The organism is Amycolatopsis sp. TRM77291, from assembly GCF_054166285.1.
On the sequence record NZ_JBSZHF010000001.1, the window covers coordinates 1,091,961 to 1,205,040 of the forward strand.

Genomic DNA, 113,080 nt, shown 5'->3' on the forward strand with positions numbered 1-113,080 from the left:
TGCAGTCCGGCCGGATTGATGATCTCGTGCGCCATGTGAACGTCCTCCAACTGGTTCCGTCACGAAAATTTCGAACCTCGAAACCGGCAACCAGCTGCGGGCGCATCGCATTCCCACCGAGGCCTTGAGGTCGGCGATGGTCTGCCCCCCCTGTGGCACACGAACGCCACCGTCAGCCTCCTTGATCAGCCCGGGACCGTGGGCCCGGCACGACGGGACTTCGGTCTCTCCTCCCAGCCATCGCGCTGGTCGAAGCTGGGAAGTGACCAGACGGAAGAGCGAAATGAAGATCCTCGTAGCGGCGGCCGGAGACGTCATCGGCGAGCACGCCGAGGCCCTCAGGTCCACGGCGGTGCGGGCTTGGACGGGCGAAGTCGCCGCCCTCGAGCCCGGTCGGACAAGAGAGGTGAGTGGGCATGTCGAGCGTGGCTGAAGGTGCGGTCGTAGTGGGGATCGACGGTTCGGGCTCGTCCCGGCGGGCCGCGGTGTGGGCGGCGGGTGAGGCCGCGAAGAGAGGGAAGCGGCTTCGGCTGGTCCACGTGTACGTGGTTCCGCCGGTGAGGATGCCCGGGGTGGTGCCGTCGGCCGACGCGATCCGGTCGGCGTTCGAGGCGCAGGGGACGCGATGGCTCGCGGAGGCCCGTGAGGCGGTGGCCGAGCGTTATCCGGACCTGGTCGTGGAAACCGCGGCGCGCGAATGGGCGCCGGTGGCCGCGCTGATCCAGGAGTCGCAGGCGGCGTCCGTGATCGTGCTGGGTTCCCGCGGGCTGGGCGGTTTCACCGGTCTGCTGGTCGGATCGACGGCGGTGGCGTTGGCGCAGCACGGTCATTGCCCGATCGTCGTCGCGCGAGGGAAACGCCCGGAAGACGTTCCACCGGAGGCCGGTCCCGTCGTCGTGGGCACGGACGGTTCCGAGTCGAGTGACGCCGCTTTGGCCTTCGCCTTCGAGGAAGCGTCCCTCCGTGGCACGGATCTGATCGTCGTGAGGGTGTGGAACGAGGTCGCCGAGCACGAGTCGGCCCTGACAGTGAATCCGGACGAGGTCGAGTCCTCGGAGCGGCGAGCGGCCGACGAACAGCTGGCGCCGTGGCCGGCCAAGTTCCCGGAACTGCGCGTGGAGACGGTGATCGCCCGCGGTCGCCCGGTTCGTGTCCTGCTCGGTTTCGGCGAACGCGCCCAGCTGCTGGTCGTCGGGTCGCGAGGTCGTGGCGGGTTCCAGGGGATGTTGCTCGGTTCGACGAGCCAGGCACTCGTCGCGCATTCGGAATGCCCGGTGGCCGTCGTTCGCCCAGCGTTGACCGAAGGCGAGTGAGGAGCATGCGAGCACGGGATTTGATGTCCGCGCCGGTCGTCACGGTGACCCCCGGGACCACGGCCAAGCACGCGGCAGAACTACTGGCGGAGAGGGGTTTCACCGCGTTGCCGGTAGTCGATGAGGACGACCGGCTGATCGGCATCGTGACCGAGGCCGACCTCATCCGGAACCGGTTCCCGCACGACGTCCGCTCGGGCACTGGCCACGAAGCACGGCCGAGGCCGGGACTGACCGTCGCCCGCTGCTCGACGGGCGTATCCGCGCGATGCCCATTGTGGACGGTTCGAAGGTGGTCGGAATCCTGACACGAGGCGACTTCGTGCGTGCCTTCGCCCGATCCGACGAGGCGATCGCCGCGGACGTCCGCCATCACTTGTCGATCTACGGCGGGCCGGGGCCGGTGGACGGTCGAGGCGCACGACGGCGTCGTGCGGGTCGGCGATGCCTACGACAACGACACCGATCGTCATGTGGCCAAGCTGCTGGCCGAGGCGGTTCCCGGTGTCGTGGAAGCGAAAGTGACCTATCAGGAGGACGAAGGATGAACGCGGCCGACCGGAAGATCGTCGTCGGGGTGGACGGGACCGAGCCGGGGCGGGCAGCCGTCCGGTGGGCCGCCGCCGTCGCCGAGGAGCGACTGCTGAAGATGCTCGTCGTGCACGCCCTGCACGTCGACAAGCTGGCCTACGGAGCCGGTTTGGCGGGGCCCACGCCCTGGTACGACGTACTCGCCGACGAGGGCAAACGAGTGCTGGAAGAGGCCGTCGCGCAAGCGCGTTCGGTGGCACCCGGGGTCGAGGTGGACACGCGAATGCCGGCGGATTCCCCGGTCCCCGCCTTGATCGACGCGTCGAAGTCGGCGGCGATGGCGGTCGTCGGCGGCACCGGGAAGGGCTTCTTCGCGGAGATGACGATCGGTTCGACGGCGTCGGCGGTCGTCGCGCACGCTCACTGCCCCGTGGTGGTCATGCGGGGACGGAAGAACACCACCGCGTATCCGGCGGAGGGACCGATCGTGGTGGGAATCGACGGCAGCCCGCTGAGCGAGCGCGCACTGGAAGCCGCCTTCGAAGAAGCCGCGTGGCGGCGGGCCGACCTGGTCGCTGTCCACGCGTGGCGTGACGTCACCTACGACGACTCCTATGGGATGGCCCGGCTCGTCGTGCGGTGGGAGTCGATCGAGGACGAGGAACGACGGCTGCTGGCCCAGCGGCTCGCGGGCTGGCAGGAGAAGTACCCGGACGTCAAGGTCGAGCGGGTCCTCGTCGAGGACCGGCCGCGGCATGCCCTGCTGGAGTGGAGCGCCAAGGCGCAGCTGGTGGTCGTGGGAAGCCGGGGGCGGGGCGGGTTCACCGGGCAGTTGCTCGGTTCGACCAGCCAGGCGCTCGCGCACCACGCGGAGTGCCCGGTGATGGTGGTCCGGCCGGAGAAGCCGCGGTGACCGTTCTCCGTGCTCCCGCGGTGCCGACTTCCGCCTGATTGTCCGAAGCGGACGCTCAGTGGCGGGCGGCGAACCACCTCGCCGCCCGCCGGCTCTACCTGATGGACAATCCGCTGTTGCCGGGGCTCGGGTTCATGCCGGGGCGGGGGGGGGGGGGCCCCCCCCCCCCCCCCCCCCCCCCCGGCTCTACCTGATGGACAATCCGCTGTTGCCGGGGCTCGTGTTCATGCCTGGCTCCTTCGTGCGGAGAGCCCGGCACGGAGAAGATCCTGCCAGGAAATGACGCCGATCACGCGGCCGTGTTCGACGACCGGGACGGAGCGGAGCCGTCGCTCCAGCATTTTCGCCGCCAGGTCGGTCAAGTCGCCGTCGGGATGGGCACCGGCTGCCGGTCGCCGCATCAGCGCGCTCACTTTGGTGTGCCCGCTGAGCATGACCCCGCTGTCTGGGTCGTGGTCGTGGAGATGACTCGCCCGGACCAGATCCTCTTCGGCCAGCACTCCGAGCAGTTCGCCGGTGCCCCCGAGTCCTTGCCGTGCGGTCGACGAAGTCCTCGGCAACGGCTTCTAAGCCCTCGGCAGAAAGTTACTACGATAGTAGTCCCGAACACTACTATTGCAGTGACTTCTACTGCGGGAGTAGTTTGTGGCGGTGTCCGCACGACGTGACGAACTCCTCGACGCCGCGATCTCGGTCCTTGGCGAGCGTGGCATCCACGGTCTGACCCACCGCGCCATCGACGCCGCCGCCGGGCTGCCCACCGGCTCGGCCTCCAATCACTTCCGCACCCGGGACGCCTTGCTCAACGCGGTCGTGGAACGCACGTCCCACCGGGAGCGGGCGAGCTGGGAAGCCCTCGCGACGACGTACTACCCGGTCACCCCGCAGGAGCTGGCGCAGGCGATGGCCGGGCTCGCCCGGGAGGCGACCGGCCCGAACCGGACGCTGACCCTGGCCCGGTACGCGATCCTCGTCGAGGCCGGCATCCACCCCACGCTGCGGCCACAGCTGCTGGCCACCGGCGCCCGGGTCAACTCCTGGTTCATGAACTGGCTGCGCGCCGCCGGCTCCACCGATCCCGATCGGGACGCGCCCATCATCGCCAACCACTGGACCGGGATCGTGCTGCACGAGCTGGCCATCCCGGACCCGGCGTTCGACCCCTACCCGCAGATCGCGGCGCTCGTGACGAGCGTCGTCCGCCCCCGCACCGAGGAGGTCCCGATATGACCGGCAAGCGACCGGCGCCGGACCGCGACGCGATCTGGCGGGTCATCGCCGCCCAGCGGACCAGCCTGGCGGACCTGCTCGACGACCTGTCCGACGACCAGTGGCGCCGGCCGTCGCTGTGCGACGGCTGGACCGTTCGCGAGGTCGCCGCGCACTTGACGTTGCAGCAGCTCGGCCTCCGCGACCTGATCGCGACGATGGCCCACTGGCGCGGCAACATGGACCGGACCATCCAGGACGCGGCCCGCCGGCGCGCCGCGGAACTGCCGCCCGCCCGGATCACCGCCGAGATCCGCGCGACGGCCGGCTCGCGGCGGCACACCCTCGGCGTCACCTACCTGGAAACGCTCGCCGACATCCTCATCCACGCCCAGGACATCGCCATCCCCCTCGGCCTCCGCCACGAGATGCCGCCGGACGCGGCGGCCGTCGCCGCGGACCGGGTGCTGTCCATGCGCTGGCCGCCTCCCCTTCCGGCGGCGCGCAAGGTGGCCGGGTTCCGGCTGACCGCCACCGACATCTCCTGGTCCACCGGCGCGGGTCCGGAGGTCCGCGGCCCGATGAGCGCGCTGCTGCTGGTCTGCGCCGGCCGCCTGGCCGCTCTCCCTCGCCTGTCCGGAGACGGCGCCGTCGATTTCGCGGCCCGCCTTTCGGCATCCGCCTCGGCGTGACCTGATGAGAGAGGATCACATGGAGTCTCTGTGGACGACACTCGGCGTCGTGGCCGTGGTGGTGGTCATCGTCCTCGTCTTGGTCGCGCTGTTCCTTGTGGTCAAACTGGTGCGGAAGCATCGTCAGGTCCATCAGCCGGGCACGCCGGTGCCGACCAAGGTCGCCTACTGGGTTTCCCTGGCCTACACGGTGTTCCCGTTCGACTTGTTGCCTGACCCGGTGTACTTCGACGACATCGTGGTCCTGGCCGGCGGCCTGGTCTACGTCAGCAGGTCGCTTACGAGGAAGGCGCGCGACGACCGCCGGGCGGGGTGAATTGCCGCTGTGCTCGACCAGAACCCTCTCGTCGGCGGCACTCTCGGGGCCGTGACCAATGACGGCGGGGTTGATGCGCCTGAGTGAGGCTGCCACTGACTGCAGACGACCCGGTCGTTGCCGGTCGGCGAGTTCGTCTTCGAGTCGTGGTGGAGAGACGCCGCATGTCGCGAAGATGGCGGTTCCGCGCAAATTTCCACGAGCGCGGAGGTTGTACGTCGATATTGACTGCTGCGGTACACTGCCTGAAGTCTCCTCGTATGAGCCGGGTCGGTCTGGTGCGGTCGCGTCAGGCAATTGCGAACCATGGCTCTATGTCGGGCGACGTGGTGTACGAGACTCAGGTGGAAAGTGGTGAATTATGTCCCGGACAGCCGTCAAGTCGCGTCACGATCGTGTGAGTCGCTTGGGGCGGTGATCCGTACAGAGGCATGAGATTCGGCTATCGTTCGGTTCTGTTCATCTCACCGGACCGAGAAGCCGCATGTCCTGATGGGACTTTCCACGTGTGCCAATTCTTGGCCGACGTGTACAGCTCTCGGCGTTTATGCGCGTTCGTGTGAACGCATGCCGCTGAATCGTTCGCGAGGGCATTTCCAGGTTATCCGGAGTGCTGTCACTCTTGCGTCCGTGTCGAATGGTGACGGCGTGTCGAGTCGCGGATTTATGACGGCCCGTGTGTCGAGGCCGCACGGTGGTCGATAACCCGTTTCCCGAAAATGTCGTGTTCCGGTATGCCGACGCCGTGACGGTTTCCTGCGCCCGTCCCGAGGGGGCTTCGTCATCGAAAGCCGATGCGCTCGGGGCCAATGACCTATACCAATACTCCTGCACCTCTGGTGCGATCTTGCGAGGAGAACGCCATGCGTCCCATGACCCGAGACGAGGTGCGCGGTGCGATCGTGAACCTGGAACCAGCCGAGAAGAGGGTTCGGCTACCGGCCTGGTTCGACGACGTGTCCTGGCACGAGATCGACTACCTCGGATGGCGAGACCTGCGCGCCCCGAAACGGGCTTATCTTGTCACCGCGACCGATGATCAGGCTTTCGGCGTGCTTCTGCGCCAGGCCCCGAATCACGCGTTTCTCGCGTCGCGCGCGATGATGTGCGACCTGTGCCGGTCCAGTCGCCGGTTCAACGAGGTTTCGCTCTTCACCGCTCAACGCTCGTCCCGGGACAAGCGTCGACGGCTCAGCGCCCGCGGTCTTCACTTGTGCACTGATCTCGATTGCATGGCGATTATTCGCAGCAAGCCGGTGCGCCGACCCATCGACTCGTCGGTCGAGGACGCCATCAAGGAGCGCAGTGAGGGTCTGCGTTCGCGCATGATCGCGTTCATTCGATCGGTAGCCGAGGTCGAGCCGACCACGCTGTAAGGCCTTCGACGAGCGTCCGGTACCGGTACCGACTCGCAGGCGTGCTGGTACCGGGCGCTGAGTCTTGCCCCGATTGCTCGCCGATTGTGCCGACTCGGCGCTTCGTGGCTCGCACAAGCACCGCCTGCTCAGGGGTGGCGTCGAAATGTGAATCTCCGACGCGCTTGCGGCGCAACGGTTTCGCACTGTCGATATAGGACTGATCGCGGTCCGGGCAGACGACCTCGATCGTCGGGTGCCGTGTCAGCCGGCCGCCACAGCTCGGCTTCCCGGTCCGGCGGCAAGTCCGGTGGCCTGCGGGTTCGCATATCGATTACCGCGGTTCCACCGCTACCGGGGTCGGGGCAGCGTCACCGTCGTAGGGGCCGGCCCGGACGATTACGGGAGATCGAACGGGGCGGGGAAGTGGCCTTTCCAGATCTGGCGGGATGCCTGTTCGGGGTAGGGCAGAGTCTTCGATTCGGTGTCCAGGACGCGGGTGAGGTGCTCGCCGGGCCGGTGGGCGGACCAGCCGGCGTCGCCGGTGGTGACGAAGCGGACCCATGCCTCCTGGAGTTCGTGGGAGAGTGCGACGGCTTCGGGAGNCCTCACCGGCTTCACCTCCCTGATCGAGCTCGACGTGATCGAGCCCCAGGACGCGCTCGCCGCGATCGACGTGCAGCTGGACCGGCTGTTCAGGAGCACCTGACCCGCTTCCGGCCTCCGCCCCGCTGAATGCCAATCGGTTCACGCGAACGAGTGAAAGCCCCTGAGGCTTTGTGCGGCTGCGGGGACCATGGCGGCATCTTTCGCCGAGTGGCGTGATCCGGGGAGGTTTCGTGTCGCCTGATGCGCTGCATCGCACGGTTCTGGTTGTGGACGTGGAGCGATTCAGCGGCCGGAAGAACCCGGAACAGAGGACTGTGCGCAACGCCGTCTATGCGGCCTTGGCTCAGGCGCTCGGCTCGCATTGGAGCATCTGCCATCACGAAGACCGGGGTGACGGCGTGCTTCTTCTGGCGCCGGCGGATGTCCCGAAGCAGCTGTTCGTCGAGCAGGTGCCCGGTCGCTTGGTGAAAGCGTTGAACAGGCACAACCGGGCCCACGGGACCGGCGAACAGGTCCGGCTGAGGATGGCGGTGCACGCCGGGGAGGTTCTGCTCGACGCGCACGGCGCGACCGGCGTCGCGATCAACCACACGTTCCGGTTGCTCGACGCGGCGCCGTTGAAGGACGCCCTCGCCGGGTCGGCCGGTGTGCTCGCGGTGATCACCTCCGACTGGTTGTTCCGTGAAGTGGTCTGGCACAGCGCTGCCGATGAGACCCGCTATCGGCCCAAACGCATCCGGGTCAAGGAAACGGAGACGGTGGGGTGGATCTGCCTGCCGGACGACCCGTACCCGCCCGACGTCAGCCAGGCGGAGTGGCCGGAGGACGTCTGCCCCTATCCGGGGCTGCGGGCGTTCCAACCCGACCAAGGGCGTTGGTTCTTCGGCCGCGAGGCGACCCTGTCGGTGTTGATGGACAAGATCGATCACCGCGGCGGGCCGGTCTTCGTCGTCGCACCGTCCGGTGCCGGCAAGTCGTCGCTGCTTCGAGCCGGCGTGATAACCGCGGTCGCCGGCAGTGGACGCCCATGGCTGTTGCTCACCCCGGCGAAGGAGCCCTGCGAGACACTGGCACAGCAGGTCGCGCGGCTCATCGACGACAGCGTGGACGGCGTGCTCTCAGCGGTCGGATCTGATCCTGCCCTGCTGGCGAGCAAGCTGCCTGACGGGACTGTCATCGTGGTGGATCAGTTCGAAGAGGTGTTCACCCTGTGCGCCGGCGAGGCCGAGCGGCGGCGTTTCATCGCCGCACTGATCGCGATGCGTGCGGTTCTCGGGGTGCGGGGCGACTTCTACGGCCACTGCCTCGCTGACGATCAGCTCGCAGCTTTCCTGCCGGCAAGCCAGTTCAACCTCCAGGCGATGACTCCGGCCGGGTTGCGAGCGGCCATCGAGCGGCCGGCTCGGCAGATCGGCGTCGACGTCGAGCCGAGTCTGGTCGAGGTCCTCCTGCACGAGATCGGGACGGATGCGGGCGGGCTCCCGCTGCTGGCCCACGCGTTGGCCGTCACCTGGCAGCGACGCACGGGCGACAAGCTGACCTTGGCGGATTACGACCGGACCGGGCGGATCCAAGGCGCGATCGTGGCTACCGCGGACGAGGCCTACGCGCGTTGTTCCACGGCCGAGCAGCGCATGATCTTCCAGCACATCCTCATGCACCTGGTCGTGGTCAGGCACGACGCGCCGCCTGCCAGGCGGCGCGCGGATCCGGCCGACCTTGTCAAAGGTTTCGAAGCACCGCGGACGGCTGAGACAGTGCTCGGCTGGCTGATCGAGAAACGTCTGGTCACGCTGGACGGCAACGCCGTCGAGCTTTCCCACGAAGTGTTGCTGCGGGCGTGGCCGCGGCTCGGCGCCTGGATCGAGACGGGCCGCAACGATCAGGTCATCCGGCAGCAGTTGATCGAGGCCGCCGACCAGTGGGAGAGGGAAGGGAAACCGGTCGGATCGCTGTATCGCGGTGATCGGCTGGCCACCGCGAGGGGGTGGCAGTCCAGGAGTGAGCACCGCGCCGCCCTCACACCGCTCGGAGCGGCTTTCCTCAGCGCGTCGATCCGGCACGAAAGCCGGCGGGCCGGAGTCCGTCGAACCGCGGTCACCATGCTGGCCGTTCTCGGCCTTGTCGCGTCCAGCGCCGCCGTCTACGCCTTCCAGCAACGCGACATCGCCCAGGAACAACGCGACGCCGCGATCTTCAACAAGGTCACCGCCGAGGCGAACCGGATACGGACCATCGACGTGTCGCTGGCTGCCCAGCTCGATCTCGTCGCCCACCGCATGCGCCCGGCGGATCCGGACACGGGCACCCACTTGATCGTCGACGCGAACGCGCCGCTGTCCGCCGCGTTGCCCTCGGGCGCCAAGGACGTCAGCGTGGTGGCGTTCAGTCCCGATGGGCGAACGCTGGTCACCGGCAGCGGCAGCGGTGACAGGCTCGTGCGGTTGTGGAACGTCGCCGATCTGGCCCGCCCGGTGCTACTGAACGAAACCATCAGTCACGGCGAAGCAACCCGTGCGCTGGCGTTCAGCCCGGACGGACGCACTCTGAGCACTGGCGGCGCCGACAACACGGTGCGGCTGTGGAACGTCACCGACCCAGCCCACCCTGAGGCGCTCGGCCCGCCGATCACGGGGCACACCAAGACGATCCGGTCGTTGGCGTTCAGTCCTGACGGGCGGACGCTGGCCAGCGCGGGCGACGATCGGACCGTACGGCTGTGGAACGTCACCGACCTCGCCCGGCCCACGGCACTCGGCCCACCGGTGGCCGACAACACCGACACCATCCACTCCGTGGCGTTCAGTCCTGACGGCCGGACTCTGGTCACCAGCGGTGATGACCGGACAATGCGACTGTGGGACGTCGCCGTGCCGGACCGAGCCAAACCCTTCGGGCCACCGTTGACCGGACACACCGGGGCTGTCCATTCGGTGGCGTTCAGTCCCGATGGACGGACGCTGGCCAGCGCGAGCAACGACCGGACAGTTCGGCTGTGGGACGTCGCCGACCGGGCTCGCCCGGTGGCGCTGGGCCGGCCGATCACGGGGCATGCCAGCGCAATCCGGTCGCTGGCGTTCAGTCCTGACGGGCGGACGCTGGCCACCGGCGGTGATGACTGCACCGTGCGGCTGTGGGGCGTCACCGATCCGGCCCGCCCCACGCCCATCGGCGCGCCGTTGACCGGGCATGCCGACAGCGTCCGGTCGATGGCGTTCAGCCCGGACGGCCGCGTCCTGGCCACCGCCGGTAACGACCGGGCGGTCAGGCTGTGGCACATACCCGACACTGTCCTAAATGGACATACGGGCGAAGTCGACGCGTTGGCGTTCAGCCCGGACGGGCGCATCCTTGCCACCGGCGGCGGCGACCGGACCGTCCGGTTGTGGACGCTGGCCGATCGGCGGCAGCTGGGCCGTCCGCTCACCGGCCACCAGGACGCCATCAACGCCTTGGCGTTCAGCCCGGACGGCCGCGTGCTGGCCACCGGCGGCGGCGACCAGACCGTGCGACTGTGGGACGTCACCGATCCGGCCGGCCCCACGCCCATCGGCGCGCCGATCACCGGGCATGCCGACGACGTCCGGTCGATGGCGTTCAGCCCGGACGGCCGCATCCTGGTCACCGGCGGCGATGTGAAGGACGAGAACTCCGCGCGGTTGTGGGACGTCGCCGATCCGGCCAAACCCGTGCTGCTGTCCCGGATCGTGATCGGACGGGACGCCAACGCCCTGGCGGTGGCGTTCAGCCCGGACGGAAGAACTCTGGCGACGGGCACCGAATACAGCGACGTCGCGGTGTGGTTGTGGAACGTTTCCGATCCGGCCAAACCGACGTTGCTGTCCGGACCCCTCAAAGGGCACCGGGACGACATACGCCGGGTCGTGTTCAGTCCGGATGGGCGGACATTGGCCAGCGGCAGCGACGACGAGCAGGTGCGGCTGTGGGACGTCACCGATCCCGCTCACGCCACACCGCTCGGCGAACCCCTTGCCGGCCACACCAACCCCGTCTCGGGGGTGGCGTTCAGCCCGGATGGTCACACGGTGGCCAGCGGCAGCGCCGACAACACCGTGCGGCTCTGGCGGACAGCCGACCGGACACAGTCGGGTCAGCCGCTCACCGGGCACCAGGCCCACGTCAACACGGTGGAGTTCAGCCCCGATGGCGCCACTCTCGCCACCGGCAGCCATGACCACACCGTGCGGCTGTGGGACATGACCGTGCTCCAAGCCGTGCGCGGCATCTGCGCCGTCACGGGGAACACGCTCACTCGCGAGATGTGGGACAAGTTCGTGTCGGCCGAGCTGCCGTACAGTCCGCCGTGTTCCTGAGACAGGGTCGGCCGCCGCACTCCAGTGTCGAGTCCGGCGTCACGCGAGATGGGACATGGCCAACCGAACTATTCGTATCGAGAACGATGTGGACTCCCCGCTGGAGGGCGGCGCGCATTGGTGGCCGAAAACGCGGCGCACTAGCGGTTGTCGTACGCCGCGCGGGCGGCGTCGATGTGAGGCAGGTGTTCGATGCTCCAGTCGAGCAGCGGTGCGGTGGCCTCGCGCAGGGTCCGGCCCATCGTGGTCAGCTCGTAGCTGACGTGCGGTGGCATGACGTTGCGGACCGTGCGCGTCAGGATTCCGTCGCGCTCGAGGTCGCGCAGCGTCACTGTGAGCATGCGCTGGCTGATGCCGTCGATGGCCCGCTTGAGTTCGGTGAAGCGTCGCGGCCCGTCCTTGAGCATGCGCACGATCAGCAGCGCCCACTTGTCCCCGACGATCCCGAGGACTTCGCGGGCTTGGCACGGGTCCTGCATGGTTACCTCCTGAGAACCGGGGCACCGAAAAGTGCCGTATTGCCCGGTGCGCGTCGTGTGGATCACGATGGGCTCGGTTATCAAAGGGTACCGAGGCACGAGGAGGAACCACGCGGCTATGGCCACCTTTCTGTTGGTACACGGCGCCTGGCACAGCGGGCGGGCCTGGGACCGGGTGGTCCCGTTGCTGGAGTCGGCCGGGCACCGGGCGTTCGCGCCGTCGCTGACCGGTTACGGCGACAAGGCAGATCTGCTGGGCCCCGAGGTCGGCCTCGGCACCCACATCGACGACGTCGTCGGCTTGATTGACGGCGAGCGTCTCGACGACGTCGTGCTCGTTGGGCACAGCTACGCCGGGATGGTCATATCGGGGGCCGCTCACCGGGTCCCGGAGCGGATCGCGCATCTGGTGTTCCTCGACGCGATGGTGCCCGAAGACGGCGAAGCCGCGGTCGATGTCCTTCCGGTCACCAAGCGGCTCATCGACCTCGCCGTGGACGGCTGGCGGGTTCCGCCGATGGCGGAGCAGCCGCCGCCGCTCGGCTTGTTCGGGGTCACTCATCCCGAGGATGTCGCCTGGCTGCGTTCGATGCTGTCGGACCATCCGGTGCGGTGCCTTCAGGAGCCGGTCCGGTCGGACCACCCGGCCGCGCGCACGATTCCGCGTACGCACATCCATTGCGTCGGGGCTGGGCCGGCAGGCATCACCCGGCGCCCCGTCCCGGCAGGCGAGCGGGTGCGGGAACTGCCGACCGGCCATGACTGCATGATCACCATGCCCGTCGAGCTCGCCGGGCTGCTGATCGAGGCGATCTAGCCGTCGCTGCGGTCGAGACCCGTACCGTGGTCTGACAGGCTAAGTCGCCGTGGCGTTGCCGGAAGGACGTTCATGCACGAGGAGCACTCTCTCTTCACGCGGGCCGCGGAGCTGGCTGCCGAATATGTGGCCGGTCTTGGTGACCGGCCTGTCGCGCAGCCTGTCGACCTCGCGGTCTTGCGGCAGGCCTTCGGTGAAGAACTCCCCCCGGGAGCCCAGCCCTCCGGAAGCCGTCATCGAGGAACTCGCCCGCGTCGCCGAGGAAGGGCTCGTGGCCACGGCGGGTCCGCGGTTCTTCGGGTTGGTCATCGGCGGGGCCTTGAGGTCCGCGGTCGCGGCGGACTTCCTGGCGGCGGGATGGGACCAGAACAGCTTCAATCCCGCTCTGTCACCGGCAGCGGCCGCCGCGGAGGACGTCGCCGGCAGGTGGCTCAGGGATCTCCTTGGCATTCCGGCCACCGCGTCGACCGGATTCGTCACCGGGGGCCAGGCGGCCAACACGGTCGGGCTGGCGGTGGCACGTCACCACGTCCTCGCTCGAGCCGGGTGGGATGTCGAACGGGACGGTCTGGCTGGGGCGCCCGCGCTCCGGGTCGTCGCAAGTGCCGAGCGGCACGCGACCATCGACCGCTCGCTGAGGTTGCTCGGTATCGGAACCCGGGCTATCGAGGCGGTGGCCGCAGGTCCGCAGGGCGCGATCGACGTCGAGGACCTGGCCAGGGTGCTGGCTGCGGGCGAGGGCCCCACGATCGTCTGCCTGCAGGCGGGAAACGTGAACACCGGTGCCTGCGACGACCTGCGCGCCGCCTGCACACTCGCGAAGGGCCACGATGCCTGGGTCCACATCGACGGTGCCTTCGGACTCTGGGCCGGCGCCAACCCCGCGACAGCGGCGCTGGTCGACGGCCTGGAGCTGGCCGACTCCTGGGCGTGCGACGGGCATAAGTGGCTGAATGTCCCCTACGACTCCGGCTTCGCGTTCTGTGCTCACCCGGCGCTGCACGCCGAGGCGATCGCTTATCGCGCTCCCTACCTTGCCGGCTCTGCCGAGCTCTCCCGAATGGGCGACCTCACGCTCGAGGCATCGCGTCGCGCACGGGTGTTCGCGGTGTGGGCGGCCTTGCGGGAGTTGGGGCGCGATGGTGTGGCAGACCTCGTCGACCGCTGCTGCAGGCTTGCGCGGCTGTTCGCCACGATCCTCGCCGAAGGTGGTGCCGAGATCGCCAACGACGTCGTCCTGAACCAGGTGCTCGTCGGGTTCGGCGACGACGACCGCACCGACGCGATCATCGACGCGGTCCAACGGGACGGCACCTGCTGGCTGGGCGGCACCACCTGGCGCGGTCGTCGCTATCTGCGCATCTCGGTCTCCAACTGGTCGACCACCGAGTCCGACGTCGAGCGCTCGGCCGCGGCGATCCTTCGGGCGGCAGCGGCGAACTGATGGGAGCCAACCCTCCGCGGCTAGGGGAAGGCGGCATGGCTGAACAGAACGCCGTCGGCGAGGACTTCTTGGCTGCTCTGAGCTTCTTCGTCGCTGACGACGTCGCCACGGCTTCGGGGCGGACATGACCGCTGCGACGGCTTCATCGAGCGTGTCACCCGGGAGAGACCCGGCATCCGGTGCGTAACGCCAACGCCAGCAACGCTTCTGGTACGCACGACGAGCAGGCGGGGACCAGTTCGGGAGTCCACAGCCGTTCTGCCGTACGCGGATGCGCCGAAGGAAGATCGCGCCGTGTCGGCTTCGGCGATCACGGGTGGTCGCGTGGAGTTCGCGAACGTTCTCACAGCTGACTTGGCCGGCTGCGCTCGCCACAACGTGTGAACGCATCCCGGTGCGGGTGCTACGGCGGGCGTAGTGCGGTGATCGGATGGCGATGCCCGGCTGACCCATTGGGTCTGCATACGAACCCCGCGTATCGATCACGCCACGTCCACCTCCAGCCGAGGATCGCTGCGAGGAGATGGACGAAGTGGTGGTGATCGGGGGCGCAGCACGTGGTGGACGGCTGTGGCCGGAGATCTTGGTAGTCGTCCCGTTCCGTGCGCCGCGTGTCGCTTGTCGGGGTGTGCTCGGTAGCCGGTGTATCGCGAATGAACCTCCGCTGAACCTTCCGCTGGGAACCTTCGATGTCGGCTGCGGAAGTCGAGCGAAGGGGTGGGCGTCGCGGTGAGGAATCCGACAGGCTTCCGGGAGGCGGGAGGGTGGGAAAGTCGTGAATAGGAAACCGGATCTGACCAGGGCGATCCTTTACTCGGTATCTGGTGGTGTCTTGACCGCGGTATTCGGTGTGCTCGGATCCGCGGACGCGCAAGCGGAGCCCAGGAACACCGCCGGCCAACCCTCCGGCGCGCCGGCCAGGAAAGCGCCGCCGAAAAAAGCGAACAACAGCGGCTCCGCGAACGCGGCCGAGAAAAAAGTAGAAAAATCCGACAAGTTAAAAAAGGACGCCGAGGAGAAGAGGAAGCGTCAGGGGAGTAGTTCGTCGGCGATTGCGGATCGGGATGTTGCGAAGAGGGATAAGGATGCGGAGGAGCGGCGGCGTGGTCGGGTGGCGGGGTCGTCTGCTATTGCGGATCGTGAGGTGACAAGGGAGGACGAGAAGGGGGCTCGTGCGCCGGTGCGGATGCCGGAGCATCTTCGTGAACTGCTCTATGGAAAGCACAAGCCCGAGCACACGGACCCGCTCCTGATGCCGCGATCGGACAAGCCCGTCCCGCGTGACGGGTCGAGCACGGCAGGACCCCTGCCGGTCCGCCCGCCGGAGAAGAGCGTCTTGGCACAGGTCGAGGAGTCCGTCGAGGACACGGTTGGAGGCGCGCTGTCCACGGCCAGGGATTGGGCCCAGGACGAGATCGACCGGGAACGCGCGGCCGAGGACAAGAACGCCGATTGGCTCACCTTGGGACGGCGTGCCGCGGCCGGCGGCTACGCGTCTTTGCACGACGGCGCCCAGCAGGCCGGTAAAGCCCTGGACCTGCTCAACCGCGCGAAAGACGGCGATCCGGAAGCACAGCGGCAGATCGAAAAGTACGCCCAGGACGCCGCCGAAGGCATCGCGAACACCGCGACCGACGCTTGGAACGACCCACAGGGGACGTGGAACCGGGCCGTCGAAAGCACCGAGAAGGCGGTCGAGGACTTCAAGGACGCCCCCGCCTCCAGTATCGGCGGCATCCTCAGCGATGTCGTGGGGCCGGGCAAGTTCGCCAGACCGTTGAAGGCGGTCGACGCGGTCACTCCCGATCGGGACAGGGAACGAGCGTCGGACCCCGTTGACGAGGGTGGTGCACCAGGCACGCTCGCGCCTGCCGGCGGTCAGCCGAATGACGCGACCGGGCGGGACCCGCGGAGCACGATGACGGATGCGCGGCGTTCGGACGACAACGCCGGCAGTGGCCCGGTCGTAGTGCCGATGCCGGTGACGCAAGTTCCGAACCTCTCGCGCCCCGGACGGTCGGCCGATCGGCCATCGAAGGACTCGACGCCGGAGGGCGGCTCATCCAGGCGAGACGCCCGCGAATCGGCAGGCGCGCCGTCGAGGACGTCCGGTACCCGGCCGAGCGACAAGCCTGTGACAGATCGAGACGCCGAACGGGATTCCGGCCGCGCTGTGAACGACCGGACCGGTGCGGCCGAGCAGCCGGACCGATGCCCTGCGAACAGTTTCGTGCCCGGCACCGCCGTCCTGCTGGCCGACGGCACGTACAAACCGATCGAACAGGTCAGGCTCGGCGACCAGGTACTGGCCACAGACCCCGTCACCGGCCTCACCCAGGCCCGGCCGGTGATCAACCTCATCCCCGGCCAGGGTATGAAGGAACTGGTACGGATCACCGTCGACACCGACGGCGACCATGGCGACGCCACCGGCACCGTCACCGCCACAGACGAACACCCCTTCTGGGTCGCCGACACCGGCCGCTGGACCGACGCCGAAGACCTGGACCGCGGCCACCTGCTCCGTACACCCGACGGCCGTGTGGTGAAGGTCATCGACGTGCACACCTGGATTCAGCCACAACAGGTGCACAACCTCACCGTCGAGGGCCTGCACACCTACTACGTCCGGGCGCAAGGGGGCTCGGTCGGCGCAGACCTTCTGACCCACAACATATGCGTCGAACCTGGGCAGGACGGCGCCGACGAAACCCTCGGCCGTGACGATCCCGGCGATGAACTGGAAGCCCGCCCCGCGCCCCAGCAAGCCGTGCACGAACCGATCCGGAACCGGGTCAAGCTCCGCCAGTCCACCAAAAGAGCGATCTACCGGGACGCCGAACGGCAGCCGGACGGCTCCGGCGACTTCGTGTGTCAGGCATCCCGGGAACGGATCCCTGCCGCGCGCAATCCCGACGGCAGCCTCGTCAGGATCAACCCCGACACCGGCAAACCCGACCCCGCCGGCATAACCGTCCCCGAGCCGGGGAAATTCGAATTCGGGCACCAGCCAGGATCGGAATGGTGGCGCTACAAAACCGAAGCCAAAGCGGGCGACTACACCCGCAAGAAAGTCATCGAAGACCAGAACGATCCCGGCCGCTACCGTCTCGAAACACCCGCGGCCAACCGCAGCCACAAATACGAACTACCACCGTGAACCGGCGAACCAGGCCAGGTAGCATACGGTACAACGGAAACGAGGTGTGATGACCAGCTTGGACCGCGAAGGACGCGACGAACTCCATTACGCGGCACAGAATGGCGACGTCGCCGCGATCCGGCGTCGCCTGGCGGACGGCGTCGACGTGAACATCACCGAGAAACGCAGCAACTACACGCCACTGCACTTCGCGGTCCAAGAGGGCAAGGTCGAGGCCGCACGGGCGCTGCTCGACGCGGGCGCGAACATTCACGCCGTCTATTCACCGGGCGCGACGCCGCTGCACCTCGCGGTCATCCGATGGCGCAAAGCGTCCGACGGCGCGATGATCAAGCTCCTGCTCGACCGCGGTGCGGACAAGACCGCGACCGAGACCAACGGCCACACCCCGGCCGAGATCACCAAGGGCCAGTACGGATTCCCCGCCGAGCTGACGGAGGCGCTGCAACCATGACCGAGCAGGCTCTCGACGACCATCTCACCCGATACCTCGGCCAGGGCAGGCGAGAGGCCGACGTCGGCGGTGTCGAGATCTGGCGGCACGAACGCCCCGAGTTCGTCACCGTCGCCACCCATGGCCTGGCCGGTCAGCCCGTCACGGCGGTTTACCCGCAAGAACTCGTGTGCTCCGTCGAGCACGGCCAGGACGGCGCCGCGCTCTTCCTGGTGGAGGCCACCCTCAAGATCATCCAGGAAAATCGCCGCGGTGTCGTCAACAACCAGGTGATCCGCAACGATCAGCCCCTGCTCGCCCGCACGGATATCACCGGCGTCCTCGTCAGCGTCCATCCTCTACTCGACGACTTCGACGTGGTCTTCGATGCGGACAGGAAAGTCCTGGTCGAGCTGATGACCCTGATCCCCCTCACCAGCGCCGAAGTCGCCCAGTCCGCCAGCGACGGCGTCGAAGCGCTGCTCGACCACTTCGAAGCCACCGACCCGCCCCTGCTCGACATCCAGCGGGCCTCCAGCACCTGAGTCGCGCCACGGCGCAGTACCCGCGAGGCCCCGCCCGGGAGCGCCGTGCGCGGGGGCGGCTCTGCGGGCGCGGGGCGAACCTTCGGCGCGCGGTCCGGACGACCACGTGCGCCCCGGTTCCGTCACTCAGACGGGTTCAGGGGCGCGACTGTGCTCCCGTTCGGGCACATTCGCCTCGACCCGCTCCATCAGCAGCGCGAACGACATGACCAGCAACGGGATCATCAGCACCATCCACATGATCCTTCTAGTACCCGGATCGGCGGCCGGGTAATCGCCCCCTTGCCGTTGTTGCACCGCGGAGGCCAGTGAAGGGGTACCGGGGCCGGACACGGTATGCCCAGCTCGCGGAGCCGAAGGAGCTTCACGTTGTGGGCTCGGATACCGCGTTGTCACAACGCCGACGACCTTTCCGAGGGGCCCTGTCCGGGGCACGCGGAACGATCAGCCAACCGGCCCCTCACCAGGGAAACCAGGTGAGGGGCCGGTGTCGTCCGGCTGAAACCGGCCTACCTCACGGGTTGATCCGGGTGTACGCCGGCTTCGGCCGCAGGTTCGTGTCGAACAGGCAGGCCGCGCCCTCGCCCGGGAACGTGTCCGGCACCCACGAGTGGCGGTCGGTGAAGCCCCACGTCGTGAACTCCACACACCGCGTGACGGCGTGGCAGCCGTCCCAGAGTTGCTTGAAGTAGCCCGCCTGCGTGTCCAGTTTGGTCGCGTCGGCGGGCATCGGGATACGGACGTCGGCCTCGGTGATGGCGACGTCGACGCCCAGCGCGGCGAAGCGAGCCAGGTTCGCCTGGTAGCCGCCGGGGAAGCCGTACCGCGTCGCGAGGTGTGCCTGGAAGCCGACGCCGTCGATCGGCACGCCTTGCTGCTTCAGCGTCCGCACCAGGTTGTACAGGGCGTCGCTCTTCGCGTTGAGTCCTTCGGTGTTGTAATCGTTGATGTACAGCTTGGCCGACGGATCCGCCGCCCGTGCCCAGCGGAACGCGTCGGCGACATAGCCGTCGCCGAGTTTCTGCTGGAACACCGAGGCACGGCGGGTGCCGTCGTCGTTGAACATCTCGTTCACGACGTCCCACGCCCGGATCTTTCCCTTGTAACGCCCCATCGCGGTGGCGATATGCCGCTGCGTCACCGACCGCAGGTCGCCGGCGGAGAGGTTGTTGACCCAGCCGGGCAGCTGACTGTGCCAGACGAGCGTGTGCCCGCGGACGGATTTGCCGTTCCGCTGGGCGTAGTCGACGATCGCGTCCGCGCCGGACCAGTTGTACTGGCCGCGGTTCGCCTCGACGACGCCCCATTTCATCTCGTTCTCCGGGGTGACGTTGTCGAATTCCCGGGTGAGCACCGAACGGTAGTCGGCTTCGTTGGCCAGGTGGTTCGCGGCGACGGCGCTACCGACGTAGCGATTCGTGATGTCCTTCAGCGGGCCCGCCGCCGAGGCCGGTGGTGCGTTCAGCAACGCGACACCTGCCAAAGCGGTGAAAAGAGCGACGGTTCGTTTCATGGAAATGGTGTTCATCGTGGAACTCCTTTCGGAAACCGAACGGTTGGATCAGCCCTTCACGGATCCGGTCAGCCCGCCGACGATGCGGCGTTCGGCGAGCACGAAGAAGGCGAGCGCTGGGATCATCGACAGCGCGGTGAACGCGAGCACGCGCGCGGTGTCCTGGGAGTACTGGGACTGGAACGTCGCCACGCCGAGCGGCAGGGTGAAGTTCGCGGAGTCGTTGAACACCAGCAGCGGCAGCAGGTAGAAGTTCCAGCTGGTCACGAACGCGAGCACGGCGACGGTGGTCAGCGCGGGCGCGGACAGCGGCAGCAGGATCCGCCAGAAGAAGCCGAGCCTGCTCGCGCCGTCGAGCACGGCGGCGTCCTCGATCTCGCCGGGGATCGCCCGCATGAACGGCCGCAGGATCACGATGGTCACCGGGAGCGAGAACGCGGCCTCGGGGATCGCCACGCCCCAGAAGCTCTCCAGCATCCCCAGCTGCCGCAGCCACAGGTACAGCGGCAAGGTCGCCACGCCGAGCGGGAACAGCAGGCCGAGCGTGAACAGGGTGTAGAAACCCTCGCGGCCCTTGAAGGTGTAGCGGGACAGGGCGTACGCGGCCATCGAGCCCAGCGCCACGGTCAGCGCCGTGGCGATCACCGCGATCAGCGCGCTGTTCCCCAGGAAGGTCCAGAACGCCGGCGAACCGAGGATCGCCGCGTAGTTGTCCCAGACCCACGGGCCGGGCAGGCCGGCGGGCGAGGCGTTGATCTGCGCGGTGGTACGGAAACCGCCCAATATCACGAACAGCAGCGGCACCACGGTGATCCCGAGGACGGCGATCGCGGCGACGTAACCGATCGGCGTCCCGGCGCGGCGCATCAGTCCACCATCCTGGTGAGCGCGCCATCGGTGTCCCGGCGCAACGCGAACCTCTGGTACAGCAACGCGAACACGAAACAGACCACGAACAGGATCACCGCGACCGCGCTCCCGAAACCGAATTCGTAGCGTTTGAACCCGTGGTCGACCAGATAGGTCGCCATGGTCGCCGACGCGTTGGCGGGCCCGCCGAGGGTCATGATCCACACCAGGTCGAACAGCTGCAGCGAGCCGATCACCGAGAGGAACACCCAGATCCGGATGGTCGGCCCCAGCAGCGGCAGCACGACGTGCCGGGTGGTCTGCCAGGCCGACGCGCCGTCGAGCGCGGCCGCTTCCCGCAGTTCGGCGGGCACGCCTTGGAGCCCGGCGAGCAGCAGGATGATGCCGAAGCCGATGTACTTCCAGGTGATCACCGCGAACAGGGTGTAGAGCACGATCCCCGGGTCGGCGAGCCAGTGCTGGACCAGTCCGCCGAGGCCGACGCCGCGCAACATCTGGTCCACGAAACCGTTCGGCTGCAACATGAGCAGCCAGATCACCGCGGTGATCGCCTCCGACAGCACGTAGGGCGCGAACACGAGCGCGCGGAGGACGGCGCGCCCGCGCAGCTTGCGGTTGAGCAGCAGCGCCAGCCCGATGGACAGCGGAAGCTGGACCACGAGGGACAGCCCCGCGATGATCAGGTTGTTCCCGATGGCGCCCTGGAACACCGATCCGGACAAGGCGTCGGCGTAGTTGCCGAGGCCGACGAAATCGTCGAGCGGACCGAAACCGTTCCACTCGTAAAGGCTGTAGAACGCCGCGATCCCGATCGGGACCAGCACGAACCCGGCGAACAGCACCAGCGCCGGCCCGAGCAGGAAGGTCAGCTCCAGCTTCTTGCGCACTCCCCGCGTCCGCGTCCGGATGGCGGGTGCGGACGGCCGCGCCGCCGCCCGCACCCGCGTGGCCGTCGCCGTCACTTGTCGCCCGCCGCTGCCTTGTTCACCGCGTCGACGATGCCTTCCGGGGTGCCCTGCCCGGCGAAGAAGTTCGCGACGGCGTCGTTGAGCGCGGCGCCCACCGCGGTCGGGAACGCCTTGTCGAAGTACATCTGCACGTACGGCGCCTTCTGCCCGTAGTCGAAGACGGACTTCAGCGACTCGGTCTTGAGGGAGGCGGCCGCCGACGCGGACATCGGCAGCCCGGCGCCCTTCGCCGCGAGCTGGTTCTGCACCGGTTCGCTGCCGAGGTAACGCAGGAAGTCCACGCACGCCTTGACCGCGCGGGTGGTACAGGAGAAGCCGTCGCCGCCGCCGAGCACCGCCGCGGGATCACCTTGGCCACCGGGGACCGCCGGGAACGGGAACCAGCCGACCTTCGAGTCGAGGTCCTTGTCTTCGGTGAGCGACGACATCGTGCCGGGTTCCCAGTCGCCCTGCAGTTCCATCGCCGCCTTGCCGTTGGCCACCAGCCCGGCCGAACTGCCCGCGCCCTGCTGCGCGGGGGTGGCGGTGAAGCCGGGCTGGAACGGCTGGGTGGCCAGGAACGCCTGCAGGTCACGCCCGGCCTTGGTCCAGCAGGGATCCTCGAGTTTCACCGCTTTGACCGACTGCTTCAGCGTGTCCGCCGAGCAGGTCCGGAGCGCGAAGTAGTTCCAGTAGAACGCGTCCGGCCAGCGATCCTTGCCGCCGACCGCGATCGGCGTGATACCCGCCTGCTTGAGCTTGGCGACGGCGGTGTTGAGCTCGTCCAAAGTGGACGGAGGTGCGGTGACACCCGCCTGCGCGAAAAGGTCCTTGCGGTACCAGAAACCGACGAAATGCTGCTCCCACGGGATCCCGTACTGCTTGCCGTCGACCTGCCAGCTTTCGGCGAGTTTGCCCACCGTGGAGAGCCAGTCCCTGGCCGCGTCGGTCAGGTCGGCGACCTTGCCCGAGGTGGCCTGCGACGCCAGTTCGCCACCGCCCCAGGACTGGTAGACGTCCGGCGGCTCGTTCGACTGCAGGGCGAGCGGGACCTTGGTGGTGAACTCCTCGTTCTGCAGCGGCTGCCCCTTGATCGTCACCTCGGGATGCGCCTTCTGGTAATCCGCGACGACCTGGGCCCAGATCGACTTGAGCGGATCGGTCGTGCCGTTGTGCCACCAGGTGAGCGTGACCGGTCCGGTGGGCTCGGCCGCGGGCTCGGTACCCCCGGAGCAGCCGGCGAGCGCGAGCGGGATGGCCGCCGCCAGCGCGGCGGCGGCGGCGGGGATTCGGCGGTTCGAAAGCATGGTGAGTCCACTCCTGACGACTTCGGCCGAGTAGGACAGGGCGTGACTGCGCCCGGACTGGCGATGAGTTTGCGCGCCCGGATTTCCGATGTCAATCGTTGTCGATAACGTTTTACATCGCTAGTCTGACCGTATGCAGCCCAGTTCGAGGGTCACTATCCGTGATGTCGCCGCCCGCGCCGGCGTCTCCGTGGCCACGGTTTCCAAGGTGATCAATGACCGCTACGGCGTCGCCGCCGCGACCCTGGCCAAGGTCCGCGCGGTGATCGACGAACTCGGCTACGAGGCGAGCCTGGTCGCCCAGAGCCTGCGCAACCACAAGACGAACGTGATCGGGATCCTGGTCGCCGACCTCGAACCGTTCTCCACCGAATTGCTCAAGGGTGCCGCCGACGCCATCCGCGGCACCGGCTACGAACTCGTCGTCTACTCGGCGGGTGGCCGGGTCGGGGACCCGTCGGGCTGGGAAAAGCGTTACCTGTCAAGGCTTTCCGGCACGCTGGTCGACGGCGCGGTGCTGGTGACGCCGGTGGCTTCGCTGGAAGCCGTCCCGGGGACGCCGGTGGTCGCGGTCGACCCGCACACTGGTCCTTCGACGGTGCCCACCATCGATTCCGACAACCTCCGCGGCGCCCAGCTGGCGACCGAGCATCTGCTGGAGCTCGGCCACCGCCGGATCGGTTTCCTCGCCGGACGGCCGGATCTCGAATCGGCCGAACTGCGCAAGACCGGGTACCTGCGGGCGCTCACCGCCGCCGGTGTCCCGATCGACGAGGACCTGATCCGGCTCGGCGCCTACGATCCGGAGATCTCCGCCCGGTCCGCCCGCGAACTGCTGACCGGCTCGGACCGGCCGACGGCGGTGTTCGCCGCCAACGACATCTCGGCGATCGCGACTGTCGGGGCCGCGGCGGAACTCGGCCTGTCCGTCCCGGACGACCTTTCGGTGGTCGGTTTCGACAACGTCCCCGAATCGGCGCTCTGCACCCCGCCACTGACCACAGTGGACCAGCCGATCCGCGAAATGGGCCACCGCGCCATCACCCTCCTGATCTCGCTGATCAGCGGGGAACCCGAGAAGGAAACCCATATCACCTTGTCCACGGGTCTCGTGGTGCGCCGCTCGACGCGTGCCCTCGGAGCCTCGACGAAGGGCGGACGACCTTGACCACCCAGCCCAGCGAGTCGCCCCGGCCATGGCACGACACCGCCGCGGATCCCGCCGATCGCGTCCGCGCGCTGATGGTCCGGATGACCTTACGGGAGAAGGTCGCCCAGCTCTACGGCGTCTGGGTCGGGATCGACTCCGGCGGCGAGATGGCCCCGCACCAGCACGACTTCGCCGAAGTGGCACTGGACTGGGGCGAACTGGTACGCCACGGGATCGGCCAGCTGACCAGGGTGTACGGCACCCGGCCCGTCGATCCGGTGACCGGCGCGCACAGCCTGGCCCGCTCGCAGCGGGAGATCGTCGCCAACGGCCGGTTCGGCATCCCGGCGCTGGTGCACGAGGAGACCCTCACCGGCCTCGCCGCCTGGCAGGCGACGGTGTATCCGTCCCCGCTGTGCTGGGGAGCGAGCTTCGACCCGGACCTCGTGTACCGCATGGGGGCGCGGATCGGCGGCACCATGCGGCGGCTGGGTGTCCATCAAGGTCTCGCGCCCGTGCTGGACGTCGCACGCGACCTGCGCTGGGGCCGCGTCGAGGAGACCATCGGCGAGGATCCGCATCTGGTCGGCATGATCGGCAGCGCCTACGTCGCGGGTCTGGAGTCGGCCGGGGTGATCGCGACGCTCAAGCATTTCGCCGGCTACTCGGCCTCACGCGCCGGCCGCAACCTCGCCCCGGTGTCGGTCGGGCCAAGGGAACTGGCCGACGTCCTGCTGCCGCCGTTCGAGATGGCGTTGCGAGCGGGCGCCCGGTCGGTGATGAACGCCTACGTCGACAACGACGGGGTCCCCGCCGCCGCGGACAAGGCGCTGCTGACAGATCTTCTGCGCGATACCTACGGGTTCTCCGGGACCGTGGTCGCGGACTACTTCTCCGTGGCGTTCCTGCACAAACTCCACGGTGTCGCGGCCGATCGCGGCGACGCCGCCGGACAAGCTCTCGCCGCCGGGATCGACGTGGAACTGCCCACAGTGGACTGCTACGGCGAGCCGTTGCTCGCGGCGGTGGAGGAGGGGGCGGTCGGCACCGCCGTCGTCGACCGCGCCCTCGAACGGGTGCTTCGGCAGAAATGCGAACTCGGGTTGCTCGACGAAGACTGGGTGCCGGAGGTCCCCGACGAGATCGACCTCGACGACCCGGAATCCCGTGCGCTGGCAAGGGAGATCGCCGAACGCTCGATCGTGCTGCTGCGGAACGACGGCGTGCTCCCGCTCTCTCCCCGCCACAAGGTCGCCGTCGTCGGGCCGCGGGCGGACGACCCCGGCGCGATGCTCGGCTGTTACTCGTTCCCGATGCACGTCGGCGTGCACCATCCGGAGGTGCCGTTCGGGGTCTCGGTTCCGACAGTGCTCGACGCGCTCGGTGAATACCACGAAGTCACCTATGCGCTCGGCTGCCCTGTGCTCGGCGGAGAGGACGCGGACATCGCCGAAGCCGTCGCCGCCGCCGAGGACGCGGAAGTCTGTGTCGCCGTGCTCGGTGACCGCGCGGGCCTGTTCGGCGGCGGCACGTCGGGCGAGGGCTGCGACGTGCCGGACCTGAAACTGCCGGGACGGCAGGAAGAACTTCTCGAGGCCCTGCTAGGGACCGGGACACCGGTGGTACTGGTGCTCCTGTCCGGACGGCCGTACGAGCTTTCGCGGCAGGCCGGCAGGCTCGCGGCGATCGTATGCGGTTTCTACCCCGGTGAAGAGGGCGCGGTGGCGCTCGCCGGTGTCCTCAGTGGACGGATCAACCCTTCAGGCAGGCTTCCGGTCGGCTTCCCTGGCGAGAACGCCTCCCAGCCGTCGACCTATCTCACCGCTCCGCTGGGGCGGCGCAGCGAGGTCAGCACGGTGGATCCGACACCGCTGTTCCCGTTCGGGCACGGGCTTTCCTACGGCGCCGTCAGCTGGGACGACGTCTCCGTGGCGGACCCGGCGTGGCCGACGGACGGACGCTGCCGGGTCCGGGTGACGCTGAGCAACACAGGCGACCGCACCACGACGGAGGTCGTCCAGATCTATCTGCACGATCCGGTGGCCGAGGTCGCGAGGCCGGTCCAGCAGCTGATCGCGGCGAAACGGGTCGAAGTCGCTCCCGGCGCGACCGAGGTGGTCGAGATCGGGCTGCACGCCGATCTGACCTCCTACACCGGACGAGCGGGCACGCGGCTCGTCGAGCCCGGGGACGTCGAACTGCGGGTGGGCACCTCCAGCGCGCGGATCGTGGCGACGCTCGGCTGCACGTTGACCGGTCCGCGTCGGGAGGTCGGCTTCGATCGGGTGCTGGCCCCGGACTTCTCTTGAGCTCGTGACCCAGTCGGCCTTCGTGTCGCGAAAGCCACTTGCGGGACATCACACGTCTCGAAAGTGGCTTTCGCGACACTCCCAAACCACCCTTGACGCCTGCGCGAGGGTCGCCGCGCCGGACTGTTCACCGTAACCGGTGGTGTCGTGCACCTCCAGGACGCAGATCAGCCGGTTCTGCNGTCGCGAAAGCCACTTGCGGGACATCACACGTCTCGAAAGTGGCTTTCGCGACACTCCCAAACCACCCTTGACGCCTGCGCGAGGGTCGCCGCGCCGGACTGTTCACCGTAACCGGTGGTGTCGTGCACCTCCAGGACGCAGATCAGCCGGTTCTGCCTGCACGACGACACCACGTCGGCGACGTCCGCGGTGTCGTTCTTCGCCCACCGCCGGCCGGACGCGAGCACCACCCGCACCGTGTTGGCACCCAAGGCCTTGATGTCCGCCGGCGCGCTCGTCCGCTGCGGATACCAGGTGTGGGCGTGGTTGACCCCGCGCATCACGAACTCGGCGCCGTTCGACTCGTACAGTTCGCCGCCGGACACGTGGAATCCGACCGGTGCCGCGGAAACCGGCGGGCTCACGACGGCAGCCAAGGCGGCTGTCAGCGCGGCCACGACGGCCACTGGTCTCCTCATCGCCATCCTCTCGTCTTGCGGGGGAGGCCAGGTCCCGCCGGTGGCGGCCGGCGGGACCTGGGGTATGGACTCAGCCGAACAGTTGCACGTGCAGGGAGAACGCGGTCGCGATCTCCGCCTGCGCCCAGAACCGGTGGTAGGTGAACGTCGGCGCCGCTCCACCGTCCAGATAGGACTGGACCTTCGGCCACTGCGGGTCGTCCCGGTAGAACGAGCGGATGGACAGGAAGTCCGCGCCCGCGGCGATGGGATCGCCGTTGGGCATGGTCCCGGTCCAGCCCGGCGGCACGTACACACCTTCGCCGGTGGACGAGTTGTACTCGTCGTCGAACCGGTTGTAGTCCGTACGTGTTTCCGGGACCGCGATGCCGATCGAGTCGGTGTGTGCGAGCATCGCGTCGAGGAGGCCCTCGCCGACCGTCCGTGCCTGCGCGTTCCCGGACCGGGCGGCGTAGTTCAGCAGGATCTTCGAGTACGACGCCGCGACGCCGACGTCCTGGCTGTGGTTGAGCACCCGGACCCGCAGATTCGCGTTGCTTCCCGGCGTGGCCGGGTTCCACGTGTCGGGTTTGCCGGTCCATTCCAGGTCGGACGGGATCCGGAAGTCCCCGCCGGAGCCGACCGTCGTGTTGGCGATGGCCCACGGCACCCATTTGTCGAGGATGCGTTTCGCCCGCTCGTCGCCGGTGAGCTGGTACAGCGCGGCGACCCGCTCCAGGCCCCACGCCTGGAACCCGAACCACCGGTTGGACGGCGGATCGTGCCAGACGGGCTGATGGTCGTAGTACATCCCGTAGAAGGTCGGCGAACCCGCCGGGGGAGCGGCGTACTGGCCGTCCCAGCTGTTCGTCGCGCCACCGGCGATGCCGCCGTCGGCGGACTGCAGCCACTGCAGGAATTCCAGCTGCCGGTCCAGGCTTTCCGCCCAGTCCGTCGCGCCGGTCGCCGAGACCGGCTTCAGCGCCGGGTCGTTGGCGAGCGCGTGCGCGGCGAGCGGGTTCTGGTAGCCCTGGTGCGCCGCGCCGTCACCGATCCGCCACGCCCAGCCCGCGGACGTGTCGGTGGCGCCACCCCACGCGTAGTACCACGACATGAGGTAGTGCGAGCTGTTCTTGCCGCTGCCCGCCGGGCACGTGCTGGGACCGACGCAGTCACCGATCCTCTTGAAGTACTTGTCGAACATGGCGTATCGCAGATAGTCGCCCATCTTCGACGCCTTCTTCACCACGTCGGCCACCTGGGCGCCCTTGCCCTGCGCGGTCGCCCACTGGTTGGCGAGGTGCGCCACCTGGACGGCACGGGCGTCGGCGTCGGGTGCGTTCGTGTACTTCCACTGCTTGGCGTAGCTCGCGTCCTTGGTGAACAGGTCGAGGTAGCCGTTCGGCCCGCCGTGCGCGAACGTGTCGCAGGAAGGCTGCGGGATGGTCTCCCACACCGATTCGCTGGACCCGCGCTGGTAGGTGTTGATGTACGCGGGCGCGGTGGTGCCGTCGCCGCAGCGGCCGAAACCGTACGTGTTGTCGACGTCCAGCAGCCAGTGCATACCGTAGACGTCCGACGTGCCGTAGGCCTGGCGCAGTTCGCCCGCGATCGGGTCGGAGCCGACGGGGACGCCGCCGTCCAGAACCGCCGGATACCGGTCCATCCGCGGGTGCTCCGGCGCGTAGGTCGCCGGGTCGGCGGCGTTGTACTTGTCGTTGGTCGGCTGATCCGCGTGCGCGGGGATGATGAACTTCTCCATCGACGCCCACGCCTGGTTGAACGGCGCCCAGTCACCCTCCAGCTGTCCGTACGCGGCCTCCAGCCACAGGTAGTAGCTGAACGCCTCGGACGTGGTCTGGTGCCCGTGGTCCGGCGCCTCGACCAGCAGCGTCTCCACCGAGTGGTACGGCACGAGCAGACCGTCGAAATTCCGGAAGTAGCCGCTGTCCGCGTCCTTGATCTTGTGGTACTGCTCCAGGAAGGCGGCCCGGTAGTCCGACGCGGAGGCGTCGATCTCCGCCACGTCGAGGGTGGCTGCGGTGAGGCCCGGCCCGGTGATCGAGAACGCGGCGGTGGCGAGCGCACCGCCGTTCGCCGTGGAAGCGATCGTCACGGTTTTCGCCGTGTTCCAAGTGTTCTGGTCGAATGTGAGCGTCGCGGGCGTGGCCGTGAGGTCCGCGCTGCCCGCCGTGCGTGCCACGTTCAGCGTGACCGGGCCCGTCGGCCGGGTCGCCAGTTTCACGTCCACTCCCGCCGAGCCGCCCTGTTTGACGCGGACCGTCGACGGGGTGGCGACGACCGACGGCGCGGCCAGCACCCGCACCGACACCGGCGCGGAAACCGTTGCCGCGCCGAGGTTGTCGATCGCCCGTGCGGTGACCGAGTACTCGCCCGCCGTCGCGCCGGTCCAGGTGTACTCGAACGGTGCGGTGGTATCGGAGCCGAGCCGGGTGGTGCCCGCGTAGAACTCCACCGAGGACACCGAACCGTCGCCGTCGGCGGCGGACGCCGCCAAATCGATCGGTGACGACACGGCGAACGCCGCGTTGTTCTCCGGCTTCGTGAGCCGCACCGTCGGTGCCGCGTTCGGGCCGGCGCAGCTGACGCCGTTGACCTTGAAGTCGACCGGCGCCCGGTTCGCGGCGCCGGTCTTCGCCGCGTTGAAGCCGAATTGGACGGACGCGCCGGGCTCGATACCGCGCTGCCAGTCCGCGCCACGGACGCTCACCGCACCATCGGACTGTGTGTACGTGCCGTTCCACAGCTGGGTGATCCGCTGGCCGTCGGCGAAGCTCCAGGTCAGGTTCCAGTCGGGGATGGCGTCGCCGCCTTCGTTGCGGATCGAGACCGTCGCGCCGAAGCCGTTGTCCCATTCGCTGCTGATCTTGTACGTCGTCGTACAGGACACCGCGGCCGCCGTGGCCGTCGGCGCGACGCCGGTGGTGACCGCCGCCGCGATGGCCACGGTGGCGGCCAGCGCCGTGACGGGACGTGCTCTCGTCGAGCGCGCCAATGGTCGTGATCTCACAGGTCCTCCTCGTCCGAACGGATTTCCGGCAACCTCAAGAGGTGGAACCGGCCCAGGGCCACGTGGGCAGGCAATGGCCCTGAGCCGGGGTAACGGGAGCGGATGAGTCTGAGAGCGCTCTCATGAGAGTAGCGGCGGACCGTCCGATTTGTAAGGGCGTCTTTCGGCGAAGTGTTGTGATCCGGCCGTTTTCGGAGTAGAGCGGAAAAGCATGAGGCGACTCGTCACCACATTGTTGATCTCCGCGGGAATACTCGCCGGCTGTTCCGCGCCTGAGCCGACGGCCACCGCCGGTGCCGAGGCGCTCGGCGCCCGTCTGTCCACAATGGACGATTTGGTCGACTGGATCGACGAGACCGCGGGGGATTGCGCCGCGGTATCCCGCCGGGAGATCGGAGAGCTGCGCACGTTCGTCGGGCCGGATATCGCCGCGCGCTTTCAACCGCATGTGGCCGAGTGGGCCACCTGCCGGGTGTCACCGGAATTCCCGGTCGTCGGGCTCCTTCTCTTCGACGGTGATGAGCAGCGGAAATTGCAGGAATCCTGGCACGCGGCGATGAGGGCGGGCGAGATCGCCGACGGGCCGACCTTCGCCTTCGGCAACGGATTCGCGGTCTCCGCGGGATTTCTCGGTGTCGGCAAGCTGGGGCTGTACTACTTCCGGTGCGGGAACGTCGATCCCAGGGTGCATCAGGTGCCTTCGGACGTGGCGGGGTGCGTCTTCGCCAACCCGGAGCACGGACACGGGCACCACTGAAACCGCCACTCCAATGGTGCCCGGGGTGCTACGTGCTCGAACAGGTCAGCTCCGGTGCGGCGGTACTCCCCGTCGCGTTGGCGCTCAACCCGAACGAACGGGTGGTGCCCGCCGGTAGCGACCCGTTCCAGCCCGCGTTGCCCACGGTGGCCCGCGCGCCGTCCAGGGTGAGGGTGCCGTTCCAGACACTGTTGATCGTCTGTCCCGCCGGAACGGTCCAGCCGACCCGCCAGCCGGACAGCGCCGTCGTGCCAGGGTTGGTGACGGTCACCTCCGCCTGGTACCCACCGTTCCAGTTACCGGTCGTCGTCCACTTCGCCGTGCACGCGCCGTTGGGCGGCTGCCCGGGATCACCGGGATCGTCGACGACGCCGATCCCGGTGACCTCGCCCTTGCCGCCGTCGAACACGACGTCGGAGCAGCCGTAGAACGTCTCGGTGCTGTCGGATCGCTTCCAGACCGAGTAGACGACGTGCTTGCCCGACTTGGCCGCCGGGAAGTTGCCGGTCCACTTGTACTGGCCGTCGACGCTGCCGACGTTGCCGCTCACCTGCGGGTGGTCGACCGTGAGGAAGGGCTGTTCCTCGAGGTCGTCCCAGCGCAGTGCGCGGCTCGGGTCGTACCCGTCCTTGGTCACGTACAGGTAGAACCAGCCGGGGTGGGCGGCCCACGCGTTGTAGGAGAAGCCGAACGACGCGCCGGCCGTCAAATGGGTCACCGGCCAGTTCCCCGTGCGGTCGTAACCCGCGAAGTTCGGATTCCCGCCCGAGCAGAGCTGCCCGTCCGGGATGAACCCCTCGGTGCGGCCGGCGCCGTCCGAACGGAGTACGGAGAACCAGTTGTAGAGCGAGTTCTCACCGCTTTGCGCGACGGCCGCCTTGCACGCCGAGTTCTTCGGGACGATGTTGCCTTGTGGTGTCAGTCCGTCCTGCCAGCAGAAGAAAGTCCTGCTGCCTGGTTTCATCAGTGCGCCGTGTGCCGACGCGGCCGGAGCGTTCAGTGTCGCGGTCACGAGACAGGCCACCATCGTGGTGACGACGGCCAGTATCGCGGTCATTGCCTTTCTGTGTGTCATCGCGCCTTCTTTCCGACAAGACTGGGAGCGCTCCCAGTGTGTCGGCACCATAGCGTGGGCCCGGCGCCGGGGGAACAGGGCCGAACGAGTGAGAAACGTCCGGTATCGGCGATTTCAGGGAATGGTCTTCCCTGTCGGGTGGCCATCGGGCTAAATTGTGGGAGCGCTCCCAAATTCGGCCTCCGAAAGGATCACGACGTGGTGATCGACAATTGGCGTGTGCTGCTTCCCGCTGTGCTCGTCGCGGCAGTCGCCGCCGTTCCCGGAACATTGTCCTCGGCGGCGGAGGGGACGGCCGAGTACGAGCGGATCGTGAACGGCGACTTCTCCGCGGGTGGTGCCGACCCTTGGTGGGCCGGTGCGAACACCCGTGGCTCGGTGACGGACGGCGAGTACTGCGTCGATGTCACCGGCGGCACAACCAACGGGTACGACGCCTTGTCCGGCCAGAACGGCGTGCCGTACGAGGCCGGCCGGTCCTACACGCTGAAATTCGACGCGCGGGCGACCGTCGCGCAACCGCTGTCCGCGGTCGCGGGAGAGGCCGTCGATCCGTACCGGCAGATCGCGCGCGCCGACGTGACCGTGACACCCGTCAAGCAGACCTTCACGCTGACCTTCGAGTCCACATTGGACTTCCCGGCCGCGGGCAACGGCCAGTTCGCGTTCTGGTTCGGCGGCCAGCCGTTCGACAACACCGTCTGCGTCGACAACGTTTCGCTCGTCGGTGGCGTGCTGCCGCCACCGGGCGTGGAACCCGCCGGGCCGCTGCGGGTGAACCAGGTCGGTTACGTGCCCGGCCTGCCCAAACAAGCGAGCCTCGCGACCGGCTCGACCACCCCGTTGCCCTGGACGCTGCGGGACGGCGCGGGTGCGTCCGTCGCGACCGGCCAGACCATTCCGAAGGGCCACGACGCCGCGTCGGACGAGAACGTCCACACCATCGACTTCTCGTCCTACGACCGGCAGGGCAGCGGTTACACGCTGAGCGTCGGCGACGACGTGAGCCGCCCGTTCGACATCTCCCCCACGGTCATGACCCGGCTGCGGCAAGACTCGCTCGCGTTCTTCTATCACCAGCGCAGCGGGACACCGATCGAAGCGCGGTACGTGGGGGAGGACTACGCGCGGCCGGCCGGACATGCGAACGTGGCGCCGAACCAAGGGGACGACGACGTCCCCTGCCGGGCGGACCTGGAGTGCGGATACACCCTCGACGTGCGCGGCGGCTGGTACGACGCCGGTGACCACGGCAAGTACGTGGTGAACGGCGGCATCGCGGCGTGGCAGTTGCAGAACGGCTACGAGCGGGCGGCGCTGTTCGGCGACAAAGCCGCGCTCGGCGACGGCGCCCTCGCCATTCCCGAGCGGTCGAACGGAGTGCCGGACGTGCTCGACGAGGCGCGGTGGGAGCTCGACTTCCTGATGAGCATGCAGGTCCCCGACGGGCGGCCGTTGTCCGGGATGGCCCACCACAAGATCCACGACGAGCAGTGGACCGGCCTGCCGACCTTGCCGCATCAGGACGCCCAGCCGCGCAGGCTGTCCGCACCGAGTACCGCGGCGACCCTGAACCTCGCGGCGGTGGCGGCACAGGCGTCGCGACTGTGGGCTCCTTACGACGCCGAGTTCGCGGCCCGCGCGCTGGCCGCCGGTGAGAAGGCCTACGCGGCGGCGAAGGCGCACCCCGGCATGATCGCCGACCCGAACGACGGCGTCGGCGGCGGTTCGTACAGCGATCCCACGGTGACCGACGAGTTCTACTGGGCCGCGGCCGAGCTGTACGTGACCACCGGCCGGTACCGCGCGGACGTGACGGATTCCCCGCTGTTCGGCGGAAAGAGCTTCAACGCGCGCGGTTTCGACTGGGGTGCCACGGGCGCGCTCGGCGACATCTCCCTGGTGCTGGCCCCGCGCGGGGTGTCCACCGAGAACATCCGGTCCGCGATCGTCACGACCGCGGACGCGCACCTCGCGAGCATGGCGTCCGCCGGGCACCCGGCGCCGTACCGGACCGGCGACGGCGGGTACGAGTGGGGTTCGAACGGTTTGGTGGCCAACAACGGCATGCTGCTGGGCCTCGCTCACGACCTGACCCGTGCGGCGAAGTACCGGAACGGGGCCTTCGCCACGATGGATTATCTGCTGGGCCGTAACCCGGTCGACTTCTCCTATGTCTCCGGGTGGGGCGACCGGCCGGTGCGCAACGTGCACCACCGGCACTGGGCGAACCAGAAGGACCCGTCGCTGCCGACCGCGCCGCCCGGTGCGCTGTCGGGCGGGCCCAACAGCGCGTTGCAGGACCCGGTCGCGCAGCGGCTGCTGCCCGGCTGTGCCCCTCAGCGGTGCTGGGCCGACCACATCGAGGCCTATTCGCTCAACGAGGTGACGGTCAACTGGAACTCGGCGTTCGCGTGGCTGTCGAACTGGGTGGCGGAACACTCGGCCGCGCCGCCGGCGGCGGGCTGCCAGGTGACGTACACGGCGTCGACCTGGCAGACCGGGCTCTCCGCGGCGCTCACCGTGAAGAACACCGGTACGACCGCGTGGGACGGCTGGGCGTTGACCTTCGCCTTCGGGGGTGAGGAGCGGATCACGCACGGCTGGAGCGCCGCGTGGAGCCAGACGGGCGCGGCCGTCCGTGCGGGCAACGCGTCGTGGAACGCGGTGGTCGCACCCGGCGCGTCGGTGTCCATCGGCTTCAACGCGAACAACACCGGCGCCCATCGGTCGCCGTCGGAGTTCGTGGTCGACGGCCGGCGATGCGTGTCCGCCTGAGTTTCCCGACGATTCTCCGGAGGTAGGAATGACGCTCAAGACAGGGGCCGCGGTGATCGCCGCGCTCGCGGTCGTCCCACTGGCCGCGGGGACGGCGCAGGGCGCGCCGGCCGGGTTCTACGTCGACCCGCAGACCAACGCCGCCCGGTGGGTGGCCGCGAACCCGAACGACGGCCGGGCCGCGGTCATCCGCGACCGGATCGCGAACGTGGCGCAGGCGCGCTGGTTCACCACGACGAACACCGGCACGGTGCGCGCGCAGGTCGACGCCTTCGTCGGCGCCGCGGCGGCCGCGAACCAGATCCCGATCATGGTGGTCTACAACATCCCGAACCGCGACTGTGGTGGTGCCAGTTCGGGTGGCGCGCCGTCGCACGCCGCCTACCGCGCCTGGGTGGACGAGGTGGCGGCCGGTCTCGCCGGGCGGCCGGCGTCCATCGTGCTCGAACCGGACGTGCTGCCCCTGATGACCAATTGCCAGAACGCCGGGCAGCAGGCCGAGACCAGCGCGTCCATGGCGTACGCGGGCAAACGGCTGAAGGCCGGGTCGGCGGCGGCCAAGGTGTACTTCGACATCGGGCACTCCGCGTGGCTGTCGCCGGGTGAAGCCGCCGCGCGGCTGCGGACGGCCCAGGTCTCCGTCGCCGCGGATGGCATCTCCACCAACGTTTCCAACTACCGGAGGACCGCCGACGAAGTGGCCTTCGCGGGAGCGGTGCTCGGCGGGATCGGCGACGGCAGGCTGCGCGCGGTCGTGGACACCAGCCGCAACGGCAACGGACCGGCGGGGAGCGAGTGGTGCGATCCGCCGGGCCGCCGGATCGGGACGGCCAGCACCACGAACACCGGGGACGGGCGGATCGACGCGTTCCTGTGGGTGAAGCCGCCCGGCGAGGCCGACGGCTGTATCGCGTCGGCGGGCCAGTTCGTCCCGCAACGCGCCTACGAACTCGCGACTTCCTGAGTCGAGCTAAAATATCGGCGGGTGCCTCTCGGTGCCCGCCGACATTCATTTGTCGAGTCTCGCCTGATCGGCCTACGGGCACCGGAAAGGCTGTCTCTGCAACAATCCCAACGACTTCCACTAGCGCGGCAGGCTGAGCTGTTCAGGCCGGCAGATTGGATGAAATGTCCAAGAAGGGCGCGGCCTTCCTATTCTTGATGGTGCTGGGTGGGACCGGAGTCGTATTCTGGGTCAACGAGCTACCTTCGATCGGGCTTCCCCTGATCGGTGGCGCGGCCGGTGCCCTGTTGGGCGCGGCGATTCGCTCGCGCAAAGCTGAACGACGCGATTAGTACCGGAACAGCGAAGGCTTTGCTGCTGGTGGTGTTCGGCAACCCGAGCCGGGCGCGGGGCGGCCTCGCGTGAGTCCCCGGATCCGCCCGGCGGGATCGGATCACCGCGCGGCGCATGGGGTAGCTCGAACGGCTCCGCCGGATGGGCCGTACGGATGTATCGAGCGGCAGTTTCCGCGCTTTCGGTCGCTTCGACGACGGGGGTCACATAGTTTTCCGACTGGCGCACTTGTCCGTCCACAAGTCACCGGGGAGGCCGGCCGGTCACCCCGGCGAATCGTTGTTCCGCGTCGAGGCGGCAGGGCTTGCCGCCTCGACCGCCGTCGGCCGGGTGCGCCTTGTGATCGACCCTACTCTCCTTGCCTAGTAAGGGATTCAGTATGCGCAAGTGGACGACCAGATTACTCGTGGCGGGCGTGCTCGCGACGACCGCGGCGGCCGCCGTCGTGGCGGCCGGCACGGCCAGTGCGGCCGACGGTGTCTCGACCGCGGCCGCCGAGTCGACGTTCCCGCTCGCCGACCCGGACACCGTCCAGGCGAAGGACGGCTCGTACGTCACCTACGGCACCACGGTCGGCGCCGGTGTCGGCGCCCGGTGCGGCGTGACCGGCCACCTGTTCGTGCCGGTGCTCGTGCACGGCTCCGGCAACACCGTCGGTGTGGGTACATGCGCGTCCGCCGACGCACTGCCCAACGGGCCGGGTAGCTGGGCGGAGGGCAACGTCTGGGCACCCGGCGTCGTCCGCTTCGGCGACACCTACTTCATGTACTACACCGCGTCCAAGCGGGGAAGCGGCCAGAAATGCCTCGGCCGCGCCGTCTCGGGCAGCGCGCGGGGACCGTTCACCAACCCCGTCGAGTGGGCGTGCCCGGGCAGCGGCCGCTGGGCCATCGACGCGAACCCGTTCGTCTCGGGCAGTTCCATGTACGTCGCCTACCGGGACGACGCGATCACCTCGTACCCGGAAACCGGCATCTCGATCGTGCGCACCCATTCCAACGGCATGGCGGACTGGGACACCCGCCGGGACGCGTTGAAGAGCACCGACATCGGCTGGGAGACCATCCGGATGAGCGGCGGCACGCACGTGGTCGAGAACCCGTCGATGTTCAAATCCGCCGACGGCTACTGGTACCTGGCCTACTCCGGCAACAACTGGGACAGCGCGCGGTACGCGACCGGCATCGCCAGGTGTGGCACCGGCCCGCTCCCGTCGACGCGTTGCACGCCGCGGCAGAACGGGGGCGAGCGGCCGTACTTCGGGTACACCGGCACCGGGGGCCTCAACCCCTACCGCGGCCTGCCCGGCAACCACCCCGGCCCGGGCGGGATGGACTTCTTCCAGGCGGCGAACGGCCAGTACCACGCGGTCTACCACTGGTGGAACGGCACCCGGCGGTTCCCGATCGTGGCGACGGTCCTCCGCAACGACGGCGGCTTCTACCTCAGTTGAGTGACCTGATGCGGACGTCTCGTCCGGGCGGGTACTGAAAGGGCTTTCACGCCCTGATCGGTTCGTCGTGAACGGCGCGTTCGTTATGAACGCGCCGTTCACCCCTGTCGGCCAAGTGGTCGCGTGAGCTATGCCGCGGGTCAGCGCCAGGGCATGTGCTGCAGGCACCAGGTGTTGCCGTCGGGGTCGGCGAAGTACGCGTAGAACACTCCGCCGAGGTCTTCGACGTCGCTGATTTCGACGCCGCGTTCGGCGAGTTCGGCGCGGGCCGCCTCGATGTCGGCGACCACCAGGTGCAGTCCGCGCAGTGTTCCCGGAGGCATGTCGAGGGTGGGGAGGCCTTCGGCGAGGGTGATCGAGCAGGCCGAACCGGGTGGGGTGAGCTGGACGATGCGGACGCCGGGCTTCGGGTTGACGTCGACGTCGAGGCGGAACCCGAGCCGGTCCTGGTAGAAGGTTTTGGCCCGTTCGATGTCGGTGACCGGCACGGGCACCAGCTCCAGTAACAGCTTGCCGGGCGGCACGGGCGGGTTGCCGGGATCGGCGGGGGTGGGCGTCTCGGTCATGGACGGCGCCTTTCGTGGACGAGGGTGGCGCTGGAACTTCGGGTGAGGAACTCGCGGAACGACCGCGCCTGCCTCCGTGACATCCTCCACGGTCGAGGTCACGCGGTCCTCCGCGCCGTTGCGAATGTCCTCATGCGCGCACTTCAGGGCCGCGATCGATAGCGTGCGCGCATCTGCTCGCCCGCGGCGGGCCCGGCGGTGTAGACGAACCGCGGATCCGAGACGGGCAGCCCGGTCGCGGGGTCGACGACCGTCGGCTCGACCTCACGGCCGGTGACCGCGTCGACGAGGATCATCGCCCGGTCCTCAGGCGCGAGCTGCTCGTTGCGCCAGGCGGCCATGGCGACCAGGACCGGGCGCAGTGAGCGGCCGAATTCGGTGAGCACGTACTCGTACCGCACGGGGCGGTCCTGGTAGGCCCGCTTGGTCAGGATGCCGTTCTCCAGCAGGGTTTTCAGCCTGGCGGTGAGCATGCTGGAGGACAGGCCGATGTTGGCCTCGAACTGGTCGAAGCGGGTGTAGCCGTCGAAGCAGTCGTGCAGGATCAGCATCGTCCACCACTCCCCGACGTAGGACATCGCCGTCGACAGCGGGCACTCCCGGTCTTCGGCGCGGACGCGTGCCGCCAAGGGGTCCTCCTCCGGAACTCAGGTTACTGCTACTCTAGCAGTTACTATGACTGCTAATTTAGAAGTGACTCGTTCGCAGGCATCCCTCGTCCGCGCCGTGGTGACCGGTGGAACGCGTGGTACCGGTGCCGCCGTCACGCGCCGACTCCAGCGGGAGGGGATGGACGTCACCGTCATCGCCCGCACCGCCGGTGAGGGCGAAGCGCGTTTCCTCGCGTGCGACCTGACCGATCCGGCCGATGTGTCCCGGGCGGCCGGTGAGGTTCTCGCCGAGGGCGTGCCGGAGGTGATCGTCCATGTCGCCGGCGGTTCACAGTCGCCGGCCGGGGGCTTCGCCGCGTTGGAAGAGGCTCATTGGGAGCAGGAGCTGGATCTGAACCTGATGGCCGCGGTGCGCCTGGACCGTGCGCTCGTCCCCGCCATGATCGAGGAAGGGCGCGGGGCGATCGTGCACGTCACCTCGATCCAGTCCCGTATGCCGCTGTGGGACGGCACGCTCGCCTACGCGGCCGCGAAAGCCGGGCTGCGCGCCTACAGCAAGGGACTGGCCGGCCAGCTCGCCTCCCACGGGATCCGGGTCAACACGGTCTCCCCGGGCGGCATCCAGACCGACGCCGCCGACCACCTCGTCGATCGTCTCGCCGAGCGGTTCGACGGCGACCGGGCGGCGGCGCAGGACTCGCTGATGGCCGCGCTCGGTGGTGTGCCTTTGGGCCGCTTCGCCACGCCCGAGGAGATCGCGGAGACGGTCGCGTTCCTCGTCTCCGGGGGCGCCTCCAGCATCGTCGGGGCGGACATCGTCGTCGACGGCGGCACCCTTCGCACGATCTGACCTCAAAACCCATCTATAGAGCGGAGATTTCCATGACCGACGGCTACACCGCTTATGACCCAGCACTGCTGCCCTCCGTCGTACTGGCGTACCTCGATGCTCACGACGAGGGCCGCCACGACGACGCGAAGGCCACCTTCGCCAAGGACGCCACGGTCATCGACGACGGCAAGACCTACCGCGGTATCGACGAGATCGGCGCGTGGATCGAACGCTCCGCCGGTGAGTACGAGTACACCAGCACCCGCATGGGGCAGACCGATGCCGACACGACGCGGCCCGTCGTGCGGATCCGGCTCGACGGGAACTTTCCCGGCAATACCGTCACTTTGCGCTACCGGTTCGAAGTCGACGCGGGCCTGATCGCTTATCTGACGATCGGCGATGTCGCCGCGGGCGGGTGACAGAGCCGTGCAAGTGCGACGACAGCCGCTGTCGCGTCACCCGACTTAAGGTCCTGCCCGAGCGATGCCGGGAAGTGGCGTCGCGAAGGGCGAAAGGAGGTGTCATGACCGCAGGACGTGACTACTGACCGGAAACCGCCGGAACGAAGGGATTCGTGTGCGGGGTTTCCGGCGGTCGTGAGCCCTCGGCGGTGCCGCCTGGGCGGGAATTCCCCTCTGTATCGGACGATCCCGCCCGGGCGGCCACGGTGATCCGCGGAGAACGATCGGGCCGTGGCCGACTTTCCGGCCAACGGCGACGGAGGCCACATTGGACGGACGTCGGTCCAGTTACCTCCGCGGGTTCAGGGGGCGCCGCCCATTCCCAGCGAGATCTGCACGACGATCAACGTGAGCCAGCCGAGGAGGAGCACGACGAGCCAGAACGTGGGCTTCTTCAGTTTCGACAAAGCTTTCTCCTGGTCTCGGCAGGCCGGCAGGCTCGGGCGTTCAAAGCCATTTCTTGCCTTTGAAGATCCGGTAGAGGACCAGGCACGCGGTCAGGATCACCGCCAACACGGCGGGATAGCCGTACTTCCAGTGCAGTTCGGGCATGAAGTCGAAATTCATGCCGTACACCCCGGCTCCCATGGTCGGTACGGCGATGATGGCCGCCCACGAGGTGATCTTGCGCATGTCGTTGTTCTGCTGCAGCGACAATTTCGCCAGTGTCGCGTCGACGAGCGTGGTGAGCAGTTCGTCGAACCCGGCGACCCGTTCGGTGACGGTGGTCAAGTGGTCGTCGACGTCGCGGAAATAGGTCCGGACCTGCTCGGAAATGAGCGGGTTCGAGCCCTCGGCCAGCCGCCGCAGCGGGGTGGCCAGCGGCATCACCGCCCGCCGCAGCTCGACGATCTCCCGTTTCACCAGGTACATCTGCTCGGCGCTGATCGGGCTGCCGGGGGCGAACACGAGCGCCTCCATCACGTCGATGTCGTTCTCGAACGCCTCGCTCACGTCGAGGTAGCCGTCGACGACGTGGTCGGTGATCGCGTGCAGGACTGCGGACGGCCCGGCGGCCAGGCGCTCCGGGATGGCTTCCAGCTCCGAGCGCACTCTCCGGAGCGCGGAGTGCTGCCCATGGCGCACCGTGACGATGAAGTCCTTGCCGAGGAACACCATGATCTCCCCGGTCTCCACGATCTCGTTCGCCGTGGTCGGCGACTCGTGCTCCACGAACCGGACGGTCTTCAGCACCATGAACAACGTGTCGCCGTAGGGCTCCAGTTTGGGGCGCTGGTGGGCGTGAACGACGTCCTCGACCGCCAGCTCGTGCAGCCCGAACACCTCGGCGACGCCCTGCATCCGCGCCGCGTCCGGCTCGTGGAGCCCGGCCCAGGCGAACCCGTCGCCGCGGCGGCGTACTTCGGCCAGCGCCTCGGCGTGATCGCGCAGGCCCGGCAAGCGGCGGCCGTCGACGTACACCGCGCAATCCGTCACGGGCGACGGCAAGGGCGCCCCGGATCCGGCACCCTCCGAATCGACCGCCACCCGAGCTCCTTCAGCCGTCCAACCTGGAACGCCGCGGAGTCTAGTGGTCCGTGCCGGCACCGATCAGGTTTTCCCGCCCCGTCCGTCTGTATGTGTGAGATCTATTCACGGGAGGCTGACGCCATGCGAAAACTGACCTTCGGCATGAATGTGTCCCTGGACGGCTACATCGCCGCGCCCGGCGACGACCTCGGCTGGAGCGGGGGTGACGGACCGGACTCGTCGTCGAGCGGCGAGTTGTTCCAGTGGTGGTCCGACCGGGTGGCCGCGACGGGACTCGCGCTGTACGGGCGCAAGTTGTGGGAGGTGATGAGTGCCGATTGGCCGACCGCGGACCAGCGGCCCGGCGCGACCCCGGCGGAGATCGAGTACGCCCGCCGCTGGCGGGACATGCCGAAGGTGGTGTTCTCCTCCACGACCGGCACGGTCGACTGGAACACCCGCCTGGTCACCGGCGACGCGGTCACCGAGATCACCCGGCTCAAGGCCGAGGACGGCGGCCCGATGGACATCGGCGGCGCGACGCTCGCCGGGGCCGCCATGCGGGCCGGGCTGATCGACGAGTACCTGCTGGTCACCGTGCCGGTCCTGGTGGGCGGGGGCACGCCGTTCTTCACCGCGCTGGACAGCTGGGTGAAGCTGAACCTCGTGGAGACGCGCACGTTCCCCGGCGGCGTGGTGCTGACCCGATACGAGACGAGGCGCTGAGTGATCACAGTGCCGGGGGAAGGCCCGGCCATGGTTTGCCGGTGACGTCGAATCCGGTGAGTTCGGCGATCTTCCCGTCGGCGACGCGCAGGACCGCGATGGCGAACAGCCGGTAGTCCGGGGCGTCGGGGGCGCGGAGGTACAGCGCGGCGGCCGGCATGCGGTTGACCGTCGTGGGGATACCGCGCCAGTCGTCGTGGCCGCGCTGGAAGAGCCCGCCGGAGATCCAGCCGTCCACCGCGTCCCCGGCCGTCCTCGTCACGGTGCCCGGATCGGGCAGCATCGCGAAGCGCAGATCGTTGCGCAGCAAGGAGATCAGGCCGTCGAGGTCGTTGCGCTCGTGGGCGTCGATATACGACTTCACCACGCCGCGCTCGTCGTTCGACAGCTCGTGGGTGGCGGGGCTCCGCCAGTCGAGGCGGCGGCCGGGCAGCTGCTCGCGCATCGTCACGCGCGCTCGCTGCAGAGCGCTGGTCACCGAGGCGACGGTCAGCTCCAGGGCGTCGGCGGCCTTCGGCGCCGGCCAGCCGAGGACGTCCCGCAGGACGAACACCGCCCGCTGCCGCGGCGGTAGCCGCTGGACGGCGACGATGAACGCCAGCTCGATCGTCTCCCGTGCCACCACCGATTCCTGGGGATCCTCGGGAAGCATCCGGTCGGGGAACGGCTGCAGGTAGCCCAGCTCGGAGCCCGCCAGGTCGGCCGGTACGGGGGTGCGGTCGTCGCGCTTCTCCAGGAAGTCGAGGCAGACGTTCGTCGCGATCCGGTACAGCCAGGTCCGCAGCGTGGCGTGGCCCTTGAACGACTCCCGCTTGTGCCACGCCCGCAGGAACGTCTCCTGCGTCATGTCCTGGGCGTCGTCGTAGTTCGCGAGCATCCGGTAGCAGTGCACCTGCAGCTCGCGCCGGTGGCGCTCCGTGATGAGCGCGAACCGTGCCGTATCGCCTGAGCGCGCCACCGCGATGAACGTGGCTTCGTCGGTGCCGTGCGGTCGGGCGTCGGTCATGGTCGTCGATCCTTCCACCGGTGTGAGGGGGCCACCAGAACCGACGACGTGGCGGAGGATTTCTGATCGGTGAAGCCGCTACGCGGGTGGCTGGTCCTCCTTCAGGTGCTCGAGGATCGTGGTGGCGATACCGGCGAACTGGTCGAGTTCCTCAGGAGTGAGGCGGTCGACGACAAGGCGCCGGACCTCCTGGGCGTGGCTGGGCGCGGCCTGCTTGAGCGCGGTGAGGCCGTTCGCCGTGATCACCGCCTCCATGCCGCGCGAGCCGCATCGTTCCCGCGTGACCAGGCCCCGCTTGCCCATCCGGGTGAGCTGGTGGTGCATGCGGCTCTTTTCCCAGGAGGCCGCGCGGCCGAGCTCGTAGACGCGCATCCGCCCGTCCGGCGCCTCGGACAGCAGCGCGAGCACGGTGTAGTCGGCGTTGGACAGGCCGCTGCTGGCCTGGAGCTGCTGCTCGATACGGGTCCGCAGCAGCTCCAGCATCTGGAAGGACACCCGCCACGCGCGGAGTTCGTGTTCCGTCAACTCCTGCTGCTTCATGACGTCACCCTACCTTATGAGTTGACAAATCAACTCAACGGCGAGTATCAGTTGATACATCAACTCGAAGCGCTCGTGCGAAGGAAGGCACCCCCATGACCGAAAGACGTGACGAGGGCGAGCCACCGGAAGACAGCGGGCGGCCGGGACGCCGCTACGTCATCCGTGGCGGCGCGGTGCTGTCCATGGATCCGAACGTCGGCGACTTCGCGACCGCCGACGTGCTGGTCGAGGGCGGCGAGATCGTCGAGATCCGGCCGGATATCCGCGCCGATAACGCCGGCGAGATCGACGCACGGGGGCGCATCGTGCTGCCGGGCTTCGTCGACACGCACCACCATCTGTTCGAGACGGCGGAGCGCGCGTTCCTCGCCAACGGCCTGCTCCTCGACGACCACTCGGGCTCGCCGAGCGCCCGACCGAACTACGGCGAGCACATCCTGCGGGGTTTCGCGCGGGCCTACCGGCCGGCGGACGTCTACGTCAACTCGTTGTTCGCCGGGCTTTCCCAGCTCGACGCCGGGGTCACGACGGTGCTGGACGTCTCGCAGATCCACCATTCACCAGAGCACACCGACGCGGCGATCCAGGCGCTCGTCGACACCGGGCGGCGTTCGGCGTTCGGGTTCTTCGAGGGCGACGGCCGCACGGGTGCCCGGTATCCGCAGGACGCGTACCGCATCCGCGACCGATGGTTCTCCTCGAACGACCGGCTGGTGACCATGGTCATGGGCGGGGAGCTCCACCTCGGCAGGCAGGTGTACACCCGCGCCTGGGCGATCGCCCGCGAGCTGGATCTCAAGATCGCCGCGCACGCCGTCGGCTCGTGGGGGATGCGGCCGGTCTTCGACGACCTCGCCCAGGGCGCCGCCGGGGTCGAAGTGGGGCCGGACAACCTGTTCATCCACATGACCGGAATGTCCGACCGGACCTGGCGACGGCTGCGGGACGCCGGTGCGCAGGTCTCGCTGGCCTTCCCGATCGAGATGACCATGCGGCACGGCACGCCGCCCATCCTCAAGATGCAGGAGCTCGGCATGGAGCCTTCGCTGAGCTCCGACGTCGAGACGACGATGGCCGCGGACCCGTTCACGCTGATGCGCTCCGCGATGATCATGCAGCGCATGATCGTCAACCAGATGATCCTCGACCAGGGCGACCTCGTACCGCCGGGCAACTGGCCGACGCCGGCCCCGGGAACGCCAGAGCTGCTCACCGTCCGCGATGTGCTGCGGTACGCGACCGTCAACGGTGCCAAGCATCTCGGCCTCGACGGCAGGACTGGCACCCTGACTCCCGGCAAGGAGGCCGACATCGTCGTGCTCGACGCGACCGCGCTCAACGTGGCCCCGCTCAACAGCGTGCCGGGAGCGATCGTGTCGCTGATGGACCGCACCAACGTCGAGACGGTGATCGTCGCCGGCAAGGTGCGCAAGTGGAAGGGGCGGCTGCTCGACGCGGATCTGACCCGGTTGCGCCAGGAACTCGAAGCGTCGCGCGACCACCTGTTCGCGGCGATGGACCTCAAGCAGGACCTGTTCGCCTGGAGCTGAGAAGCGACAGATCAGAAACGGCGGCCGCAGCGGTCCACGCGTTTCCACGGCCATTCCGAGGCGAGCCAGCGCGCGACGGCGTCGGCGAGTGCCGCGTCGAGGTCCGCTTTGTCGGCCCGTACCCAGGACTGCACCGTGACGTCCCATTCTCCGGAGTCCGGGGGATACAGATACACACAACCGATGACGTCGTCCGCCGGGTCGAGGACGGTGAAGGTGAACCCGGTGCGTCGCACGAAGTCCGCCGCGTGGCGGCGGAGATCCTCGAGGTTCTCTTCGAGAGTCATGCCGTCGCGGGGTGGCCAGTCGCCGTCGGGATAGCCGGGAGTGGAGCGGATATGCTCGATACTCGACATCCACGCGGCGTGGTCGGCCGAATTGTGTTGCGGCCCCAGCGGTTCGAGGCGGAACCGTTCGGTCACGAGCGAGGCCGGAGGGACGAAACCGGCCGGTACGAACTCATCCGACGTCATGGTCAGGACCGTAGCGGCCGTCCCGGCTTCCCGCACTCGAATTGCCGACGGGTTTGTTCTCCAGGAAGTGCTGGAAGTAGCCGACGATCTCGGCGCGGTTGGTCCTGACCTTGTTCGACACCGTCGCCAGCGCGGCGTTCCAGCATATTCCGAGATTTCGCCGGTCACCTGTTGTCGGAATTCAGGTCGGCGCCCCGGGTTTCGGCGCTGAGGAGCAACGCGACGAGGGTGACCGCGATCGTGCCGACGAGGTACAGCACGACCGCCGTCGGGCCCTGTTTTTCGGCCAGCCACACGGCGATGAGGGGTGCGGGCGCGCCGGCGATGATCGAGGAACCCTGGAACACCAGGGAGGCACCGGCGAAACGGCGGCGGGTCGGGAAGAGTTCGGCGATCCACGCGGCTTCCGGCCCGGCCAGGAGTCCGTGCAGTGCCGCGCCGACGCCGATGCCGAGATGGAGCAACGGCAGATTGTCGGCTTGGACGATGGCGAAGAAGACCGGTGCCCACACCGCGAGGCCCGCCGCGGGGACCAGCATGGCGATACGCCGTCCGACGCGGTCCGACCAGTGGCCGCCGGCCAGCATCCCCGCGAACTGCAGCAGGGACCCGACGGCCACGGCGAGGAGGACGTCGGACTTGTCGTAGCCGAAGGTCTTCGTGGCATAGGCGACCACGAAAACGGTGTAGACGTAGAAGGCCACGTTCTCGCCCAGCCGCACGCCGAGCCCGCGGAGGACGGGACCGGGGTGGGCGAGCGTCTCCAGGATGCTCGACCGCTCCCGGACGGCGTCCGCGGATGCCGTGGCCCGCGCCTGCGCTTCCTGGAACACCGGTGACTCGTCGATACGCCGCCGGATCCAGAAACCGATGGCCAGCAGCGGGATCGCGAACAGGAAACCGACTCGCCAGCCCCATTGGTCGAAGGCGTTTTCGGGGAGTACCAAGGCGATCCCGCCGACCACGGCCGTGGCGAGCACCGTGCCCAGCGGCGCTCCCGCCTGCGGCCAGGCCGACCAGAAGCCCCGCCGCTTCGGGCTTCCGTACTCGCTGACCATCAGCACGGCCGCACCGAATTCGCCGCCGAGGGCGAATCCCTGGATCAGCCTCAGCACGACGAGCGAGATCGTCGCCCCGATACCGGCCTGAGCGTAGGTGGGGAGCAGCCCGATCGCGGAGGTCGACAGCCCGAGCAACAGGAAAGTGGTCACCAGCATGGGTTTGCGGCCGAGGCGATCACCGAGATGCCCGAACACGATGCCGCCGATCGGGCGTGCGACGAAACCGAGCCCTTGTGTCGCCAGCGCGAGCAGCAACTGGGCGAACCCGTCGCCGCCGGGGAAGAACAGCGGCCCGAGGACGGTGGCCGCGAGGATTCCGTAGAGCGCGAAGTCGTACCACTCCAGCACCGCGCCGGCGGTACTGCCCGCCAGGACCCGCCGGAACGCCGACCGGCTGACGCCGCCAGACCTCGAACCGGCCGTTTCGTGCGAGGCGGGCACGTTCGTCACTTTCGCTCCTCGTCGAGTCGGCCGGACAGGCACGTGTCCGGTATGCGGACACTGCGGAACGCTATCCGGACACGTAGGAAGATAGACCGCGGCGGCGGGATCGCGCAATCACTTGCTGCCGGTCGCGATGCTCGAACTCGTGGCTCGGAGACGGCGTCTAGGCTGACGCCATGGCAGCGGCGGGCGAGTGGTCCGAGGACGAATACGCACGATGCCTCGCGAGCGAACGAGAACGGTACGCCTGGGTCATGCGCGTCTACGGCTCCATGACGCCGGCCCAATCCCTTGACGCAGCCGTCCGCCGGTATCCGTATGAAGAGTCCGGCAATCCCTTCCGTGGCTTGGTATTCCATGACGAGGCATGGCATTGGGCGATGCTCGCGCTCAAGGGTGAAGCCTACTGGTCGAGCTACCCGGAGCTCGCTGAACCACCAACCGCTTACAGGGCCCTTGACCTCCAGCCGGCTGAAGGTTCCAAGCTGGACCCATGACGATCTGGATCTGTGGCACCTGCGGCGTCGAGCATCCCGACACCGACGAACCACCGGCCGGGGTCTGCGGAATCTGCGCGGACGAGCGACAGTACGTCCGCGCCTCCGGGCAGTCCTGGACCACAGTGGACGAACTCGCCGCGGAGCCACACGAGCTGGTGCACGAACAACCGGAGCCGGGAATCCATCGCCTGCACCGGGAACCGGAGTTCGCGATCGGCCAGTGGACGTACGTGGTCCAGACCGATCAGGGCAATCTCCTGTGGGATCCGCCCAACGCTCTCGACCGGCCCCTGCTCGACAAGATCGCCGAACTCGGCGGGGCGGCCGCGATCGTGGCGAGCCATCCGCATATGTACGGCTCGCAGGTGAGTCTGAGTCATCATCTCGGGAACGTCCCGGTCCTGGTGCATTCCGCCGACCGGCGGTGGGTGCGGCGCGAGGATCCGGTGATCCGGGAGTGGCGAGGTGTCGAGCGGGTCCTTCCCGGGGTCACCCTTGTCGAGGCGGGCGGGCACTTTCCCGGGGCCGCGGTCGCCCACGTCGCCACGGACGGCGGCTCGCTCCTGGTCGGTGACACCATCGTGCCGGTGGCCGCCGCGGGCTGGGTGAGCTTCATGCGCAGCTATCCCAACGCGATCCCGCTTTCGGCCGGGCTGGTGCGGCGGATCGCGGAACGGCTCGCGCCCTACGAGTTCGAGCGGCTTTACGGCCTCACCGGAGGCATCGTGCGGGCCGGCGCGAAAGACGCCGTTCTCCGCTCCGCCGAGCGATACGCCGCCTGGGCCAGTGGCGAGAACGACCACCTCGGCTGAGCGCTACTCCTTGCGGCCGCTGACGGCCAGGCCGACGCCGAGCCCCATCATGGTGAGACCGGCCGCGCCGCCGATCAGGTCGAGGCGCCGCGCCGAGCGGGCGAACCAGGAGCGGGCCGCCCCGGCCGCCATCCCCCAGACGGAATCCATCGCCAGGGCGATCGTGGCGAACACCGCGCCCAGCACCACCATTTGCAGACCGGCGTGCCCGGCCGAGGGGTCGACGAACTGGGGCAGGATCGCCGCGAAGAACACCACGGTCTTGGGATTGGTGACGCCGACGACGAAACCCTGTACCAGGGTGCGTCCGCCGCTGATCGGGACCGCTCGCGCCTCGAAGGCGTCCCGTAGCGCCCGGCGGTGCCGGATCGCCTGGATACCGAGGTGGACGAGGTAAGCGGCGCCGGCGAGCTTGATCACCGTGTAGATCACGGCGGAGGTCTGGATGATGGCGCCGACGCCGATGGCGACGGCCGTGGCGGCGGTGAAGCTGCCTGCCGCACCGCCGAGCACGGTCATCAGCGCGGTCCGACGGCCGTACGCCAAGGCGCGGCTGATCGCGAACAGCACGGCGGGGCCCGGGACGAGGATCAGGACGAACGACGCGAGCGCGAAAGCGGCCAGACGATCAGGCGAGGGCATGCGGCCAGGTTAAACCGATCGCCACCGGTGAAGACAGCGCCGGCGCGAGCGGGGTCACTTCGGCTTGCTGGCGGTGCCGCCGGTCAGCGTCTCCAGCTGCCGGACGATCTGATACCCGAGGTTGTCCGACATGTTCTCGTACATCGCGGCGGCCCAGCTCGTGCGGCTGTTGTACATCACGGCGAGATCGGAGTACTTCGCGTCCGCGGTGAACGAGCACAGAAGTGCCGGCCGCCGCAGATCCACGACGAAGGCGTCCGTCACGACACGGCTGTAGAACTCCTTTCTGGTGGGCTCGTCGATCCGGTGCGGCGGCGTGTATTCGATCGTGCGCAGGACCAGGGCGTACCGGGTGCCGAGTCCGACGTCCAGTTCGGCCCGCAGCTTGCGGTCGTCCTCCTCGTCCCACGTCGCCGCCGGTGGAAGGAGCTCGATCCGGCCGTCGCCGAGCGGGCCGTGCGGCCCGGTCCAGCGCAACGCCTCGATCAGCTGGGTCGGGTCGTATTCGAAGGTGTCCATGTACTTGACCCGGGTGTCCGGGTCGGTGAGGGCCCGTTCCGAGATGATCTCGACGTTGTTCGCGCTCTGCCCGGTCCGGACGTCGTATTCGGTCGTGTACGTGAACTTGGGGTCCAACGGGGTGGGTACGGCACAGGAGGCCGAGCCGACCTTCGCCGACGGCAGCAGGGATTTGGTCTGGGCCAGCTTGCGCCGGACCTCCTCGAAGCGCGGCTGGTAGGAGCGCAACGTGTCCGCTTGGGACACGTCCGGACCATCCGGCTCGCAGCCTGCCACCACGAGACCTGAGCACAGCACCAGCAGGAGGCGGTTCAGTGCGCGCACGGACCGATGATCCCACGGCGGTGAAGGGGCGGCGGTGTTCACGTCCTGGTCACCCGGATGTGCCGTTACTTTCGGGTAACTCGTCACGCGGTGACTTCATAGTGGGCTGTCCGATTCGCTCCAGGAAGGAAAACCTTCATGGCTCAGGCCTCCAGAGCCCGTGTCACCGTCGGCGGGCTCGTGCTGGTCACGGCGCTCTCCGCGGTCTTGCCCCCTTCGGCCGCGGCGGCCGACGCGCTGCCCGGCGTCAAGCCGGCGACCGAAACCCCGGCCGTGTACGACGACGAAGCAGGCGGCAACGCGGACGCCGACGACCCGGCGATCTGGCGCAACCCGGCGGCTCCGGACCGGAGCCTCGTCGTCGCCACGGTCAAGGAGGGCGGCCTGCGGGTCTACGACCTCGACGGCCGCGAAGTGCAGTCGATACCGGCGCCCGAAGCGCCCGGACCGGACGATGCGCCCGGCCGGTTCAACAACGTCGATCTCGTGCACCGCATGAAGGTCGGCTCCCGGGTGAGCGACCTGGCCGTCACCAGTGATCGCGGCCGGGACCGGCTGCGGATCTACCGTATCGACGGCGGAAACCCCGGCGCCCCGCTCACCGACGTCACCGATCCCGCCGCGCCGGCGATCTTCTCTTCGTCGCAGGAGGAGATCAACGACCAGCGCACCGCTTACGGCCTCGCCACGTGGACCGATCCCGCCAGCGGCCGTTCGTACGCGGTGGTCAGCCAGCGGGAACGCACCGCTCTCAGCCTGCTGGAGCTGACCGCGGGCGCCGGAGGCACGGTCTCCTACCGCAAGGTGCGCTCGCTCGTGTTGCCGTCCGAGTTCCGGCTGCCGAACGGCAAGACGTGGGCTCCGTGCGGTGAGCCGGATGAACTGCCCCAGGTCGAGGGCATGGTCGTCGATGCCGCGAACGGCACTCTCTATGCCGGGCAGGAGGATGTCGGAATCTGGCGGCTGGACGCCGACCTCGAAGGCACTCCGAAGCTCATCGACAAGGTCCGCGAGTACGGCATCCCCGGAACCTACGACGAGGCGACCGAGGAATGCGTACCCGGATCCGACCCGGGCTACGGTGGCAAGCGCCTGTCCGCCGACGTCGAAGGGCTCACCCTCCTCAAGCAGAAGGACGGCGACGGCTACCTGCTCGCCTCCAGCCAGGGGGACGACACCTTCGCGGCCTACGACCGCGAACTCGACGAAGACAACGAGTACGAAGGCGGCTTCCGGGTGACCGCCGTGTCCGCGACCCTCGACGGCACCGAGGAGAGCGACGGCGCCGCCGTCCTCAACGAGCCGCTCGGCGGCAAGTACCCGAACGGCCTGCTCGTCGTCCAGGACGGTGACGACAAGCCGGGGGAGCCGGGCCGGGACGCCACGAACTTCAAGTTCGTCGACCTCGGACGCGTGCTCGACGCCCTCGACGACTGACCGGATCCGTTGGAGCGGCGAGACTGCGCTCCAACGAGCCGCTTTACGACGCCGCCGTCGCGGCCGACACGAGACGTTCGTGGACGTCGACGGCCTCCGGCACACCCATCTCGGTGAACGCGGCGTGCGCGGTCCGCCAGTGCTTCCGCGCGGCGACCGGATCACCGGCGGCGGACAGTGCGTCGCCGAGTCCACTTTGGGCCCTGGCCAGTTCGTAACGGCTGTCCGCCGCGGTCGCCGACTCGATCGACTGCCGCAGGCAACGCACGGCGTCGTCGGCCCGCCCGGCGGCGAGCAGGGTCGCCGCCATGTCGTTGCTCGCGGCCAGCATTCCTTCCCTGCTGCCGATTTCCCTGGCCAGCTCGATGGCCTGCCGGTGATGCGCCAACGCCTCGTCGAACCGCCCGGCGGCGACGAGCAGGACCCCGAGATGGTTGAGCACCTTGCCCTCGTCGGCCCGGTTGTGCGACTGCCTCGCCACGGAGAGCGCTTGCTCGTAATAGGCCCCTGCCTCGGTTTCCTTTCCCATTCGCCAGAACGTGGTGCCGAGACCGTCGAGGGCCCGGCATTCGCAGAGGTGGTCCGCGCTCGCCCTGGTCACGTCGAGGGCCTGCGACAAATTGCCGACGGCGGCGGGATAGTTCCCCAGCCGCATTTCGGCGAGGCCGATATTGCACAACTGCCGTGCCCGGAACGACTCGTTGTTCCGCACGACGGCGAACTCCATGGCCCGCCGGAAACAGGGCAACGCGGCACGATAGTCGCCGAGACCGGTCAGCAACAGGCCGACGTTGCCCGACAGGTTGACGACGTAATCGGATTCACCGGCGGCGGAGAACTCCCTGATCGCGTCTTCCAGGACGACGAGCGCCCCGGCGGCGTCGCCCCGTTGCCAATGGGTCATGGCCAGCCCGTTCAGGACGTGCCCCCGGGTGACACCGGACGCGACCCGGACGGCGTTGCCGAACAGGGCCTGCGCGTCGCTCACGTGCACGCGGGCCTCGAAATAGCTGGTCATCACGCACGCGAGCCGCGTCACGTGGTCGTCGCGTCCCTCGCTCAGCGCCCAGCCGGACGCGACGACGAGGTTGACCCGCTCGGTGTCCAGCCAGGCCATCGCCTCGTCCGCCCCGTCGAACACGAGAGCCCGCGCCGCGGGGGTGGGCAGGTCCTCCCACCGCTCCGCCTCATGGGGATAGCAGGTGACGAGCGCGGCACGGGTGGTGGCGAGCTGGAAGTCGAGCAGCCGCACGGCCGCGGCCCGGCGCATCCGGGCCTGGAGGTTCTCCCGGAGGCGTTTCTCGGCGAACACCCGGACCAGGTCGTGCAGTTCGAACCGGGACGCGCGGGCGGTGATCATGTTGGCCGCCACCAGGTCGTCGAGTTGGCGGCGGACGGCGCCGACCTCGACGCCCGCCAGCGCCGCGGCCGCGTGGTCGTCGACATCGCGTCCCGGATAGATGGCGAGCAAGCCGAGCAATATCCGGTCCGCTTCGGCCAGCTCGTCGTACGACGTGCGCAGCGCGACTTCGACCCCGTCGTCCAGTCTCAGCATGGTCCGCAGGTCGGCGAGGCGGTCCCGGTGGTCGGCCATCGTCCACTCGTCCGAGGCGGCCAGCCGCCGGGTCACCAGTGCGAGGGCCAGCGGTAACCGGCCGACCAGTTCGATGATTTCGGCCGCTTCGCCCCGCTCCGCGTCGACGCGTTCGTCGCCGATCCCGCCGCGGAGCAACTCGACCGACTCCTCCGGGGTGAACACGTCCAGCGCCACGTGCCGGGCGGTGTCCAGCCCGGCGAGGCGGCGCCTGCTGGTGACCAGCACCAGGCAGGTCGGCAGGTCGGGCAGCAACGGCAGCACCTGGTCGACCGACGCCGCGTTGTCCAGCAGGATCAGCGCGCGCCGCCCGTCCAGCAGCCGCCGGAACAGCGCGCTCCGGCCGGCGAGGGTGAGGCAGCCGATCTCGCTACCGGACGCCCCGAGCCGGCGCAGGAAGCCTTCGAGCACCGCGGCCGGGTCCGCGGCGGGCCGATCCGCGTCGAAACCGCGGAGATTCACCACCAGCCGCACGTCGGCGAAGCGGCCCCGCTCGGCCAGCAGCCGCGCGACCTCGCTGGCGAACCGGGTCTTGCCGACCCCGGCCATCCCGGAGATCGCCCACACGCCGGCGTCGTCCGGCTCGGCGTCCAGTATCCGGCGCAACTGCGCCTGCCTGCCGACGAACCCGCCGTCCGGAGCGGGCAGGTGATCGGCCACGCTGATCACGGCCGCCTCGGTGGCGTGCCCGGTGATCACCCGGTGCGCCTGCCGCCATTCCGCCGCGACGTCCATGCCGAGCAGCACGGCCGCGATGTCGACGACCAGTTCGACGTCGAGTCGTTTGCGTCCCGGCAGCAGGCAGCGGTACACGGTGTTGTAGGCGGGAAGGTCGGCCGTTCCCCTGGCCGTGCGCAGGCGCCGCACCCGGCGGTGCAGTTCCCGGTGGGTCAATCCCGCCCAGGCCAGCGCCTGCCGCAGCCGCTGGGAGAGCTCGTCGTACGACCGGGCCCCGATCGGACTCGGCGGCCGTTCCTCCGGCACAGGAACCCCCTGGACACGTGAACCGATCCGCCCGGCGGTGACTCCCGGGCCGGATGCCGCCCGACCATAGTCGAGATCGGCGAGCCGGTGGGCCGGGCCGTCGAACTCGGCGACCGACGATTTCTCCCGTTTGGACAGTGCCGGCCGGACGCACGGTTCACCCTTTTCGAGCATGAATCCCGACCGAACGCCGGAGCCGGTCGGCGCCGGTTCGTTCGACGAGCTGGCGGCCCGGCTGAACTTGTTGCGCGGCTGGACCGGCGTGTCCTACCGGGAGTTGCACCGTCGGGTCGTACGGGCGCGGCGGACGGCGGGCAACCCCGACCTGCCGGTGTTCAACACGGTCTACCGCTGCCTGCAACCGGGCAGGCGGCGGATGGACGTGGACCTCGTCGCGGACATCGTGCGCGCGCTCGCCGCCGACGAGGCGGTGGTGGCGCGGTGGCGGCAGGGGTGCCAGGTGATCGCGGGCCTCACGGCCGACTCGTCGTGGGTGACCGTGGCGGGTGAGCTGCCCGCCGACAGCACGGAGTTCGTCGGCAGACAGGCCGAGCTGGCCGCGATCACCGGGGGCGACGAGCGGGCGCCGGTGGTGGTGATCGACGGGATGGCCGGGGTCGGCAAGACCAGTCTCGCCGTCCGTGCCGCGCACCGGCTGGCACACCGGGACGGTGCCGAGGTCCGGCTGTGGGCGGACCTGCCTGGCTACGACGCCGACCGCGCGCCCGCCGATCCGCTCGCGGTGCTGGACGAGTTCCTCCGGCGGCTCGGGGTGCCGGGCAAGGAGATCCACCGCCTCGGCCCCGATGGCAGGCAGGCGACCTATCGCAGGCTGCTCGCGGACCGGCGGCCGGTCGTGGTGCTGGACAACGCGGCGGACGCCGATCAGGTGTGCCCGCTGCTGCCGGACCGGCCGGGCGGCATCGTGCTGATCACCAGCAGACGGCGCCTGACCGGCTTGGCCGGTGCGCGGCTCGTACACTTGGACGCGTTTCCGGGGACCGAGTCGCTCGACATGTTGCGCAGGCTGGTCGGCGAAACGAAGGTCGCCGAGGACACCGAGGCCGCCGCGCGGATCGCCGAGCTGGTCGGCCATCTGCCGCTCGCGTTGACGGTGGTGGCCGGCCGGATCCGGAACCGGCGCGACTGGACGTTGCGCGACCACGCCGCCCGGCTCGCGGAACGCCGGGACAGCCTGCGGATCGAGGACGAGCTGGAGAACGCCATCGGCCTGTCCTATGCGGACCTGCCCGCCGATGCCGCGCTGCTGCTGCGACTCCTCGCGATCCACCCCGGCCGCGACGTCGACACGCGGGCGGCGGCCGCGCTCGCCGGGGTGGAGCTAGCCAAGGCGGAGGCACTTCTGGGTGAACTGGTCGCCGGCAGCCTGGTGCAGCGGAGCGTCCAGGATCGGTTCGGCCTGCACGACGTGGTCCGTCTCTACGCGGCGGGACTGGCGCGGGACGTGGACGCCGCCTCCGCGCGGCAGGCCGCACTCGGCCGGTTGTTCGGCTACTACCGGCACGCCGCCTGCCGAGCCATGGACCGCTACGCCCCGCACGAGTGCGACCGCAGACCTGTCGTGTCCACTTCGGACGTTCCGGCGCCGGATTTCGCCGACGTCGCGGCGGCGACGGCGTGGCTGGACGCCGAGCGGCACAACCTGGTCGGCATCACCGTGCTGACCGGGGAACAGGGCGGACGCGAGGACGCGGCCACGATGTCGCCGATCCTGAACCGGTATCTGTACAACGCGCTGCACTTCGCCGACGCGGAGATCGTGCACGGTATCGCGGTCCGCGCCGCCGACCCGCTGGTCCAGGCGAGCGCGTATATGAGCCTCGGCGCGGTCTACCTGCGCTCCAATCGCTACCAGGAGAGCATCGACCAGCTCAAGCAGGCGCTCGCGCGGTACGACGCGGGCGGCGACCGGGCGAGCTGGGCACGGGCACTGAACAACCTCGGCAACGCGTTCGACCGGCTCAGCGACTTCGCGGCGGCCGAGGACTGCTACCGGCAGGCGCTGCTCGTGCACCGGGAGACCGGCAATCGCACCAGCGAAAGCCGCGCGCTGGGCAACCTCGGGAACAGCGCGATGCGCGTCGGCGACTGGGACAAGGCCGAGGGGTACCTGGACGAGGCCTTGGCGATCATGCTGGAGGTGGGGACCGGGTGGGGGAATGCCTGACCTACGGCAACCTCGGCACGGTGCACGAGCAGCAGGGTCACTCCGCCGAGGCCCTCGGCCACTACCGGCGGGCGCTCGCGACCGCACGCGAATTCGGCTATCCGTTCCCGGAGACCGAGGCGTTGCTCCACATCGGCTCGCTGCTCGCGCGGCTGGGCGAGCACGACGACGCCCTGGCGCACCTGACCGAGGCACTGGACCGCGCACGCCGGAACAGCTTGGGGGAGTTCGAGATCAAAGCGCTCAACGGTATCGGTATCGCACTCGGCGACCTGGGCGACGCGGCGGGTTCGATCGCCCGGCACCGCGAAGCGCTTGCGGTCGCCGAAAAACTCGGTGACCGCTATGAGCAAGCGCAGGCGCACAAAGGGATCGGGCACGGAGCGGCCGTCGCCGGCGACACCGGCATGGCCGACGATCACGGGCGGAAGGCGCAGGCCCTGCTCACGGAGATCGGTCTGCGCTAGCCCCGGTGTACGGCGAGTCGTGAGTGGCAATGGTCGTTCCGGCGGGGGTAACGCAAATGTGGGGTGTTGCGAAAGGCACTTTCGCAACGTTGGAGGTGGGGTAAGTGGCTTTCGCAACCTCACAGGCCTGCCCAGGTGGCGGGGACGCGTGTCGCGAAAGCCACTTTCGAGACGTGCGATGTCCCGAAAGTGGCTTTCGCGACATCACGCAGACGGGACCGGCAAACGGGCCCCCGCCAATTCGCTTCATGCGGGACGCGGCCGGTGCACCACGGATCCGGGGCGCCATCGAGGGGGAGTGGCGGTGTCCCGGATCCGTGGTGGCCATTGGTCACACCGGCGCGAGCCGGCTCACTTCCAGCTGTACGCGACGCCACCGAAGCCCGGCTGGACCTTCGCCCGCACCCTGGGGGTCGAGGCGAGACCGAGATAGCCGCCGCCCTTCTTCGGCGGGCCCGACCAGCGCACGACAACGGTGCCGCCGGTTCCGCATCCCGCCGTCTTCCAGGTCTTGACGCTCTTGTTCTTCTTGGTGCTCCAGTAGTGGCCCTCCGCCTGAACACAGATCCTGCTGTTGCTGCCAGGCGGGAGCTTCCACGTGTAGCGGCGGTGCTGCGGGTTCTTCTTCGAGTCCGGGCTGATGTAGCCGCAGCCCGCCTTGTCCACCTTCCAGCGGCCGTAGCTGGCCAAACCGCCCCGCCATCCGCCGCAGTCTGAGGAAGCGTCGATGCCCTCCGTGGTCACGTCGGTCAGTGCGACCTCGGTCGTGGCGGTGTCCGCCTCTTCCTCGGCCATCGCCGGCGCGCTCTGCACGGCGAGTGCCATTCCCGCGACCAGCAGGCCGGTCGTGACCCGTGTCGTCCATTTCTTCACTGGTGTTTCTCTTTCTCGTCGTTCGGCTCGAACGCCACGGCGAATTCCGCCTGGCCTTCTTCCGCGTTCGATTGGCCGCCGGCCTTCTGGGTTTTCCGCAGGGTGAAGCCGTGTACCAGAAGGGGAGACGACTTGCCCGAATGTTGATTTCTGTCGGCCGATCGTGGGGCCACGTCAGACATTATCGACAACGCGTGGAAACGCCTAGTGATCTTGAGTGGTGGCTTTGATCGAAGTTGTTCGAAAACGCCCGACCGGAACTATTCGCCGGACGAAGTTCCGGTCACGACGAGACCATCGCGGTGCCCATCGCGTCGTACAGCGTCCGCGCGCGTTCGCGGAACGGCCTCGCCTTGTCCGGATCACCGGCGTCGTCGTGGGTCGCGGCGATCCCGGTCAGCGCGCGGGCCTCCTCGTGCGGTTCGCTGGTGAGCCGGGCGAGGTCGGCGGCCCGCGTGTAGTGCGCCATCGCGGACGACCGGTCCCCGCACGCCAGCGCGCTGTCCGCGAGCCCGTTGTGCACGAGGGTTTCCAGCGGCCGGATGCCGGTCGCCACCGCGATGTCGAGCGCCGCCTCCTGATGCAGGCGGGCCGCGGCCAGGTCGCCCTGCCGGAGATGCACCAGCCCGAGATACGCCAGGGCGTACCCTTCGGCCTCGCGGTGACCCTCGGCCCTGCTGACCGCCAGCGACCGGTCGAGGTGGTCGCGGGCTTCCGCCCACCGGCCCAGCGCGCGGTAGACGTCGCCGAGGTTGTGCAGCGAGATCGCCTCGCTCAGCCGGTCGTCGATGCTCTTGGCGATGGTCAGGCACTGCCGGTAGCAGCCGAGAGCGGCGTCCAGATCGCCCCGGCGTTCGTGGATGAAGCCGAGGTTCGACAGCGAACGTCCCTCGTTGAGGCGGTCCCCGGTCTCCTGGGAGACCGTGACCGCCCTGCTCAGATGGTCCGCCGCGGCGGTGTACCGGCCCAGCTGCGCGTACACGGTGCCGAGGGTGTTCAGCGCGCGGCCGGCGACTACCGGGCTCCCGTCGACGTCGAGGCAGCGGGTCAGATGCGTCACCGCCTCGTCGAAATGGCCGAGCCTGGCGCAGATCGCGGCCAGGTCGACGAGCGCCTGCTGGGTGCCGATGGCGTCGCCCGCCCGCTGTGCCTCGGTGAGCGCGAGCCGGTGCAGGGTGCGCAGGGCGCCGTAGTGACCGTTCACCCGCAACGCCTGCCACAGCACGGTCGAGAGGTCCCGGGCGTAGGTGCCGCCGGTGGCCGACGACTGTTCCGCGATGGCGATCAAGGTGGACAGCTCCGCCGCCAGCCAGGTCGCCGCGTCCTCGGCGCCGGTGAACACGACGTTCCCGGCGACCGGGGTGAGCAGCGGTCTTCGGTTGGGGTCACCGGCCGTCATCGCCCTGGCCGCGTCGGCCGCCCCGGCCACACAGTGCTCGGCGAGGCGGCGCAAGGCCGCGGATCGACGCTGCGCCGGTTCCTCGTCGGCGCGGCCGCGCGCGTAATCGCGGACCAGGTCGTGGAATTCGAACCGGCCGTCCACGCGGTGCGCGAGCAGCAGATGGCTGTCGACGAGCGCGTCGAGGACTCGGCGGGTCTCCGCCGGGTCCGCGCCCAGCAGCGCCGCCGCGGCCGCGGTGTCCCAGTGCGGGCCGGGATGGAGCCCGAGCAGACGCAGGCCCGAGGCCACGTCGCCGGGCAGCGCCTCGTAGGACCAGGACAGCACGGAAGGCAGCGAGGTGGTCTTCTCTTCGGTGGTCAGCGCCGCGAGCCGGTTCCCGGTCGGGCGCATCGAGGACGCCACGTTCGCCAGGTTCCGGTTGTGCGCGAGCCGCTCACCGACGATGCGCAGGGCGAGCGGCAGGCCGCCGCACCCCGACACCATGTCGGCGAGCGCGGTCCGGTCGGCGAACCTCCGCCCTGGGCCCGCCAACCGGTCGAGCAGGGAGAAGGACTCTTGCTCGGTCAGCAGCGGCACCGGCACCCGGCGCGCGTCGGCGCTGATCGTCAGCCCGTGCAGTGCCGCGCGGCTCGTCACCACCACCGCGCAGCCCGCGTGGCCCGGCAGCAGCGGCCGGACCTGGTCCGCCGAGCGGGCGTTGTCCAGCACGATGAGCACCGATCGGCCGGCCAGCACACTGCGCAGCGACGCGGCCCGGTCGTCGAGGTCGGCGGGCACGTCCGCCACGGGCACGCCGAGCGCCCGCAGGAAGGACCGCAGCACCTCGCCAGGGTCGGCGGGCGCCCCCGGCCCGTACCCGCGCAGGTTCGCGAACAGCTGCCCGTCGGGGAAGTCCTGTTTGACCCGCTGCGCCCACTGCACGGCCAAGGAGGTCTTGCCGACCCCGGCCATGCCCTCCAGCACCGCGACGACGACGCCCTCGTCCGCCCGTTCGCCGTGGAGGGCGTCGAGCGCGTCGATCTCCCGCTGCCGCCCGATGAACGACGTGATGCCCGAGGGCAGCTGCGCGGGCACCGAGACGACCGGCGTTCTCGTCGGCGACACCGCGTCCGGGCAGTAGTGCCGTACGAACCGGCTCGCCTGCTCGCCCTGGAGACCCAGCCCCAGCGCCAGTGCCTCCACCGAATGGCGGCGCGGCCGGGCGACCCGGCCGCGCTCGATGTTGCTGATGCTCCGCACCGTCAGCCCGGTGCGTTCCGCCAACTCCTCCTGCGTGAGCCCGGCGGCCCGCCGCGCCTCACTCAGTAGCGAACTCGGACGAGGGTCCATTTCGCGGATGATAGAGCGGCTGCGACGCCGAAATCCGTGGTTCGCCGACGATTTTGATCGAAATTGGTCGAAAACGCCCGACTGGCCGGGTCCTGCGGCGAGCGAGGGACCCCCGGCCAGTCCGGTCACCGGGAGATCAGGGGTTGAAGAGGCGGTGCAGCCAGCCGAAGGTGCCTTCGAACGCGTCCCACGTCACTGAGCCGATTTTTTCGTAATGGCGCTCGAGCAACGTCTGTGGGATAGCGGACCAACCCTCCGGCAACGACCTCTTGTTGATCTTGATCGCCCCGATTCCGGTGAAGACGGTGTTCACCATCGCCTTCCCGAGGGCTGTGTGGAACTCGCTGCTCTCCCAGCCATAACGCATGCCGGACGCTCCTGCCGCGAGGAATCCGGAGGCGACGGACACGATCTTGGCGGCGGTGCCGATGGCGGCGAGGACGGCGGCGACCGGCGGCGCTCCTGCGAAGATCAACGCGCCGATACTGCAACCGGTGGACAGCAGGCCCGCCCAGTCCGAGAGGCGGTCGAAGAACTTCGCCGATTCTTCCAGCAGCCGATCAGGGTTGTTCTGCCACATCCCGATGATCGACGAGTCACCGTTCGCGTTGGGATCCTCGCTGTCGTCCCTCGCCGCTCTCTGCGCCGCGAGCGCGGCCTCGGCTTCCGCGGCCATGACGACGATGTGCCGGGCGTGGCTCGCCGCCTCCGCCGCCGCCGTGGCGTCCTTGCCCGCCTGGATGGCGGACGCGCGGGCGCTGTTCGCGGAGGACTGGGCCTGGTAGGCGAAGCTGACCGCCCGGTCGGCGCAGTCGAACGCGCGCAGCATCGAGGAGTTCGCCGAGCGCCGGGCCTTGTTCGCGACGGCGGCCGCGGCCGCGGCCTGGTCGGCGGAGCGCCGGGCGTCCACGGCGGACTGCTCGGCGGCGGCGGCGTTGTTCGCGGCTTCGGTGGCGGAGCGCTGGGCGTCCGCCGCGTACCCGGCCGCCCGGTTCGCCCAGGTGACCGCTTCGGCGGCGGCTTTCCTCGCCTCGGCGGCGGCCTTGGACGCGAGGGCCGCGTCCGCCAGCGCGTTCGACGCGATCCTGGCCGCGTGCGCGATGGCCGCCCGGATGGCGGCGACGTGCGTGGCCCAGTCGTGGTCGAGCCGGGCGGTGTCGAACCGGGTACCGGCGACGAAACTGCGCCGCATGTTCGTGGTGCCCGCGAGCGCGATCTTCGCGGCCGCCTTCGTGTACGGGCCGCCTTCGTTGAGCAGCCGGTACGCCTCGACCTGGTCGTCCTCGGCGGCCGCGTCGACGATGGCCACCTTGAGGAACCGGTGCAACGCCGCGGCCGATCCGTCGTTCAGCGCCGCCTCCGCGGCGGTACGCACCGCTGTCCCGGGATTGTCGGCGAGAATGGCGAAGATCGTCCGCCGGTTGTCCTCCGCCGCGGCGTTGATCGCGCCGGTCGTGAGGAACTCGGTGACCGCCGCGGGATCGTCGGAGCCCAGCACCTGGGCGGCGGCGCTGGCCACCGTCGTCGTCGACACACCGGCCACGGCGGCGACGGATTCGGCGTCGTCCTGCCGCTGTGACAGCAGCCGGTCGGTGCCCAGCCAGGCCAGCACGTCCTCGTCGCCGCCCGCGACGGCGAACTCCGCCGCCGACTTCGTCCAGCTCATGGTGAGCCCGTTCGTGATCAGCTGGAGCGCGGCCTGCCGCCCCAGCGAGGCCGCCCGGCCGGTGTCGCCCGCGCGCAACGCGGTTTCGGCGTCGGCGATCAAGCTGCGGGTGGCCTCGTCGGTCAGTGCGAGCTGCGTTTGCTGCCGGGCGATCCTTGCCCGTTCGTCCGCCTCGGCCCGCCCCTCCTGCTGGGCGAGCTCGACGCCGAGAGCCGGAGCACGTTCCGCACCACACCGGCGGTGGTCGTGAGATCGGGGCGGCCGACGGTCGCGGTGACGGGCTGGGGAGGTGCGCCCGACGGCGGGAGGCCGGTGCCGGGGGTGGCCGCGAAGCAGCTCGAGGCGGTGAGCACCCAGCCGGGCGCGACCAGCGCGCCCGAGCAGGCGCGGGCGCCGTTGCCGATGTCCAGCCGCACGACGAACGCGTGGTCGCCGTTGCCTCCGACGACGGCAGCCGCGGGCGCGGTCGCCACCGTGGTGGCGGCCAGTGCCAGGCCGGTCGCCAGGGCCAGTCTGGTCGAGCGGGCCCGGGTGGGTCTTTTCATGACTGAGTTCCTCGCACGGTGCTGGAAGCGGTGGCCGGTCAACGGGAAACCTTGCTTTCCAGGAGCATGTACTCGCCGCCGGTGCCACCGGGGTCGGTCTCGCCGACGCCCGCGTAGCTGTTCGGCGGCACCTTGTACGTCTTCTTCGTCGCCCCGTCGTCGGGGGTCAGCACGACCTCGCTGGTGAAGTTCCCGGTGTCCACGCCGTACACGGACGGCATTTCGATGGTCAGGTGACCGGTCTTCCCCGAGACGCGGAAGCACACGTAGCCGGGGGCGGGCTGGCCACGCTCGGCGATCCGCAGCAGATCGGGATCCGCCGAGTCGGCCGGGCAGGTGGCGAGCAGCACGATGTGGCCGTCACCGCGTTTGAGCAGGAATCCGCGCTCCGCCTGGATCTGCACGGCCTGCGGGTAGTTGAAGTCCTCGATCGCGAGCGGGGGCAGGGTGTCGGCCTGCGGCGTCACGTCGGCGCCGGCGGGCACGGCGCCGATGGCGAAGGCGGCGAGAGCGGCGAGAGTGGCGGCCAGCGCCGCTCTCCACGGATGCTTCTTACGGATCTCCTCTTGCGGTGGTTTCCCGGCGCTGACGTGCCGGTGGTCGGTCGGGATGAGGCCGCCGCCCGTTCGAAGTCGGCGCGCGCCTGGCCGGTGAGGCCGAGCCCGGCCGCGATGAGCCGGACCGTGTCGCGGCGGGGCCTGCTGACCCGGCCGTGTTCGAGGTCCCTGATCGCCCGGACGCTGACGGTGGAGCGGGCGGCGAGAAGCCGCTGGGTCGCGCCGAGGCTTTGCCGGTGGCTCCGCAGCAACTCGCCGAAGCGGGCCGGACGCTCATCCGCGGGGCTGATCGATTCCAGCGCCGGAGCGGCTTCGGCCACCCGCATGAGGTATCCGGGAGGCCTGGTGACGATGGTCGAGGGCAGCCCGATCCCGCCCAGGTTCGCCCGCAGCGCCGACACGCAGAGCCGCACCTGGGTCCGCGCCGTGGCGGGCGGTTCGGTGTCCCAGACGGCGTCGACCAACCGGTCGATGCCGACCACCCGGTTCGCGTTGAGCAGCAATACGTCCAGCACGATCGCCTGCCTGCCGGACAGGCCGATGTGAACACCTCGAGTCACTGGCGTCCTCCGCTTCGCTCAGCGACTCACGTCACCGATGCCGCATCATGGTCGGAAAGCGGCGGAAGAGGGACAACCGGAAACTTCATCGAAAAAGTGCCGGTTCGACTTCCGCGGACGGTGCGTGACCGGGGAAGCCCGCCCGGCCCGGGTGAGCGGAGCGGGCTCGGCGGCGCTATCCGCAGCAGATGTTGTAGCCGTGGTTCCGCCAGAACATCGACGGGCCCGGGTTGTCGAGCACCGGATCGCCGGTGCTGTCCGAGGCGCTCTCGTGCCTGCCCGGCCGGTATTCGACATGCGTGTGCGTGGCGGTGGCGCCGCGGTACTCCTCGGTGCCGATCTGCTGGCCGCGGTTCACGAACTCACCTACCGCGAGCCCATTCGACGGGTTGAGATGCAGGTAGATGATGGTGAAATCCCGGTCACGATTGTAGATCGCCAACGTGGACAGGCCACCGCTGCCGTTGCTGCCCTCGGTCTTCCTGATCACGTAGCCCTGCGTCATCGAGTACACGGGAACGCCGAAGCCACGCGCGAAGTCGATCCCCTCGTGCCTGCCCGACGTGCTCACGTAGCCGTCGAAATAGGACGTGATGCGCCCGGAATCACTGTGGTACAGCCCGGTTTCCAGCCAGTCGTTCCCCACGAGGCCGAGCAGGTGCCCGGCGTTTTCGTTGTACGTCGAGCTCAAGTTCCCTTTGACGCCGTGCGGGAACGAGTCGATCGGCCCGGTCCAGCCGTTCTTGTAGAACACGGTGACGACCGCGTCCCGCCGGTTCCACACCGAGGCGGCGTTGCCCTTCACGCACAGGCCCCTCCCCGCGCCCACGCCGAGGAAGTGATAGCAGTCGGAACCCGTGCCGTAGTTGGCGACCGACGCGTCGAAATCGCTGACCGATCCCTGCTGATTGCTGTTGTAGTACAAGCAGAACTCGCCGTCCTCGCAGACGCCGTTCCGTGCCGTCGCGGCCTGCGCCGCCGGGGTGACCAGGAGAGTGCTGCTCAATGTCAGTGCCACGCCGAACAGTACGGCCATCAATCTTCTCAACGAAGTTCCCTTTCTCCGTGAACGCGGCGAATCAGCCAGTGCGCGACGCTACGGAGCCGGGAGACGGCCAGGGAAGTCATAAAGGGCAAACTGCCGCTCGATGGGCGGCGCGGGTCCGCCGGTGCCGACGGCGCCCTCGACCGGGCGACCACAGGCACGGCGCACCCGCGAACAGCCGAGACATGTCGCGAAAGCCACTTTCGCGACGCCTGACGTCCCGAAAGTGGCTTTCGCGACACGATCCCGCGCGCCGCCGTAGAAAAAGCTCAGTGTCCTATATGGACTATCGGTGCGATCATCCGTCCCGCCAGTGCCTCAGAGTGCCCATCCTGTACTCGCGGATACCGTCCCACGCGAAGAAGATCACCGTCTTGAAACCGACGAATCCTTCGGGCCAATCGTTGTCGCACACTTTCGTGGTTCCGGCGCCGGTGGTGTTGTAACACATCCAATACCGGGCAGCCCCGTTGACCGTCATCTGCACCCTGGCCATGACCGGATTCCCGTCGGCACAGTGGTCCCGCACGGTGATGCGGTCCCCGTTGAGCGTGACCCAGGCGTCGCCAACGGACCTGCGCTCTCCCAGGCAATCCATCGAGGTGGCCATGCTGACCGGTCCGACGTCGATGCTCGTGTAATCGGCGGCGGCGACATTGGGCGTGGCGATCATCTGTGACAGGAAGACCAGCGCTGTCGCCGCGACTGGCGCGAGAATGCGCGAAAAACGGGGCATTGCGTTCCCTTCGGTTCGAGTTGCCCGACGGTAATGCGGGCCCGACATCGAACGCAGGGGTCATTCGGACCACAAAGGACACTCGGATCGGAAGAACTTCTTTTGGCGGAAAACACTTCGGAAATCAGCGAGCGCCGAGAGCACGGCGCCCGGTGCGGTGCAGTGCGGCGAGCTGGAGACCGAGCACGACGCCGACGCCGATGGCCGCGGTGGAGACGACCGCTTCGGCCACGGCGGTCCACGCGCCGGGGACACGGGCGAAGACCTGCGACAGGCTCAGGTAAAGCGCAGGGCCGGGCAGTACGGCGCCGGTCAGCCCGGGGATGGTGACGACGGCGGTCGGCACTCGCGAGGTCCGGGCCGCCGCGCCGGCCAGTGCGCCGAGCACCGTGGTCGCGAGAAAGATCGACAGCGGGGTCGCCAGGCCGAGTATCGAGTGCCCCGCCCAGTTCACCAGTGACGTGACGACCCCGGCGCCGCAGGCGAGCGGCCACCACCGCGCGGGCGTGCCCATCAGTATCGCGTTGCCCAGTGAACCGACCAGCGCCGTCGCCGGTATCAGTGCGAGCGGGAGCGTGGCGAGGTGGACTCTGCCTGCCTCCCCGAGGATGTCGAGGTCGTTGGCCACCGACACCACGACCATCACCCCGGTGACGATCGCGCCGGTGAGCAGCAGGACGGTGACCATCCGCGCGGCGGCCATCAGGTGGAAGTCGCCGACGGCGTCTTCGACCAGGGACACGAGGGACAGGATCGGCAGTAGCAGCACGAGGTTGGCCGCCGAGAGGCTCGCGGCCTCGTGCCCGTCGAGCAGGCCGAGGGACAGCAGGGAGATCGCGGCGACGAGCACGGTGCTCGCTTTGGCCGCGACCTGGAAGAACTCCGCGATGCCGATCGTGCCGAGTGCCCAGCCGACGCGGTTGGCGAGCACGAACAACGCGGCCGAAACCACCGCGGCGAGCAGGGTGCCGTTGGCCTGCAGGCAGATCATCGCCGCGAGGAGGCATCCGCCGAGCAGGCTGACGTACCACGGCCAGGTCGGGCCCGCCTTGGCGAGTCCGGCGATCGCGCGTTCGGCCTCCTCGGGCGAAGTGGCGCCCGTGCCGGCGCGGACCGCGAGCGCTTCCAGGTCGCCCATCCGGCCGATGTCGCGGGTGTCGTTCGCTTCGACGCTGCCCAGCAGCACCACCGGCTCGCCGCCTCCGCCCGGGCAGTACTGCAGATGTACCGTCCGCACCCCGACCGAGATCCGCGGATCGTCGATACCGCCCGCGTTCGCCAGCCGGCGGATCGTGCGGACGACGACGGCGGTCTCGATGCCCTGACGGAACATCTGCATCGCCACGTCGAGCGCGAAGGCCAGCACACGTCGCGCCCGCGCGCGTTCCTCCTCCGACATGGTCGGCACTGTAAGGGCTGACCCGTGCGGGACGGAGCCGCTGGCCGGAGCGAAGGCTCGGCTTAGCCCGATCGTGGCACGGAGCGAGGGCGGCGCGAGAAGTCCCGGCGGGGCGAGAACATCCGGCCGCGCAAACCTTTTCCGGTCGATGGGGGCCCGGGACACTCAGCGTCTCGATTCGCCGTCGATCGTCCCTGACTTCATTGTCCACGCCACTCGTTCATGTGAACCGGACGCTCCCGGAGATCACGCGAAGAGTGCTTGGAGCCGCCATCCGAATGACCCGCCGGAACGGACCGCAACCTGCGCGCGTGAAGTTCCGGCGAGACCCCTATTTCACCAAGAGTGACTGTTAGCGTGCGGAGTGAAGTCATGATCTTGGATGTGGAGGAGGCATACGATGAACCGTCTTGTCATCGCCGCGTTGAGCGCGGTGTCCGCCGGCGCCCTGCTGATGGTCGCGAGCCCACCTGCCCAGGCCGCGGCGGGGGAAGTGGTGGTCTTCTCGACCGAGTTCCAGCGTCTGGACACCTACCGGAACCCCGAGGGCTGCCACAAACTCCCCATGGCCGCGCATGTCCTGGCCAACCTGACCTCGGCCGACGTGGTCGTCTACGGCGATCCGCTCTGTTTGTCGCCCGGGATGCGCGTCCAACCGGGTCACGGCTCCCACGTCCCGCCGGGCACCGGGTCGTTCTCGGTCAGCTGATCGTTTCGTGTGACATCGAGACTGAGGGGGTCCCGTGTCTGTCGAACTTGTCGTGGTCGGAGTCGGCTATGTCGGATTGCCGCTGGCCGAAGCCGCCTGCGAGGCGGGGTTGTCGGTCGTCGGGTACGACAACTCGCCGGAGGTCGCGGCCGCCGTCGCCGCGGGACGTTCGCATGTGCCCGACGTGACCACGAGCCGTTTGCGGGCCATGCGGGCGAGCGGTTTCACCGTGACGACCGACCCCGGTGTACTCGCCACCGCGGAAACCATCGTGCTCTGCGTGCCGACCGGGCTGGATCCGGATGGCGGGCCGGATCTCGCCGCGGTGCGTGAGGCGGCCGAGACGGTGGCCGAACAGCTGCGGCCGGGGACGCTGGTGGTCCTCGAGTCGACGAGTTTTCCCGGCACCACCGACGAAATCGTCCGCCCGATCCTGGAGAAGCACGGTCTGACCGCGGGGGAGGACTTCGCGCTCGCCTATTCGCCCGAGCGGGTCGACCCGGGCAACCGCCGCTTCGGCATCCGGAACACGCCGAAGGTGATCAGCGGGCACACCCCGTTGTGCGCCAAATACTGCGCGGCTTTCTACGGGCGCTTCGTCGACACGGTCGTGGTGGCGCGCGGTACCAGGGAGGCCGAGATGGCCAAGCTGCTGGAGAACACCTATCGCTACGTGAACATCGCCCTGGTCAACGAGATCTCCATCTTCTGCGACCGGATCGGGGTCGACGTGTGGGACGTGGTGCACTGCGCCGCGACCAAACCCTTCGGCTTCATGCCCTTCGTGCCGGGACCGGGGGTCGGCGGGCACTGCATCCCGGTCGACCCGAAATACCTGCTGGACAAGGCCGACCGGGAAGGAACCCCGCTCGGTGTGGTGCACGCGGCCCGGCTCGTGGACGACCGGATGCCCGAGCATGTGGTCGACCGGGTGACGCGCCTGCTCGCCGAGCGGGGAAAACCGTTGTGTGAAGCGAAAGTCCTGCTGCTGGGTGTCGCGTACAAGGCCGACGTGCCGGATACCCGCGAGTCCGCCGCCATCCGGATCGCCGTCCGGTTGCGCGCGCTCGGCGCGGACCTGGCCTACCACGACCCGGTGGCCGCGGCCGTACCCGAATTGGGGCCACCGGCCGCCGACCTCGACGAGGTGCTCCGAGCCGCGGACGTCACCGTCCTGCTGGTGGCGCACCGCGCCTACGACCTCGGGCGGCTGACCTCGACGGCCAGGCTGCTGTTCGACGCGACGGGTCAGGTGCCCGGAGAGGAGGTCGTCCGTCTTTGACCGTGCCCGGCGGGTCGAGAGCCGCCGGACACGCGCGTACCGCAGATTCTTCCGAGTTCACGCGAAAAGGAGTGTCCACGAATGACCACGGCGGTCAAGAACGACAGGCTCAAGAAGCGTTTCGAGAAGTGGGACGTCAACGGTAACGGCAAGATCGAAAAGTCCGATCTCGAGGCCGAAGCAGGCCGGATCATCAACGCGTTCGGTGAAGACCCCGCCTCGCCACAGGCGCGTGCGGTGAAGGACTCTTTCGTGGCGATGTACGAGTACCTGGCCGGTAAGGCGGGCACCGGCCCGAACGGTGCGCTGAGCGAGCAGCAGTTCACCGAGGTGATCGAGACGCAGATCTTCCAGGAGGGCGACTCGGGATTCGACCGCGTGGTCCGGCCGACCATCGCCGCGATCGTCGGCCTGTGCGACACCGACGGCGACGGCGAGGTCAACCAGCAGGAGTTCGCCAAGTGGCTGGCGGCCATCGGGGTCGAGTCCTCGGCCGTGGCCCCCGCGTTCCGGGCGATCGACGTGAACGGCAACGGCAAGCTGACCGTCGACGAACTCGTGCACGCGGTACGCGACTACCATCTCGGCAAATCGGACGTGCCCCTGCTCGGCAAGTAGCGGCGAAGTGGTGAGTGTTCCCGGGGCCGGGAACACTCACCACCGGCCGCGGAAACGCACCTCCAGCTCCGGTTTCAAGCCGAGCTCTTCACCGGTGACCGGCGGCGTGGTGTGGATGAGAATGTTGTAGTGGTTGGGAAAGTGGCATCCGTCGAAGCCGAGGACGGTGCCGACGAGTTCGCCGCCGATCCACACCTCGTCGCCTCGGTCGATCACTCCCGCCCGCTCGATTTCGGCGAAGCCGAGGAAGCCGACGCGGTCGATCGGCGCTCCGGGCTCCGTGTCCTCGTGGCCGGTCGTGACGAGTTCGTGGATCTCGCCGGCGCGAACACATCGGCTGGCGAAGGGCTCCAGGCTCATTCCCCGGTCGTCACGGTGATGTACGAGCACCTTCACCACCGTGCCGGTGATCTCCCGTTTCGGCCCGTCCTCGCGCATCGCGCTCCTTCCGGTAACACTCGTCCACTATGGACAGAGTGGTGAGACCGCTGTCGCGCCAGGCCCCGCCCTTGCGCACGGCTTCCTCGAACTCCCGTAGCAACCCGTCGTACTCGTGCCACAGCGATTCCTTGAACGCCGGGAACCCGGCGAGCATGTCGGCGCGCAGGACGGTGCCATCGGTCAGGGTCGCTTCGACGTCCTTGACCTCTCCCGGAAACGACCAATCGAGTTCCACGACCGCGTTGTCGAGCACGAGTGTCGCCTGCCTGTCGACGCCGCGCGCGTCCCGCGTGACCCGCACGCTCCGCAGCGTCACCGACCCGAGGAACAGCTGGACGAGGTCGAGCGCGTTCGGTCCGTTGTCCGCCACGCAGCCGCCACCGCAGCGCGCGGTGTCGAGGTACCAGCGGTCACCGCCGACGTGTTCTTCGATCCGCTCCAGATATCGCACCCTCAGCGAGGCGATCGGCGCCCGGCCCGCGAGGTCCTCCTGCAGCGCCCGCACGTTGCTGTTGTACCTGCGGTGGAACGCGGTGAACAGGGCGACGTCGCGCCTCGCCGCTCTAGCCACGAGATCCTCGCCGTCGGCGAGCCCGGTGGCGAGCGGCTTCTCCACGCACACCGGCAGGCCGGCGTCCAGCACGTCCCGGCACAAGGTCGCGTGGACGTCGTTGGGCGCGGTCACGATCACCGCGTCGAGCCCTCCGGCGGCGAGCATCTCCCGGTGATCCCGGTAGCCGGGCACGCCGATCCCGGCGAGCGCCGCCGGATCGAGATCGCAGACCGCGGCGAGCCCGTAGGCCCGGGACCGTTCCACCGCGGCGAGGTAGAAGCGTGCGATGACGCCGAGCCCCACGACACCGACCCGGATCATCCGGCCGCCCTTACCCGCACCGCGTGCAGCACTTCGTGGACCTCGTCGGGCACCGGCACCCCGTGCGCGCGGAACCGGGCCGCGCGTTCACCCTCGTGCCAGCCCGGATAGACGACCGGGGCGGCGGGGTCGCGGGCGGGCCAGCCGCGCACGGCGGCGAAGAGCGCGGTCGCGTCGTCGGCGAATCCGCCGCGCAGGAGTTCCGGTGCGATCGCCAGCGTCAGTACGCCGATGTCGTCGTCGCGGTCCCCGTCGGCGGACAGCGCGCCGAGCATGGCGCCGGGTACCAGCGCGCCGAGCACCTCGACGAGCAGGCCCAGGCCGAATCCCTTGTAGGCGCCCGTTTCGGGGTCGCCGCCCAGCCACAGCAGGTGGGCGTCGCCGCGGTCGAACGCGGCGGCGTCGGTCACCGGCGCGCCGTCAGCGGTGGCGAGCCACCCCGGCGGGATCGCGCGGCCTTCCCTCGCCGCGGCCCGCACCCGGCCGGTCGGCACGACGGTGGTGCTCATGTCGAGGACGAACGGATGCGCGTCACCGGCGGGACAGGCCAGCGCGAGCGGGTTCGTGCCGAGCATCGCCGCCGCGCCACCCGGGGGCGGGGCGATGCGCTGCCCGCCGCAGTTCGACGCGACGAGGCCGATCATGCCGTGGGCGGCGGCGCGCGCCGCGTGGTGGCCCGCACAGCCGATATGCGTGGCGCCCCGCAGCGAGACCATCCCGATCCCGTGCCGCGAAGCCCTGGCGCACGCCAGCTCCATGGCCTGCGACGCCGACCACAACCCCAGCGTGCGACGGGCGTCGGCGAGGACACACGCGCCGAGATCGGTCTGGATCACCATGTCCGCCGCCGGATCCGCGCGTCCTTCGTCGAGCAGTGGCAGGTACAGCCGGGTGAGGTTGACCAGTCCGTGCGAGGTCACCCCGGTCAGGTCGCCGTGGCACAACGCGGTGGCGGCGATCGCCGCCCGGTCCCGTGGAACGCCGCGGTCCACGAAGATCGCGGTGACCAGGGAGAGAAGCTCGGGATAGGGCATCAGCACGGTCATGCTCCTCCGTTCCGGCTGAATCGCACGACGATCTCGCGGACGACGTCGGAGAACTTGTCGAGCTCTGCGACGTCGGCGTACTCCCCGGCGGAGTGCGCGTTGTTGCCGCCGAGGGAACCGGGGCCGAGGACGGCCGTCCGGGTGCCGGGGACGTCGGCGAGCCACAGGGCGTCGCAGGTGAAGCCGGGTTCGTCGTCGGGCCAGCGGGCGACGAACTCGTCCAGCAGCGGGATGTCCCGCGCCGTCAGGGCGGGCAGGTCGCGTTTGAGCCACCGCACGCCGGTGATCGCCGCGGCGTCGGCCGCGGTACGGGCGAAGGCGGCGGCGTCACTGAACCGGGTGACGAACGCGGCGATGCCCGACCGCAGGCCGTCCTCCAGCGCGGAGGTCATTTTCGCCGCCGCTTCCCGGCTGTCGTAGGGAATGTTGAGCAGAAGCTCCCCGCTGCCGTAAACCCTGTTGTGCAGGCGTCCGGTGTGCAGCCCCGCCACGCAGACCCGGCCATGGTCCGCCAGGTCGAGCGCGAGGTGCTGGGCGAGGAAGCCGAGCAGGACGGTGGCGTTGTGCCCTCGGTGCGGTTCGTCGTCGATCGCGTCTTCCCCGCGCACCCGCACGCACGCGGTCATCGACGCCGAGCACCGCGGCAGGTAGCGCAGGCCGGTCGGCTCGCAGAAGATGTTGAGCTCGCCGTGGAAGCCCGCCTCGACGAGCGGCCGCGTGCCGAACGTGCCCATCGCGCCGCCTTCCTCGCCGGAGACCGCCTGGATGAGCACGCCGGCGTCCCGGCCGGCCGCCGGATCCGCCGCGACCGCGGCCCGGATCCCGGCCAGCAGCGCCACCGCGGGCCCCTTGGCGTCGATCGTGCCCCGGCCGGTGAACCTGGCGCCGTCGAAACCCGCGGGCTCGAACGGCGCCACGGTGTCGAGGTGGACGTTGAACATCACGGCGGGACTGGCCGGGCCGAGCCGGAGCACCAGGCTCGGCTGGCAGGCGAGGAAGTCCGGCCCGGCTTCGCGGACCGCGACCGGGACACCCGGCCGGTCCAGCACCGAGGGTTCCGGGCTGGCCAGGTACAGCGTCTCGAAACCGATCCCGGCCGCCGCGTCGGCGTAAGCCCGCATCGCTTCCCAGAGGCGGATTTCGCCGGTCGTTTCGAGCGGGCCGGCCGTCGGCAGGGCGAGCAGCCGTAACAGCAGTTCCCGATCCTCGCGGATCACCGGAACAGCCCGGCCATCGCCCGGCCGGCGGCGACGAACGTGGCCGCCGCGTCGCCGGCGAGCACACCCGGCTCATGGGGTTTGAGCGCGAGATGGGGTTCCAGCGACCAGGCGCCGCGATACCCCTTGGCCTGCAACAACTTCACACAGTCCGCCACACGTGCGGCACCCGCCCCCGGGAGGGTGAAGCCGTGCTCGTCCGCGTCCTTGACGTGCACGTGCTCGACGTGGCCGGCGATGTCGGCGAGCAGGTCGAACCCGTCGTAACCGTGGGGCACGCCGTTCCCGGTGTCGAACAGCAGCTTCAGCGCCGGGCTCGCGACCTCGTCCAGTAGTTCGAGCATCCGCTCGGCACTCGTGCCCGCCCAGCCCGAGCAGTTCTCGTGCAGTAGCGTCACGCCGTTTCGTTCGGCGTGTTCGGCGAGCACGGTGATCCTCGCGATGGCCCGGCGGCGCCAGTCGTCCTCGCGCAGGCCGTCGCCGGGATACGACATGATCCGGAGATAGCGCGTGCCGACCGACCGCGCTCGCCGGGCGAGGACGTCCAGTTCCGCGAGGTCGCGCTGGAAATCGCTGGTGATCGGCCTGCCCCAGCCGCCGATCCGGGACGCCAGGCAGACCACGCCGATCGCCTCGTCCGCCAGCGTCGTGGCGATCTTGTCGAACCGCTCGTCGGTGAGGTCGGCGACGGGGATCCGGTCGACCGTGCGCAGCTCGATCATCCGCCATCCCAGTGCGTCGAGCGCCGCGATCTGGCCGCCGAGGTCGTCGGCCGCCTCGTCGGTGATACCGGCGAACACCGGGTCAGTCGGCATGGGCCGCCACCGCGTCGGGTTCGGGACGGGAGACCGGTTCCGCGCAGATGTTCTTGGCCACCGACAGCAGCTGCACCACCTCGGTGGCGAAGGTGAAGCTCTGCGTCTGCTCCCCGTCCACCTGGAACTTCCGGTAGGCCTGGAACATCCACTCGGTCATGGCGTCGTCGCGGAGCACGATGTGCTCGGACCGGCCGGTCGACCGCAGGGTCAGTTGCGAATGGTGGTCGTCGCCGCTCACCGCGAAATGCCCGACCGCGGTGCCCGTTTCGAAGTCGACGGTGACCCGCCGCTCCCGCACCGGCGAGGTCAGATCCGATCGGATCTCCGTGTGGATTCCCGAATTGTGCCGGAGACCGACGCTGGCGCCGCCCATCCGGGGGCCGACGTTCCCCTCGACCTCGAGATCGGTCCCGGACGCGTGGGTGACCCGCGCGGCGCCCGCGAGCCGCAGCGCGAGCGCGACCCCGTGCGGCAGTTCGACGTCGAAGGCGGTCGGGTGTCCCGGCGTCACGAGCGACCGGCGGAACCGCGGTTTGTTCTGCACGATGTCGATGGATTTGGGGGCGCCGAAGCGGCCGCTGCGGATCAGCTCGACCAACCGCGCGGTGAGCGTGCTGGCGAGCCAGGGTTCGACGACCTCGACGTGCAGTTTGTACTTGCGGCGCAGGCGGATGATCCGGGCGAGGTCGTCGATGTCCGCGGCGAGCGGCTTCTCCACGATCACCTTGCGGAAGCCCAGCGTGGCCAGTTCGGAGAGCACGGCGAGGCGTTCGGTCGGCGGGGTGCAGACGTGCGCGACGGTGCAAGCGGGGTCGAGCCCGGTGGCCGCGGCCTCGATGGTCGGAACGACCTCGAGACCCGCCCGCGCGGCGACGTTCGGCCGCGGTTCGCACGCGGTGACGGGAGCGTCGTCGAAGAGCATCGGGGTCCGGGTACGGAGTTTGGCCAATACCGGCAGATGCAGACCCGCGCCTGCCCGGCCGAGTCCCACAATGAGTGAACGCACTGGTGAGCCTGCTCCTCAGAGTTTCCATTCGGAATCCACCGCAAAACTGACATCCGCCATGATCAACTGTCAATACTTTCCCCTTGGGTTGACCAGGAAGTGCGAACCTCCCGGGGGTCCGGTTTTGCTGACCTACGCTCAGGAACGGGTCTCAACGCCACCGGAGGTGGGTACGCTGTCGGTGTCATTTTTCAACCAATCGAGCACATTCGAGCGAACGTGGCCAAGTGCCAGGCGACATATTCTCGACGTGTTCGAAAATGGCAAGTATTCGCACGGCCGCAAGGTGGCCGAGCTGGAAACCGCGCTGGCCGGTTACACCGGCGCGAAGTTCGTCATCGGAGTCAACAGCGGAACGGACGCGTTGGTCCTTCTGCTGCGGGCGGCGGGTCTGCGGCCGGGCGACGAAGTGGTCGTCCCGGCCTTCTCCTTCGGCGCGTCGGCCACCTCGGTCGTGCTCGCGGGCGGCCGTCCGGTCTTCGCCGACATCGAGCCGGACGGGTACGGCATCGACCCCGCCGCGGTGGCGGACGTCGCGGGGGAGCGCACCCGCTTCGTCATGCCGACGCATCTGTTCTCGCGACTCGCGGACATCGACGGCGTCCTCGGCGTGGCCCGGCGGCTCGGGCTCACCGTGGTGGAGGACAGCGCGGAGGCCATCGGCATGCGCCTTCGCGGCAGGCACGCCGGGCTTTTCGGCGCGGGCGGGGTGCTGTCGTTCTTCCCGACCAAGACACTGGGCGCGCTCGGCGACGCGGGCGCGGTCCTCACCGACGACCGGCGGATCGCCGAGACCGTCGACGCGCTTCGCCACCACGGACGGTTCGGCGGCACGATCGCCGACTTCCCCGCCATCTCCACGGCGACCGGCCTGCCCGGCGTGAACAGCAAGATGGACGACATCCAGGCCGCCGTCCTCCTCGCGAAGCTCACCAGGCTGGACCTCGACATCGTTCGCCGCGCGGAACTGGCCGCCCGGTACGCGGCGGCGCTCGCGGGCGTGGAAGGGGTGCGCAAACTGCCGTCGGCTAGGCCGGACAGCGTGTTCTACGTCTACGTGGTGGAGGTCGACGCGCGCGACGACCTGGCGGCGCATCTGTCCGCGGATGGCGTGCAGACCGAGATCTACTACCCGGCGCCGCTGCCTCTGCAGCCCTGCTTCGCCGCGCTCGGCCATCGGAAGGGCGAGTTCCCGAACGCCGAGAACGCCTGCCGCCGCACCCTCGCGCTCCCGCTGTACCCGGACATGTCCACCGGGGATTGTGATCGCGTCTGCGACTCGATCCGCGCGTTCTACCGCGGGCGGCGTGGATGACACTGCCGTTCTTCCCGCCCGATCTCTTCGACGGAGACCGCGCCGAACTGCTGGACATCGTCCGCCGCGTCGGCGTCGCACCGGAGCAGAAATTCATCCTCGGCGACCAGGTGGCCCGCTTCGAGGCGGCGATCCGTGACTCGGTCGGCGCGGCCGACGCGATCGCTTGCGGCAGCGGGACTTCGGCGCTGACGCTGGTGCTGCGCGCGATGGACGTCGGCGCGGGGGACGAGGTGATCGTGCCCGCGTTCGGCTGCGCGCCACTCGCGGCCGCGCCCGCCCTGCTCGGCGCGACACCGGTGTTCGCCGACATCGACCCGTGGTCCATGGTCGTCGATCCCGAAGCGGTCGCCGGCCTGGTCACTTCGCGGACCAAGGTGATCATGCCGGCGCATATGTTCTCGGTCATGGCGGACATGCCCGCGCTGCGCCGGATCGCGACCGCGGCGGGCGTGCGGCTGCTGGAGGATTCCGCCGTCGCGCAAGGAGGAACCCTCGCGGGCACGCCCGCCGGGAGATGGGGCGACGCGGGCGTGTACTCGTTCGTCCAGGTGAAGACGTTCGGGATGCCGGGTGAGGGCGGCATGGTCGTGACCGACGATCCGGAACTCGCCACGGCGGTGCGGATGCTGCGCAATCACGGCCAGGACGGCGAGAACCGGTTCCTTTACCACCGCGTCGGCTACAACAGCCGGTTCGACGAGATCATGGCCGCGTTCCAGCTGTACCGGTTCCCCGGCCTCGCCGGGCGCCTCGCGCGCCGGGCACGGATCGGGGAGTACTACACCGAGCGCTTCGCCGACCTTGCGGGTTGCGGGGTGCTGGCGCCGCCCCCGGCGAAGGACGGACGGTGCTACTACGTCTATTCGCTGCTCGCCGAGCGCCGGGACGAACTGCGTGCGCACCTGGCGGCGCGGGGGTTCGGCTCGCACGTCTACTACCCGGCCCCGCTGCCGCGGCAGCCCGCGTTCGCGCGGTACACCCGGCCGTCGGACACCTGGCCCGCGGCGGAGCTTGCCGCGCGGCGCACTCTCGCCATACCCATCTACCCCCATCTGACGGACGAACAGGTGGAACGCATCGCCGACGCGGTGTGCGAGTTCGCGAAGGAGCCGTGATGCAGCAGATCACCAGCACGCCCGCGCCGAGCGAGGTCGCCGAGGAGTGGCACAGACGGGCGGAGCGCGCCGGGCTGTCCCGCGTCATGCGCGCCTCGCAGCCCGCCGAACTCGCGGCCGAGACGACCGCCCGCACCATCAGGCTCGTCACCCATCTCCTGGGTTCCCTGGGCGATGCCGGGGCCGCGCTGGAGATCGGTTGCGGGATGGGCAGGCTCACCCCGGCGATCGCGGCGCACGCCCGAGCGGTGACGGCGATCGACATGACGCCGCGCATGCTCGCGCTGGCGAGGGAGAACTGCGCGCATCTGTCCACTGTGGACTTCGTGCGCACGACGGTCCAGCGGCTGCCGTGGCGGGACAGGCGGTTCGACGTCGCCGTCTGCGTGTGGGTGCTGATGCACATACTGGACGACGACGAGATCGCCGAAGCGTGCCGGTCGATCGCCGCGGCGGCCCGCCATCTCGTGCTCGTGGAGTACGAGGAGGCGGACATCCCCGTCGGCAGGTTCTCGCGGTTGCGGACCGTCGAGGAGTACCTGGCCCTGCTCCCCGGCGCCCGGCTGCTCGAACGGCACGACCTGCATTACGGCGGTGACCGGTCCTTCGCCGCGCTGATCGCGTTGGACGGGCGATGACCGCGACACTGGCCGCGACTCGCGGCAAGGCGTATTTCCGGCTCGCGAAACTCGACATCGTCGACTACTACCTCGGCGTGATCGTGGTGTGGACGCTGCTCGCGCCGGCGGCGAGGTTCGACGGCGGTGTCCTGGCCTCCGTCGGCGTCTTCCTGCTCGGCGAGGTGTTCGTGATCGCGGCGATGGTCGCCCTCGACGACCTCACGGGATACCGGGACGGCAGCGACATCACGAACTACTCGCCGGACGACCCAAAGCGCAAGCGGTACCGCAAGCCGCTGGTGGCGGGCACCCTCGACGAAGGCCAGGTGCTCCGGTTCGCGTGGGCGACCGCCGTCGTCGGCGCCGCGCTCTGGCTGGCGGCCATCGCCATCGCACCACATCGTCCTTTGTGGACTGTAGTGCTGATCGCGGTGACCTACTTCTTCTCGCTCCAGTACTCCTGGGGTGTGAAGCTCAGCTACCACGGCTTCCAGGAGTTCTTCATCGCGGCGCTCGGCTGGGCGCTGGTGCTGGCGCCATACGGCCTCGCGTCCGGCGAGTTCACCGGGTTCGCGCTCGCCCAGGCGTTGCTCTTCGGGCTGGGACCGCTGCTGTTCGGCGTGTACTCCAACACCAACGACGTCGACGGTGACCGGCGGGTCGGCAGGCCGACGGTCGCGGCGCTGACCTCGCCGCGGGGCAACATGTTCTTCGTGATCGCCGTGTCGGCGGCGGAGTTCGCGCTGATCCTCGCCGTGCCCGCGCTCGGCGGCCCGTGGTGGTTCCCGCTCGCGTTGCTCCCGACCCTCGTGGCGCGGATCCGGCAGGTCTGGCTCGGGTTCGCGCTGGGCGACATCATGCGGGCCCGGCTGCTCGGCATCCGCGTCCACCGGATCACCGTGCTGAGCCTGGTCGTGGTGAACCTGGTGGTGATCACGTGACCGACATCGAAGTGGCGGTGGTCGGCGCCGGCGTCGCCGGGCTCACCACCGCGTACGAGCTCGGCAAGGCCGGGCGCGAGGTGCGGGTGTTCGAAGCGGCCGACGTGGTCGGCGGCCGGATGACGACGGTGCGCGAGGACGGCTTCCTGATCGACACCTGCGCCGAGCAGATGGCCGAACGGGGTTATCGCGAGACCTGGCGGCTGCTGGCGGAGCTCGGCATCGGCGACGACGCCGCACCCCGGATCGGGCGCGGCATCGCGATGTGGCGAGGCAGGCCCAGGTCCGGCGTCGCGGAGACCAGGGGACTGCTCACCGGAGCGGGGTTGTCGCTGCGGGCTCGGCTGGCCGGGGTACGGGCGATGCGGGGCGAGTTCGACACCGAACGGCCGGAGATCTCGCGGCTGGGCGGCCGCACCGTCGCCGACTTCGCCGCGCCGCACCACCCGGATCTGCTGAACTACCTGCTGCAACCGGTCGTCTCCGGTTTCTTCGGCTGGGATCCGGGGCGTTCGGCGGCCGCGCCCCTGCTCGCCCTGCTCACCTCGGTCGGCCCGCCGCCGACGTGGCGGGCGTACCGCGACGGAATGGACACCTTCGCCCGCGCCCTCGCCGAGAAGGTCGACGTCAGCACGGGCTTCCGCGTCGATCAGGTCGTCGACGACGGGTCCGCGGCGCGAATCATCAGCGGTACGAGCGAAATCAGCGCGAAGGCCGTCGTGCTGGCCGTGCCCGCCCCCGTCGCGGCCGAGCTGCACCCGGGACACGGGTCGGCTTTCCTCGCCGCCTGCTCGTTCACGCCGGTGGTCAAGGCGCATCTGCTGCTCGATCGCCCGCTCGGCGGTCCCGACTACGCCGTGATCGTGCCGACCGCGGAGAACGGCACGGTGGCCACGATCATCTTCGACCATCTGAAGCATCCCGGCCGCGCGCCCGCGGGCCGCGGCCTGGTCACGGTCATGGCCCATCCGGCCTTGGTGCCGGAGCTGCTGGCCGCCACCGACGAGGACGTCGTGACCCGTCTGAACGACGCGGCCGAGCGCCTCGTCCCCGGCCTGCGTGCGGCGACTCGCCGCGCCCTCGTCCGGCGGGTGCGGCACGCGGCGCCCGAGGCGACGCCGCGTGCGCTTGCCTTGCGTTCCGCCTTCGAGGCGGGGCTCGGCCGGGGCGTCGTCGACTACGCGGGCGACTGGGTGTTCCTGAGCCCGTGCAGCGAAGCGGCCGTCCGCTCGGGCGTCCGGGCCGCGCGGCGCCTGACCGAGCGGCTCGCGTGTCCCGTGCAGGAGGAGCGATCCAGATGAAACCGCACGACATGGGAACGTTGTTCGACGAATGCGCGCGTACGCGGACGACGGTGCGCCTCGACCGGCCCTTCGACATCGCGCCCGGGCGCGGAACCGTCCACTCGGTCGCGGGTCTCGCCGAGCTGGTGCGGGACGCGGCGGGATGGCTGTCCGAAGCCGGTGTGCGGCCGGGGCACCGGGTCGCCATCGTCAAGCGGAACCACTGGGACTACGACCTGCTCGCGTGCGCCGCGGCGCGGCTGGGGGCGGTCGCGGCGAAACTGTCCGGGCATCTGCCGGACGACACGCTGGAAATCCTGCTGAAACGGCTGGACGCCGCGGTCGTGGTCACCGACCGGCCGTCGCTGCGCGGAGACCGCGTGTTGCCCATCGACGGTTTCGCCGCCGCCCCGCCGCCGGAGCCGTACCGGAGGCACCCCGACGAACCGCTGCTGATCTGCCATACGTCGGGGACCACCGGGACACCGAAGCTGGTGGTCCACACGACGCGGACGATCATCGACCGGCTGGCCCGCCCGGAGGCGATCCGCTGGCCCGTCCTCGGCGTCCGGCGCGACGACGTGCTGGGCAATGTCAGCGCCTACGCGCACGGCCGGACGTTCTGCTGGACGGCGTCGGCGCTGTGCCTCGCTCCACGGGAGATCGTGATCCTGAGCGAGCCCACCTCGGCGGCGCGGGTGTTCGGACGGCATCGGCCGACGGTCATCGAGGCCCTCCCGTCGACCTTCGTGCGCTGGCGGCCACTCGCGCGGTCACCGGAGAATCCGTTCCGCCGGGTGCGGCGGTTCGTCAGCACCTACGACGCCGTGCATCCACCGGTGATCAGGACCATGCTGAACGCCACCCGCCTAAACCGTCCACTGTGGATGGAAGGCTGGGGTCAATCGGAGACCGGCCCCCTCTCGTTCCGGTTCTTCACCAGGAACTCCGTGCGGGCGACGCGGGACATCGGCAGGCCGCTTCCCGGTCTCGCCAGGCTGCGGGTCGTCGATCCGGAGACCGTCGAGCCGGTCCCGCGAGGCACACCGGGGCTTCTCCTGGCACGCACTCGTGCTCGCTGCGTGGCCTATGTGGGCGAACAGGACCGCTGGGCGGCCAAGGCGCACGGGCCGTGGTGGAACACCGGCGACCTCGGCGTGGTGAGCCGGACCGGGGCGGTGACGTTGCTGGACCGGGAGGTCGACAGCGTCCCCGGGCTGAGCTGCCTCTCGGTGGAGGACGCGATCGAGGACCGCCTTCCGGCCATCGCCGAATGCGTCGTGCTTTCCGCGGCGGGACGGGCGCCGATCCCGGTCGTCGTGACCGACACCGGGCTGGATCCCGCGCGGTGGCGGGCCGCCGTGGCCGATCTGCCGCCGATGGGGGAGCCGGTGACGCTCGCGTGGGACGACGTCCCGCGCACCGGCACCGGGAAGGTGCGGCGGCTGGAACTGCTGGAGCGGCTGACCGGGACGGCCGCCACGAACGGATCGGGAAGGTGGACGTGACGACGGCCTACGTGTTCGACAACCACAGCGGGCACGCGACCGAGCAGCATCGGTGCCTCTCCGAGGCGTACGACCCGGCCACCTTCGAGCGGCTGCAGCGGACCGGCTTGCGAGAGGGCTGGTCCTGCCTCGAAGTCGGCGCGGGCGGCAGCGGGGTCGCGCGGTGGCTCGCCGCGAGGGTGGCGCCGACCGGGTCGGTCCTGGCGACCGACATCAAACCCGACCACATCGGGACCGGGCCGGGACTGACCGTCCTCCGGCACGACGTCGTCCACGATCCGTTGCCGGGCGGCGACTTCGACCTCGTCCATGCCCGGCTGGTCCTGCAGCATCTGCCGGAGCGGGAAGCCGTCCTCCTCAAGCTGGCTCAGGCGTTGAAGCCGGGTGGCTGGATGCAGATCGACGAGTTCGACATCTCCTACGGCCCGGTGCTGCTCGCACCCGACGCCCGTGCGGCGAGTGTCTACGAGAAGTTCCTGGCGGCCAAGGAAAAGACGTTCAAGACCGCGGGCGGGGACGGGACGTGGGGCCGCCGGGTCGCCGCGTCGATGGCCGAGGCGGGCCTGGTCGACGTCGACCCGGTTCCCCTGATCTTCCCTTGGCGGGCGGGCTCGCCCGGTCTGCGGCTGCTGATCCACCACACCCGTCATTTGCGGGACCGGCTGCTCGCCGCTGGGATGACCGACGGCGAACTCGCCGAGGTGCGTTCGGTCATGGCGGATCCGGGGTTCCGGGCCTCGTCGTGCGTGCTGTACTCCGTGCAGGGAAGGCGCCCCGAATGATCACCGAGGTGGACGCCGTGACCGTCGCGGGTCCGGTCGACCTGCCGCTGGCCGGTGAGCTCGACGCGCAGGCGGCTTGCGGGATCATGCACGTACACGGGCGGCGCTTCGGCAGGCCGACCCCGCTCGGACTCGACTACGCGTCCATCCTCGCGGCCGAACTCGCCGAGCTGGGCGGCGTCGCGGTAGGGCTCGCTCGTGACCGGGGGATCCCCCTGCGCGGCGTGTCCACTTCGGTGGCGCAGGCGGCTTTGCTGGCGATTTCCCAATATCTGGCCGCGGCGACGGCCGAAGACGACCATGCCGAGGACTTCTTCCCCGGAGGACCGCCTTTCCGCTCGGCCGACGGCGTCGCCTACGAGATCGAGACGCTCGATCCGGCGGTGTGGCAACGGTTCTGGCGGGAACTCGGCGTCGACGGGCGGGTGATGTCCAGTGCCTGGCGGCCCTTCGTGCAGCGCTTCGCGACCGCGACCTGTCCGCTGCCGCCTCGGCTGTCGGAAGCGCTCGCGGCACGCCCGATCGCGGCGGCGGAGCGGATCGCGGTCCGAACCGGGATGACGCTGATGAGGGTGGCGGATCGGAGACTCGACCGGCTTCCCGCGTTCGTGGTGAGCGGGCTGGGCCGCGGACACCGGCCCGCCCGGCCGTCGGTGCCGCTGCCGTTGTCCGGTCTGGTGGTGCTCGAATCCTGCCGCCGGGTCCAGGGCCCGCTGGCCGGGCACCTGCTGCGGCTGCTCGGCGCCACGGTGCGGCGGATCGAGCCGCCGGGTGGCGATCCGCTGCGGTGGGTCCCGCCGATCGCCGGCGACGCGTCGGCCAGGTTCCGCGCGCTCAACGACGGCAAGGAGGTCGTCGAGATCGACCTGAGCACCCGGGACGGCAGGGGCCATTTGCTCGACCTCGCCGTCGGGGCCGACGTGTTCCTGCACAACTGGGCGCCCGGAAAGGCCGGGCGGTGGTCGCTGAACGCACTCGATCTGGCGCGTGCCCGGCCGGGGATCCTGTACGCGCACGCGTCGGGTTGGGGCGCCGAGCTGGGGCCGGAACCGCCGGTGGGCACGGATTTCGTCGTGCAGGCCCACGCGGGCGTCCCGCCGTCGCTGATGACGATCGTCGACGTGTTCGGCGGAGTCGTCTGCGCACACGGCGTCGTGACGGCCCTGGCGCGCGGCGCGACGCGGGTCGACTCGTCGCTCCTGTCCGCGGCGAGCAGGCTCAACGCGGGCGCCCGGCGGCGCTGTGACCGTCCGTTGACCGTGCCGGTGTGCGACGACCTCGCCGCACTCGCCGCGGATCCCCGGTTTTCCCGCGCGCTGATCCACGACGACTGCGTGCTCGTCGCGTCACCGTGGGAATTCACGTCATGACCTGGGTTTCCGCGACCGGGGTGGTGCTGCGCGACCTCGTGCCCGCCGGGCTCCGCCGCGAATGGGTCCGATGTGGACACTGCCCGGACAAGGACCTGTACTCGCTTTTCGGCGAGCGGGTGCGCGAACATCCGCTTCGCACGGCGGTGATCGACGACGAGGGCCCGCTCGATTACGCGCGCTTGGATGACGCGGCACGGGAGCTGGCAGCGTGTCTGGCGGCCACCGGATGCGGCTCGACGGAGATCGTCGGGGTGCGGGAACCCGCCGGGCGGGCCTCGGTGGTCGCGGAACTGGCGGTCCTCGCGCTCGGTGCCGTCGTGCTGCCGTTGCCGCCGGGCTCTGACGACCTCCTCGACCGCGCGCGGGTGCGGTTCGTCGTCGAGAACGGGCGGGTGGCGGGTGAATCGCGCCGAGCGACGCGCGTCGTCCGTCCGCATCCGGAGGCCCCTGCGCGGATCCTGGTGTCGTCCGGCTCGGAGTCGGCGCCGAAGATGGTCGCCTATTCGCACAACGCCTTCGCCGGCGGGCGGGCGAACTACCTCCGTGCCGTCCACGGCGGGACGGTGATTCCCCGCGATCTCGTCCTGGTCTCGCCGACGTCGGGATTCGGCTCGTTCGGGGTGCCGGTGACGCTGTGCCGGCTCGGCGGCACGCTGATCCTGACGCGCCGCTTCGAAGCGGGCGCGGCCCTGCGCCTGATCACCGAACACCGCCCGACCCACGCGTTCGCCGTGCCCGCGATGTGGCGGCGCATGGCCGACCATCCCGCCACGGTGGACACCGCCTGGCTCGCGGCCATCGTGTCGAGCGGCGACACGCTGCCCCCTTCGACGCTGGCCGCGTGCCGTGAGCGGTTCGGCGTCGAGATGATCGACGTCTACGGTTCGTCCGACGGCGTCAACTGTCATACGACGGAACCGGAGAACGGCGTGGGCGTACCGGACCCCGCGGTGTGCGAGATCCGGATCGTCGACGGCGAAATCCACGCGCGCGGCCCGATGACACCGCTGTGCTACGTCGCCGCGCCGGAACTGGACGCCGCGTACCGGCCCGACGGTGGCTGGGTGCGGGCAGGCGACAACGGCCGTTTCGACGAGCGCGGCAGGCTCCACGTCACCGGCCGGAGCAAACGCGTGGTGATCCGCGGCGGGTACACGATCAGCCCGGCGGAGGTGGAGCGCACGCTCGGCGAACATCCGGCGATCAGGGAGGTCGCCTGTGTCGCGGTACCGGACGCCGAACTGGGGGAACGGCTCTGCGCCTGCGTGGCGCCCAGGAACGGTCACTCGCCGACGCTGCCCGAGCTGACCGCGTTCCTGACCGCCAACGGCCTCGCCGTGCGCAAGTTGCCGGAACTCCTGGTGACCCTTCCCGAGCTTCCGCTGGGCCGTACCGGCAAGACGTGCCATCGCACGCTGGCCGATCTCGCGGCCCGTCTCGCCGCTCGTCCGTGAAGGCCTCCTTGCCTACCCTGAGGGTAGGGAAGGTGCCCTTCACCACCTCGCCAACGCGTGCCTTCCCGGCCAAGGCGTGTCGCGAAAGCCACTTTCGGGACGTCTGATGTCCCGAAAGTGGCTTTCGCGACATCTTTNCGCCGGACAAGCTGTTCAACGATCCGGAGCACGACCGGACGCGGCGGTTCCTCAAGGCGGTCATCGACCGGGCTTGAGGCTCGGCTGTGCATGTCGCGAAAGCCACTTTCGGGACGTCTGATGTCCCGAAAGTGGCTTTCGCGACACCTCCGCCGGGGGCTCGCGCGGAGGCCGCCGGCCGTGAATGAACCGCCGATGAACCGGCGTCCGTCATCATCGAGACGATTCACCGCCCCCGACGGCGGTATCGGCCCGAGGTTCACGAAACAGGTGACGAGTTGCGCAGCGATGACGTCCGGACGGCGAGGTCAGCCGATGCGGTAACCGGCCCTCGGCACCGTGGTGATCAGCGGCGGCTTCAGCAGCTTCCGCCGGAGATTCGTCAGCAGGACGTCGAGAACGTTGGACGTCGGATCGGCCACCTCGTCCCAGCCCGCTCTGATGAGCTGTTCACGGGAAACCGGACGGCCCGCGTTCTCCAGCAGGCATCGCAGCACGGCGAATTCCGTGCGGGTCAGGCTCAGCAGGACACCGTCGCGCCGGACCTCGTGCCTGCCGGTGTCCAGTTCGAGGTCCGCGGCCCGCAGCACCGACGGCAGCGGGACCCGGCCGCGACGGCAGAGGCTGCGCACGCGCGCCACCATTTCCGCGATGGCGAAAGGCTTTTCGAGGTAGTCGTCGCCGCCGCGCCGCAATCCGGCGACGCGCTGATCGGGATCGCCCAGCGCGGTCAGGAACAGCACCGGGGTCGTCCAGCCGGTGCCCCGTTTCCGCTCGACGTAGTCCAGCGCGTCACCGCTGGGGAGCATCCGGTCGAACACCACACAGTCGTAGGCGTTGACGAACAGGGCCTCGTCGGCGGGGAGGAGATCGTCCACCGCGTCGACGGCGAACCCGGCGGAACGCAGGGACGAGTGCACAGACGACCGGAGCGCTTCGTCGTCTTCGATGACCAGGATCCGCACACGGCCAAGGTAGCCGAGCCGCCGGACGGCCGGATCGGGGTGATCGCCCGTTCAGCGGAGCGCGGGGCGCTAATCTCCCACGGTGACCCCATGACCTCCCTCTCTGGTGCGAGGATTGGATGCCGATGAACGCGAGGGTGCTGGTCGTCGAGGACGACGAGGACATCCGGATGGCGGTGTCCGCCGAGTTGCGCGCCGCCTCGTTCACCGTGGACGCCGCCGGTTCGCTGGCGGCCGCGGCCGCGGCGCTCGACGCGACCGGAGCGCACGACTGCGCGGTCTTCGACCGGATGCTGCCCGACGGTGACGCCATCGGTTTCGTCGACGAGCGCAGGCGGCAGGGCTGGGCCGTGCCGGTGCTGTTCCTGACCGCGCTGGATTCGAGCAGCGCCCGGATCGAGGGATTCGAACACGGCGGGGATGACTACCTGGTCAAACCCTTCGTGATGGCGGAGTTGCTGGCCCGGGTGATGAACCTGTGCCGCCGCCGGGACAGCAGGCCACCGGTGCTGCGCCACGCCGACCTCGAAGTCGATTTCGCGCGCTGCGAGGTCCGCCGCGGCGGCGTGCTGCTCTCCTTGAGCAACCGTGAATTCGCGATCCTCGAGTACCTCGCGACCCGTCCCGGGATGGCGGTGTCCCGGGCGGATCTCGTCGAGCACTGCTGGGACCTCGAGAACGAGCCCACGGCCAACGTCGTCGACGCCGTCGTCAAACGGCTGCGCCGCAAACTGGGCGAGCCCGATCCGGTGGAGACGGTGCGCGGAGTCGGGTTCCGGCTCTCGTGACCGACACTTCGACCGACACCTCCACCGGGCGGCTGCGACGGCTCCGCGGTCTGCTGACGCTGCTGTTCACCGCGATGAACGCGGTCGGCCTGGTGGTGCTGGCGTGGCTGCTGATCGAGGCGGACGCCGATCAGGGCAGGCAGCGGCTCGACAGCGACGTCCGCCAGGTTTCCGCGACGCTGGCCAGGCTGATCGCGGCGGACGGCGGCGCGATCGTCACCGCCTACATCGGCACCGACACGGTGAACGAACAGTGCCCGCAGTTCGCCGTCCTCCCCGGCACCGCCCCGCGCTTCGAGCCCTACCGCGGCAAACTCGAGTGCGTCCCCGTCGACGACGCGCTGCTGAACCGGCTCGCGACCGAAGCCACCGGCACGAACCTTTCGAAGACCGGCTACGAGAAGACGGCCGCCGGCCGGTCCGTCTACGTCGCCGCCGATCCGATCAAGGACACCTCGCAGCAGATCGTCGGCGCCGTCGTCGTGGTGGCCGACGCCGAGGGCGTCGACGAGCGGCACGACGAGTGGACGCTGCTGGTGATCGGCGGCTGCGTGCTCCTGGTGCTCGGGCTCGGCGCGGCCGGATACTTCATCGCGGGACGCGCCATGCGGCCGGCGACCGCGGCGCTGGAACAGCAGAAGTCGTTGCTGGACGGGGTTTCCCAGCTGCTCGACGGCGTCGTGCACGACCTCAAGACGCCGGTGGCGGGCCTGCGCGCGCTGGCCGAGACGGCGTCGCGTAACCCGGCCGCGCAGGCCGAGATGTTGCCGAGGACCATCCGGCTCGCCTCGATGATGGGCGACATCATCGATCTCTGGCCGAGTCGTGCCCGGATGACCGCCGGGGTCGAGAAACCGGCCATGGGGCCGCTGATGCTCGATCAACTGGTCGAGATGGTCGTCGAGGACATGCCCGCCGACGGCGCCCGGATCTCGGTCACCTCCGTGCCGACCCGCGTCGAGGGCGACGCGACGTTGCTGCGGCGTGCGGTCGCGAACCTGATCGGCAACGCGGTGAACCACGGCCGCGCGCCCGGCGAGGAGGCCGACATCCAGGTCACCGTGCTCGACGGCAGGGTGATCATCGCCGACCGCGGTCCCGGCGTCGATCCGGAGGGGGCGGCGGAACTGTTCGAACGTTTCGTCAGCGGCGGCGGATCGACCGGGATCGGCCTCGCCGTCGTCAAGTGGGTCGCCGACATCCACGGCGGCACGCTGCGTCTCTACAACCGCGACGAGGGCGGGGCGATCTTCGAGCTCGCGTTGCCGATGGGACCGGTGGACAAGCCATGACGCCGAACGAACGGGTTACCCTGCCGGATGTGATCCGTGCAGGTAAGGGGACCGCCGGGGCGCGCTGGCGGGCAAGGGCTCCGATCGCTTTGATCGTCGCGGGCTGTGTCGCGGTGGTCGGCATCGCCGTGGGCGGCGCATCGAAACCGCTGCCCGGGCTGGACGTGGTGCCGACCGGGCACTGGATCTACAACTCCGTGCTCGGCAAGGCGTTCCACATCGACGGCGCGGGCAAACGGGCGGACGCCGAAGTGAGTGTCCCGGGCGCGGACAAGGACAGCCAGGTCGTGCAGGGCCCGACCCAGGGATACGTCGTCGGCCCTTCGAAGAACATCGAGTTCGGCAAGTCGACGTTGTCGGTCGAAGGCAGCCATCCCGCGCCCGCTCCCGAACGTCCGGTGACCCTCGAAGTCCGCGGCGGGCCGTACGCCGTCTACCGCGCAGCCGGGACGGTGAGCCGCTTCGGCGAGCACGCCGTCACCGTCAAGGCCGGGGGACCGCTGGGGACCCCGGTCGCGACCCCGGACGGGCGCCTTTGGCTGCACCGGCTCGACACCGGGCTGCTGTGCGAACTGGCTCCCGGTTCGGAGCGGCTGTCCTGCCCGTTCGTGATTCCCCAGGGACACAAGGGTTCCCTCACCGTCGTCGGTGACACCGCGATGTTCGTGGACACCACCGACGACACCGCGCGGACGGTCGCCGTCACCGGCCTCGGGGATCCGGTGAAGCTCGGCGTCGAGGTCCCGGAGACCGCGGTCGCGGCGTCGAACGACGTCGAGGGCAGGGTGGCGATCCTCGACCCGCAGGGGTCGCGGCTGCATCTGGTGGACGCCGCGCCGCAGGCCAAGGCCCCTCCGGTGACCGTCGGCCTTCCGCCGGGTGACTACGCGGGCGTCGCCGCCTCGCGGACCGCCGTCGCGGTGGTCGACCGCACCAGCAAGACACTGCGCACCTACGACCGTGACGGCCGGGAGCGGGACAGGAAGCCGATCCCCGGCGAGGGCGGCAGGCCCCCGGTGCGCGGCCAGGACTCCAGGGTCTACGTCGACGGCGTGGACGGATCCCACGTGCTGGTGGTGGAGCACGACGGTGCGGTGAACGAGGTCCCGGTGACCGGTGCTCCCGATCCCGCCCAGGATCCGAAACCGGTGGCTCCGCCGCCGCCCCAGAACCCTCCGGACACGCGAGGACCTGTCACGCAGCCCCAGCCGCCGCCCGCGCCGGCCGGGAAGCCGGACCGGCCCGTCGTGCCGCAGCCGACGAAGAAGCCCCCGCCCGTCGCGGCGAGCCCACCGGGCGCGCCGCGGTCGGTGACGGCCACGCCGGGCAACGCCTCCGCGACCGTGCGGTGGAACGCCGCGGCCGCGAACGGCGCCGCCGTGACCGGCTACCGGGTGACCTGGTCCGGTGGCGAGACCACGGTCGGCGGCGGCACGCGGACGGCGTCGATCACCGGGCTGACGAACGGTGCCTCCTACGTCTTCACCGTGGCGGCGATCAACCGCGCGGGAACGGGGCCCGGTGCCAGTTCCGCACCGGTGACTCCGGCGGTCCCCAAGCCGCCGAGCGCCCCTGGCAACGTCGCCGCGCAACCGCAGGGCAACGGCGGCGCGCTCATCACCTGGACACCCGCGACGGCGAACGGCTCGCCGATCACCGGCTACCGGATCTACTGGTGCCCGGACAGCGAAGGCCCGAATCAACCGCATGACCCACCGGACTGCGGCGAGGACACCGTGGGGCCGTCGGCTCGGCAGTACGTGGCCGACTTCCTGTTGGTGGGCACCGAACTCCGGTTCTACGTCGAGGCCATGAGCGCCGCGGGCAACGGCCCGGCCGGGGACGATCCGACGATTCCCAAGGGACGGCCGGATATCGAGGTGACGCAGCGGAACGGGATGGTGCGGCTGGTGGCCAGGACGATCACCGAGAGCTCGAACTGGAACGCCACGCTCCGCGTCGTCGTCAGCGGACCCGGCGTGAACGAGGAGTTCAGGGTCAAGCTCACCGGCCAGCACAACACCGGCACGGATCTCTTCCGCTATCCCGGCGCCAAGGGGGATGAGGTCACCGTGACGCTGTATCCCAACGGCTACGAGCCGATCACGAAGACCATCATCTGGAAATGACGGGCACGAAACAGGGGGCACGATGAACCAGCCGGCCGCGACCGGGGTCTACCAGGCGGTCGCCGAGAACGTGCAGCGCGTGCTGCGCGGTAAACCGGACGTCGTCCGGCTCGCGATCGCGGCTTTGCTGTCCGAGGGACACCTGCTGATCGAAGACGTCCCTGGCCTGGGGAAGACGACGCTGGCCCGTTGTCTCGCCCGCAGTATCGGCGGGAGCTGGAACCGGATCCAGTTCACGCCCGACCTGCTGCCCGGTGACGTGACCGGGGTGATGGTCTACCACCAGAACAACGAGAAGTTCGAGTTCCACCCCGGCGGGATCTTCGCCAACATCGTCCTCGCGGACGAGATCAACCGGGGCACGCCCAAGACCCAGTCCGCGTTGCTCGAGGTGATGTCGGAGCGCCGGGCGACGGTCGATTCGGTGCCGCACGAGGTGCCGCATCCGTTCCTGGTGGTCGCCACGCAGAACCCGATCGAGATGGAGGGCACCTACCGCCTGCCCGAAGCGCAGCTCGACCGGTTCATGATGCGGATCTCCGTCGGCTATCCCGATCACGACTCCGAGGTCCGGGTGCTGATGAGCGACTGCGCGCGGGTCAGCCCGGACGAGCTGGGCCCGGTCGTGGACCTGGAGACCCTGCGCCGTGCCATCGACCAGGTGCGGGACGCCTACCTGGATCCCGCGATCTGTTCGTACGCGGTTCGGCTGGCCGCGGCGACGCGGGACCACGCGGCGGTCCGGTACGGCGCGAGCCCGCGTGGGAGCATCGCCCTCGTCCGTGCGGCGCAAGGGATCGCGGCCACCGACGGCCGCAATTACGTGACGCCGGACGACATCAAGTTCATCGCGAAACCGGTGCTGGCCCACCGTCTGGTGCTCACCGCCGACGCCGAGCTCAACCAGCGTTCCGCGGCCGACGTCGTCGACGAGGCGCTGGCGGCGACGCCCGCGCCCGCGATCAACGCGGTCTGAGCGAGGATGCGGCTCACAGGACGCGGTACCGGGCTGCTGGTCGCCGCCGTACTGCTTTACGGCGCGGGCGAACTGGCCGGCCACCCACTGCTGCGTGTGCTCGCGGGGGCCGCGGTGGGCGCGTTGCTCGCCGGGATCGCGCTGGCGATCCGGCGCCCGCGGGTCGAGGTGCGTCGCGACGTGTTCCCGGACCGCGTCGAACGCGGGCGTCCGGCGATGGCCCGGCTGCTGGTCGGCAACCCGGGGACGCGGCGGCAGGCCGGGTTCACGGCGCGGGAGCACGGGGAACACGGTGCCGAACTGGCCGTCACGGTTCGCCCGCTGCCACCGGGCGGCGAGGCGACGTACCACTACGAACTGCCGACGCGGCGGCGCGGGCGGTTCACGGTCGGGCCCTTGATCCTGGAGCGCGCCGATCCGCTCGGGCTGGTCCGCCGCCATCTTCCGGCCGGTGACACCGCGACGCTGTGGGTCTACCCGAAACTGCATCCCGTGCGCGCGCTCGCGACCGGTCATCCCCGCCATCACCACGACGGGCCGGCGACCGACGATTCGCTGCACGGTTCGGCGGATCTGCGGGACGTGCGCGAGTACGTCGTCGGGGACGAGGTCCGTCACCTGCACTGGAAGGCGACGGCCCGGACGGGGCAGCTGATGGTCAGGGACTACGTCGATCCCGACCACCCCCGGTTCACGCTGCTGCTCGACACCCGGGCGAAGGTGTTGTCGGAGAACGAATTCGAGGAGGCCGCCGAGCTGGCGGCGTCACTGGTGAACGCGGCGGCGACGGCCGGGCACCGCTGCCGTCTGCTCACCTCGACCGGCGAGGATTTGACGACCTTCGGCGGCGCGCAGGCGGCGAGGCGGCTGCTGGACGTGCTGTGCGAGGTCGGCCAGGACCCGGCCGCCGACCGGCCGATGATCCCGGTTTCGTTGTCCCGCAAGGGAGTCCGCGGCGGCTGCCTGGTCGTCGTGACCGGCAGGGCCGGGCCGGACCTGCGCGGGCTCGCGGCCGTCCGGCCGCATTTCTCGTCGGTGTACGTGCTCGGGGTCGGCACGCACGGCCTCGGGATGGACGGGCTCGGCGTGCACGGCGTCGAGGGTGTCCCCCGCGCCCGGAGGGTCAGCGCGGCGGACGCGGCCGAGGCGGTGAACCGGTGGAACGAGCTGGTGTCGTGACCCCGCGGATCGCGGACGTCGCCGTACTCGCCGCGGCGGCGATCGGAGGACTGCTCTTCGCGCCGGTCTTCGGGTTGACCGCGCTGCTCCTGCCGATCGGCGCGGTGGTCCTGGTGACGTACGGCGTCTCCGAACTCGGCAGGCGGTTCCCGAAGACGGTGCCGTGGCGGCCGGTGATCGCGGTACTGGCGGGGCTGCTCGCGGTGATCGAGACGGCGCTGCCCGGAACGACCGCGGCGGGGATCCCGACGGGGGAGACGCTCGCGGTGCTCGCCGCCGGGGCCGTCGACGGCTGGCAGCTGACCCTGCGGACGACCTGGCCCGCCCGGCCGGAACCGGAACTGATCTCGTTCGTGCCGCTGGCCGTCCTGGTCGCCGCCGTACTGGGGATCGAACTGCTGCACCGGCTGCGCCGGCCACTGCTGGCGCTCGTCCCGGGGCTGCTCGTCCTGGTGCTGAGCCAGGCCTACGTCGCGGTGACCGGTGCCGCCGCGGTGGCCACGGGCATCGGCTACGCGGTCATCGCCGGACTGTTGCTGGTCAGCGGCGGGGGGATCGCGGTGCCCCGGCTGCTGAAGCTGGTCGCGCCCGCCCTGGTGCTCGGCGTCGTCGGCGCGCTCGCGCTGGCCGTGGCCGATCCGCTAGCGCGCCCCGCGTACTCCTTGAAGGACGACGAATCCGTCCCGCTCGCCGAAGAGTCCGTCACGAGCCCGCTGTCCGAGATCGCTTACCGGACCAAGAATCCGTCGCCGCAGGTGTTCCGTTACACCGGGGACACCCCGGCCTCCCGGCGCTGGCCGCTGGCCGTGCTGGACGAGTTCGACGGCTCGAACTGGCTGCCCGGTGGTGGTTTCCGCCGCCTGGGCGCGGAGATCCCGCCTCGTACGGGAGAACGGGTCCCGGCCGCCAGGCGCCAGGCCACGATCGAGATGTCGGCTCCGTCCGGGCCGTGGCTCCCCGGCCAGACGTCGCCCGCGTCGGTCACCGGCGTCGACGCGCTCGTCGACGAGACACGCGGAACCCTTGTCACGACGGAGCCGTCGCCACCCCGGTACACCCTCGGCTGGTGGGAACCCCAGGTCGGCCCGGAAGACCTGATCGGCGCCGGAACGGATCCCGCGCTCCCGGGTGGTCTCGGCGGTCTCGGCACGGTTCCCCCGGAGATCGGCGAACTCGCCGACCGGGTGCTGCCGCCCGACCTGCGGCCGTCGTTCCAGACCGCCGTCGCGCTGGAGCGGTACCTCGCCGGAAACCACCGGCTCGCCACGGGTGACGACCTGCCGACCGGGCACGGCTGGCCGCAGCTGCGCCGGTTCCTGATCGACGGCGACAAACGGGGCACGAGCGAGCAGTTCGCCGCCGCGTATGTGGTGCTGGCCAGGCTGAAGGGGATCCCGGCGCGGCTCGTCGTCGGCTACCGCGCGCCGGAACGGGCCGAAGCCGACGGCGCGCACGTCGTCCGCAACTCCGACATCATCGCGTGGCCGGAGGTCGCCGTGGCGAAGGTGGGCTGGGTTCCGCTCGATCCGTCCGGCGCCGCCGCGCAGAGCGGATCCGCGGCCGCGAACGGGATCGCCGCCGCGGTGGCGGAGGTGCGGACCCAGCTGCCGCCGGTGCAGAAGATGGAGAACCCGCCGCTACCGCCCGGAGAGTCCGAAGAGGACACCGCGTCGGGCGCGGGGAACTGGCGGACGGCGGCGATCATCACCGCTGTCGCGCTAGTGGTCCTGTTGGCGCTGTGGGGCGTGGGTGTTCCCGGAGTGACCGCGTTCCGCGCTTGGCGACGACGTCGAAAGGAAGGCCGGGACGCGGTGATCGGCGCGTGGGCCGAGGCCAGGGACCGGCTGCGGGCGCACGGTCTCCGGGTGACCGCCGGGATGACCGTGCGGGATCTGGCCGCCACCGCGCGCGTCTTCGGCGATCAGTCCACAGTGGACGGTCTGCACTCGCTGGCGAGATCCGTCGACGCCGCGCTGTGGTCCGGGATGGCACCAGACGTCACCGACGAGGCCTGGGCCGCGGTGCGGACCGTCCGAAAAGGACTCCGGCGCCGATCCTGGGCGGCGAGGCTGCGGGCGGCGCTCAACGTCCGGGTCCTGTTCCCGCCCCGCGCCGCGTGATCAGACGGACGACACGCGTGATTGAACGGACGGCACGCGAGTCGTCCGCCTGATCACGTGTGTCGTCCATCTGGTCACGCGAAACCACCGGGAGAGGCACGTTGCGAAAGTGGCTTTCGCAACCTTCAACGGAGCCTCGCGCGGTGCGGCTCAGCGCTTGCAGACGGCGCCGCGGAGCGGCTGGAACTCGCTCTCGTAGGTGCCCTGCGGGCTGCTGCCCTGGATCTGGAAGCAGTACCGCAGGCCTGGCCGGACGTCGACCCGGCGCTGCTTGGTCCGCTGCGTCAGGATCACCTGAGGTTCCGCCCGGCCTTCCTCGGCGAGGATGATGGCGAAGTCCAGTTCGGCGTTCGACGTCCACGACAGTTCGACGTAGTTTTCGTGGTCGACGGGCGGCGACAGCCGGATCGCGACGCCGCTCGACGGGGGAGCGGCCGTGGGCGGCGGCGCGGAGGGGGCCTCCTCACTGCCGGACAGGAGCCACGGTACGGCGACGGCGCCACAGATCCCGGCCAGGACCGCGGCCGCGATGACGTACTTCCGCTTCGATGCCGCGGTTTCCGGCGGCGGCTGCTCCGGGCGGGACGGCTCCAGTACGAGGATCGGTTCCGCGGGCAGGTCGAGCGGGATGCCGGTCCGGGCCGCCGTGAGTTTCCGGTGCAGATGCTCCAGCCGGGCTTCCGGGTCCTCCGGCCGGCGCTCCGGGTCTTTGGCGAGCAGTTCGCCGACGAGCGCCACGAGTTCGTCCGGGACGTCCGGCCGGGTGATGGGTGCGACGGGCTCGGTGAGCACGCGGTGGATGCGGGTGCCCGGCTGCTCGCCGACGACCGTCCTGTGTGGAGGCTCGCCGGTCAGCGCGAGGTACAGGACGGCGCCGAGGCCGTAGCGGTCGGTCCGCTCGTCCATGGTCTGGTCGCGCACGGTCTCCGGGGCGGTGAACTCGAGGCCGTGCAGCGGGTCCCGGGGGAACCGCCGCCGGAGCGCCACTCCGAAGTCGGCGACGACGGGTTCGCCGGTGCGCCGGATCAGGACGTTCCCGGGCGACACCGAACCGTGCACCACGCCGGCCCGGTGCGCGGCGGCCAACGCCCGCGCGACCGTTTCGCCGATGATCAGCGCGTCCTGGACCGGCAGGGGTTCGGCCAAGCTGGCGAGGGACCGGTCGCAGCGCGGCATGCGCAGCGCCGTCCGGCCGTCGGCGAGCTTGCCGATCTCCTCCACCCGCAGGATCGACGCGATTCTCGAGAGCGCGGCCTGTTCCCGGTCCAGCGCCGCCCGGGTCTCCCGGTCCAGGGAACCGGGGTACACCTTGAGGACCGTATCGCCGGGGCCGGGCACGATGGTGGCGGAGGCGCTGCTCATACGACGGCCGGATCCCCTCTCCACCGTGGACCCCTCCACGGTACAACAGGGCCTGGTTCACTTCCGGCAGACCGCGCCCCGGATGGGCCGCGGCGCGCTCTCCTGCACGTCGCCGCCGTCGGTGATCTGGACGAGGAAGCAGTACTTCCGGCCCGGGTCGACGGGGAACTTCATCGTCCGCTGCTGCCGGACGATCGTGGTCTTGGCCTCGCCGGTGCCGTCCGCGACGACGACGGCCGAGTCGAATCCCGCGGGCGCCCGCCAGGTCAGCTCGACCATCGAGCCGTGGTCGATCGGTGCGTCCAGTTCCACCCGGGGTGCGGGTTTCGGGTTCGTGCTCGTCTTCGCCGGACTCGCCTGTGCCTGCGGCACCGGTTCGGGCGAACCGGGGATGAGGAACCAGGCGGCGGCCGCGAGCACGGTGGCCGCGCCGATGGCGAGCACCGGCCAGGCGGACCTCTTGCGGGGCTCGGGTGCCGTCGCCGGTTCCGGTCCGATGGTCAGGAGCGGATATCCCTCGATCCCTCGCGACACCACGACGGGTGGCTCTTCGTCCATAGTGGACTGTTCGGGGGTCAGCGCGATGAGGATCTCTTCGACCACGGCCATCCCGGAAGGACGGGAACCCGGGTCTTCGGCGAGGAGGTTCTCGGTGAGGGAGAGGAGATCGATCGGCGCGTCGACCCGGTGAAGCTCCGGCCGGTCCGGCCCGGGCGGCAGGCCGGTCAGCGCGAAATGGAGCACGGCGCCGAGCCCGTAGAGATCCGCGCCTTCGCCCTGGGGGCCTTCCGGGGCGAGGAAATCGCTTCCGTGGTCCGGATCCCGGACGAACACCGGGCGCAGGGTGCGTTCGAAGTCGTTGATCACGGGTTCCCCGGACGCGCGGAACAGCACGTTGGCGGGGGTGAGCCTGCCGTGGACGATCCCGGATTCGTGCGCCCTCGCGAGCGTCGACGCGATCGCGGAGCCGAGGACGAGGGTGTCCGCGACCGACAACGGGCCGGTGCTCTCGACCAGATCGAGCAGTGACCGGGTGCAGAGTTCGCTGCGGAGGGCGCACCGGCCGTCGGGCAGTTCCTCGATGGCTTCGGGTACCAGGATCTGCCCGTCCAACGTGGAAAGCCGTTCCAGTTCGTGTTCCAGCCGGAGGCGGGTGCGTTCGTACAGCCTGCCGGGGAACACCTTGAACGCGACGTCGCCTTCGTCCGACGGCAGGGCGAAGACGGCACCGGCCGATCCGCTGCCGAGCGCTTCCCCGTCCTCCGGTCGCATATCCGCAGAGTAATGCGGAGGACGCGATCGCGGGAGTGCGGATGAACCGCCGATGTACCGGCGCTGAACCGTCCCGCGCCACGCTGCTTCTCAGCAGCGACGCCACGGAACAAGCGAGGTGGGACGGATGAAGCAGAAGAACAATCTCCGGCGGGCGGCCGTCTACGGCGTCGCCGGTCTCGCCACCGCGGCCATCGGCGCCACCACCGCGAACGCGATGGTGGACGACCGGCCCGACGAGAAACCGGTACAGGACACCGCGCAGGCGGCCGAACCGCAGCAGGTCCAGGCTCCGGCCATGCCGAAGCAGACGGCACCCCAGCCCAAAGCCGAGCCGCGGACCGAACCGGCCGCGCCGCGGAAGGCGACCCCGCCGCCGGCGGTGGCGGCCCCCGTCGTGCCGGCCAAGGTGCCCGTGGCCCCGGTCGTGCCGGCCAAGGTGTCCGTGGCCCCGGTCGTCAAACAGGCCGTTCCGGTGCAGCGCACAGTGAAGGCCGCGCAGCCGGTCAAGAAGCCGGCCCAGCCGGTACCGGTGGTGAAGAAGGCGGCGGTCGTCAAACCTCGCGTGGTGAAGACGGCCGTGCCGAAACTGGCGAACGTCCTCCCGGAGAAGAAGTTCGTCGTCCGCGCCGCGGTCGCCGAGACGGCTCCGCGCACGATCCCCGAGCATCTGCGGGAGAAGGCCAAGGCCGTCGACACCGCGAACGAAGCGGTGGAACGGGCGGGCAAGGTGCTGGACAAGGCCAAGGACGACCTGAAGAAGGCCAAAGGCGAGCTGAAGAAGCTCCGGGAGAGCGCCAAGAAGATGAAGGATCACGACAAGCCGGTCAAGATCATGACCGGCGACCGGGGCTGAACGCCATGACCACGAACCTCGCCGAACGACCGGCACTGTCGCTGTGGGCGGCCTTCCGGAAGTTCTCCGTCCCGCGCGCCCCGCAGCCCCGGTATCTGGTGATCCCGGAGGAGGCGTGGCTGAACCAGCGACCGTCCACTCCGGACACCGAGGACGACGAACGAGTCGAGTACGACTATTACCTGGAACACGAGGACAAGCCGCTCAGCAAGAGCGCGGTCACCGGCTTCGGCGGTGGGACCGCGTCACTGGTCTTCGGGGTGACCACCGGACTGGTCATCGCCACCCCCGTCGGCATCGCCGTCGGCGTGGCCGCCGGGATCTTCGGCGGCCTGATGGGCCGCTCCCTGGCCGAAGAGTTCTACGAACGCCGTCACGAAGACGAGCCCCAGCTGTGAACGTCACGGCGGGCAACAGGAAATCGAGGTATCCCATGAACATCAAGCGTGCAGGCGTGCTCGGCGTCGCGGGCCTGACGACCGCCGCCGTCGGAGCGTGGACCTTCGGCGCCTTCGACGGGGCCGACGAAGCGACCGCGTCCGCCACCCCCGCCCCGGCCGCGGCCACCGCGCCGAAACCGGCCGCCGTCCCGCAGCAGCAGGCCGCCCCCGTCAACCCGCTCGTCCAGCAGGTCGCGCCGCCCGCCGCGATCCCCGCGGCTCCGGCCGCGAAACCGGTTCCGGTCAAGCAGGTGGCCAAGATCAAGCCCGCCGCGGTGACGGTGAAGAAGGTGGAACGCCAGAAGACGCGGCTCCCGGTGGTCAAGGCGGCCGTCACCAAGGACAGCCGCGCCGAGCTCCGGCCCCGCATGATCGTGGTCGAGAAGCCCGCTCCCGTCGTGCGGGAAAGCGCGAAGAAGATCATCGAGTCGGTCGCCAGGGCCAACGGCTCGCTGGACACGGCCAAGAAGCTCGTCGACAAGGCCGGCGACGAGGTCAAGAAGGCCAAGAGCGAGCTGGACAAGGCGAAGAGCGAGCTGAAGAAGCTCAAGTCCGAAAAGCACAAGCACAGCAAGGACAAGGGGAAGAGCAGCGAGAGCCGGAAGCAGACCGAAAAGCGGACGGGCACCGGGCACGTATCGGTGGACAGCAAGGGCCTGAAGCCGGGCCAGACCCGGACGGTCACCACGTCCAGCCCGGACGGCTCGTCCTGGTCCAGCGCCACGGTCACGGTCAAATAGCACGAACCAGTGAGCGGCGATTCGGGATCGGTCCCGAATCGCCGCTCACGAGGTGGAGGTCAGGCGGCCTGACGGTATCCGGTGGCGTGGCCCAGCAACGCGGTCCGGTGAGCGTCGGTGAGGGCGGCTCCCGGTTCGACCCCGAGCTCCCGCACGANTCATCGGGATCGGTCCCGAATCGCCGCTCACGAGGTGGAGGTCAGGCGGCCTGACGGTATCCGGTGGCGTGGCCCAGCAACGCGGTCCGGTGAGCGTCGGTGAGGGCGGCTCCCGGTTCGACCCCGAGCTCCCGCACGATGATCGCGCGGGCGCGGCGGAACGCGGCGAGCGCTTCGCTGCGCTGACCGGTTTCGTTCAGCACCGTCACCAGCCTCGCCCACGCGTGCTCGCGCAGCGGGTCCTCGTCGATCAGGCCGTGCAGGAGCGAGACCGCGTCGAGGTGCTTGCCGAGCGCGTGGTCGGCTTCGGCGAGATCCTCGCGGATCTGCGTGTGCAGACGTTCCAGCCTGGCGATTTCGGCGAGGGCGTCCGGGGTGCGCAGGCCATCGAACGGCGTGCCGCGCCACAGGTCCAGCGCGTCGGTGAGCAGCTTGGCAGCCCGCTCGTGATCGCCTTCGCGGAGCGCCTCGCGGCCTTCGGCGAAGTCGCGGCCGATGTGGTCGACGTCGGTGTCCTCGCGGTCGACGACGATCCGGTACGCGCCGGGCCTGCTCTCGATGCGTGTCCTGTCCGCCGCGGGTGCCAGTGCGCGGCGCAGCCCGCAGATGTAGGACTTCAGGTTGCCCCCGGCCGACGCCGGCGCGGTCCGGCCATGCCAGGCCGCGTCGATCAGCCGGTCGACGCCGACCCACTTGCCACGGTCGAGCAGCAGCGCGGTCAGCACGGTGGTCGGCTTGCCCGGTTTGATCGCGAGCGGCGGCCTGCCGGGTACGGTGACCTCGATCGGTCCGAGGAGCTGGAAGAGCATCGGATGTCCCCCCGTGGCGTGCTTGTGCTGTCAGCGGACAGCGTGCCCGACACGGTATTAGGATTTCATGACAGTCTCCGGTGACCACGGGCGGCGATGTAGGCGAACAGGACGCCCAGCACGGCGGCGCCCGCCCACATGGCCTGCTGCCAGCCGTCCACAAAGGACTGCTGGGCGGCGTGGATCAGCTCCTGCGCGCGCGGGCCGGCGTGCTCCGCCGCCGCGACGGCGTTGGCGACACCCTCGCGGGCGTCGTCCGCGGCTTCCTGGGGGATGCCGGTCAACCGGCCGTCGATCGCGCCGCGGTAGCCGGTGGCCACCAACGCTCCGAGCAGGGCGACGCCGAGCGCGGTACCGAACTCGCGGGTGACGTCGTTCAGGGCGGAGGCGACGCCCTGCTTCGCCCGTGGCAGGGAAGCGGTGATGGCCTCGGTCGACGGGGCCATCGACAGGCCCATGCCGATACCCATGGCGATCATGCCGGGCAGGATCGTCAGGTAGCCACCGTCGACGGAGACGAGCACGGCCATCGACACCAGTCCGGCGGCGGCCAGCGCGATCCCTGTGGCCATGGTCGAACGGCCGCCCACCCGCGCGGCGAGCTTGGGAGCCAGCCCGGAGGTCAGCATCATCGCGACGGCCATCGGCATCAGGGCCGCCGTGGACAGCAGGCCCGACCAGCCGAGCACCGCCTGGAAGAACGGGAACAGCACCACGGCGATACCCGCTTGGACACCGAACACGACCAGGAGCGTGATCGAGCCACCCGCCAGGCCGCGCTCCCGGAACAGGCGCACGTCCAGGAGCGAGGCATCGCGGCGGCGCAGTTCCCAGACCACGAAACAGATCGCGGCGACGACCCCGACGGCGAGGCTGATCAGCGTCGCGAGGGAGGCCCATCCGCGTTCGGGACCTTCCTGCAGCACGAAGATGAGAGCGGCCACGGCTATGACGGAGACGAGCGCGCCGACGGTGTCGAAGCGGTGAGCCGAGGTCTCGCGCGAGTTGGGCACCGAGGTCAGCGTCGTGACCAGCGCCGCGACCGTCAGGAGGGCGGGCAGGACGAACAGCCAGCGCCAGTCTGCGACGTCGACCAGGAGCGCGGAGAGGAACATGCCCAGGATGCCGCCACCTCCGGCGACGCCGGTCCAGACACCGATCGCCTTGCCCCGCCGGTCTTCGGGGAAGGTGGAGGTGATGACGGCCAGCGTGATGGGCATGATCATCGCGGCGCCGACGCCGCTGGTCACCCGCGCGGCGAGCATGACCCCCGCCGACGGAGCCAGACCCGCGGCCACGGTGGCCACACCGAAGACGAGGAGTCCGGTGATCAGCATGGGTTTGCGGCCGAGCCGGTCGCTGACGGCGCCGAACGGCAGCAGCAGCGCGGCGAGCGCGAGCGTGTAGATGTTGATGATCCAGAGGATCGTGGTCTGCGAGGCGCCGAACTCCACGGCCAGCTGGGTTTGCGCGACGTTCAGTCCGGACACCGAGGCGATGACCGCCATCAGCGCGATCGAGACGGAGATCAGGATCGCGCGCAGCCGGCGCGCGTCCGGTGTCGCCCCTCCATCGGCTTCCGCGGCGGGGGCGAGCTGGTTCGTACTCATGGATTCCCTTCGGACGGCAGGTCGAGTCGAAGCCGAAGCTAACCGCCTCTTGCGAGCAAGGCATACAATCTTGCTCATGACGCAAGAAGATGACGATCTGGACAGCCTCGTGCGCAAACGCATCCGGGCCCTGCGGGTGGCGCAGGGCTGGTCACTGGAGGAATTGGCCGCCCGCGCGCACCTCAGTCAGTCGTCACTGAGCCGGATCGAGAACGGGCAGCGCCGGCTCGCGCTGGACCAGCTGGTGACGCTCGCCCGCGCGCTGGACACCACGCTGGACCAGTTGGTGGAGACCGCGACCGACGACGTGGTCACCAGCCCGTCGATCGACGGCCCGCACGGCCGGATGCGCTGGACCATCAAGGGCGACCCCGATATGACCGTGATGCGGCACCGCATGACCGAACCGCCGCCCGAGAACCCGGCGCGGATGCGCGCGCATCCGGGACGCGAATGGCTCGTCGTCCTGTCCGGCACCGCGGTGCTCATGCTCGGCCACCGCCGCATCCGCGTCGAGACCAACCAGGCCGCCGAGTTCCCCACGATGATGCCGCACGCGATCGGCGCCGAGGGCGGTCCGTGCGACGTCCTCGGCATCTACGACCGTGACGCGCGTCGCGGTCACCGGCAGGAGAACGACCTCGAATGAGCCGGGTCTTGCGTCTCAGGCAGCTTCAGACGACATCGTCTTGCGTAAAACGGGATAGACTGTGCTTTAGGCGCATAGCCGCTCTACGGTGAAGTCATGAACCACGCCCACGCAGACCTGACGGAGATCCTCGACCTGGATGCCGAGGTGCTCGCCGAGCACACGGCCGCCATCACCGCGTGGCTGCCGTTGAAGACGCCTCCACGTCGGATCGTGGATCTGGGCTGCGGCACGGGGGTGGGCACCTTCGCCCTCATCGACCGCTTCCCCGACGCGCACGTCACTGCCGTCGACGCCTCCGCCGCCTACCTTCAGCGCGTCCGCGAGAAGGCGTGCGCACGGGGCATCGAAGAGCGCGTGCACACCGTGCACGCAGACCTCGACGACACCGCGTGGCCCGAACTCGGCTCACCGGATCTGGTGTGGGCTTCCGCCTCCATGCACCACATGGCCCACCCCGACCGGGCCCTGCGAGCCGTCCACGACGCGCTCGCCCCCGACGGCCTGTTCGCCGTCGTCGAGCTGGCCGGTCAGCCCCGGTTCCTGCCCGAAACCGCTCCCGAGGACGCGCCCGGCCTGGAGGAGCGCGTGCACGCCGCGGCCGATCGCCTCCACGCCGGACACCCGACCCACCGCGGCGCCGACTGGGGGCCGATGCTGACCGCGGCCGGATTCACGGTCGAGGGCGAGCGCACCGTCACGGTGAACATCCAGGGCTCTCGTAGCGACGCGATCGGCCGCTACGCGCTCGGAATCCTGCGGCGCGTCCGCGGTGCCGCCGCCGAAACGCTTTCCCCGGAGGATCTCGCGGCGCTCGACCGGCTACTCGACTCCGATGGCATTATGCGGCGCGACGATTTGATGGTGCGTACCGAACGCGCCGTCTGGGCCGCACGCCGTGATCTTTCCGCTCGTGGATGACGACCGGAAATCGCGATGCGCCGGCAGGCGACCGGCCGTAGTGTTCACGCGGTGATGGAGTCACCGCACGAGATACTCGAGCACTATCGGGCGGCCGACGAGGGAACGCGACTCACCGAAGCCTCCGGCCGCCTGGAATTCGCACGGACACAAGAGATCGTACGTCGCCATCTGCCCGCAGGTCCCCAACGTGTGCTCGATATCGGTGGAGCCACCGGGGTGCACGCGGCCTGGCTCGCCGCGGACGGCCATCAGGTGGCGTTGTTCGACATCGTTCCGGAACATGTCGCCGCTGCACGGCGACTGGCCGAAGGGACACCGGGGATGACCGCTTCCCTGGGGGACGCCCGCGAATTGCCGGTGCCGGACGGAAGCTTCGACGCCGCGCTCCTGCTGGGTCCCCTTTATCACCTCACCGACCGAGAAGACCGGTTGAAGGCTTTGCGCGAAGCGCGCCGTGCTGTCCGCGCCGGCGGCTGGATATTCGTCGCGGCGATCTCCCGCTTCGCCTCGTTGTTCGACGGCCTGGCCCGCGGCTTTCTTTTCGACCCGGAATTCCGGCGGATAGTGAGCACCGACTTGACCTCCGGACAGCATCGCAACGAAGGTGACCATCCCCATTGGTTCACCACCAGCTACTTCCATCATCCCGACGAACTGCGCCAAGAATGCCTCGACGCGGGTCTGAACGTGCTCGACGTGCTGGGTATCGAGGGACTCGCGGGCTGGCTGCCGGAGCTCGCGGAGCAGTGGGACAATCCCGTAAACCGCGAAGTCATTATCCAGGCGGTCCGGGCTGTCGAAAGCGAACCGTCCCTGCTCGGTTTGAGCAGCCATTTGATCGCGGTCAACCGGAAGCCGGTCTGATCCATCGCCGGACTGTGTGGATCTTGGTGCTTTGGACGACTGGAAATCCACACAGCTTCAGAACCCTCGGAACACGCCGTCGCCGCTCAACGACCTCGTGAAGTCTTCCCAGTCCATGTTCCCCAGGTTGATGTTGTTCTCCACGCTCCACAGTTCGGCGGACACCACCCGGAACGGCTGGTGGTCATCACCCCGACGCGGGAGCACCCAGACGGCGAGGATGGGGTGTCCGGCGCTCGTGAGGGTCGTCTCGTCCGCCAGGAAGGAGACGATCGCTCCAGCGGTTTGCTTTGCCTGCAACGCTTCCGCGCTCAAACCGGCGAAAGCCGGGTCGTTCACCACGGCGACACTCGCCTGGAACCCCTCATCGCTGGGTGTCCCCACCTCGTGGACCAGAGACTCCCACGCACTGTCGTCACCGAACCAAGTGCGGACCAGGACCGAGCCGACCGGTAACTCTGCCATGCGCGCACCATAGCCGTGGCAGGCCCGGATGCGGTCAGCCGAGTTCCGCCTTCGTGGCGTCGTAGTCCTCTCGTGCCTTCTCGACGGCGGTCATCCGCTGCTCCGTCCAGCGAGCGAGGCCGTTCACCTGGTCGGCGGCTTCCTTGCCGAGTTCGGTGAGGGAGTAGTCCACCCTGGGCGGGATCACCGGTTTGGCGTCGCGGTGGACCAGGCCGTCGCGTTCCAAGGTCTGGAGTGTCTGCGCGAGCATCTTCTCGCTGACCTTGCCGATCTGCCGCCGCAACTCGTTGAAGCGGTACGGACGATCCAGCAGGGCTATCAGGACGAGCGTGCCCCAACGGCTCGTGACGTGTTCGAGGACCAGGCGCTGCGGGCACATCGTGTCGCCCCCGGCGAGCCGGACGCGGTCCACCAGCGTCATTCCACTTACGTCCATGCCAGTACCTTACTTCAAGGTGGGTACTTCCCAAGCGGTGAGCGCGGCCTCAAGGTTAGGCCGAAGCGATCCAGAAGGAGAAGTACGAACATGAGCATCGTCGTCACCGGCGCAGCCGGAAGCCTTGGCCGTTTCGTCATCGAGGGCTTGCTGGAGAAGGTTCCGGCCGAGCAGATCACCGCCGTCGCCCGTAGCCGGGAGAAGGCCGCCGGTCTCGCGGCCCGCGGGGTTCGGATCGCCATCGCCGACTACAACGACCCGGAGACCTTCGACGGCCTGTTCGCGGCGGGCGACAAGGTGCTCCTCATTTCCGGCAACGAGTTCGACAAGGGCCGCGTCGGGCAGCACAAGACCGTCCTCGACGCCGCGAGTGCGGCCGGAGTCACCCTGTTCGCGTACACCAGCGCGCCCGGCTCTCTGACCGCCGCGCTCGCGGACGACCACCGGGGCACCGAGGCCGCGATCCTCGAATCCGGCCTGCCGTACGTGTTCCTGCGTAATGGCTGGTACAACGAGAATTACACCGAGCGGCTCGCCCCGGTGCTCCAGACCTCCACCGTCACCCAAGCTGCCGGCGAGGGGCGCATCGCCTCCGCTTCCCGGGCCGACTACGCCGCCGCCGCGGTCGCCGTGCTCACCGGTGAAGGCCACGAGAACAAGACATACGAGCTCAGTGGCGACACCGCATGGGGCTTCGCCGAGTTCGCGGCCGAACTCGGCAAGCAGACCGGCCGCGAAATCGCCTACAAGCCCGTCTCGGCAGAGGCTTTCTCGGAGATCCTGACCGATCACGCCGGGCTCCCCGCGCCGCTCGCCGCGACCTTGACCGGGGTGGAGCTGGCCATCGAAAAGGGCGAACTGGCGGGCACCGGCGGCGATCTCGGCCGCCTGATCGGCAGGCCCACCACGCCGATCGCCGACTCGATCGCTCTCGCGCTCAAGGACTGACACGACCCGCGACGCCGCAAAGCGTCGCCAGTGGACAGTCCTTTTCAGACACCTGTTCCCATTCGACGATATCCGCCATAGCGGTGTCCGTTGCGCCGGCGGGAACGGTGTGGTCTGGTATCGGAACCCGCGGCCAGGTGGAGCGGGGTTCGAGTGAGTTCACGGTCGCGGCCGGTGAGGAGGCGGGGGTGTCGTTCGTCTTGGCGCGGCTGCTGACCCGCTGGGTGTTGCAGCAGGGCTGGATGCTTCCGGTCGTCGTGGTCATCTTCGTCTTCGCGACCAGCTGGCCGCTGATGACACTGGCCGAGCCCGAGGGCAGTGAGCTCGTCCAGGCGGGGAACTACTGGTGGTACTTCGTGGTCACGGCCGCGACGGTCGGATACGGCGACTTCTCGCCCGAGACCACCGCGGGCCATTTCGTCGGGGCCTATGTCATCATCGGCGGGATCGCGACGCTCACCACGGTGTTCACCAAGCTCGCTTCCAGGCTCGAACAGGCGAAGGGACGGCGGATGCAGGGGATGGAAGCCGTACGGGCGAGCGGGCACACGCTCCTGATCGGCTACACGCCGGGCCGCACCGAACGCATCGTCGCCCAGCTCATCGCCGACGGCGTGACCGGGCTCGTCCTGTGCGCGAGCGACGAAGTGCAGGTGCACCCCATGCCGTCGCAACCGGTGGACTTCGTCCGTGGCGACCCGACCGCGGCCGAAGTGCTCGCCCGGGCCGCCGTGGCGAAGGCGGGCACCATCCTGGTCGACATGAGCGACGACAACGAGGCCTTGGCGGTCGCGGTGACCGTGGACCACGCGAACCGGTCGGCGCATGTCGTGGTGACGTTGCGGGACATGGAGAAATCCGAGCTGGTCCGCTACGTGGATCCGCGGATCAAGTGCGTGCAATGGCATACGCCGCGGATGGTCACGGAAGAACTGACCTCCCCGGGAATCACCGAGGTCTACTCCGAGCTGATGACGGCGGGCGGAGCGGCGACGTACTCGGTGACCTTGCCCGAGTCGCTGGGATCACTGAGCACCGAGAAATGCCGGATGGCGCTGGGCCGCGCTTTCGGCGCCACGGTCCTGGCCGCACGGACCGGCGACGACCTGGTGGTCAATCCTTCGTGGGACGGCGATCTCCCGGCAGGCTCGGTGCTCTACTACGTCAGCCCCCGGCGCCTCGCCGACGCGGAGATCGAGACGGCCCTGCGAGGCCTCGGCCGCTGACCTCACCACTTTCGGGACGCGAGAGGTCGCGAACCGCCCGCCCGCCGGCACTGGTGTCGCGAAAGCCACTTTCGGGACATCAGAGGTCGCGAATTCGGGACATCAGAGGTCGCGAAAGTGGCTTTCGCGACACGCGCTCGAGCGATGCGCCATGACTGACCGCGTCGAGCGTGGTCACTTGCCCCGGTCGGTGTTGCGAAAGCCACTTTCCCAACGCTGAAGGTTGCGAAAGTGGCTTCTCGCGACACGCGCCTGGGCAGCGAGACCCCATGCGACGAACCGACCCACCCGCGACACCCAGCACCCTGCCGGGAGCGCTACGCGGTGGTGAAGCAGACGCGGACGGTAGTGCCCTGCGGCCCGGTGTGAAGCCGTACGAGATCGGCCAGGAGGTTGATCAGCAGGAGCCCGCGGCCACGCAGCTGCCCGGGGGAGGCGGGCCGTCGTCCGGCGAGCGGATCGGTCAGGTGACCGGTGTCACGGACTTCGCAGACCAGCAGGCCGGCCTCCGGCCAGATGCTGAGCCGTCCTTGTCCGCCACCGTGGTCGACGCTGTTGGCGACGAGTTCGGCGACCACGAGTTCGACGTCGTCCACTCGATCGTCGGTGAGGCCTGCCCTCTGCGCCTGGTCGCGGGCCAACGCACGGGCTCGGGCCAGGGAGGCCGTGTTGCCCGTGACGGCGTCGAGGGTGGTGTGCGCGGCGGGTTCGGTCGGGGACGGTTCGGGCAGTGGGGTGTTGTAGCCGGTGATGATGCGGTCGGGGTCGTAGCCGGCGCTTGCGCGCTCACCGGTGGAGTCGATCAGGAGCGGGTGGGTGACTTCGGCGTCGGTCAGTGCGCGGGCGTCGAGACGGGTGACGTCGTAAGGGCACAGGATGGTGACTTCGCGGCCGGTGAACGCCAGGTTGATCAAGGCCTCGTGCTGGGCGCACGCCGGATATTCCAGCTCCGACCGCTCGGCCCAGATGGGCTCGCCGATGATGCGGACGCGCTGTGCGGGATGGCGGTCGGCGAACGCCCGGAGGACGCCGGGGATGATCCGGCCGGGGTTACGGCCTTCCTTGGTCATGTCAAGCAGCCGTACCCGCTCGGCGTCCTCGCCCAGCGCGGTCCGCAGCAGTTCCAGGTTGGGACCCGGCACCGAGACCGCGACCGGTTCACCATTGTCAAGGCCCTGCCGGATGAAGGGGACAGTGCCCGTCAGGTAGTCGTCCTGCCCGCGGTAGAACAGCGCCGGGTGGACGAAGGGGTCGGTATCCGCGGCCGTCGTGCTCGGATTCACGGTGACCGGATGCCCTCGTTCAGCGGATTCATGTACCGGAAGAGGCTCGGTGTCTTCCGCGATGCCCGGGACAGGTCGTCCGTCCCGCCACCGGCGGCCACCATCATCTCCGAGCTCCGTTCCCAGGTCGGCCGGGTCGAGACCGCCGATAAGTACTTCTCCCCGACAGCTTAGTGGCCCGAATCGGGTGGTTCACCCATGGGCGGTCTGCGGGTAGAGTCCAAGTAGCTAAATTTGGCTAGTAGGGAGAGGCTGATGTCGGTTACGCCCTATGTGATGGTGGACAGCGCGAAGGCCTACGGACGGTTTCTGGAAGACGCGTTCGACGCCGAGGTGTCGAACGTGATTCCGCTACCGGAGGACCCGGAGCGGATGGTGCACGCCGAAGCGCGGATAGGTACCGGTGTGGTCTTCTTCGCCGACTCCGGGGCCGGAGGGATGCGCTGCCTGGAGTCGCCGTCGGATCCGGTGCACGTCCAGTTGTGGGTCACCGTGCCGGATCCCGAAGACGTCTTCGCGCGGGCGGTCGAGGCTGGCGCGAAGCCGGCCATGCGGATCACGGCGCAGGACGACGGCAGCCGGATGGGCGGCTTCGTCGACCCGTTCGGGACGTTGTGGTGGCTCAGCACGAATTCGCCGGGCTGACCACGTGTCGACGGTTCGCATGCTGGTTCTGGGCGCGGTCCGGCGGCGTGGCCGCGCCCATGGCTACCAGGTTCGCTCCGACCTGGAGTCGTGGGGCGCGCACGAATGGTCCACGGCGACCTCGGGTTCGGTGTACCACGCGCTCAAGGCCATGACCGGGCAGGACTTGCTCGTTCTCCACGAAACCGTCCCCAGCGAGGCGGGCGGGCCGCCGCGGATGGAATACGAGATCACCGCGAAGGGCGAACAGAGTTACTTCACCTTGCTCCGCAAGGCACTCGGCAGTCGCGAGCCTCGCCTGGACATGCTCGCCGCCGCCGTGGGTCTCATCGAAGACCTGACCCGCGCCGAGGCGATCGACCTGCTCCGGCAACGCGCCGAGGCCATGCGGCAGTGGCAGGCGAGCATCACCTCGCATCTGCCGCCGGACGCCGACCTCGACGACTGGGGCCCGGTCGGCGAGGTCGTGGGGCTGTGGCTGCACACCGCCGGGCACCGCGTCGAATGGACCGATCGGCTGATCCGGCGCCTGGAGGACGGCGCCTACCGGATGGCGGGCGAGGCCTGGGGCGGACGAGCGCTTTTACGACACTTACGTTTTCTTTACGGCCGGGGCCGTGATTCTTAGCGCTGGATCATTAGTGTCCGCGTCGGTGTGCGGCCATCACGGGCAGGGTGGCTTGCCGGGTGCGCGATCGGGAGGGCACGGAATGACCGAGGTACCGGAGCAGGTTGTTCCGGAGCGGGTGGAGAGTCCGGTCCGGCAGGCGGCGCCGTCGGGGAAGGTCGGCCGGTGGCTGATGGAGCACCGGGTCCAGCCGGTGGGGCCGGAAAGTCACGAGGAGCACACCACCCCGCAGTCGTGGTGGAAGGTCATGTGTCTCACCGGCGTGGACTACTTCTCCACGTTGTCGTATCTGCCCGGGATCGCCGCGCTGGCGGCGGGCGCGCTGTCGCCGCTGGCGACGTTGCTGATCGTGGCGCTGACGCTGCTGGGCATGCTGCCGATGTACCGGAGGGTGGCGAAAGAGAGTCCGCACGGTCAGGGTTCGGTCGCGATGCTGGAGAATCTCCTGCCGTTCTGGCGCGGCAAGATCTTCGTCCTGGTACTACTGGGTTTCGTCGCCACGTCGTGGATCATCACGATCACGCTGTCGTCGGCGGACGCGACCGTGCACGCGCTGGAGAATCCGATCGCGCCGTCGTTCCTGCACGGGCACGAGGTGCTGATCACGGTCGTCCTCCTGCTGATCCTCGGCGGGGTGTTCCTGCTCGGGTTCAGCGAGGCGGTCGGGGTCGCGATCCCGCTGGTCGCGATCTTCCTGCTGCTCAACGCGGTGGTCGTGGTCGCCGGGATCGGCGAGGTGGTCACGGATCCCGCCGCGTTCGACCGCTGGCTGGACGCGCTCACCTCCGGCGGAGGCGGGTTCGGCGGCGTCATCGGCCCGGCGATCCTGGCGTTTCCCTTGCTGGTACTGGGTTTGTCGGGTTTCGAGACCGGTGTGAGCATGATGCCGCTGGTGGCGGCCAAGGGCGAGAACGCCGAACGGAAACTGGTGGACCGGATCCGCAACACCCGCAAACTGCTCACCGCCGCCGCGCTGATCATGTCGGTGTACCTGATCGCGACCAGTTTCGTCACCACGGTCCTGATCCCGCCCGACGCGTTCAAACCGGGTGGCGAGGCCAACGGCCGGGCGCTGGCGTACCTCGCGCACGAATTGCTGGGCGAGTGGGTCGGCACGGCGTACGACATCAGCAGCATCCTGATCCTGTGGTTCGCCGGGGCGTCGGCGATGGCCGGGCTGATCAACATCGTTCCGCGCTACCTGCCCGCCTACGGGATGGCGCCGGACTGGGCCCGCGCCGTCCGGCCGGTGGTGCTGGTCTACACCGCGATCTGCGTCCTGGTCACGATCATCTTCAACGCCGACGTCAACGCACAGGCCGGGGCGTACGCCACCGGGATCCTCGCGATGATGGTGTCGGCGTCGATCGCGGTGGCCATCTCCGCGGCGAAGAAACGGCAGCGGAAGGCGGCGATCGCGTTCGCCGTGCTGACCCTGATCCTGATCTACGCCTTGGTGGAAAACGTCATCGAGAAACCCGACGGCCTCACCATTTCCGCGTTCTTCATTCTCGGGATCATCGTGGTGTCGCTGGTCTCGCGGGTCACCCGCACCACGGAACTGCGGGTGGACCACATCGAGTTCGACGAGCCCGCGCGCCGGTTCGTCACCGATTCGATCGCGCACGACGGCGCGCTGACCATCATCGCGAACCGGCGCCAGGCCGGGGACGCCGACGAATACCGGGCGAAGGAAGCCGAACAGCGCGGCCTGAACCCGGTACCGGGGGCCGCCGACGTCCTGTTCCTCGAAATCGACGTCATCGACCCGTCCGGCTTCAGCGACGTGCTGAAGGTCCGCGGCGTCGAGATCGAGGGATTCCGTGTCCTGCGGGTGGAAAGCCCGGCCGCGCCGAACGCCATCGCGGCGGTCCTGCTCGCGCTGCGCGACGCCACCGGCGTGCGGCCTCAATGCCATTTCGAGTGGAGCGAGGGCAATCCGCTCGGGCACCTGTTCCGCTACCTGATCCTCGGCCGCGGCGATACCGCGCCGGTCGTCCGCGAGATCATCCGCACCAGCGAACGCGACCCGGCGCTCCGGCCGGGAATCCACGTCGGCTGACCGGATTCCGGTGGCGCTCGCCGCGCCCTGCCTGGGGTTTTCCGCTCTGGCGCAAAAGTGTCGTCGGCCGGTGGGGAGAGGCGGCAGGCTGTTCCCGTGCCCAGGGGAGGGCACAAGGGGAGGGAACGATGATCCGGAAAGTGATGCTCGTCGGTGGCGCGATGATCTCCGCGCTGGTGCTGGGGACCTCGACCGCGGAGGCGGCGAGCTATCTCATCAAGCAGGGACACGACTACGCGCAGTACCTGGCCGACCGTGACTTCGCCGAGGTCTGCGACGAGGAGCAGGACGGCAACGGCGTCTACGCCCAGTACAGGCAGAAGAACGGGTTTCTGACTCTTCGCGACAACAATGGTTCGAAGATCGGCTGCGGTCACGCCACGATCCCGGATGTGACGTCGTTCCGGCTCTGCGAGGACGACGCGGGAGACGACAGCTGCACGCCGTGGCGGATCGTGCGCTGACGGCTCAGCCCAGCAGCGCGGCGCCCACCGGCGTGAGATTGTGCAGCACCACGGCTCCGTGGCGTCGGCTGGTGATGAGCCCGGCGTCGCGGAGCACCGTGGTGTGCCGCGAAACCGCGGCCGCCGAAATGCCGAGCCGGTCGGCGAGTTCGCCGCTGGTGGGGCAGCCCGCGACCGCGTACAGGACGGCGGCGCGGGTCCGGCCGAGCAGGGTGGCGAGGTGTTTCGGCAGGGGAGCGGGCTCGTGCTCGTGGGACACCGGGAAGACGAGGACCGGTGGAAGGTCGTCGTCGGCGAGGGCGACCGGGGTGTCCCAGCAGAAGTAGGACGGGACGAGCCGGATGCCGCGTCCGCGAAGGTGAAGATCGCGGTCAATGGGGTAGCGCACGGTCAGGACCGGTGCCTCCCAGCGGAAGGCCGGGCGGAGCGATTCGAGCAGGCCGAGTGCGCCGCCTTCGCCGGCGAGGCGTGACCGCACGGCCCGATCGGTGTCGACCTGGGTGCGCACGGTAGTCCACTGTGGAGCGACCAGGGTGTCGTGGGCGATCCGTAACGCCTCGGTGACCTGATCGAGCGCCGTGCCTGCCGCGAGTCCGTGTGTCCACCTGGGCAGGCGACGGTGCTGTGCCATCAGCCCGACTTCGCGCCCGAGCCGGTCCGCC

Annotated in this window: 107 protein-coding genes (2 of these 107 only partly in view); 61 read left to right on the forward strand and 46 right to left on the reverse strand. The window is 69.5% G+C overall.

Features of this window, described 5'->3' with window-relative positions:
* Window positions 1–35, reverse strand: the start of a protein-coding gene (locus ACXIZN_RS05215) for a RidA family protein (RefSeq protein ID WP_457952827.1). Its footprint begins 361 nt before the window's first position; the window shows 35 of its 396 coding nt (coding positions 1–35); it begins with the start codon at window positions 33–35; its stop codon lies beyond the left edge, outside the window.
* Window positions 36–416: 381 nt separating this feature from the next.
* Between ACXIZN_RS05215 and ACXIZN_RS05220 the strand changes: the two genes are divergently transcribed.
* Genes ACXIZN_RS05220 through ACXIZN_RS05235 form a run of 4 tightly spaced genes read left to right on the forward strand, consistent with a single transcriptional unit; the run spans window position 417 to window position 2,757 of the window.
* Entirely contained in the window at window positions 417–1,313 is an 897-nt protein-coding gene (locus tag ACXIZN_RS05220) for a universal stress protein (protein ID WP_457952829.1), read from the forward strand.
* Window positions 1,314–1,318: 5 nt separating this feature from the next.
* Window positions 1,319–1,621 carry a CBS domain-containing protein gene (locus tag ACXIZN_RS05225; RefSeq protein ID WP_457952830.1) on the forward strand — a complete coding sequence of 101 codons (303 nt, stop codon included), beginning with the start codon at window positions 1,319–1,321 and terminating at the stop codon, window positions 1,619–1,621.
* A gap of 18 nt (window positions 1,622–1,639) precedes the next feature.
* Entirely contained in the window at window positions 1,640–1,861 is a 222-nt protein-coding gene (locus tag ACXIZN_RS05230; protein ID WP_457952831.1) for a hypothetical protein, read from the forward strand.
* A complete protein-coding gene (locus ACXIZN_RS05235; protein ID WP_457952832.1) occupies window positions 1,858–2,757 on the forward strand; it encodes a universal stress protein in 900 nt (299 codons plus the stop codon). Before ACXIZN_RS05230 ends, ACXIZN_RS05235 begins: the two co-directional genes overlap by 4 nt.
* A gap of 224 nt (window positions 2,758–2,981) precedes the next feature.
* Here the strand turns inward: ACXIZN_RS05235 and ACXIZN_RS05240 are convergent, their stop codons facing one another.
* Window positions 2,982–3,317, reverse strand: a complete 336-nt coding sequence (locus tag ACXIZN_RS05240; protein ID WP_457952834.1) for a CBS domain-containing protein — start codon at window positions 3,315–3,317, stop codon at window positions 2,982–2,984.
* Window positions 3,318–3,408: 91 nt separating this feature from the next.
* Here ACXIZN_RS05240 and ACXIZN_RS05245 point away from each other — a divergent pair, with 91 nt between their 5' ends.
* The 5 genes from ACXIZN_RS05245 to ACXIZN_RS05265 all read left to right on the forward strand — a co-directional run bounded on the left by ACXIZN_RS05245 (window position 3,409) and on the right by ACXIZN_RS05265 (window position 11,272).
* Window positions 3,409–3,987, forward strand: coding sequence for a TetR/AcrR family transcriptional regulator (locus ACXIZN_RS05245; protein WP_457952835.1), 579 nt, complete (start codon window positions 3,409–3,411; stop codon window positions 3,985–3,987).
* On the forward strand, window positions 3,984–4,658 hold the full coding sequence (locus tag ACXIZN_RS05250; RefSeq protein WP_457952837.1) for a maleylpyruvate isomerase family mycothiol-dependent enzyme: 675 nt from the start codon (window positions 3,984–3,986) through the stop codon (window positions 4,656–4,658). Before ACXIZN_RS05245 ends, ACXIZN_RS05250 begins: the two co-directional genes overlap by 4 nt.
* A 19-nt stretch (window positions 4,659–4,677) precedes the next feature.
* On the forward strand, window positions 4,678–4,974 hold the full coding sequence (locus ACXIZN_RS05255) for a YkvA family protein (RefSeq protein ID WP_457952838.1): 297 nt from the start codon (window positions 4,678–4,680) through the stop codon (window positions 4,972–4,974).
* Between the two features lie 863 nt (window positions 4,975–5,837).
* Window positions 5,838–6,350, forward strand: a complete 513-nt coding sequence (locus tag ACXIZN_RS05260; RefSeq protein ID WP_457952839.1) for an FBP domain-containing protein — start codon at window positions 5,838–5,840, stop codon at window positions 6,348–6,350.
* Between the two features lie 854 nt (window positions 6,351–7,204).
* Window positions 7,205–11,272: an nSTAND1 domain-containing NTPase gene (locus ACXIZN_RS05265; protein WP_457952840.1), complete on the forward strand. Its 4,068-nt coding sequence runs from the start codon at window positions 7,205–7,207 to the stop codon at window positions 11,270–11,272.
* A 140-nt stretch (window positions 11,273–11,412) separates the two neighbouring features.
* Here the strand turns inward: ACXIZN_RS05265 and ACXIZN_RS05270 are convergent, their stop codons facing one another.
* Entirely contained in the window at window positions 11,413–11,751 is a 339-nt protein-coding gene (locus tag ACXIZN_RS05270) for a winged helix-turn-helix transcriptional regulator (protein ID WP_457952841.1), read from the reverse strand.
* 118 nt (window positions 11,752–11,869) lie between these two features.
* Between ACXIZN_RS05270 and ACXIZN_RS05275 the strand changes: the two genes are divergently transcribed.
* The 5 genes from ACXIZN_RS05275 to ACXIZN_RS05295 all read left to right on the forward strand — a co-directional run bounded on the left by ACXIZN_RS05275 (window position 11,870) and on the right by ACXIZN_RS05295 (window position 18,153).
* Window positions 11,870–12,568, forward strand: coding sequence for an alpha/beta fold hydrolase (locus ACXIZN_RS05275; protein ID WP_457952842.1), 699 nt, complete (start codon window positions 11,870–11,872; stop codon window positions 12,566–12,568).
* 193 nt (window positions 12,569–12,761) lie between these two features.
* Window positions 12,762–14,012, forward strand: coding sequence for a pyridoxal phosphate-dependent decarboxylase family protein (locus tag ACXIZN_RS05280; protein WP_457952843.1), 1,251 nt, complete (start codon window positions 12,762–12,764; stop codon window positions 14,010–14,012).
* 832 nt (window positions 14,013–14,844) lie between these two features.
* On the forward strand, window positions 14,845–17,172 hold the full coding sequence (locus ACXIZN_RS05285; protein WP_457952844.1) for a polymorphic toxin-type HINT domain-containing protein: 2,328 nt from the start codon (window positions 14,845–14,847) through the stop codon (window positions 17,170–17,172).
* Between the two features lie 49 nt (window positions 17,173–17,221).
* A complete protein-coding gene (locus tag ACXIZN_RS05290; RefSeq protein WP_457952845.1) occupies window positions 17,222–17,629 on the forward strand; it encodes an ankyrin repeat domain-containing protein in 408 nt (135 codons plus the stop codon).
* Window positions 17,626–18,153 (forward strand): suppressor of fused domain protein, encoded by a 528-nt coding sequence (locus ACXIZN_RS05295; RefSeq protein ID WP_457952846.1) that lies wholly within the window; start codon window positions 17,626–17,628, stop codon window positions 18,151–18,153. Before ACXIZN_RS05290 ends, ACXIZN_RS05295 begins: the two co-directional genes overlap by 4 nt.
* 514 nt (window positions 18,154–18,667) lie before the next feature.
* Here the strand turns inward: ACXIZN_RS05295 and ACXIZN_RS05300 are convergent.
* From ACXIZN_RS05300 to ACXIZN_RS05315, 4 genes are read right to left on the reverse strand one after another with little or no spacing between them, the layout of a single operon-like run.
* The gene (locus tag ACXIZN_RS05300; RefSeq protein WP_457952847.1) at window positions 18,668–19,681 is read right to left on the reverse strand and encodes an endo-1,4-beta-xylanase; all 1,014 of its coding nucleotides are present in this window, start codon (window positions 19,679–19,681) and stop codon (window positions 18,668–18,670) included.
* A 33-nt stretch (window positions 19,682–19,714) separates the two neighbouring features.
* A complete protein-coding gene (locus ACXIZN_RS05305; RefSeq protein ID WP_457952848.1) occupies window positions 19,715–20,533 on the reverse strand; it encodes a carbohydrate ABC transporter permease in 819 nt (272 codons plus the stop codon).
* Window positions 20,533–21,498: a carbohydrate ABC transporter permease gene (locus ACXIZN_RS05310; protein WP_457952849.1), complete on the reverse strand. Its 966-nt coding sequence runs from the start codon at window positions 21,496–21,498 to the stop codon at window positions 20,533–20,535. The genes ACXIZN_RS05305 and ACXIZN_RS05310 overlap by 1 nt, the downstream gene beginning before the upstream one ends.
* Complete coding sequence (locus ACXIZN_RS05315) at window positions 21,495–22,790, reverse strand: ABC transporter substrate-binding protein (protein ID WP_457952850.1); 1,296 nt, start codon at window positions 22,788–22,790, stop codon at window positions 21,495–21,497. The genes ACXIZN_RS05310 and ACXIZN_RS05315 overlap by 4 nt, the downstream gene beginning before the upstream one ends.
* Window positions 22,791–22,923: 133 nt before the next feature.
* On the opposite strand from ACXIZN_RS05315, the gene ACXIZN_RS05320 reads away from it, so the two are divergent.
* Together ACXIZN_RS05320 and ACXIZN_RS05325 are read left to right on the forward strand one after the other, a co-directional pair.
* Window positions 22,924–23,958 (forward strand): LacI family DNA-binding transcriptional regulator, encoded by a 1,035-nt coding sequence (locus ACXIZN_RS05320; RefSeq protein ID WP_457952851.1) that lies wholly within the window; start codon window positions 22,924–22,926, stop codon window positions 23,956–23,958.
* Window positions 23,955–26,249: a beta-xylosidase/alpha-l-arabinosidase gene (locus ACXIZN_RS05325; protein ID WP_457952852.1), complete on the forward strand. Its 2,295-nt coding sequence runs from the start codon at window positions 23,955–23,957 to the stop codon at window positions 26,247–26,249. Before ACXIZN_RS05320 ends, ACXIZN_RS05325 begins: the two co-directional genes overlap by 4 nt.
* 206 nt (window positions 26,250–26,455) lie before the next feature.
* Here ACXIZN_RS05325 and ACXIZN_RS05330 read toward each other — a convergent pair whose 3' ends face one another.
* Together ACXIZN_RS05330 and ACXIZN_RS05335 are read right to left on the reverse strand one after the other, a co-directional pair.
* Window positions 26,456–26,890, reverse strand: a complete 435-nt coding sequence (locus tag ACXIZN_RS05330; RefSeq protein WP_457952853.1) for a cellulase family glycosylhydrolase — start codon at window positions 26,888–26,890, stop codon at window positions 26,456–26,458.
* Window positions 26,891–26,960: 70 nt separating this feature from the next.
* Window positions 26,961–29,900: a glycoside hydrolase family 48 protein gene (locus tag ACXIZN_RS05335; RefSeq protein WP_457952854.1), complete on the reverse strand. Its 2,940-nt coding sequence runs from the start codon at window positions 29,898–29,900 to the stop codon at window positions 26,961–26,963.
* A gap of 211 nt (window positions 29,901–30,111) precedes the next feature.
* Here ACXIZN_RS05335 and ACXIZN_RS05340 point away from each other — a divergent pair, with 211 nt between their 5' ends.
* A complete protein-coding gene (locus ACXIZN_RS05340; RefSeq protein ID WP_457952855.1) occupies window positions 30,112–30,657 on the forward strand; it encodes a hypothetical protein in 546 nt (181 codons plus the stop codon).
* A gap of 28 nt (window positions 30,658–30,685) precedes the next feature.
* On the opposite strand, the gene ACXIZN_RS05345 is transcribed toward ACXIZN_RS05340, so the two are convergent.
* On the reverse strand, window positions 30,686–31,714 hold the full coding sequence (locus tag ACXIZN_RS05345; protein WP_457952856.1) for a lytic polysaccharide monooxygenase auxiliary activity family 9 protein: 1,029 nt from the start codon (window positions 31,712–31,714) through the stop codon (window positions 30,686–30,688).
* A gap of 216 nt (window positions 31,715–31,930) precedes the next feature.
* Between ACXIZN_RS05345 and ACXIZN_RS05350 the strand changes: the two genes are divergently transcribed.
* The 4 genes from ACXIZN_RS05350 (at window position 31,931) to ACXIZN_RS05365 (ending at window position 37,260) form a co-directional block, all read left to right on the forward strand.
* A complete protein-coding gene (locus tag ACXIZN_RS05350; protein ID WP_457952857.1) occupies window positions 31,931–34,510 on the forward strand; it encodes a glycoside hydrolase family 9 protein in 2,580 nt (859 codons plus the stop codon).
* Window positions 34,511–34,538: 28 nt separating this feature from the next.
* The gene (locus ACXIZN_RS05355; RefSeq protein ID WP_457952858.1) at window positions 34,539–35,474 is read left to right on the forward strand and encodes a glycoside hydrolase family 6 protein; all 936 of its coding nucleotides are present in this window, start codon (window positions 34,539–34,541) and stop codon (window positions 35,472–35,474) included.
* A 164-nt stretch (window positions 35,475–35,638) separates the two neighbouring features.
* A complete protein-coding gene (locus ACXIZN_RS05360; RefSeq protein WP_457952859.1) occupies window positions 35,639–35,806 on the forward strand; it encodes a hypothetical protein in 168 nt (55 codons plus the stop codon).
* A 380-nt stretch (window positions 35,807–36,186) separates the two neighbouring features.
* Window positions 36,187–37,260 carry a family 43 glycosylhydrolase gene (locus tag ACXIZN_RS05365; protein WP_457952860.1) on the forward strand — a complete coding sequence of 358 codons (1,074 nt, stop codon included), beginning with the start codon at window positions 36,187–36,189 and terminating at the stop codon, window positions 37,258–37,260.
* Window positions 37,261–37,400: 140 nt separating this feature from the next.
* On the opposite strand, the gene ACXIZN_RS05370 is transcribed toward ACXIZN_RS05365, so the two are convergent.
* The gene (locus tag ACXIZN_RS05370) at window positions 37,401–37,826 is read right to left on the reverse strand and encodes a VOC family protein (protein ID WP_457952862.1); all 426 of its coding nucleotides are present in this window, start codon (window positions 37,824–37,826) and stop codon (window positions 37,401–37,403) included.
* A gap of 143 nt (window positions 37,827–37,969) precedes the next feature.
* Entirely contained in the window at window positions 37,970–38,455 is a 486-nt protein-coding gene (locus ACXIZN_RS05375) for a winged helix-turn-helix transcriptional regulator (RefSeq protein ID WP_192741296.1), read from the reverse strand.
* Window positions 38,456–38,501: 46 nt separating this feature from the next.
* Between ACXIZN_RS05375 and ACXIZN_RS05380 the strand changes: the two genes are divergently transcribed.
* Together ACXIZN_RS05380 and ACXIZN_RS05385 are read left to right on the forward strand one after the other, a co-directional pair.
* Window positions 38,502–39,287 (forward strand): SDR family oxidoreductase, encoded by a 786-nt coding sequence (locus tag ACXIZN_RS05380; protein ID WP_457952863.1) that lies wholly within the window; start codon window positions 38,502–38,504, stop codon window positions 39,285–39,287.
* 32 nt (window positions 39,288–39,319) lie between these two features.
* Window positions 39,320–39,691, forward strand: a complete 372-nt coding sequence (locus ACXIZN_RS05385) for a nuclear transport factor 2 family protein (RefSeq protein WP_457952864.1) — start codon at window positions 39,320–39,322, stop codon at window positions 39,689–39,691.
* A gap of 489 nt (window positions 39,692–40,180) precedes the next feature.
* Here the strand turns inward: ACXIZN_RS05385 and ACXIZN_RS05390 are convergent, their stop codons facing one another.
* The gene (locus ACXIZN_RS05390) at window positions 40,181–41,221 is read right to left on the reverse strand and encodes a magnesium and cobalt transport protein CorA (protein ID WP_457952865.1); all 1,041 of its coding nucleotides are present in this window, start codon (window positions 41,219–41,221) and stop codon (window positions 40,181–40,183) included.
* 123 nt (window positions 41,222–41,344) lie between these two features.
* Between ACXIZN_RS05390 and ACXIZN_RS05395 the strand changes: the two genes are divergently transcribed.
* Window positions 41,345–41,929, forward strand: coding sequence for a dihydrofolate reductase family protein (locus ACXIZN_RS05395; protein ID WP_457952866.1), 585 nt, complete (start codon window positions 41,345–41,347; stop codon window positions 41,927–41,929).
* Between the two features lie 4 nt (window positions 41,930–41,933).
* Here the strand turns inward: ACXIZN_RS05395 and ACXIZN_RS05400 are convergent, their stop codons facing one another.
* Together ACXIZN_RS05400 and ACXIZN_RS05405 are read right to left on the reverse strand one after the other, a co-directional pair.
* Window positions 41,934–42,935, reverse strand: a complete 1,002-nt coding sequence (locus tag ACXIZN_RS05400; protein WP_457952868.1) for an RNA polymerase subunit sigma-70 — start codon at window positions 42,933–42,935, stop codon at window positions 41,934–41,936.
* A gap of 78 nt (window positions 42,936–43,013) precedes the next feature.
* On the reverse strand, window positions 43,014–43,475 hold the full coding sequence (locus ACXIZN_RS05405; protein ID WP_457952869.1) for a MarR family winged helix-turn-helix transcriptional regulator: 462 nt from the start codon (window positions 43,473–43,475) through the stop codon (window positions 43,014–43,016).
* A 95-nt stretch (window positions 43,476–43,570) separates the two neighbouring features.
* Here ACXIZN_RS05405 and ACXIZN_RS05410 point away from each other — a divergent pair, with 95 nt between their 5' ends.
* Window positions 43,571–45,028, forward strand: coding sequence for an amidohydrolase family protein (locus tag ACXIZN_RS05410; RefSeq protein ID WP_457952870.1), 1,458 nt, complete (start codon window positions 43,571–43,573; stop codon window positions 45,026–45,028).
* Window positions 45,029–45,039: 11 nt separating this feature from the next.
* Here ACXIZN_RS05410 and ACXIZN_RS05415 read toward each other — a convergent pair whose 3' ends face one another.
* From ACXIZN_RS05415 to ACXIZN_RS05425, 3 genes are read right to left on the reverse strand one after another with little or no spacing between them, the layout of a single operon-like run.
* Window positions 45,040–45,501, reverse strand: coding sequence for a GNAT family N-acetyltransferase (locus ACXIZN_RS05415; protein ID WP_457952871.1), 462 nt, complete (start codon window positions 45,499–45,501; stop codon window positions 45,040–45,042).
* Window positions 45,488–45,622, reverse strand: a complete 135-nt coding sequence (locus ACXIZN_RS05420; protein WP_457952872.1) for a hypothetical protein — start codon at window positions 45,620–45,622, stop codon at window positions 45,488–45,490. Before ACXIZN_RS05420 ends, ACXIZN_RS05415 begins: the two co-directional genes overlap by 14 nt.
* Window positions 45,623–45,665: 43 nt before the next feature.
* The gene (locus ACXIZN_RS05425) at window positions 45,666–47,012 is read right to left on the reverse strand and encodes an MFS transporter (RefSeq protein ID WP_457952873.1); all 1,347 of its coding nucleotides are present in this window, start codon (window positions 47,010–47,012) and stop codon (window positions 45,666–45,668) included.
* Between the two features lie 170 nt (window positions 47,013–47,182).
* Here ACXIZN_RS05425 and ACXIZN_RS05430 point away from each other — a divergent pair, with 170 nt between their 5' ends.
* Window positions 47,183–47,503, forward strand: coding sequence for a hypothetical protein (locus ACXIZN_RS05430; protein WP_457952874.1), 321 nt, complete (start codon window positions 47,183–47,185; stop codon window positions 47,501–47,503).
* Window positions 47,500–48,318: a hydrolase gene (locus ACXIZN_RS05435; protein WP_457952875.1), complete on the forward strand. Its 819-nt coding sequence runs from the start codon at window positions 47,500–47,502 to the stop codon at window positions 48,316–48,318. The genes ACXIZN_RS05430 and ACXIZN_RS05435 overlap by 4 nt, the downstream gene beginning before the upstream one ends.
* Before the next feature lie 3 nt (window positions 48,319–48,321).
* Here ACXIZN_RS05435 and ACXIZN_RS05440 read toward each other — a convergent pair whose 3' ends face one another.
* Entirely contained in the window at window positions 48,322–48,960 is a 639-nt protein-coding gene (locus ACXIZN_RS05440) for a LysE family translocator (protein WP_457952876.1), read from the reverse strand.
* Between the two features lie 54 nt (window positions 48,961–49,014).
* A complete protein-coding gene (locus ACXIZN_RS05445; RefSeq protein ID WP_457952877.1) occupies window positions 49,015–49,803 on the reverse strand; it encodes a hypothetical protein in 789 nt (262 codons plus the stop codon).
* 138 nt (window positions 49,804–49,941) lie between these two features.
* Here ACXIZN_RS05445 and ACXIZN_RS05450 point away from each other — a divergent pair, with 138 nt between their 5' ends.
* Window positions 49,942–51,240, forward strand: coding sequence for a phytase (locus ACXIZN_RS05450; RefSeq protein WP_457952878.1), 1,299 nt, complete (start codon window positions 49,942–49,944; stop codon window positions 51,238–51,240).
* Window positions 51,241–51,283: 43 nt separating this feature from the next.
* On the opposite strand, the gene ACXIZN_RS05455 is transcribed toward ACXIZN_RS05450, so the two are convergent.
* Entirely contained in the window at window positions 51,284–53,992 is a 2,709-nt protein-coding gene (locus ACXIZN_RS05455) for an ATP-binding protein (protein WP_457952879.1), read from the reverse strand.
* Here ACXIZN_RS05455 and ACXIZN_RS05460 point away from each other — a divergent pair.
* Window positions 53,991–56,006: a tetratricopeptide repeat protein gene (locus ACXIZN_RS05460; protein ID WP_457952880.1), complete on the forward strand. Its 2,016-nt coding sequence runs from the start codon at window positions 53,991–53,993 to the stop codon at window positions 56,004–56,006. The genes ACXIZN_RS05455 and ACXIZN_RS05460 overlap by 2 nt on opposite strands.
* Complete coding sequence (locus ACXIZN_RS05465) at window positions 55,991–56,473, forward strand: tetratricopeptide repeat protein (protein WP_457952881.1); 483 nt, start codon at window positions 55,991–55,993, stop codon at window positions 56,471–56,473. Before ACXIZN_RS05460 ends, ACXIZN_RS05465 begins: the two co-directional genes overlap by 16 nt.
* A 351-nt stretch (window positions 56,474–56,824) precedes the next feature.
* On the opposite strand, the gene ACXIZN_RS05470 is transcribed toward ACXIZN_RS05465, so the two are convergent.
* The 10 genes from ACXIZN_RS05470 to ACXIZN_RS05515 all read right to left on the reverse strand — a co-directional run bounded on the left by ACXIZN_RS05470 (window position 56,825) and on the right by ACXIZN_RS05515 (window position 66,585).
* Window positions 56,825–57,346 carry a hypothetical protein gene (locus ACXIZN_RS05470; protein ID WP_457952882.1) on the reverse strand — a complete coding sequence of 174 codons (522 nt, stop codon included), beginning with the start codon at window positions 57,344–57,346 and terminating at the stop codon, window positions 56,825–56,827.
* Entirely contained in the window at window positions 57,343–57,519 is a 177-nt protein-coding gene (locus ACXIZN_RS05475) for a hypothetical protein (RefSeq protein ID WP_457952883.1), read from the reverse strand. The genes ACXIZN_RS05470 and ACXIZN_RS05475 overlap by 4 nt, the downstream gene beginning before the upstream one ends.
* A gap of 110 nt (window positions 57,520–57,629) precedes the next feature.
* Complete coding sequence (locus ACXIZN_RS05480; RefSeq protein WP_457952884.1) at window positions 57,630–60,077, reverse strand: ATP-binding protein; 2,448 nt, start codon at window positions 60,075–60,077, stop codon at window positions 57,630–57,632.
* A 136-nt stretch (window positions 60,078–60,213) separates the two neighbouring features.
* Window positions 60,214–61,845, reverse strand: a complete 1,632-nt coding sequence (locus tag ACXIZN_RS05485; RefSeq protein WP_457952885.1) for an ALF repeat-containing protein — start codon at window positions 61,843–61,845, stop codon at window positions 60,214–60,216.
* A gap of 20 nt (window positions 61,846–61,865) precedes the next feature.
* Window positions 61,866–62,288, reverse strand: a complete 423-nt coding sequence (locus tag ACXIZN_RS05490; RefSeq protein ID WP_457952886.1) for a trypsin-like serine protease — start codon at window positions 62,286–62,288, stop codon at window positions 61,866–61,868.
* Between the two features lie 38 nt (window positions 62,289–62,326).
* On the reverse strand, window positions 62,327–62,773 hold the full coding sequence (locus ACXIZN_RS05495) for a hypothetical protein (RefSeq protein ID WP_457952887.1): 447 nt from the start codon (window positions 62,771–62,773) through the stop codon (window positions 62,327–62,329).
* Window positions 62,752–63,405: a helix-turn-helix domain-containing protein gene (locus ACXIZN_RS05500; RefSeq protein WP_457952888.1), complete on the reverse strand. Its 654-nt coding sequence runs from the start codon at window positions 63,403–63,405 to the stop codon at window positions 62,752–62,754. Before ACXIZN_RS05500 ends, ACXIZN_RS05495 begins: the two co-directional genes overlap by 22 nt.
* A gap of 175 nt (window positions 63,406–63,580) precedes the next feature.
* Window positions 63,581–64,441, reverse strand: coding sequence for a peptidase inhibitor family I36 protein (locus tag ACXIZN_RS05505; RefSeq protein ID WP_457952889.1), 861 nt, complete (start codon window positions 64,439–64,441; stop codon window positions 63,581–63,583).
* A 307-nt stretch (window positions 64,442–64,748) separates the two neighbouring features.
* Window positions 64,749–65,186, reverse strand: coding sequence for a hypothetical protein (locus ACXIZN_RS05510; protein ID WP_457952890.1), 438 nt, complete (start codon window positions 65,184–65,186; stop codon window positions 64,749–64,751).
* A 124-nt stretch (window positions 65,187–65,310) separates the two neighbouring features.
* Window positions 65,311–66,585: a threonine/serine exporter family protein gene (locus ACXIZN_RS05515; protein WP_457952891.1), complete on the reverse strand. Its 1,275-nt coding sequence runs from the start codon at window positions 66,583–66,585 to the stop codon at window positions 65,311–65,313.
* A gap of 400 nt (window positions 66,586–66,985) precedes the next feature.
* Here ACXIZN_RS05515 and ACXIZN_RS05520 point away from each other — a divergent pair, with 400 nt between their 5' ends.
* The 3 genes from ACXIZN_RS05520 to ACXIZN_RS05530 all read left to right on the forward strand — a co-directional run bounded on the left by ACXIZN_RS05520 (window position 66,986) and on the right by ACXIZN_RS05530 (window position 69,194).
* On the forward strand, window positions 66,986–67,294 hold the full coding sequence (locus tag ACXIZN_RS05520) for a hypothetical protein (protein WP_457952892.1): 309 nt from the start codon (window positions 66,986–66,988) through the stop codon (window positions 67,292–67,294).
* Window positions 67,295–67,328: 34 nt separating this feature from the next.
* Entirely contained in the window at window positions 67,329–68,576 is a 1,248-nt protein-coding gene (locus ACXIZN_RS05525) for a nucleotide sugar dehydrogenase (protein WP_457952893.1), read from the forward strand.
* 81 nt (window positions 68,577–68,657) lie between these two features.
* Window positions 68,658–69,194 carry an EF-hand domain-containing protein gene (locus tag ACXIZN_RS05530; RefSeq protein ID WP_457952894.1) on the forward strand — a complete coding sequence of 179 codons (537 nt, stop codon included), beginning with the start codon at window positions 68,658–68,660 and terminating at the stop codon, window positions 69,192–69,194.
* Between the two features lie 36 nt (window positions 69,195–69,230).
* Here ACXIZN_RS05530 and ACXIZN_RS05535 read toward each other — a convergent pair whose 3' ends face one another.
* The 6 genes from ACXIZN_RS05535 to ACXIZN_RS05560 are packed head-to-tail and all read right to left on the reverse strand — an operon-like array spanning window position 69,231 to window position 74,596.
* The gene (locus ACXIZN_RS05535) at window positions 69,231–69,632 is read right to left on the reverse strand and encodes a DUF6917 domain-containing protein (RefSeq protein WP_457952895.1); all 402 of its coding nucleotides are present in this window, start codon (window positions 69,630–69,632) and stop codon (window positions 69,231–69,233) included.
* Entirely contained in the window at window positions 69,565–70,509 is a 945-nt protein-coding gene (locus ACXIZN_RS05540) for a Gfo/Idh/MocA family protein (protein ID WP_457952896.1), read from the reverse strand. The genes ACXIZN_RS05535 and ACXIZN_RS05540 overlap by 68 nt, the downstream gene beginning before the upstream one ends.
* Window positions 70,506–71,555: an Ldh family oxidoreductase gene (locus ACXIZN_RS05545; protein WP_457952897.1), complete on the reverse strand. Its 1,050-nt coding sequence runs from the start codon at window positions 71,553–71,555 to the stop codon at window positions 70,506–70,508. The genes ACXIZN_RS05540 and ACXIZN_RS05545 overlap by 4 nt, the downstream gene beginning before the upstream one ends.
* Window positions 71,552–72,772 (reverse strand): M20/M25/M40 family metallo-hydrolase, encoded by a 1,221-nt coding sequence (locus ACXIZN_RS05550; protein ID WP_457952898.1) that lies wholly within the window; start codon window positions 72,770–72,772, stop codon window positions 71,552–71,554. The genes ACXIZN_RS05545 and ACXIZN_RS05550 overlap by 4 nt, the downstream gene beginning before the upstream one ends.
* Window positions 72,769–73,587 (reverse strand): sugar phosphate isomerase/epimerase family protein, encoded by an 819-nt coding sequence (locus tag ACXIZN_RS05555; RefSeq protein ID WP_457952899.1) that lies wholly within the window; start codon window positions 73,585–73,587, stop codon window positions 72,769–72,771. The genes ACXIZN_RS05550 and ACXIZN_RS05555 overlap by 4 nt, the downstream gene beginning before the upstream one ends.
* On the reverse strand, window positions 73,577–74,596 hold the full coding sequence (locus ACXIZN_RS05560; RefSeq protein ID WP_457952900.1) for a Gfo/Idh/MocA family oxidoreductase: 1,020 nt from the start codon (window positions 74,594–74,596) through the stop codon (window positions 73,577–73,579). Before ACXIZN_RS05560 ends, ACXIZN_RS05555 begins: the two co-directional genes overlap by 11 nt.
* Window positions 74,597–74,846: 250 nt before the next feature.
* Between ACXIZN_RS05560 and ACXIZN_RS05565 the strand changes: the two genes are divergently transcribed.
* From ACXIZN_RS05565 to ACXIZN_RS05605, 9 genes are read left to right on the forward strand one after another with little or no spacing between them, the layout of a single operon-like run.
* Window positions 74,847–75,911 (forward strand): DegT/DnrJ/EryC1/StrS family aminotransferase, encoded by a 1,065-nt coding sequence (locus ACXIZN_RS05565; protein ID WP_457952901.1) that lies wholly within the window; start codon window positions 74,847–74,849, stop codon window positions 75,909–75,911.
* Window positions 75,908–77,029 carry a DegT/DnrJ/EryC1/StrS family aminotransferase gene (locus ACXIZN_RS05570; RefSeq protein WP_457952902.1) on the forward strand — a complete coding sequence of 374 codons (1,122 nt, stop codon included), beginning with the start codon at window positions 75,908–75,910 and terminating at the stop codon, window positions 77,027–77,029. The genes ACXIZN_RS05565 and ACXIZN_RS05570 overlap by 4 nt, the downstream gene beginning before the upstream one ends.
* Window positions 77,029–77,667, forward strand: a complete 639-nt coding sequence (locus ACXIZN_RS05575) for a class I SAM-dependent methyltransferase (protein ID WP_457952903.1) — start codon at window positions 77,029–77,031, stop codon at window positions 77,665–77,667. Before ACXIZN_RS05570 ends, ACXIZN_RS05575 begins: the two co-directional genes overlap by 1 nt.
* Window positions 77,664–78,590: a UbiA family prenyltransferase gene (locus ACXIZN_RS05580; protein ID WP_457952904.1), complete on the forward strand. Its 927-nt coding sequence runs from the start codon at window positions 77,664–77,666 to the stop codon at window positions 78,588–78,590. Before ACXIZN_RS05575 ends, ACXIZN_RS05580 begins: the two co-directional genes overlap by 4 nt.
* Window positions 78,587–79,891, forward strand: coding sequence for a protoporphyrinogen/coproporphyrinogen oxidase (locus tag ACXIZN_RS05585; protein WP_457952905.1), 1,305 nt, complete (start codon window positions 78,587–78,589; stop codon window positions 79,889–79,891). Before ACXIZN_RS05580 ends, ACXIZN_RS05585 begins: the two co-directional genes overlap by 4 nt.
* Window positions 79,888–81,381: a class I adenylate-forming enzyme family protein gene (locus ACXIZN_RS05590; RefSeq protein ID WP_457952906.1), complete on the forward strand. Its 1,494-nt coding sequence runs from the start codon at window positions 79,888–79,890 to the stop codon at window positions 81,379–81,381. The genes ACXIZN_RS05585 and ACXIZN_RS05590 overlap by 4 nt, the downstream gene beginning before the upstream one ends.
* Window positions 81,372–82,163: a class I SAM-dependent methyltransferase gene (locus ACXIZN_RS05595; protein ID WP_457952907.1), complete on the forward strand. Its 792-nt coding sequence runs from the start codon at window positions 81,372–81,374 to the stop codon at window positions 82,161–82,163. The genes ACXIZN_RS05590 and ACXIZN_RS05595 overlap by 10 nt, the downstream gene beginning before the upstream one ends.
* The gene (locus tag ACXIZN_RS05600) at window positions 82,160–83,533 is read left to right on the forward strand and encodes a CoA transferase (RefSeq protein WP_457952908.1); all 1,374 of its coding nucleotides are present in this window, start codon (window positions 82,160–82,162) and stop codon (window positions 83,531–83,533) included. Before ACXIZN_RS05595 ends, ACXIZN_RS05600 begins: the two co-directional genes overlap by 4 nt.
* Window positions 83,530–84,990: a class I adenylate-forming enzyme family protein gene (locus tag ACXIZN_RS05605; RefSeq protein WP_457952909.1), complete on the forward strand. Its 1,461-nt coding sequence runs from the start codon at window positions 83,530–83,532 to the stop codon at window positions 84,988–84,990. Before ACXIZN_RS05600 ends, ACXIZN_RS05605 begins: the two co-directional genes overlap by 4 nt.
* Before the next feature lie 446 nt (window positions 84,991–85,436).
* Here the strand turns inward: ACXIZN_RS05605 and ACXIZN_RS05610 are convergent, their stop codons facing one another.
* Complete coding sequence (locus ACXIZN_RS05610) at window positions 85,437–86,093, reverse strand: response regulator transcription factor (RefSeq protein WP_457952910.1); 657 nt, start codon at window positions 86,091–86,093, stop codon at window positions 85,437–85,439.
* Between the two features lie 119 nt (window positions 86,094–86,212).
* On the opposite strand from ACXIZN_RS05610, the gene ACXIZN_RS05615 reads away from it, so the two are divergent.
* Genes ACXIZN_RS05615 through ACXIZN_RS05640 form a run of 6 tightly spaced genes read left to right on the forward strand, consistent with a single transcriptional unit; the run spans window position 86,213 to window position 94,577 of the window.
* Complete coding sequence (locus ACXIZN_RS05615; protein WP_457952911.1) at window positions 86,213–86,881, forward strand: response regulator transcription factor; 669 nt, start codon at window positions 86,213–86,215, stop codon at window positions 86,879–86,881.
* Entirely contained in the window at window positions 86,878–88,173 is a 1,296-nt protein-coding gene (locus ACXIZN_RS05620) for a sensor histidine kinase (RefSeq protein WP_457952912.1), read from the forward strand. Before ACXIZN_RS05615 ends, ACXIZN_RS05620 begins: the two co-directional genes overlap by 4 nt.
* Before the next feature lie 29 nt (window positions 88,174–88,202).
* Window positions 88,203–90,302, forward strand: coding sequence for a fibronectin type III domain-containing protein (locus ACXIZN_RS05625; protein ID WP_457952913.1), 2,100 nt, complete (start codon window positions 88,203–88,205; stop codon window positions 90,300–90,302).
* Window positions 90,303–90,324: 22 nt separating this feature from the next.
* The gene (locus ACXIZN_RS05630; protein ID WP_457952914.1) at window positions 90,325–91,278 is read left to right on the forward strand and encodes an AAA family ATPase; all 954 of its coding nucleotides are present in this window, start codon (window positions 90,325–90,327) and stop codon (window positions 91,276–91,278) included.
* A 6-nt stretch (window positions 91,279–91,284) separates the two neighbouring features.
* The gene (locus ACXIZN_RS05635; protein ID WP_457952915.1) at window positions 91,285–92,457 is read left to right on the forward strand and encodes a DUF58 domain-containing protein; all 1,173 of its coding nucleotides are present in this window, start codon (window positions 91,285–91,287) and stop codon (window positions 92,455–92,457) included.
* Entirely contained in the window at window positions 92,436–94,577 is a 2,142-nt protein-coding gene (locus tag ACXIZN_RS05640) for a transglutaminase family protein (RefSeq protein WP_457952916.1), read from the forward strand. The genes ACXIZN_RS05635 and ACXIZN_RS05640 overlap by 22 nt, the downstream gene beginning before the upstream one ends.
* 150 nt (window positions 94,578–94,727) lie before the next feature.
* Here the strand turns inward: ACXIZN_RS05640 and ACXIZN_RS05645 are convergent, their stop codons facing one another.
* Both ACXIZN_RS05645 and ACXIZN_RS05650 read right to left on the reverse strand, forming a co-directional pair.
* Window positions 94,728–95,939 (reverse strand): serine/threonine protein kinase, encoded by a 1,212-nt coding sequence (locus ACXIZN_RS05645; RefSeq protein WP_457952917.1) that lies wholly within the window; start codon window positions 95,937–95,939, stop codon window positions 94,728–94,730.
* A 57-nt stretch (window positions 95,940–95,996) separates the two neighbouring features.
* The gene (locus tag ACXIZN_RS05650) at window positions 95,997–97,211 is read right to left on the reverse strand and encodes a serine/threonine protein kinase (RefSeq protein ID WP_457952918.1); all 1,215 of its coding nucleotides are present in this window, start codon (window positions 97,209–97,211) and stop codon (window positions 95,997–95,999) included.
* Window positions 97,212–97,338: 127 nt separating this feature from the next.
* On the opposite strand from ACXIZN_RS05650, the gene ACXIZN_RS05655 reads away from it, so the two are divergent.
* The 3 genes from ACXIZN_RS05655 to ACXIZN_RS05665 are packed head-to-tail and all read left to right on the forward strand — an operon-like array spanning window position 97,339 to window position 99,247.
* Entirely contained in the window at window positions 97,339–98,067 is a 729-nt protein-coding gene (locus ACXIZN_RS05655; protein WP_457952919.1) for a hypothetical protein, read from the forward strand.
* A 5-nt stretch (window positions 98,068–98,072) separates the two neighbouring features.
* A complete protein-coding gene (locus ACXIZN_RS05660; RefSeq protein WP_457952920.1) occupies window positions 98,073–98,465 on the forward strand; it encodes a hypothetical protein in 393 nt (130 codons plus the stop codon).
* 35 nt (window positions 98,466–98,500) lie between these two features.
* A complete protein-coding gene (locus ACXIZN_RS05665; protein ID WP_457952921.1) occupies window positions 98,501–99,247 on the forward strand; it encodes a hypothetical protein in 747 nt (248 codons plus the stop codon).
* 199 nt (window positions 99,248–99,446) lie between these two features.
* On the opposite strand, the gene ACXIZN_RS05670 is transcribed toward ACXIZN_RS05665, so the two are convergent.
* Window positions 99,447–100,214 (reverse strand): AfsR/SARP family transcriptional regulator, encoded by a 768-nt coding sequence (locus ACXIZN_RS05670; protein WP_457952922.1) that lies wholly within the window; start codon window positions 100,212–100,214, stop codon window positions 99,447–99,449.
* Between the two features lie 65 nt (window positions 100,215–100,279).
* On the reverse strand, window positions 100,280–101,824 hold the full coding sequence (locus tag ACXIZN_RS05675) for a DHA2 family efflux MFS transporter permease subunit (protein WP_457952923.1): 1,545 nt from the start codon (window positions 101,822–101,824) through the stop codon (window positions 100,280–100,282).
* A gap of 76 nt (window positions 101,825–101,900) precedes the next feature.
* Between ACXIZN_RS05675 and ACXIZN_RS05680 the strand changes: the two genes are divergently transcribed.
* From ACXIZN_RS05680 to ACXIZN_RS05690, 3 genes are all read left to right on the forward strand, one after another.
* Complete coding sequence (locus ACXIZN_RS05680) at window positions 101,901–102,473, forward strand: helix-turn-helix domain-containing protein (RefSeq protein ID WP_457952924.1); 573 nt, start codon at window positions 101,901–101,903, stop codon at window positions 102,471–102,473.
* A 96-nt stretch (window positions 102,474–102,569) separates the two neighbouring features.
* Window positions 102,570–103,394: a class I SAM-dependent methyltransferase gene (locus ACXIZN_RS05685; protein WP_457952925.1), complete on the forward strand. Its 825-nt coding sequence runs from the start codon at window positions 102,570–102,572 to the stop codon at window positions 103,392–103,394.
* A 15-nt stretch (window positions 103,395–103,409) separates the two neighbouring features.
* Entirely contained in the window at window positions 103,410–104,261 is an 852-nt protein-coding gene (locus tag ACXIZN_RS05690; protein ID WP_457952926.1) for a class I SAM-dependent methyltransferase, read from the forward strand.
* 57 nt (window positions 104,262–104,318) lie between these two features.
* Here the strand turns inward: ACXIZN_RS05690 and ACXIZN_RS05695 are convergent, their stop codons facing one another.
* Together ACXIZN_RS05695 and ACXIZN_RS05700 are read right to left on the reverse strand one after the other, a co-directional pair.
* Window positions 104,319–104,726, reverse strand: a complete 408-nt coding sequence (locus ACXIZN_RS05695) for a DUF6924 domain-containing protein (RefSeq protein ID WP_457952927.1) — start codon at window positions 104,724–104,726, stop codon at window positions 104,319–104,321.
* 34 nt (window positions 104,727–104,760) lie between these two features.
* Window positions 104,761–105,162 (reverse strand): winged helix-turn-helix transcriptional regulator, encoded by a 402-nt coding sequence (locus ACXIZN_RS05700; RefSeq protein ID WP_371878833.1) that lies wholly within the window; start codon window positions 105,160–105,162, stop codon window positions 104,761–104,763.
* Window positions 105,163–105,252: 90 nt separating this feature from the next.
* Between ACXIZN_RS05700 and ACXIZN_RS05705 the strand changes: the two genes are divergently transcribed.
* Both ACXIZN_RS05705 and ACXIZN_RS05710 read left to right on the forward strand, forming a co-directional pair.
* Window positions 105,253–106,110 carry an NAD(P)H-binding protein gene (locus tag ACXIZN_RS05705; protein WP_457952928.1) on the forward strand — a complete coding sequence of 286 codons (858 nt, stop codon included), beginning with the start codon at window positions 105,253–105,255 and terminating at the stop codon, window positions 106,108–106,110.
* Between the two features lie 188 nt (window positions 106,111–106,298).
* Window positions 106,299–107,336: an ion channel gene (locus ACXIZN_RS05710; protein WP_457952929.1), complete on the forward strand. Its 1,038-nt coding sequence runs from the start codon at window positions 106,299–106,301 to the stop codon at window positions 107,334–107,336.
* 317 nt (window positions 107,337–107,653) lie between these two features.
* Here the strand turns inward: ACXIZN_RS05710 and ACXIZN_RS05715 are convergent, their stop codons facing one another.
* Window positions 107,654–108,619, reverse strand: a complete 966-nt coding sequence (locus tag ACXIZN_RS05715; RefSeq protein ID WP_457952930.1) for an anti-sigma factor RsbA family regulatory protein — start codon at window positions 108,617–108,619, stop codon at window positions 107,654–107,656.
* A 9-nt stretch (window positions 108,620–108,628) separates the two neighbouring features.
* Here ACXIZN_RS05715 and ACXIZN_RS05720 point away from each other — a divergent pair, with 9 nt between their 5' ends.
* The 5 genes from ACXIZN_RS05720 to ACXIZN_RS05740 all read left to right on the forward strand — a co-directional run bounded on the left by ACXIZN_RS05720 (window position 108,629) and on the right by ACXIZN_RS05740 (window position 112,418).
* Window positions 108,629–108,793 carry a hypothetical protein gene (locus tag ACXIZN_RS05720; protein WP_457952932.1) on the forward strand — a complete coding sequence of 55 codons (165 nt, stop codon included), beginning with the start codon at window positions 108,629–108,631 and terminating at the stop codon, window positions 108,791–108,793.
* A gap of 81 nt (window positions 108,794–108,874) precedes the next feature.
* On the forward strand, window positions 108,875–109,264 hold the full coding sequence (locus ACXIZN_RS05725; RefSeq protein ID WP_457952933.1) for a VOC family protein: 390 nt from the start codon (window positions 108,875–108,877) through the stop codon (window positions 109,262–109,264).
* A 19-nt stretch (window positions 109,265–109,283) separates the two neighbouring features.
* Window positions 109,284–109,892 carry a PadR family transcriptional regulator gene (locus ACXIZN_RS05730; RefSeq protein WP_457952934.1) on the forward strand — a complete coding sequence of 203 codons (609 nt, stop codon included), beginning with the start codon at window positions 109,284–109,286 and terminating at the stop codon, window positions 109,890–109,892.
* Window positions 109,893–109,974: 82 nt separating this feature from the next.
* Window positions 109,975–111,954, forward strand: coding sequence for an amino acid transporter (locus ACXIZN_RS05735; RefSeq protein ID WP_457952935.1), 1,980 nt, complete (start codon window positions 109,975–109,977; stop codon window positions 111,952–111,954).
* Between the two features lie 128 nt (window positions 111,955–112,082).
* Window positions 112,083–112,418, forward strand: a complete 336-nt coding sequence (locus ACXIZN_RS05740) for a hypothetical protein (protein ID WP_457952936.1) — start codon at window positions 112,083–112,085, stop codon at window positions 112,416–112,418.
* Between the two features lie 4 nt (window positions 112,419–112,422).
* Here ACXIZN_RS05740 and ACXIZN_RS05745 read toward each other — a convergent pair whose 3' ends face one another.
* A protein-coding gene (locus ACXIZN_RS05745) for an ArsR/SmtB family transcription factor (protein WP_457952937.1) crosses the window boundary here: on the reverse strand, window positions 112,423–113,080 show its 3' portion. The gene runs 293 nt beyond the window's last position; 658 of the gene's 951 nt are visible here — the last part of the coding sequence; its start codon lies off the right edge, out of view — the gene reads right to left on this strand; the stop codon is at window positions 112,423–112,425.

Coding starts and splice junctions, on each gene's coding strand:
- ACXIZN_RS05575 (WP_457952903.1), top strand. CDS start 77,029: ATGCAGCAGATCACCAGCACGCCCGCGCCGAGCGAGGTCGCCGAGGAG.
- ACXIZN_RS05270 (WP_457952841.1), bottom strand. CDS start 11,751: ATGCAGGACCCGTGCCAAGCCCGCGAAGTCCTCGGGATCGTCGGGGAC.
- ACXIZN_RS05630 (WP_457952914.1), top strand. CDS start 90,325: ATGAACCAGCCGGCCGCGACCGGGGTCTACCAGGCGGTCGCCGAGAAC.
- ACXIZN_RS05290 (WP_457952845.1), top strand. CDS start 17,222: ATGACCAGCTTGGACCGCGAAGGACGCGACGAACTCCATTACGCGGCA.
- ACXIZN_RS05700 (WP_371878833.1), bottom strand. CDS start 105,162: ATGGACGTAAGTGGAATGACGCTGGTGGACCGCGTCCGGCTCGCCGGG.
- ACXIZN_RS05435 (WP_457952875.1), top strand. CDS start 47,500: ATGACGATCTGGATCTGTGGCACCTGCGGCGTCGAGCATCCCGACACC.
- ACXIZN_RS05545 (WP_457952897.1), bottom strand. CDS start 71,555: ATGACCGTGCTGATGCCCTATCCCGAGCTTCTCTCCCTGGTCACCGCG.
- ACXIZN_RS05740 (WP_457952936.1), top strand. CDS start 112,083: ATGATCCGGAAAGTGATGCTCGTCGGTGGCGCGATGATCTCCGCGCTG.
- ACXIZN_RS05520 (WP_457952892.1), top strand. CDS start 66,986: ATGAACCGTCTTGTCATCGCCGCGTTGAGCGCGGTGTCCGCCGGCGCC.
- ACXIZN_RS05385 (WP_457952864.1), top strand. CDS start 39,320: ATGACCGACGGCTACACCGCTTATGACCCAGCACTGCTGCCCTCCGTC.
- ACXIZN_RS05690 (WP_457952926.1), top strand. CDS start 103,410: ATGCGCCGGCAGGCGACCGGCCGTAGTGTTCACGCGGTGATGGAGTCA.
- ACXIZN_RS05295 (WP_457952846.1), top strand. CDS start 17,626: ATGACCGAGCAGGCTCTCGACGACCATCTCACCCGATACCTCGGCCAG.
- ACXIZN_RS05380 (WP_457952863.1), top strand. CDS start 38,502: ATGACTGCTAATTTAGAAGTGACTCGTTCGCAGGCATCCCTCGTCCGC.
- ACXIZN_RS05580 (WP_457952904.1), top strand. CDS start 77,664: ATGACCGCGACACTGGCCGCGACTCGCGGCAAGGCGTATTTCCGGCTC.
- ACXIZN_RS05660 (WP_457952920.1), top strand. CDS start 98,073: ATGACCACGAACCTCGCCGAACGACCGGCACTGTCGCTGTGGGCGGCC.
- ACXIZN_RS05665 (WP_457952921.1), top strand. CDS start 98,501: ATGAACATCAAGCGTGCAGGCGTGCTCGGCGTCGCGGGCCTGACGACC.
- ACXIZN_RS05675 (WP_457952923.1), bottom strand. CDS start 101,824: ATGAGTACGAACCAGCTCGCCCCCGCCGCGGAAGCCGATGGAGGGGCG.
- ACXIZN_RS05720 (WP_457952932.1), top strand. CDS start 108,629: ATGCCCTCGTTCAGCGGATTCATGTACCGGAAGAGGCTCGGTGTCTTC.
- ACXIZN_RS05405 (WP_457952869.1), bottom strand. CDS start 43,475: ATGAAGCAGCAGGAGTTGACGGAACACGAACTCCGCGCGTGGCGGGTG.
- ACXIZN_RS05225 (WP_457952830.1), top strand. CDS start 1,319: ATGCGAGCACGGGATTTGATGTCCGCGCCGGTCGTCACGGTGACCCCC.
- ACXIZN_RS05340 (WP_457952855.1), top strand. CDS start 30,112: ATGAGGCGACTCGTCACCACATTGTTGATCTCCGCGGGAATACTCGCC.
- ACXIZN_RS05695 (WP_457952927.1), bottom strand. CDS start 104,726: ATGGCAGAGTTACCGGTCGGCTCGGTCCTGGTCCGCACTTGGTTCGGT.
- ACXIZN_RS05555 (WP_457952899.1), bottom strand. CDS start 73,587: ATGCCGACTGACCCGGTGTTCGCCGGTATCACCGACGAGGCGGCCGAC.
- ACXIZN_RS05400 (WP_457952868.1), bottom strand. CDS start 42,935: ATGACCGACGCCCGACCGCACGGCACCGACGAAGCCACGTTCATCGCG.
- ACXIZN_RS05370 (WP_457952862.1), bottom strand. CDS start 37,826: ATGACCGAGACGCCCACCCCCGCCGATCCCGGCAACCCGCCCGTGCCG.
- ACXIZN_RS05355 (WP_457952858.1), top strand. CDS start 34,539: ATGACGCTCAAGACAGGGGCCGCGGTGATCGCCGCGCTCGCGGTCGTC.
- ACXIZN_RS05705 (WP_457952928.1), top strand. CDS start 105,253: ATGAGCATCGTCGTCACCGGCGCAGCCGGAAGCCTTGGCCGTTTCGTC.
- ACXIZN_RS05365 (WP_457952860.1), top strand. CDS start 36,187: ATGCGCAAGTGGACGACCAGATTACTCGTGGCGGGCGTGCTCGCGACG.
- ACXIZN_RS05605 (WP_457952909.1), top strand. CDS start 83,530: ATGACCTGGGTTTCCGCGACCGGGGTGGTGCTGCGCGACCTCGTGCCC.
- ACXIZN_RS05635 (WP_457952915.1), top strand. CDS start 91,285: ATGCGGCTCACAGGACGCGGTACCGGGCTGCTGGTCGCCGCCGTACTG.
- ACXIZN_RS05490 (WP_457952886.1), bottom strand. CDS start 62,288: ATGAAAAGACCCACCCGGGCCCGCTCGACCAGACTGGCCCTGGCGACC.
- ACXIZN_RS05305 (WP_457952848.1), bottom strand. CDS start 20,533: ATGCGCCGCGCCGGGACGCCGATCGGTTACGTCGCCGCGATCGCCGTC.
- ACXIZN_RS05540 (WP_457952896.1), bottom strand. CDS start 70,509: ATGATCCGGGTCGGTGTCGTGGGGCTCGGCGTCATCGCACGCTTCTAC.
- ACXIZN_RS05320 (WP_457952851.1), top strand. CDS start 22,924: ATGCAGCCCAGTTCGAGGGTCACTATCCGTGATGTCGCCGCCCGCGCC.
- ACXIZN_RS05670 (WP_457952922.1), bottom strand. CDS start 100,214: ATGCTCTTCCAGCTCCTCGGACCGATCGAGGTCACCGTACCCGGCAGG.
- ACXIZN_RS05260 (WP_457952839.1), top strand. CDS start 5,838: ATGCGTCCCATGACCCGAGACGAGGTGCGCGGTGCGATCGTGAACCTG.
- ACXIZN_RS05410 (WP_457952870.1), top strand. CDS start 43,571: ATGACCGAAAGACGTGACGAGGGCGAGCCACCGGAAGACAGCGGGCGG.
- ACXIZN_RS05315 (WP_457952850.1), bottom strand. CDS start 22,790: ATGCTTTCGAACCGCCGAATCCCCGCCGCCGCCGCCGCGCTGGCGGCG.
- ACXIZN_RS05615 (WP_457952911.1), top strand. CDS start 86,213: ATGCCGATGAACGCGAGGGTGCTGGTCGTCGAGGACGACGAGGACATC.
- ACXIZN_RS05680 (WP_457952924.1), top strand. CDS start 101,901: ATGACGCAAGAAGATGACGATCTGGACAGCCTCGTGCGCAAACGCATC.
- ACXIZN_RS05515 (WP_457952891.1), bottom strand. CDS start 66,585: ATGTCGGAGGAGGAACGCGCGCGGGCGCGACGTGTGCTGGCCTTCGCG.
- ACXIZN_RS05480 (WP_457952884.1), bottom strand. CDS start 60,077: ATGGACCCTCGTCCGAGTTCGCTACTGAGTGAGGCGCGGCGGGCCGCC.
- ACXIZN_RS05460 (WP_457952880.1), top strand. CDS start 53,991: ATGAATCCCGACCGAACGCCGGAGCCGGTCGGCGCCGGTTCGTTCGAC.
- ACXIZN_RS05600 (WP_457952908.1), top strand. CDS start 82,160: ATGATCACCGAGGTGGACGCCGTGACCGTCGCGGGTCCGGTCGACCTG.
- ACXIZN_RS05330 (WP_457952853.1), bottom strand. CDS start 26,890: ATGAGGAGACCAGTGGCCGTCGTGGCCGCGCTGACAGCCGCCTTGGCT.
- ACXIZN_RS05505 (WP_457952889.1), bottom strand. CDS start 64,441: ATGGCCGTACTGTTCGGCGTGGCACTGACATTGAGCAGCACTCTCCTG.
- ACXIZN_RS05235 (WP_457952832.1), top strand. CDS start 1,858: ATGAACGCGGCCGACCGGAAGATCGTCGTCGGGGTGGACGGGACCGAG.
- ACXIZN_RS05430 (WP_457952874.1), top strand. CDS start 47,183: ATGGCAGCGGCGGGCGAGTGGTCCGAGGACGAATACGCACGATGCCTC.
- ACXIZN_RS05735 (WP_457952935.1), top strand. CDS start 109,975: ATGACCGAGGTACCGGAGCAGGTTGTTCCGGAGCGGGTGGAGAGTCCG.
- ACXIZN_RS05415 (WP_457952871.1), bottom strand. CDS start 45,501: ATGACGTCGGATGAGTTCGTACCGGCCGGTTTCGTCCCTCCGGCCTCG.
- ACXIZN_RS05440 (WP_457952876.1), bottom strand. CDS start 48,960: ATGCCCTCGCCTGATCGTCTGGCCGCTTTCGCGCTCGCGTCGTTCGTC.
- ACXIZN_RS05570 (WP_457952902.1), top strand. CDS start 75,908: ATGACACTGCCGTTCTTCCCGCCCGATCTCTTCGACGGAGACCGCGCC.
- ACXIZN_RS05725 (WP_457952933.1), top strand. CDS start 108,875: ATGTCGGTTACGCCCTATGTGATGGTGGACAGCGCGAAGGCCTACGGA.
- ACXIZN_RS05450 (WP_457952878.1), top strand. CDS start 49,942: ATGGCTCAGGCCTCCAGAGCCCGTGTCACCGTCGGCGGGCTCGTGCTG.
- ACXIZN_RS05255 (WP_457952838.1), top strand. CDS start 4,678: ATGGAGTCTCTGTGGACGACACTCGGCGTCGTGGCCGTGGTGGTGGTC.
- ACXIZN_RS05360 (WP_457952859.1), top strand. CDS start 35,639: ATGTCCAAGAAGGGCGCGGCCTTCCTATTCTTGATGGTGCTGGGTGGG.
- ACXIZN_RS05345 (WP_457952856.1), bottom strand. CDS start 31,714: ATGACCGCGATACTGGCCGTCGTCACCACGATGGTGGCCTGTCTCGTG.
- ACXIZN_RS05535 (WP_457952895.1), bottom strand. CDS start 69,632: ATGCGCGAGGACGGGCCGAAACGGGAGATCACCGGCACGGTGGTGAAG.
- ACXIZN_RS05645 (WP_457952917.1), bottom strand. CDS start 95,939: ATGAGCAGCGCCTCCGCCACCATCGTGCCCGGCCCCGGCGATACGGTC.
- ACXIZN_RS05655 (WP_457952919.1), top strand. CDS start 97,339: ATGAAGCAGAAGAACAATCTCCGGCGGGCGGCCGTCTACGGCGTCGCC.
- ACXIZN_RS05590 (WP_457952906.1), top strand. CDS start 79,888: ATGAAACCGCACGACATGGGAACGTTGTTCGACGAATGCGCGCGTACG.
- ACXIZN_RS05395 (WP_457952866.1), top strand. CDS start 41,345: ATGCGAAAACTGACCTTCGGCATGAATGTGTCCCTGGACGGCTACATC.
- ACXIZN_RS05300 (WP_457952847.1), bottom strand. CDS start 19,681: ATGAACACCATTTCCATGAAACGAACCGTCGCTCTTTTCACCGCTTTG.
- ACXIZN_RS05455 (WP_457952879.1), bottom strand. CDS start 53,992: ATGCTCGAAAAGGGTGAACCGTGCGTCCGGCCGGCACTGTCCAAACGG.
- ACXIZN_RS05250 (WP_457952837.1), top strand. CDS start 3,984: ATGACCGGCAAGCGACCGGCGCCGGACCGCGACGCGATCTGGCGGGTC.
- ACXIZN_RS05220 (WP_457952829.1), top strand. CDS start 417: ATGTCGAGCGTGGCTGAAGGTGCGGTCGTAGTGGGGATCGACGGTTCG.
- ACXIZN_RS05685 (WP_457952925.1), top strand. CDS start 102,570: ATGAACCACGCCCACGCAGACCTGACGGAGATCCTCGACCTGGATGCC.
- ACXIZN_RS05510 (WP_457952890.1), bottom strand. CDS start 65,186: ATGCCCCGTTTTTCGCGCATTCTCGCGCCAGTCGCGGCGACAGCGCTG.
- ACXIZN_RS05275 (WP_457952842.1), top strand. CDS start 11,870: ATGGCCACCTTTCTGTTGGTACACGGCGCCTGGCACAGCGGGCGGGCC.
- ACXIZN_RS05650 (WP_457952918.1), bottom strand. CDS start 97,211: ATGCGACCGGAGGACGGGGAAGCGCTCGGCAGCGGATCGGCCGGTGCC.
- ACXIZN_RS05530 (WP_457952894.1), top strand. CDS start 68,658: ATGACCACGGCGGTCAAGAACGACAGGCTCAAGAAGCGTTTCGAGAAG.
- ACXIZN_RS05730 (WP_457952934.1), top strand. CDS start 109,284: ATGCTGGTTCTGGGCGCGGTCCGGCGGCGTGGCCGCGCCCATGGCTAC.